Below are 113,973 nucleotides of genomic sequence, written 5' to 3'. Positions count from 1 at the left end.
CGGCGCGGCCGGCAGGAGGCGGTACGTGGCGAGGCCGAAGAGGTGCGTGGCGAACGCGAGCCAGGCGAACCTCCGCGCCGCGAGGGCCTCGCTCCGGTAGAGGTGGAGCCAGTGCCCCACCATCACGAGCACGTAGCCGCCGTACGGGAGGGCGCAGAGCAGGTCGAGCGCGGGCCGCTCCAGCCGGGCGAGCAGCTCGCCCGGCGTGAGCCGGCGGCCGCCGATCTCCACGCCGAAGAGCGCGAGCTCGGCCGCGCGCAGCTCGCAGCCGAGGACGTGGTCCGGCGCGGCGAGCCCGCCGTCGAGCTGCTTCATGCCGTCGTACGCGAGGAACAGCAGGAAGAAGGGCAGGGCGTTCAGGAAGAACCGGCGCGAGCGCTCGCCCGCGCAGACGCTCGCCGCGGCGAGGGCGGCCACGGCGAGGTGGTCCCAGCGCGCGGCGCCGCGCGGCGCGAGGAGGGCGACGTAGGCGAGCCACGGCAGCGACGGCAGCCAGAAGCGGGGGCCCCAGCGGGCGCGCGCGCGCCTGAGCATGATCAGAGCGGCGCGCTCGTGGCCTTGCCGTCGCCGAGCAGGCGCCGGCGCTCTCCCTCGGGGCGCGCGGTCGCCCGCGGCCCTGGCGGCGGCGCCGCGTCGGCGGCCGCGAGGGCGGCGCGCGTCCGCTGCACGAGCCGCAGGCCGGCGGCGAGCCCGACGACCGCGACGAGGGCGACGCAGGCGAGCGTGATCGGGAAGGGGAGCGCGCCGGTGAGCGGCGAGGCCGGCACGGCCGGGCCGAAGACGAGCGCGGCGACGAGGTAGGCGAGCCGCTCGTGCCGGCGCATCAACCCGCTCGGCAGCGCGATCCGGTAGACGTCGGCCTTGGCGCGCGCGTAGCTCACGAGCGACGAGGCGACCATGGCGACGAGCGGGATCGCGAGCGCGAGGGCGTGATGGCGGTAGAAGACGGCGAGGCCGATGAGGGGCGCGGCGTCGGACACGCGGTCGAGGCAGGAGTCGAGCACGGCGCCGGCGCGCGACGCCTTGCCGCCCTCGCGCGCCACCATGCCGTCGAGCGCGTCGAGGACGGCGCCGGCGATGAGCAGCACGGCGCCGGCGCGGAAGCGGCCGACCGCGAGCAGCGGCGCGCAGGCGAGCGACAGGGCGAGCGAGAGGTAGGTGAGGGTGTCCGGCGAGACGCGGAGGCGCACGAGCGCGCGCGCGGGGGCGTGGAACGACCAGTAGAAGGCCTCGACGACCGGGCCGGGGAGCAGCGCGCTCCCCGGAGAGGCGCCGAGCCGCGGCATCGCGGGCCGGCCGTGACGCGCGACGCGCACGGCGTAGGCGCCGAGCACGGCTGTGCAGATTAGGATCGCAAGGGCGCAGGGGAGAACGGCCACCCCGGGGGCGGTTGCAGGGTTCGATCCGGGCCGGCGCGGGCGGCCGTCCTGCGCCACCGCGGGCGGCCCGATCGCGCCGCCGCCGGGGGCGGCCGGTATTCGGTCGGCGGCGGCGCGGCGGCGCGGCGGCGCGGCGAGGAGGGGCGAGCGGGCGCGGCGCGGCTACTTGCAGCTGGCGCGCGAGAGGCGGATGCCCTGGTCCGGCTCCGCGTAGGCGATGCCGAGCTCCCGGCCGGTCCAGGCCAGCGCCGGGTACCGGGCGGGCGCGTCGCCGCTCGCCTTGAGCTCGGCGCCCGCGGGCGAGAGATCGCGGTTCAGCAGCGCCACGAAGACGCCCGCGGGGCCGTCGCGGAACTGGTAGTACGCGACGGCCAGGTGGCGCCCGGTCCACGCGAGCGCCGGCCAGTTCGCGCTGCCGTCGCCCGGGGAGACGACGGCCTCGCGGGACACCTCGTCCTGCGCGGAGATCCGGATCGCGCGGATCTGCTCGGCGCCGGCGCGGGTGTCCTCCCAGACGACGAAGGCGTCGTCCCCGCCGAGCGCGACGCGCGTCAGCTTCGCGTCGACGCCCGGGTGCGCGATCCGGTCGAGCGGCGCGCTCCCCTGGCGCGGCCGGGCGAAGAAGAGCGTGTCGCCCTGGCTCCAGGCGAGCGCCGTCCGCTCGCCGTCGGTCGCGACCGCGGGGAACTTCGCCTGGTCCAGCGGCGTCGCGCTGCCCAGCGCGCCGCGGTCGAGGGAGCTGATCAGCGAGCAGCCCGCGTCCATCCAGGCGACGACGATCCCGCTCCGGCCCGTGGCGGCGATGGGCCACGACTCGGCCGCGCCGCTCTCGACCAGGTCGAAGGCGGCGCCCTCGGGGACGCCCTCCAGCGTCGCGCGGCGGCCGCGCACGACGCTGCCCGTGCCGTCCTGGTCCTGCCAGACGACGAGCAGGCCCTCTCCGTCGCGCGTGACGCTCGGGTGGCTCGAGACGCCGGGGCCCGCCGCGATCGCCTCTTCCCGCAGCTTGTTGCCGTCCGCGTCGATCACCGCGAGGTGGATGTCGCCCTCGTCGGCCCCGCGGTCCTGCCAGGCGACGGCGTACCCCGACCCGGTCGCCGCGATCGCGGGCGTGGTCCCGCGGCCGCTGCTCACCTCCAGGCCTCGCGACGTGATCGTGCAGGCCGCGGCGTGGCTCCCGGTCCCCCGCCGCCCGTCGCTGCGCCGCTGCCCCCCGTGCCTTCGCCGCCCGTGCCTCCGCCGCCTCCCGTGTCGGCTCTGCCGCCTCGTCCGCCGGAGCCGCAGCCCCACGCCGCGGCGATGATCGCCGCGCTGATCGCGCCATGAACCCAGTGCTTCATTGTTCCCCCGTCGTGGTGATGAGAGGCCCTCGGCGCGGCGCGCGCCGGGCGGAGGCCGCACCGAAAAGGCCCCGGCTCGCGGGTCCGCGCGGCGGCTCCCGCCGCCTCGGGGCGGCGGGAGGCGGGTTGCCGTGCGGGACGACCGCTGCTCCTCCGTTCGATGTCCGCGGGGTCGGCCGGTCGCGGCGGAGCCGCGCGTTCGCGCAGATCGCGCCGCGCTCCCGGGCGCGAACCGCCGTTCGCTCCCGCGCGCCGCGGCGCCTGCGCCGCGCGGCCGCCGCGCCGGCCAGGCGCGCGCCGATCGGCGCTGCCCCGGTTGGAACGCGCGCCGCGCGCGCCGATCCGGCCGGCGACGCTACTCGTCGGCCGGCTGCGGTTGCAGCGCCCCGGCGACGGCCGCGAGCACATCCTGCGCGGCCTCGAGCTTGCGTCGCGGCATCGCCTTGAGGGCCTGCCGCACGGCCGCCTCCACCGTCCCGGTGCGGAGGCTGTCGAGCTCGCGCCCGCGCGGGGTGAGGCCGAGGAGCGCGCGGCGGCCGTCCTTCGGGTCGGCCCGGCGCTCGATGATGCCGCGCTCCTGCAGCCGCTTGAGGACGCCCGTGAGGGTGCTCGGGTGCAGCTGCATGATCTCGGCGAGCTGCCCCGCGGAGATCCCGGGGTAGCGCCCGACGATGCGGATGACGAGCCGCTGTGGGCCCGTCACGCCCATCTTCGCCTCCATGCGCTTCGACGTCGACTGCAGGCCGTGATCGACCGCCCACAGGAGTTTCATGAAATCGAGCACCTCGCCGAGCCGAGAGGCCTTCTCTGCAGGGGGAGCGGCGTGGGACGAACGCATCGCCGACGCTTGCTAGCTCGCCCGGGCGCAGGTTGCTAGCGCCACTGCGGGAAGTCGGGCTGGGAGGCGCGCCGCCGCGGTCTCCGCGCTTTGCCGTAGCGCCGGCGGGCGGTTTCGGAGCAAGATCGGCGTTGATGAGCTGGGCACGGCGAGCCGCTCTGTGGACCGGGCTCGGCGCGCTGATCTGCATGGCGGGCGCGGCCGTCGGCCAGGCGCCCTCGCTGCGCGCGTCCTGTTCGGCGGCGTACCGCGCCTTCCGCGATCCCGGCCTGCTCGATCCCGCGCGCGCGCGGGCGCCGACCGACGTCGCGCCGGCGCTCGCGTGCCCTCCGCCGGCGCCGGTCGACGACGCGCCGCCCGCCGTCACGGCGCTCCTCGTGCGCGAGTTCCAGCCCGCGGCGGACGAGGATCTCGAGGACCCCGACGGGGCGACGCTGTCCACGCTGGCGATGCCGGATCTCGACGTCCCGCTCACGCGCCGCACGATGCGGTTCGTCCGCTTCTTCGCCCAGTCGGAGGAGGGGCGCGCCGTGTTCCAGCGCCGCTTCCGGCGCGCCGGCGCCTACCGCGAGATCATCGAGCGCGCGCTCCGCGAGGCGGGCCTCCCGGAGGACCTCCTCTGGGTCGCGGCGGTCGAGAGCGGCTTCGATCCGCGGGCGGTCTCGCCGGCCGGCGCGGCGGGGCTCTGGCAGTTCATGCCGAGGACCGGCGAGGCCTACGGCCTGGAGCAGTCCGAGTGGATCGACGCGCGCATGAGCCTCACGCGCGCCACGGACGCCGCGACCGCGCACCTGCGCGACCTCTACGAGCGCTTCGGCCGCTGGGATCTCGCGCTCGCGGCGTACAACTTCGGCCACGAGGGCGTCCTCCGCGCGCTCGCGAAGGTCGCGGCGGCGCGCGATCCCGAGGCGCGCGGGCCCATCGGGCTCGCCGAGCTCGCGCAGGCCGGCGCCGTCCCCAAGGAGACCGCGGACTACGTGCCGCAGATCGTGGCGTTCGCGATCGTCGCGGGGAACCGCGCGCGCTTCGGGCTCGACCTGCCCGACGTCGCGCCGGTCGCGCCGCTCGACCTCGGCGAGGTCGCGGTGCCGCCGGGGACGCGGCTCCGCACCATCGCGCGCGCCGCGGGCATCTCCACGGCCGCGCTGCGCGAGCACAACCCCGAGCTCCTGCGCGACCGCGTCCCGCCGGGCCGCGCCGATCACCTGATCGCGCTGCCCGCCGACCGCGTCGCGCGCGCGATGGCGCTCTTCCCGGCGTACCTCGACCACGAGGAGCTCGACGAGGACGAGGGCGACGGCCTGGCCGGCGCGCTGCCGCCGCGCAGCGCGGGCGGCGAGCTCGCGCTGCGCGACGGGTCGCTGCCGCCCCGCCCCGTGTCGCTCGGCCGGAACCGGCTCCCGCTCTTCACCCCGCCCGGCCAGGCGCCGGCGCCGATGCCGCTCCTCGGCAACCCGGAGGCGCTGGAGGCCAAGCTCCCGATCGTGATGATCGGCGGCGGCGTCGGCTTCCGCCCCGCGTTCGAGGACGATCCGCTCGGCCTCCGGAGCGGCCGCCTCGCCCCGGCGTCGCCGTTCGACGCCGTCGAGGGCCCGGGCGCGCGGCGCGCCCTCAAGGGCCGAGAGGCGGCGATCGAGAAGCAGATCGGCCTGCTCGCCGGGCTCGGCCTGGAGCAGGTGCAGCGCTTCCGGCTCCCGAACGGCATCGCGGTCGACCTCCGTGAGGACCCCGCGGCGCCGCTCGTCTCGATCAGCGCGTCCGTCGCGGTGCCGGCGCGGTCCGCGGGCGACGCCGGGGCGGCGGGGCCGGCGCTCGCCAGCGAGGCGCGCGTCGCGATCACCGTCCCGCCGCGGGATCTCGAGATCGGCGTCGATCTGGTCGCGGCGCGGCTCCGGATGCTGCTCGACGAGGCGAGCGCGGGGCGCGTGGCCGAGCTCCGGAGGCAGGCCAGCGCGGCCTCGCGGCGCGCGCTCGAGCTGGCGCCGTACGGCCCGTCGTGGCTCGCGCTCGGGGAGGCGCTGTTCCCCGCGGGCCACCCGCTCGAGGGCACGCTGCTCGGGGCGCGCGCCGACGCGGGCGCGGCCAGCGAGCTCCTGCTCACCGAGTCGCTCCGGCGCGAGCGCGCCGCGGCCCAGGCGACGATCGCGCTCTCCGGCGACGTCTCGCGCGCGGCGGTCGAGCGGGCGCTCGCGCGCTCGCTCCAGCGCGTCGTCGCCGAGCCGGAGCGGCCGATCGGGCCGCACCCGCGCGAGGAGCGGATCGTCCTCGAGGACGCGGTGCCGTCGCCGCGGCTGCTCTACGGCTGGATCGCGCCGCAGGAGGGGGGCGCGGACGAGGCGCCGCTCCGCGTGGCGATGGAGATCCTCACCGGCCCGCGCGTCGCGCGGCTCGCGAAGGCGCTCGTGACCGAGGGGCAGCTCGCGTCCGAGGTGACCGGCCGGCTGTCGCTCGGCGCGCAGGCGAGCGTGGCGGCGGTGGAGCTCACGCCCGCCCCGTCGCGCAGCGCCGCCGAGCTGGAGCAGCGCCTCGACGCCGAGCTCGCGGCGCTCGCGACGTCCGGGCCGACCTGGAAGGAGCTCGCCCTCGCCAAGGCGCTGCTCAAGATCGAGCTGGAGAAGGAGCTCGCGCGCCGCGCCGCCTCCGCGCCGCCCCCCGCGTCCCCGCGGCCGATCACGGATCTGCGCCTGCGCGCCGCGCTCGATCCGGGCAGCCTGCCGCGGCTCCTGCGCGCGCTCGAGGAGGTCGAGCCGGCCGACGTGCGCGCCGTGGTCGCGCGGACCTTCGGCCGCGAGCACCGGGTGAGCATCACGACGTGGCCCCGCGGCGGCCCCGGCGTACGCGGCGCGAGCCCGCTCGCGACGGACGTCCCCGCCTCCGCTGCGCCGCCCGCAACATCGCCGTGACAGCGGTGATCGCCGCGCGCCGTCGCGTTGCTGCGCCGCGTGCTTGACGCGACGCAAAGGGGAACCGCGCGTTCAGCGCCGCAGCAGCATTCTGTCGAGATCTGGTGAGCCAGCTGCCATTGGCAAGATGGACTTATGGACAGGTATGGACATCTGGCATCAATTGGAGATAGCACGGGAGAATGACGACCCCTGTAAAGCCGCTGATGTCCGCCATACCAGCGAGCGATCACGCCACGAATTTCCACGACACCGCCTTCCGGCCTCCGCTCCCCCTGACGGCGGAGTCGCCGTTTCCGTCGGCCCGCGTGACGCGGAGCGGCGTGGTGGAGCGCTCGACGCGGATCGCCGCGAGGGTGACGCCCGCCGAGGCGTCCGAGCCGGCCTCGCTGCTCGACAGGGTACAGGCGGTCATCGAGCTCTCGGATCAGCCGGTGCTGCGCAACCTGCTCATCACCCAGTGCTACTACGAGATCTCGGCGGAGCTCGTGAAGCTGCTCGGCGGCGGCAACGCCCACTGGTGCACGTTCGCCACGTGGGCCTCCAAGACTGCAGGGAGGTTCATCCGCAACGAGGAGGTGCCGTCGGTGCTCCGGTGGCTGATCCTCTCGGACGACGAGGAGCGGGAGGCGGTCGTGCCGCGCCTCCTGAGGAGGCGCGGCAAGGGCGAGCCGGAGCGGGCGAGCGCGTGGCGGATCAGCGCCGTCGAGCTGATCGCGCCCTGGTGGGGGCAGGGGTTCGGGCTCATGGAGCTGCCGGAGCGCATCCTGTCCGAGCTCAGCGAGGACATCGCGCTCGGCAACCTCAAGGTGTTCGAGGAGCTCGGGCCGCTCTTCGCCCGCATGATCCAGCTCTACCGGAGCTGCCCGCGGCCGGGGAAGGACGAGCTCGCGGCGCTGGTCGAGGGGCTGCAGTCGGGGCCGTCCACGGACGGAGGGCAGGGGCTGCTCCGCAGCGCCATGGAGCACTACCACGAGGCGATGCTCACGGAGGACAAAGACGAGAAGGCGGAGCGCATCCTCCTCGCCAACGCGCGCGTCGGGCTGCACGAGCAGGTGCGGCTCCAGCCGTACATCGCGCGGGCGCTCAACGCGCCCGTCCGCTGCGTGGTCGACACGGTCGGCCTCCCCGAGGCGCTCCAGTCGATGGTCCTCGACAAGGTCGAGAAGGTGCAGGCGTTCTGGCGCGCGATCGCGACCAAGGAGATGATGACCATGCGCCTGCCGGACGAGCTCCTCGAGCTCGGCCACGATCTCCCCGCGCCGCCCGGCCAGCCGCTGCACTGCGCCGAGCTCGCGACCATCGAGGATCGCGAGCTCTACGAGCTCCTGCTCAAGTACGACGCCCACGACCAGACGACGGCCGGCTGCGGCGCCGAGGACTGGGCGTTGCTGAGCGAGCGCATGGGCTACATCCTCGAGCTGTTCCGCTCGCGGCAGTGCTGCCCCCGGCTCCTCGAGCGGCCCTTCAACGGCGAGCAGCACGCCGAGATCGTCCAGTGGCGGGTGCCGTCGCCGATCCACGGCGATCTCTAGCGCCGCGCGCCGGCGCGCCCCTGCCGGAGCTCCGCCCCTCGCGCCGCGCCGCCCTGCGCGCGCCGCCCCTCACCGCTGTTCCTGCGCGTCCCCCGCGTCGACCCGCGCCCCGCGGCGATCGAAGATCTGCGTCAAGAGGCCGAGCGCGCCCTGCCGCGCGGCGATCTCGCGCCCCTTCCGGAAGGCGGCCTCCGCGCGCGCCCGCGCCTCCGCGGCGGTCGGCGCGCGGCGCGCGAGCGCGATCTCGCCCTCGAGCCGGCAGAGCTCGGCCTCGAAGTAGCGCTCGTCGCTCCTCTCGACGAAGGAGAGCGTGTCGTCGAGCAGGGCGCTGGCCTCGTCGACGTTGCCGGCGCCGAGCTCCGCGTCGATGAGCGCCGCTCGCCAGTAGGTCAGCGACACGCGGCTGCCGACGCCCATCAGCATCGTCAGGCCCCCGCGGATGCGCGCGGCGCCCTCGGCGTAGCGCGCCCGCGCGTCCGCGCCGGCCGGCCCCTGCGCCGCGCGCGCGGCCGCCGCCCAGCCGAGATCGATCTGGCTGAGCGCCGCCCAGTGGGGCATGCCCACCTCCTCGGCGAGCTCGCTGAGCACGCGCGCGTGCGCCTCCGCGCCGGCGACGTCGCCGAGCAGGCAGCACAGGACCGCGGCGAAGTGCTCGACGAAGCCCCGGCTCACGGGCTGGTTCAGCTCCTCGCACAGCGCGATCGCCTCGTCGATCGAGGCCTTGCCCCGCTCCGGCTCGCCGAGGTGGAACGCGATCCAGGCGAGGTGCGACAGCGAGAACGCCGCGGCGTCGTGGCCGAAGAGGAAGGCGAGCGGCAGGTGACGCGCGGGATCGTAGATCGACAGCACCTTGTTGAAGTGCTCGCGCGCCTCGCCGAGGCGCCCCCGGAGGAAGCGCGTCGCGCCGAGCGCCTGGTGAGCGCCGAGCGAGATCCCTGGGTCGCCCGTGCTCTCGGCGAGCGCGAGCAGCTGCTCGCCGTGCTGCTCCGCGAGCGCGTAGTCGCCGCGGACGTGGAAGAAGATCCAGAGCCCCCACAGCGCGGGGAAGAGCTGCGGCGAGGAGCCCGCCTCGCGGCAGAGCGCGTGCGCGCGCGCGTACGCCGCCTCGACCTCCGGGGCGGCGTAGCCGCGCGTGATCATCAGCGGGACGCCGAGCGTCGTCTGCAGGGTGATCTCGTCGCGCGCCCGCTCCTTCGTCTCCGGCAGCTGCTTGAGGAGCTCGAGCCCGCGGCGGAGGTGGCTCTTCGCCTCGGCGTGCGCGGACGAGATGAGCGAGGCCTCCCCGGCGCGCTGCCAGGCCGCGACGGCGGGGCCGATCAGCGCGGCCTCGGTGTAGTGGTGCGCGAGCAGCTCGGGCGGCGTCCCGGGGAAGCGCTCGGCCAGCACGGCGGCGATGCGCGCGTGGTACACCTGCCGGGTGCTGCGCAGCAGCGACTGGTAGGCCGCGTCCTGCACCAGCGCGTGCTTGAACGTGTACGTCGCGCGCGGGGGGCGCCCCCGCTGGAAGAGCAGCTCGGCGTCGACGAGCTGCGCGAGCGCCTCGCGCAGCACCGCGGGGCTCGACGCCATGAGGAGCGGCTCGCCGCCCGCGCCGCCGCCCGCGCAGAGCTCGAGCGCCTCGTAGCCGAAGGTGCGGCCGAACACCGCGCCGAGCTGCGCGACCTCCTTCGCCGGGCCGAGGCGGTCGAGGCGCGACATCAGCGAGTGCTGGAGGGTGACCGGGGTCTCGAGCGCGCCCATCCACCCGCTCGCGGCGCTCGGCGAGCCGCCCGGCTCCCCTGCGGCCGCCTTGGCGGCGGCCGACTCGAGGACCATGCGCGTGAGCTCCTCGGCGAACAGCGGGACGCCGTCGCTGCGCTCGGCCAGCGTCCGGATCACCTCGTCGGGCAGCGGGGCCTGGATGGCCGACGCGCCGCTCGTCGCGTACGCGCCGGCCAGCTGCTGGATGAGCGCCCGCATCCGCTCGGCGCTGAGCGGCGCGAGGTGGATCTGGGTGAAGTGCGATCGCAGCGGCCACGGCGGCGTGAACGTGGGGCGCGCGGTCAGGAGCAGCAGCAGCGGCGACGGCCGCCCCTCGTCGATGAGCCGGCCGAGCAGCTCCAGGGTCGACGGATCGGCCCAGTGCAGGTCCTCGGCCGTGAGCACGAGCGGCTGCCGATCGGCGAGCCCGAGGAAGAGCTGGAGGAGCGAGGCGATGGTCTCCTGCCGCTGTCGCTGCGGGGTGAGCGCCGGCGCCGGGTGGCGGCCCTCGGTCGGGATCGACAGCAGCGCGGCGAGCAGCGGCACGGCGAGCGGCCCCGCCTCCGCCTCGGCGAGCAGCTGCTCCAGCCGCTCGAGCCGGTCGCCGCCCTTGTCCAGGGGCGCCCCGCGCTCGCTCGGCGCCGCGGTCGAGCCGCTCAGCGTGCTCGCGCGATCGCGATCGCCCGCGAGCAGCGCGTTGAGCAGCTCGATCACCGGATAGAACGCGCTGTTCTGGAGCTGCGGCGAGCAGCGCGCCTCGAGCCAGAGGTGCGGCGTCCCGGCCAGCCGGTCGCGGAAGGCGCGCACGCTCCGCGACTTGCCGATGCCGGCCTCGCCCGTCAGCAGCACGACCTGCCCGGCGCCGCCCGAGGCCCGCGACCACCGGGTCGCGAGCTCGTCGAGCTCGCTGTCCCGCCCGACGAGCGGGGTGAGCCCATGGTGCATCCTCGCGTCGAGCCGGTCCCGCGCGGTCGTGCGCCCCTGCACCGCGAAGATCTCGATCGGCTGGCGCGCGCCCTTCGGGCTGATCTCGCCGAGCGCGTCCATGTAGTAATAGCCCTCGATGAGCTTCTGCGTGGCGCGGCTGACGAGCACCGTCCCCGGCTCGGCGTGGGCCTTCAGCTGCGTCGCGGCGTTCAGGGTCGGACCGGCGAGCGAGGGCACGGCGTCGCTGTCGGCCACGACGACGATCCCGGTGTGCACGCCGACCTGCACCGACAGGGGCACGGACACGATCTCCCGCGCGTTCAGGCGGGACATGTGCTCGACCAGATCGAGCGCCGCCTGCACCGCGCGGAGGGCGTCGTCCTCCTTGGCCACGGGGTGACCGAAGTAGGCGACCGTCTCCTCGCCGGGCGAGCGGAGGAACACCCCCTCCTGCGCCCCGATCACCTGGGCGCACGCGGCCTGGAACGTCTGCACGAGCTCGTGGAACGCCTCGCTGTCGACCGTGTCGGCGATGCGCTCGGCGCCGGCGAGCCCGCAGACCAGCACGGTGAGCTGGCGGCGCTCGCCGCGGCCGGTGACCGTCACCGGCCGCGTCCCGGGCGCGGCGCTCGGGAAGGAGGGGAGCTTCGGGGCCAGCGGCGTCTCCGGGCCCTCCGCGGCGCCGAGCTGGATCGACGCGTTGCGGATCGGCCTCGCCGGCGGCTCGGCGGGCGCGAGGCCGCGGCCCGGGATGGCGAGCGTCGGCGCCGCGCCGAGCCGCTCGTCCTGCCGCTGCTGCTCGGGCGATCTGCGCTGCGTGCCCGGCGGCGGCTCGGGCGCGGAGGGCACGAGCTGCGTCTCCTGGTCCGCCGCGGCGTGGTGCACCGCGCGCGTCGCGATGGCCCGCTGCTCCGGCGAGCCGCCGCGCTCGTCGTCGCGAGGCAGCGGCCACGGGATCGCCGACACGTCGCAGTCCTCCAGCAGCTCGTACGCGTCGCGGGCGGACCGGAAGCGGTGCGCCGGCGACTTGGCGGTCGCCTGCGCGAGCAGCGCGCCGAGCGGGTGGCCGCGGAGGGCGCGGGGGATGGGCACCGGCTCGGGGCTCAGCTGGCGAAAGATGACCTCGGCGACCGTCGCCTCGTGCATCACCGGCGCGCCGATCAGGCACTCGAGGAAGGTGAGCCCCCATGCGTAGATGTCCGCCGCTGTGGTCGGGGTCGACTGCACGAGCTGCTCCGGGGCCATGTAGGCCGGGGTCCCGTTGAACTCGCCGGTCGGCGTGAGCGCGCGGTAGTCGGCGGCGCGGGCCTCGCCGATCAGCGCGGCGATGCCGAAGTCGAGCACCTTGACGTGCGTCCGCTTGCCGGAGCCGGTGACCATGATGTTGTGCGGCTTGAGGTCGCGGTGGATGACGCCGCGCTCGTGGGCGAAGCCGATGGCGTCGAGCACCTGGAGCATCAGCCGCTTCGCCTCGTTCGGCTCGATCCCCCGCGTGCGCTGGCAGCGCGCGGTCAGCGTCTCGCCGTCGACGTGCTCCAGGGCCAGGTAGAGCTCGCCTTCGGGCAGGCGCCCGGCGTCGAGGAGGCGGACGATGTTCGGGTGGCTCAGCTGGGCGATGACCTGCATCTCCCGCTCGAAGCGCGCCTCCTGCGAGCCGGACTCGCGCGAGCGCCGCAGCGCCTCGGGCCGCAGCAGCTTGAGGGCCACGCGCTGGGTGGTCACGATCTGGCGCGCCTCGTAAACGACGCTGTGACCACCGCTGCCGAGGTGACCGAGCACCTGATACCGGCCGTCCACGAGCGCGCCGACCTCGAGCAATCCATCGCGAGCGGACATCTCTTGATCTCTTACAGCCGAACGCCGCCGGAGGGGATCGTGAACGCCGCTGACAGCCCAGGTTGATCGCTCGCGCGGCCCGAGGCCGGCCGCGGCCGCGCGTCGGGGGCCTCGCCCAGGGCTCCGCGGCGCCCATCCCTGCGGTCCCGCGGCGCAGCGCGCTTCGCGGTCCGGCGCTGGGCGTGAGTCAGACAACCGAGATTACTTCGGCGTGAGCGCGTGGTGCGAGAGGACGAGGTCTGATACCCTCGCGCTTGATGGGCAATGCCCCGCATTCTGGCAGCATGCCGCCACCCTCGAGTGGCCGGGGCCAAGGAACGCTCCTCTACGCCGTCGACGACGAGGAGAGCAACCTGGACCTCATGGACCGGGCGCTCCGCTCCGGCTACCAGGTCCGCACCTTCGGCGATCCGCGCCGCGCGCTCGCGGCGGCGGTGAAGGAGCCGCCCTCCGTGGTCGTCGCGGACTACCGGATGCCTCATTTCAGCGGGCTCGCGCTGCTGCGCGAGCTGCGCCGGCAGGGGCTGAGCTACGTCCCGGTGCTCGTCTGCGCGCCGACCGACGTGGAGCAGATCCAGAAGATCTCCCGGGAGAGCGCGAGCTTCCGGATCATCACGAAGCCCTGGATCGCCTCGGATCTGCGCCGCCAGGTCGACCTCGCGGTGAGCCTGCACCAGCTCCAGGCGACGAAGAACCTCCGCTGAGCCGAGCGCGCCCCGTGACCCTCCGGCGCGCGGTGCTGGTCGACATGCCGGGAGCGCCGCCGGCCTCCGCGGCAGGTCGGCCGCGGCGCGCGCGCGCCGGGCCATCGCCGTGAGCGCCCGCTCCCTCGACGCGGTCGCGCTCGAGCTGCCGCAGCGCTTCGGCGACCTCCGGGGCTCGCTCGCGGCGATCGATCGTCTCCTCGGCGCGCCCGCGCTCGCCGGGGCCGATCTCGCGCTCTTGCCCGAGCTGATCGTCACGGGCTACGTCTCGCCGCGGGGCGAGAGCGATCTGCGCCGCTTCGCGGAGCCGCTCGACGGCGAGTCCGCGCGGCGGCTCTCCGAGCTCGCGCGCAAGCACGGCATCGCGCTGGCGGGCCCGCTCGTCGAGGAGAGCCGGGGCCGCTTCTACAACGCCCTGCTCGTCTTCGACCGCGACGGGCGGCGCGTCGGCCACTACCGCAAGCGCCACCCCTGGTTCCCGGAGCGCTGGGCAGCGCCTGGCGATCTCGGCACCCCGGTCCTCGATCTGCTCGGCGTGAAGGTGACGCTCGCGATCTGCTTCGACGTCCACTTCCTCTCCGAGGACGCGGGCGAGGCGCTCGACGCGGCCGATCTGCTGCTCTTCCCGACGGCCTGGGTCGATCCGCCCGGGGAGGGCGACGCGCGCGCCGAGCTCCTGCCCGCGCTCGCGCGGCGCCACCGCGTGGCGATCGTCAACGCGAACTGGGGGCCGTCGCGGCCCGCGCTGGACGGCCAGGGCGGCTCGCGCATCCTCGACGCCGACGGGCGAACGGTCGCGGCGGCGCCGCCCGGTCCGGGGCCGAGCGTCGTGCGCGCCGCCTTGCGCCTCGGGCAGGGCCGGCGCGAGCGCTGAGGGGAGCCGAGGGAGCTCGCCCAACGCCGGCGCGCCCGCGGTCGCGCTCAGGCGAACGGGAGCTTGCTCAGGTCGACGTTTCCCCCGCTCAGGATGACGCCGATCCGCGCCCCCTGGACCTTGCGCAGCAGGACGGCGGCCACCGGGACCGCCGAGCTCGGCTCGATGAGGATCTTCATCCGCTCCCAGACGACGCGCATCGCCTTGACGATGTCCTCTTCGCCCACGGTGACGATCTCGACCCCGCGCTCGCGCAGGACCGCGAAGGTGAGCTCGCCGAGCGAGGTGCGGAGGCCGTCCGCGATCGTGGTCGGGTCGTTCGAGGGTAGGATCTTCCCCTCGCGCAGCGAGCGGGCCGCGTCGTCGGCCGCCTGGGGCTCGGCGCCGACCGTGCGCGCGCGCGACAGCGCGCTTGTCGCGACGGCGGTGCCCGAGAGCAGCCCGCCGCCGCCGACGGGCGCGACGACGGCGTCGAGGTTCTCCACCTGGCTCGCGAGCTCCAGCGCGGCCGTGCCCTGGCCGGCGATGACGTGCGCGTCGTTGTACGGGTGGACCAGGATCGCGCCCGTCTCGGACAGCACGCGGGCGAGCGTCTCCTCGCGCGACCGGAGCGTGGGGGCGCAGGTCACGATCCGGGCGCCGTAGCCCTCGACGGCGGCGCGCTTCACGGCGGGCGCGCTCTCGGGCATGACGATGTGCGCGGGGACGCCGCGGATGCGGGCGGCGAGCGCGAGCGCGGCGGCGTGGTTGCCCGAGGAGTGGGTGGCGACGCCGCGGCGCGCGTCCTCGTCCGAGAGGGCCAGGACCGCGTTGCACGCGCCGCGGAACTTGAACGCGCCGACCCGCTGCAGGTTCTCGCACTTGAAGAAGACGCGGGCGCCCGCCATGCCGTCGATCGTCCGGCTGGTCATGACGGGGGTCACGTGGGCGTGCGGCGCGAGGCGCGCGGCGGCGCGGCGGATGTCCTCGATCGTCGGCAAGGGGCTCATGGACCGGCATCGGAGCGCGGCCTGCGCCCGACGTCCACCGCGAGCACGCCGCGCCGGCGCCCGCGGCGTGGCGTCAGAACAGGTCGGCCGCGATGCCGTCGGCGAAGATCCAGGCGGCCCGCGGGACGCTGAGCCGCCCGCCGTCGACCTTCAGGCAGCCGGCGCGCTCGAGCCGGTCCGCGGCCCGCCGTCGCGCGGGCGTCCACGCCGGCACCCCGAGCGCCGCCGCCGCCGCCTCGAGATCGAGCCCCTCGCGCAGCCGGAGCCCGAGCATGATCCGCTCGAACAGGCGCGTCTCCGGGGCGAGCCGCTCGTCGCTCTCCACCGGGACCGGCCCGCCGTCCTCGGCCATGGCGGCCATGTACCGGTCCGGGCTCACGAGGTTCCGGTAGCGGATCGCGAACGCCTCGCCGCCGTCCGCCGCGCCGGCCGATCTCAGGCCCCAGCGCGGATCCGGGCGCGATACGGTGCCGTAGGCGGCGCACCCGAGCCCGACGTAATCGACGCCTTTCCAGTAGCCGAGGTTGTGGCGCGCCTCGTGGCCGGGCTTCGCGTAATTCGAGACCTCGTAGTGGGCGAGCCCCTCGGCCTCGAGCGCCTCGTCGATCGCGAAGAACGTGTCCGCCACCCCGTCGTCTCCGGCGAGCGGCAGGCGCCCGCGCCGCGCCAGCTCTCCGAACGAGGTGCCCGGCTCGACCGTGAGGCTGTACGCCGAGATGTGGGTCACGCCGGTCGAGGCCACGGCGCGCGCCTCGGCGGCGGCGTGCTCCGGGCGCTGCTCCCGGGCTTCCTCGGCCGTCCCCACCGCGACACCGTAGATGAGATCGCCGCTCACGCGCGGCATCCCGGACCGGAGCGCCGCCGCGAGCGCGCCGAGCCCCCCGTCTGGGTCGTGCAGGCGGCCGAGGAACCGGAGCCGCTCCACGTCGAGCCCCTGAACGCCGACGCTCAAACGGTTGACCCCGACCGCTCGGAACGCCCGGGCCCGCTGCTCGTCGAGCGAGGTCGGGTTGCACTCGACGGTCACCTCGAGGTCGGGCGAGAGCCGGCCGGCCGCCGCGGTGATGGCGGACAGCACCCTGCCCATCTCCTCCGGCTCCCACAGGGACGGCGTCCCGCCGCCGAAGAACACGCTCCGGAGCTCGCGCTCGCCCAGCGCATCCGCCCGCCTCCGGAGCTCGGCCAGCACGGCGTCGGCATAGCCGCGGTGATCGATCGCCTCCCGCGCCTTCGCGAAAGAGACGAAGTCGCAGTAGGGACACTTCTTGAGGCACCAGGGGAAGTGGACGTAGGCGGTGATCGGCTCCATGGAATCCATGAACATAGGGCGCAGCGGATGCAACGGATGCGACGGATGCGACGGATGCGACGGATGCGACGGATGCGACTGGCGCAACGGACGAGACCGACGCGACCCGCTCGGCCGAGACGACCGACGCGACTGGGGCAATCGACCTAGCTGACGTGGCTGACGTGACCGACGTGACCGACGTGACCGACGTAACCGAGGCGACGGACGCGGCTGGGGCGGCCGCTGCGGGAGATGAGAAATGGATCGGCGGCGCGCGACCCGCGCCGGAGACGCGCATGGTGACACAATTGCGGGGCCTAGATCGCGGTGTTAGCGTGCCAAAGGGAGAGGGCGCATTGCGCCCGCCGAACTCTTCATGCTGACGTTGACGGAGCTTGTCGATCGCGTTCGGACCTACCAGCCGGCTGCAGACGTCGATCTCATCGCCCGGGCTTACGCCTACAGCTCTGACGCCCACAGGGGGCAGACCCGCAAGAGCGGCGACCCGTATTTCTCCCACCCGGCGAGCGTCGCCGCGATCATCACCGAGCTCAAGCTGGACACGGCGAGCGTCTGCGCCGGGCTCCTGCACGACGTCGTCGAGGACACCCTCGCGACGACCACCGACATCGAGAACACCTTCGGCCAGGAGGTGGCGTTCCTCGTCGACGGCGTGACGAAGCTCTCGAAGATCAACTTCGCCTCCAAGGAGGATCGGCAAGCCGAGAACTTCCGCAAGATGCTGGTGGCGATGGCGCGCGACATCCGCGTGCTCCTCGTGAAGCTGTGCGACCGCCTCGACAACATGCGGACGCTCGAGTTCATGAAGCCCGAGGCGCAGGACCGGATCGCCCGGGAGACGATGGAGATCTACGCCCCGCTCGCGAACCGCCTCGGCATCGCGCGCTTCAAGAGCGAGCTCGAGGACCTGTCGTTCAGGTACATCGAGCCGGAGGCGTGGGCGGACCTCTCGCAGAAGGTCAAGACGACCGCGAAGGAGCGCGACAAGTACATCCACGAGGTCTCGAAGGTGCTCGCGGGCAAGCTCGCGGAGCAGGGCTTCGCGGTCGACGTCACCGGCCGCGCGAAGCACCTCTACTCGATCTGGCGCAAGATGCAGGCGCAGCAGTGCGACTTCGACCAGGTCTACGACGTCATCGCCTTCCGCGTGCTCGTCGAGTCGGTCGCCGACTGCTACGCGACGCTCGGCGTCATCCACTCGCAGTGGACCCCGGTCCCCGGCCGCTTCAAGGATTACGTCGCGCTGCCCAAGCCGAACATGTACCAGTCGCTGCACACGACGGTCATCGGGCCCGGGCGCGAGCGGATCGAGATCCAGATCCGCACCCACGAGATGCACCGCGTGGCGGAGCAGGGCATCGCGGCGCACTGGAAATACAAGGAAAACAACTCCGGCGGCATCGACCCGAAGGACGCCGCGCGGTTCGGCTGGCTCCGCCAGCTGATGGAGTTCCAGAAGGAGCTCAAGGACCCGGCCGAGTTCCTGGAGAGCGTCAAGGTCGACCTGTTCCAGGACGAGGTGTACGTCTTCACGCCGAAGGGGGACGTGCGCGTCTTCCCCCGCGGATCGACGCCGATCGACTTCGCCTACGCGATCCACACGAAGGTCGGCGAGCACTGTTCGGGGGCGCGGGTCAACGGCGCCATCGTCCCGCTCCGCTCGAAGCTCCGGAACGGCGACGTCGTCGAGGTGATGACCAACCCGAGCCAGCACCCGTCGAAGGACTGGCTCGACTACGTGTCGACCAGCCGCGCCCGCTCCAAGATCCGCAACTACCTGCGCGCGGAGCAGCGCGAGAAGTCGCTCAAGCTCGGCCGCGAGCTCCTCGAGAAGGAGATGCACCAGCGGAGCATGAGCCTGAGCCGCCTCACCAAGAACGAGGCCGAGCTGCGCAAGGTCATGGACAAGTTCGGCGTCGCCTCGGCCGACGAGCTGTTCATCGCGGTCGGCTACGGCAAGGTGAGCGTCCGCGCGGTGTGCGAGTTCCTCGCGCCCACCCCCAAGGAGAACGACAAGGGCACCCCGACGACGCCGCCCGAGTCGATCAAGGAAGGGCGCATCGAGTCGCTCGTCCGCAAGGTCACGGGGCGCGACAGCCACGGCATCCTCCTGAACGGCATCGACGATGTCCTCGTCCGCTACACGAAGTGCTGCAACCCGCTCCCCGGCGACGAGATCGTCGGGTTCATCACGCGCGGCCGCGGCATCACGGTCCACCGCCGCAACTGCGCCAAGGCGTTCGACACGGATCCCGAGCGCCGCGTGGAGATCTCTTGGGACTCGCGCGCGAAGATCAACCGCCCGGTGCAGATCAAGGTGATGACGGCGAACCGGCCGGGCATCCTCGCGACGGTCGGCCACACGTTCCACGAGCAGGGCATCAACATCAGCGAGGCGACGTGCCGGGCGGGCGACGACGGCCGGGCGATGAACACGTTCACCTTCCTCTGCTCCGATCTCGCGCAGCTGAAGAGCGTCATCCGGCGCCTGCAGCGGATCCCCGGCGTGATGGCGGTCGAGCGGACCTGAGCCGGCGCGTCAGCGGCCTGAGCCGGCGCGTCAGCGGCCGCGGCGAGCGCGCGCCCCGCCGCTCGCCCTGGGCGGACCACCTGCGGCGCCCGGGCCGGCGTCCGGGAGCGCGCGGGTGAGGGGGCGGCCGAGGTCGCCGCCCGGCTCGTGCCGCGCCGCGATCTCCTGCACCTTGCGCACGAGCCGGGTCACGTCGTGGTGGCGCACCGGCGATCCGGCGGCGGCGCGATCGCAGAAGAACGTGCGGCACCCGAGCGGCCTCGCGGCGTAGATCGCGCAGCGACCGGCGTCGGTGAGCAGCGGGCACCGCCGCTCCGCCGCCTGCGGCAGCGCGCGCCGCCGGCCCGGCTCGCCGGCGGACGCCGTCGGCTCGGGCGCCAGAGCCCCGCCTGCTCGCACGACGCCCTGGAGCGCCCGGGGGCCGCCCAGCGCCGCGATCGCGCGCCGGACGGCGGCGAGCTCGATCGACGTCACGTACGGCTCGCGGCCCGTGATGCCGAACCGGCAGCACTCGGTCGAGGCCTGGCAGGTCCAGCCATGGAAGACCTCCTCCGTCTCGCGGTACACGGCCGAGAGCTCGGCGAGCAGATCAGCTTCACGGGCGTGCGGCTCAGGAGTCGCGGTGCGGCGCATTCGTCAGGGCGAGCTCTCGTGCGTCCGCGCGCACGACGGCGGCCGGCGCGAGGCGGGATCGGAGCGGGCGGATCCCGAGGCGCGAGCCTAGTGCCGCGCGGCGCCGCCGCGAAGCGGCAATCCGCGGGCGCGCCGGGAGCGCTGACGCGCGGCACAAGCGCGGCCTTCCCGGAGGCGAGCCGCCCAGCGACCGGCGGACGCCGCCTCGGCCGCGGCGGGCGCGCGTGCTTCGCGCGCTGGGCGGCGAGCGCGCACGCGCTATCCTCGCGAACGATGTCATCTCTGCGCCCGAAGCTTCGAGCTCTGGAGGTCGTCGTCATCCAGGATGAGCGCCACGGCCGCGCGCTGATGCTGCGCGACACCGAGGGCATCGCGCCGTCCGCCGTCGTCGTGCCCGCCGGGAGCTCCGCGGTGCTCGCGCGCTTCGACGGGCGGCGATCGATCGACGAGATCGCGCGCGACGCCTCCCGGTCGACCGGCCAGCGCGTGGACGCCGCCTACGTGGCGCAGCTGGCCGACGAGCTGGAGGACGCGTGGATGCTGGACAGCCCGCGGTTCCACGCGCGCCGGCGGACCGTCGTGCGGTCGTTCGACGCGGCGCCGATCCGGACGGCCGCCCACGCGGGCGGCGCGTACCACGGCGATCGGCTGAAGCTCGCCGAGTTCATCGAGCGCCAGTGCCTCGGGGTCGCGCGGCCGCAGGGCGGAGCGGCGCGCGCCGCGGCCCAGGGCGCGCCGGAGCGCATGGTCGGGCTCTGCGCGCCGCACATGGACCTCTGGCGCGCCGCGGCCGGCTACGGGCACGCCTACGCCGCGCTCGAGCAGGCGCTGGCCGCGCCGGGGCTGGAGAAGGTCGACACCTTCGTTCTGCTCGGGACGTCGCACGCGCCGATGCGTCGACCGTACGCGGTCTGCGAGAAGACGTTCGCGACGCCGCTCGGCCCGCTCGATCCGGATCGCGAGATGATCGCCGAGCTCGCGGCGGCGAGCCGCTTCGACGTGCACGAGGATCAGTACCTGCACAAGAACGAGCACTCGATCGAGTTCCAGGCCGTGTTCGTGCGGCACCTCCTCGGCGGCCGCGCGGCGTCGATCGTGCCCATCCTCTGCGGCCTCTCGGAGTGCCAGGCGCGGCGCCGCGACCCCGCGCAGGACGACGGCGCCGAGTCGTTCCTGACGGCGCTCCGCGGCGCGCTGGCGAGGCGCCCCGGCCGCGTGCTCGTGATCGCTGGGGCGGACCTCGCCCACGTCGGGCCGCGCTTCGGCGACCCCGCGCCGCTCGACGAGCGCCAGCGGATGGCGCTGCGCGATCGCGATCTCGCGTCGATCGAGCGCGCGACGTCGGTCGATCCGCCGGGCTTCTTCGCCGATGTCGCCCAGGACCTCGGCACCCGCCGCGTCTGCGGCCTAGGCCCCATCTACACGCTGCTCCGCGCCCTCCCGCCGTCGTCGCGCGGAGAGCTGCTGAACTACGAGCAGTGCGTCGACCCCGAGGAGGGATCGATCGTCAGCCACACGTCGCTCGGATTCTACGGGTGAAGGTGCGCGTCTGCTCGGCGCGTCGCGCGTCGTCATGGCGCGAAGCGCGCTCGTCCGCCGCGCTGCGCGTCATCACGGGCGAAGCGCGCTCGTCCGCCGCGCTGCGCGTCGTCACGGGTGAAGCGCGCTCGTCCGACGCGCGTCGTCGTGGGGCGCGCCGGGAGCCCCTTCCGGCGCTGTCGCGCCGCGAGGCTCCCTGGCGTACGGCGGTGGTCGGCTCAGCCGCGCGGGACCCTGCGGCGCGCGATGTCGAGGCCGAGCCGGTCGGCCTCGCGGTAGATCGCCTGCCGCGACATGCCGAGGGCCCGCGCCGCCGACGCGACGGAGCCGTTGGCGCGGGCGAGCGCGTCCTCGAGGCGGGCGCGCGCGAGCGACGGATCCGTCGCCGGCGGGAGGTTCGGCTTCACCCGCGGGCCGCGCGCGAGCGAGCCCGCGATCGGCGTGACGGAGAGCGGGCCGTCCGGCGAGGCCTGCGCCGCCGTCACGATGGCGTTCTCGAGCTGCGGCACGCCGCCCGGCCAGCCGGCGCGCACGAGCGCCTCCAGGAGCTGCGGGGTGAAGCGATCGAGGCCGATCGCGTTGCGCTCCGCGATGTCGCGCACGATGAGCGGCACGTCCTCGCGCCGCATCTCGAGCGTCGGGATCGTGATCCGCTTGCCGGAGAAGAGCGACGCGAACCACGGCGCCACGCGCCCGTCGCCGGCCGCCCGATCGAGGGGCTGCCCGGTCGTCGCGATGATGCTGACGCCGTTCGAGCGGCCGACCGAGTGCGCGATCTCCAGCTGCTGCGGCCGCGGCAGGCGATCGGCGTCGAGGACCAGCCAGGTCATCGGCCGCGCGCCCGGCGGGATGACCGGCTTCGTCTCGGCGCCGCCGTCGACGACCAGGGTCTCGCCCAGGCCCTCGCGCACCGCGGCGGCGAGGCGGGCGAGCGTGCGCTTGCCGACCCCGGGCGCGCCCTCGATGCAGACGCTGGAGCCCGACTGCACGAGCTTCATCACCGGATCGATCCAGTCCTTGCGCTGCTTCGAGCCGAACACGAGCGGCCCGAGGCGCGACGGCGCGCCGTCGTACAGCGCGAGGTGCCGCTCGACGAAGACGGCGAGCTGCTGGCCGAGCCGCACCACGTCGCCGTGCATCACGCCGATGCGGCGGGCGCGGACGCCGTTCACCCACGTCCCGTCGTGGGTGTCCATGTCCTCGATGTAACAACCGTCCGAGCGGACGCTGATCTTGGCGTGCTCGGGCGCGACCCCGCTCCCCTCGATGCGCCCGTCGCGCGCGGCGCTGCCGATCACGGCGCCGTCCATGAGGCTCACGATCCGCGGCGGACCATCGAGCCCGATCAGGACGAGCCCCCACCCGCCGTCGTCATCCTGTCGCTTGGCGTGGACTCCGGACCGGTACTCCTTCTGAAGGACCGGCGCCGCTGTCTCCGCAACGTCCACTCGCAAAGCAGTCTGTTCGTTCATGCTCCCCCCAAGTCCAAAGGACCTGCCTGGTCGACCCAGGCCAACCAAGAGCGCGCCGAGCGGCGGGCACCCTTATGATGTAAGAGCGCGCCACACGGTGCCGCTGTCGCGAACGCGAAGGCTTTTGTGAGCGGCACCTTGCGCGGTGCTGCTTGGCGAGCCCCCTCGCTCGCAATGGCCACACAATACTCGACCAGAGCGGCCGTGCAACCTGCCGGCGACGGAAGTTTTAAGGTTTTGTTCTTCAGAGCTTGACTCTGGTCACGCCGATTGGTACTCATCCGCCACGCATCGACGGAGGCGCCCTCCGGTGATGACCCGGCGCGAATCAGGAAATCTCTGACGAGCGCTTTCAGAGGTTCAGTCGGCTGTCCCGAGAATGAATTTCTGAATTGGATGATTGACATCTGCGGGAGTAACTCAGTGGTAGAGTGCAACCTTGCCAAGGTTGACGTCGCGGGTTCAAATCCCGTCTCCCGCTCCACGACATAGGCTCTGCAACAGCGAGCAGACCAGCGAGGCCGGTGTGACCCACCGGCCTCTGTGTTTTGTTCCATGGCCCGGCGCGCGGGCGCCGGCGGGGGAAGCACGGGGCGCGACGGGGCTCGAAGCGCTGACCGATGTGCGCGATCGATGCGCCGATCGATGCGCCGGGCGGCGGGCCTGTGATACGAGGAGTCGCCTCATGTCCGCTCCGCTCCACGAGCGCCTGCGCCTCCTTGCCCACAGCCTCGAGCGGCAGTTCCTGGGCAAGGACGAGATCATCCGCCTGCTCATGATCGCGGTCGTCGGGGGGGAGCATTGCGTGCTCCTCGGCCCGCCCGGGACCGCGAAGAGCGCGCTCATCCGCACGCTCGCCGAGCTGATGCAGGCCCAGTACTTCGAGTACCTGCTCACGCGCTTCACCGAGCCGAACGAGATCTTCGGCCCCGTCGACATCGGCGCTTTCCGCGAGGGCGTCTACCGCCGGAACACGTCGGGGATGCTCCCCGAGGCCGAGATCGTCTTCCTCGACGAGGTGTTCAAGTCGAACAGCGCGATCCTGAACGCGCTGCTCACGCTGCTGAACGAGCGCAAGTTCTCGAGCGGCGGCCAGGTGATCCGCTGCCCGCTCATCAGCGTGTTCGCGGCCTCGAACGAGGTGCCGGGCGACGAGACGCTGACGGCGATCTTCGACCGCTTCCTCCTGCGCGTGCAGTCCGACAACCTCGACGCCTACCACTTCAGCGAGCTGCTCCAGCGCGGCATCCAGCAGGAGATCCGGCACATGGCCGGCGAGCCGCTCCGCCCCCTCGTCGCCGCGCGCGAGCTCGCCGAGCTCGGCCGGGGGTTCGGCGCGCGGATGAACTTCGGCGACGCGTTCCTGTCGGCCTACAAGGGGCTGGTGTTCCAGATCCGCGCCGAGGGGATATCGCTCTCGGACCGCCGCGTCGTGAAGATGCTCAAGCTCTTCGCCGCGAGCGCCTACCTCGACGGCCGTCAGACCACGGACGCGAGCGATTTCTTCGTGCTCAAGCACATCTGGAACAACCAGGATCAGGCGGCGATCCTCGAGGGCATCGTGCAGCCGGTGCTGGAGGCGTTCTTCCGCGAGCACCCGGAACGCCGCCGCGTCGGCGCGCTCGGGGTCGGGGTGGAGGCGCTCGCCGCGGAGATCGACCGCATCCGGCAGATCCTCACGGGGGGCGCCGCGCTCGGCGATGTGCAGCTGTTCAGTCAGCTGAAGGCGCTCGGCGAGATCAAGCAGGCGCTCGCCGGCATCAACGACGCCCGCGCCCGCGAGCTCGAGGCGCGCGTGTCTCAGCTGCTCGAGGCGTCGTTTCGGAGCGGGCGTTTCGCGCAGATCTAGCGCGGTCAGCGCCGGGCGCCGGCGGCGAGCCGACGGTGCCCCTGGAGCGGGCCCTCGGCGCGGCCGGGCCCGCGCCGGGCGCCGGCGGCGAGCCGACGGTGCCCCTGGAGCGGGCCCTCGGCGCGGCCGGGCCGAAGCCGGGCGCGCTCGGGGCGTCGGCGGTGGCCCTGGAGCGGGCCCTGGGCGCAGCCGGGCCGAAGCCGGGCGCGCTCGGGGCGTCGGCGCCGGACCGCGCGCGAGCCCGCGGCGCCGCAGGCCCACGGCCGCGCGCTGACGGGCCGGCGGCCTCGGGCGCGCCTCGAGGCGACGCCTTCGCGCTCGACCGGGCCAGGCCGGCGGCGCGGCGATGGTCGACCGGTCCAGACGACGCGCCCATCACCGCGCCGCGGATGCGCTTGGGCACGCCGAACGCCTCTCGGATGTGAAGGAGCTCGTCGACCGTCAAGGCGCGCCACTCTCCCGGCCGGAGCCCTTCCGAGGTCACGCCCGCGAACGTCGTCCGGGCCAGGCGCATCACGGGCCAGCCGGTCGCCTCGCCCATGCGCCGGATCTGCTGGTTGCGGCCCTCGCGGAGCGTCACCTCGATCCACGTCTTGTCGCCCTCGTGGCGGAGCAGCCGCGCCTCGGCCGGCAGCGTGACGCCGTCCTCCAGGCGGATCCCCTCGCGCCACGGCTTGAGGTCGTCGTCGCTCATGACGCCCTGGACCTTCAGCACGTACGTCTTCGGCACACCGCCGCGCGGATGGAGCAGCGCGTTGGCGAAGTCGCCGTCGTTCGTCATCAGCAGGATCCCGCTGGTCGCGAAGTCGAGCCGACCCACGGGGTAGAGGCGCGCGCCCGTGCCGCGCACGTAGTCGGCGACTGTCGGGCGCCCCTCGGGATCGCGCAAGGTCGAGACGACGTTCCGCGGCTTGTGCAGGGCCACGTAGACCGGCGCCTCGGAGACCAGGCGCTTGCCGTCCACCTCGATCCGGTCCTTCTGCCGGTCCGCCTTGAGGCCGAGCTCGGTGACGACGCGGCCGTTCACGCGCACCCGCCCGGCGAGGATGAGCTCCTCGGCCGACCTGCGCGACGCCACGCCGGCGCGCGCGATGATCTTCTGCAGACGTTCTTCCATGGTGTGCTCGAGACCTGCGCCGACGCTGCGATGCCGGCGGGCGGCTCTGATAAGCACGCCCCTCGCGCCGCGTCGACCAACGTTGGTTCCGCGCGCTCCTCACGCCCGAGCCCGGCGTCGACGCCGGCGCGCCCAGACGGCGCCGGCGGCGAGCGCCCGCCGCCCAGCAGCGCCGGGCGCGCGAGCCGCAGGCGAGGCCAGGCGGGCGGGATCGGCCTCCTGGCCGGCCGGAGGAGGCGCGCGCTATTTCTTGTCCTTGGCGGGCTCCGCGCTCCCGCTGCCGCCCGCGGCCTCGTCGGCCTTGTCCGCGGCGGATTGATCCTCCGCGGCCTTCTTCGCGGCCGCCGCGGCGGCCTCCTCTTCCTTCTTGCGCTCGTCTTCCTCGACGCGGCGCTTCACCTCGTTGTCGTGGTCCCACCGATCGACCCGCTCGTCGGCGTCGATGTCCACGCCCATCCGCTCGAGCCGGCCCATGCGGTAGATCTCCCACACGTCCGGCTTGCCGTCGCGGTTCGTGTCCCGCTTGATGCGCGCGAGCTTGCCGCCGCTGTAGTACTTCCACTCGTCGGGGTTGCCGTCGCGATCGGAGTCGACCCTCACCTCGGCCAGCCTCCCGTTGGCGAACGTGAGCCAGGTGTCGATCCGGCCGTCGTAGTTCGCGTCGGACTCCTCGTGCAGGCTCTCGCCCTTGTCGTTGTACTTGCGGACGACGTCCTTCACCCCGTCGAAGTTTGTGTCGATCTCGCGGCAGACGAGCGCCCGGTGGCGATCCTCGCCGGTGCCCACGATCTGATAAACGCGCCGCACGTTGGGCTGGATCGCGCCCGGCCCCGCGGTCTCGCTCACCTCGCGATCCGGTCTGCCCTTCCAGTCGCACAGCGAGCGATCGTCGATGCTGCCGTCGGCCCTGCGAGCCGCCTCGACCTTCGGCGCCTTCGCGCCCTCGAACCCCGGATCCGACCCGCACGCCGCGCCGAGCAGGCCGAGCGCGGCGAACGCGATGAGCGCTTGTCTCCTCATGTCACGGTCCCTTCTTGTCGGCCGGCTGGCTCGCTGCGTTGGCAGGAGGAGGCGCGGAGCCCGCGGGCGCGGCGCCAGCCGCCGGGGCCGCGCCCGCTGCGCCCGGAGCGCTCGCCGCCGGGGCCGCGCCGGCCGGGGCCGCCGCGCCCGCCGGCGCACCGGCCGCCCCCGGCTGCCCCGGCGCGGCGCCCGCGTCGCCCGCGAGGGGCGCCGCGCTGCTCGGCGGAGGCGCGGCCGCCTTCGGCGCGCCGTACGACTCGGCGCAGAGGTCCACCACGCTGTTGGGATCGGGCTTGCCGTCGGCGTTCTGATCGCTCGCCACGACCGCGCACTTCGCGTCGTTCGGGTTGTTGAACTGCCACCACTGGTCGATGATTCCATCGCCATCGGAGTCGCGCTCGCGGCGCACGAGGCGCGGCCCCTCGTAGTAGTCCCAGGTGTCGAGCTTGTCGTCGAAGTTTGTCTCGCGCTCCTTCAGCACCACGGCGCCGCGCTCGTAGTGCGCGATCTCGTCGGCGCGCCCGTCGCGGTCGAAGTCCGATTCGCGCCGGCGCTCGAGCCCCTGACCGTCGTAGTAGATGAAGGCGTCGATCGCGCCGTCCAGGTTCAGGTCGACGACCCGGCAGACCTCCCGGCCGTCCTTGCTCACGTGGATGATGTCGGGCGTCCCGTCGCCGTTCACATCGACCTTCTGCGCAGCGGCGGAGTCCTTCTCGCAGGGCTCGTGGACGATCGCCGTGTCCCGCTCGCCGTTCGCGCTCTTCGCGCTCTTTGGCTCCGGCGTCGAGGACGCGCAGGAGGCGACGGCAGCGGTCATCAGGGCCACGAGCAAGCACCTGGACGACGGCCAGGTGAGCGGGAATCGCGTCATCGAGAGATTCCTCCGGCGGGCCCGGGACCTTCGGGACAAAGCTCGACGCGCCGGGCGAGCCGTCCCGACGCGGACCAGCTTCGGCGGCAGTCTAGACCGCCGTCCGTGCGCACATCAAGAAGCCCACAGGAGGCGACCCGCCGGCCAGCGCGCGCGATCCCGGGCCCTCGCCGAGCGCCAGCGCCATTCCGATTGACATCATACGTACCGGCATCTAGGGTAACGTCTTGTCAGTCGTACCCATCGAGACTGGCGGGTTTACCCTCCCGGGCGTGACATGTCGCGGAAGAAAGTCTCGACGACCATCTACATCACGCCCGAGCAGGCCGAGCGGCTGAAGATCCTGCACGAACGCACCAAGGTCCCGATCGCCGTCTACATCCGCGAAGGGATCGACATGGTCCTCAAGCACTACGAGCACGTGCTGCCAGGGCAGATGTCCCTGGAGAGCACGCCGGTCCCCCCGCCGCCGATCCCCAAGAAATGACCCGGACCGGGGGCTGGCGCGCCCTCCCGGCCCGGAAGCCTGCCTCCTCGGCCTCGCAAGCCTGCCTCGCCGGCCTCGGAAGGGGCCGGAGGCGGCCGGGCAGGGCGTGCGCCCGGACGCAGCGTGCCGTCCGGGCGGATAGCTTCGCGGCGCGGGTCGCGCTAGGAGCAGGCGCGCCGTGGTCCACCATTTCCCTCGGCGCTCGCAGCGCGACGTGCTGCGGTTCGTTTCTCGGAGGCGCACGGACCTCGGGTCCGCTCCTCCGCATCCCGGTCGAGGCCGCGCGCCGCGGCCGCTAACGCTGGTCAGGTCGCCGCGCCCTGAAGCTCGCCATGCCCGTTGACGCCAAGCTCATCCGCAACTTCTCCATCATCGCCCACATCGACCACGGCAAGTCCACGCTCGCCGACCGCATCCTCGACGCGACCGGGGCGCTCACCGCCCGCGAGCAGAAGGAGCAGTTCCTCGACAAGATGGAACTCGAGCGCGAGCGGGGCATCACGATCAAGGCCCAGACCGTTCGGCTCGACTACACCGCGAAGGACGGGCAGACCTACCGGCTCCACCTCATCGATACGCCCGGGCACGTCGACTTCAACTACGAGGTCTCGCGTAGCCTCCAGGCGTGCGAGGGCGCGCTGCTCGTCGTCGACGCCAGCCAGGGCGTCGAGGCGCAGACCCTCGCGAACGTCTTCCTCGCGCTCGACAACAACCTCTCGATCATCCCGGTCCTCAACAAGATCGACCTCCCGTCCGCCGACACCGAGCGGACGACCCGCGAGATCGAGGACGTGATCGGCCTCGACTGCTCCGGCGCCATCCCCGCCAGCGCCAAGACGGGGATCGGCATCTCGGAGATCCTCGAGGCCGTCGTCGCGCGCGTCCCCGCGCCCAAGGGCGATCTTAGCGCGGCGCCCCGCGCCCTCATCTTCGACAGCTGGTACGACAGCTACCGCGGCGCGGTGGTCATGGTGCGCGTCGTCGACGGCGTCCTCCGCAAGGGGCAGAAGGTCCGCTTCATGGCGACCGGCCGCGACTACGAGGTCACCGAGATGGGCGTGTTCACGCCCCACGCGACCGCCATCACCGAGCTCGGGCCCGGGGAGGTCGGCTTCCTCGTCGGCAACATCAAGAGCGTGGTCGACACGAAGATCGGCGACACGGTGACCGACGCCGTCCACCCCGCGACGACGCCGCTGCCCGGCTTCAAGGAGGTCAAGCCGATGGTCTTCGCCGGGATCTTCCCGACCGACTCGGCCCAGTACGAGGACCTCCGCGACGCCCTGTCGAAGCTCCACATGAACGACGCGGCGTTCGTCTTCGAGCCCGACACGTCCGAGGCGCTCGGGTTCGGCTTCCGGTGCGGCTTCCTCGGCCTGCTCCACATGGAGATCATCCAGGAGCGGCTCGAGCGCGAGTACAACCTCGACCTCATCACGACCGCGCCGAGCGTCGTCTACCACTGCTTCCTGACCGACGGCTCGATGAAGTCGATCGAGAACCCGGCGAAGCTCCCGCCGCCGAACCTCATCGATCGCATCGAGGAGCCGATCTTCCGGATGACCGTCCACGTGCCGTCGGCGTACGTCGGCGCGGTCCTCGCCCTGTGCCAGGAGCGGCGCGGGGAGCAGAAGTCGATCCAGTACGCCTCGTCCGACCGCGTGATCATCACGTACGACATGCCCCTCAGCGAGGTGCTCTTCGACTTCCACGACAAGCTGAAGAGCGTGTCGCGCGGCTACGCGTCGATGGACTACGAGCTCGTCGGGTACCGCGCCGACGACCTCATCAAGCTGGACATGCTGGTGAACGGCGACCCGCTCGACGCCCTCAGCGTCATCGTGCACCGGGAAAAGGCCTACGCCCGCGGCCGGGACCTCGCCGTGAAGCTCAAGGACATCGTGCCGCGCCAGCAGTACGAGGTCGCCATCCAGGCGGCGATCGGGACGAAGGTCATCGCGCGGACGACCGTGAAGGCGATGCGCAAGGACGTGACCGCCAAGTGCTACGGCGGCGACATCAGCCGCAAGCGCAAGCTCCTCGAGAAGCAGAAAGAGGGCAAGAAGCGGATGAAGATGGTCGGGAGCGTCGAGATCCCGCAGGAGGCGTTCCTCGCCATCCTGAAGATCGACTGAGGCGCGGGGCGCCGCTCCGCCCACGTGCCGCGCCGGCGCGGCACGCGGGCGTGGCGGCGCGCGGCCCCCGCCCGTATAAGCCGCCCATGCAGCCCGCCCCCGCCCGCCCGCGCGCTCGCCGCGCGGCGCCCCCCGCCTTCGCCCTCGCCCTCGGCCTCGCCGTCCTCGCGTGCGACGAGCCGCGCGCCCCGGCGCCGGGGGCGTCCGCCTCCGCCCCCGCTGCTCCCGCGCCGGAGGCCGCGGCGAGCGCCGCGCCGGCGCCGAGCGCCGCGCCGGCCCCCGCGACGGCGCAGGCCGCGAAGCGGGAGATGCCGCCGCGGCCGGTCCCGATCGGATCGAGCGGACCGATCCAGCCGAGCGCGCCGGCCGAGCAGCAGATGATGGCGATCCAGTACACGCTCGCCATGGTGTCGCCGCAGCCGACCGATCCGCTCGTGGACAAGGCCTACCTCGAGGGCATCCTGCCGAAGCTCGCCGCCGCGGCGCGCACCGCGGACAAGGGCAAGACGCCGCCCGATCCGGTGAAGGCGACCAAGGGGAACCGGAAGATCGAGGTCGACATGGGCAAGGGGTGCACCGAGCGCACCCCGTCGAACCTGCTCGCGCAGCGGGCAGGCTCGTCTCTCCAGGCGGCGTACGACGCGGGGATCCTGGTCGTCTCCTGCCACGATTCGCTGTGGGAGTGCCACCAGTCGACGCGGGATCCGGACGACGTCCTGTGCCACGCAGCGCCGCGGCGCTGAGCGTGGTATGGGCTGCGTCTGCCATGCAGGAGACGCTTGCCTACTCGGTCCCCGGCGCCAACGCGCTCCCTCGACCGGATCCGCTCGCCGAGATGCTCGCCGAGCTGAACCAGAACCGGCCGCCGCTCGCCCGGCTGCGCCACGACGCCACCATCGCCTTCGGCCCCGCCATGCGCGTCGAGCGCTTCTTCCTCGGCAACGGGCTCAAGGTGCTCGTGCTCGTCGACGCCTCGGCGCCCGTGGTCTGCCTGCAGACCTGGTTCGGCGTCGGCTCGCGCCACGAGCGCGTGGGCAAGACCGGCATCGCCCACCTGTTCGAGCACCTCATGTTCGGCGAGACGGAGAGCGTCGCCCACGGCGCGTTCGACCGGATGCTCGAGGAGGCCGGCGCCGAGACGAACGCGGCGACGTTCCTCGACTGGACCTACTACCACACGAACCTGCCGAAGGACGCGCTCGAGCTCACCCTCCGCCTCGAGGCGGAGCGCATGGCGCGGCTCGTCCTCCGCGACCCCCAAGTGTCGAGCGAGAAGGAGGTCGTCGCCAACGAGCGGCGGCAGCGGGTCGACGACGACGTCGACGGCGCGGTGAGCGAGCTGCTCTACAAGGAGGCGTTCACCAAGCACGCCTACGGGTGGCCCACCATCGGCTGGATGGAGGACATCAAGGGCTTCACGACCGACGACTGCGTCGAGTTCTACCGGACGTACTACGCCCCCAACAACGCGGCGCTGGTCATCGTGGGCGACGTGGCGCTCGATCGGGCGCTCAGGGCGGTGCAGGACCACTACGGCGCGCAGGAGCCCTCGAAGCTCCCGGTGGAGGACGTGTGCCCCGAGCCGCCGCAGGTCGCCGAGCGCCGCGCCGAGGTGGCGAAGCCGACCGCGACACACAAGGTCGCGATCGGCTACCGCTCGCCGGCGCTCGGCGATTTCGACCACGCGCCCCTCGTGCTGCTGAACGAGATCCTCTTCGCCGGGCGGTCGTCGCGCGTGCACCGCGCGCTCGTGCAGGAGCAGGAGATCGCGAGCGAGATCCGCGGCTGGGTCGGCTCGTTCCGCGACCCCGCGCTGTACGACATCTACCTCTCGGCCCGCGGCGCCCACACCGGCGACGAGCTGCTCGCGGCCCTCGACCCGATCCTCGAGGAGGCGCGCCGCACCCCGGTCGCCGAGGCGGAGCTCGACCGGGCGAAGGCGCGCATCGAGCTGTCGGTCCTGCAGGGGCTCGAGACCGTCGCCGGCAAGGCCGAGCAGATCGGCTTCTACGAGACGGTGCTCGGTGATCCCGCGGCCCTGTTCGAGCGGCTCGCGGCCTACCGGCGGGCGACCGTGGGGGATCTCCTGCGCGTGGCGCGGCGCTACCTCGTGACCTCGGCGCGGACCGTGATCCACGTGATCCCGGACGGATCGGGCGACGAGGGCGACGAGGGCGACGAGGACGCGGAGAGCGAGGAGGCATCGTGACCCAGAGCGTGAAGGGCGCCGTCGCGTGGGGCGCCGAGGGGCAGGGCAGGGGAGCGCCGGGCGCGCGCGTCGCGCCGCGCGACGGCGCGGTGCTCGTGGAGACGAGCCACGCGCTCCCCATCGTCAGCATCGTGGTCGCGTTCCGCTCCGGCTCGGCGCACGATCCGGTTGGGCGCGAGGGGCTCGCCCGGATCACGGCGCGCATGCTCCGCCGCGGGGCGGAGGGCTACAGCGCGAACGAGATCGAGGAGACGATCGACGCGCTCGGCGGGGAGTTCGGCGCGGACGTGGCGACGAGCGCGACGACGGTGCACTTCGAGGTGATCAAGCGCTCGCTCGACAAGTTCATCGAGCTCGGGGCCACGCTCCTCGCGCGCCCGACGTTCTCGCCGCCCGAGCTCGCGCGGCTCCTGCGCGAGGCCGAGGCCGAGCTCATCGAGGCGCGCGACAGCGATCGCGCGCTCTGCAGCCGCGCCTTCCGGCGGACCCTGTTCGCGGGGCACCCCTACGGCCGGCGCATCGCGGGCACCATCCCGACGCTGCGGGAGATCACGCGCGACGACGTCGCGGCCTTCTACGCGCGGCACTACACGCGGCGCAACGCGCTCGTGGCCATCTCGGGCGACATCGAGCCCGGCGAGGCGCACCGGGTCGCCGAGCGCCTCCTGTCCGGCCTGCCCGAGGGCGAGGCGATCCCCGACCCGGTGGCGGACCCCCCGGCCAGGCCGGGGCGGTGCCTCGTGTTCGTCGACAAACCCGAGCGGACGCAGACGCAGATGGTCATCGGCGGGCTCGGCACCGACGCGCACGACCCGGATCACATGGCGCTCCTGGTCGCGAACACCGCCTTCGGGGGCACCTTCTCGTCGCGGCTGATGCAGGAGGTGCGGGCGAAGCGCGGCTGGTCCTACGGGGCCTCGTCGCGGGCGGGCTTCGACCGGCACCGCGACGCCTTCACCATGTGGACCGCGCCCGCGGCGCAGGACGCGGCCGCGTGCCTCTCCCTGGAGCTCGGCCTGCTCGAGGCGCTCCGGCGCGACGGGATCACCGAGGACGAGCTCACGTTCGTGAAGCGCTACCTCGTCCGCTCCCACGCGTTCGAGATCGACACCGCGAGGAAGCGCGTGCACCAGAAGCTCGAGGAGATCCTGTACGACCTGCCCGAGGGGTACCACGAGACCTACTTGAAGCGGGTCGAGGAGGTCACCCTCGAGGACGCGAACGCCGCCGTGCGGCGCCGGATCTCCGAGGACGATCTCGTGATCGGCGTCGTCGGGACCCACGGGGAGATCGGCGAGGCGATCGCCGCGGCCGTCCCGAGGCTGGCCGAGGCGAAGGTCGAGCCGTTCGACCTGGAGTAGCGGGGCGCCGGCGATCTCCGGCGGGACCGCCCGCGCATCGGATCGGGGTGCGCCCGCTCGAGGCGCACCCCCGCGCGCCGGGCGCGCGCCCGTCGCGGACGCTCGGCCCGGGCGAAGGCGGAACGCACGCGAGCGCGACCGGCCGGCGACCTCCGGCATCGAAGGCGCTGCTCCTTCGCGAGACAGGGCAGAGCTCGCTGCGCCGGAGGATTTCCGGCCCCCCAGGCCGCGCTCGTTCCGCGCGACGTGCGACGTGCGCCCCGGCGCTCCCTGGCGCCGGCTCGCGAGGGCGAACGACGGGAGCTCGCGATGAAGGCACGAACGATCAACGCGCTGATCCTCGCGGCGGCGACCGCGCTCTCCGGGCCCGCCGCCGCGGCGGTCCCGATCACGATGACCCATCAGGGGCGCCTGTTCGACGCGGCAGGACGGCCCATCGACGACACGCTCGAGGTGGTGTTCGCGTTCTACGACGCGCTCGACGCCGCCGTGCCCATCTGGAGCGAGGTCCACACCGTCACGTTCGACCACGGGTACTTCTCGGTCGACCTCGGCGAGCTCACGCCCGTGGGCAAGCCGGTGTTCGAGGGCGCGGCGCGCTACCTCGGGATCCGGGTGGGGGAGGATCCCGAGATGATCCCGCGCGCCAGGATCGCGAGCGTCCCGTACGCGCTCCTGGCCAGCAACGTCGCCGGCGACATCACGCCGAGCTCCATCTCCGTCGGCGGCCGCCTCGTCATCGACAGCGGCGGCACGTGGGTCGGCGCCCCGGTCGGCCTGCAGGGCCCGCCCGGCCCTGCCGGTCCGAGCGGGCCCGCGGGGCCGCCGGGCGGGCCGGGCGAGCCGGGGCCGCCGGGCGGGCCGGGCGAGCCGGGGCCGCCGGGGGAGCCGGGCGAGCCGGGGCCGCCGGGTATACCAGGGCCGGCAGGGCCGCCGGGGCCCGCTGGCGTGGTCTCGAGCACCTCCGTTTCCGGCATGGGCGCCGACCCGCGGGCCACGCTGCAGTTCCTCGCTGCGCCTGCCACCGTGAGCGTGACCGGCCCGGGGCAGCGCGTCTTCGTCGTGTCCAACAAGGCGCTCGGCGCCGCGGCGTCCCCTGCGGACCGGCTCTTTCTCTGGATCTGCTCCCAGCCGATCGAGCCGGTCGGCGACATCCATCCGACCGGGACCGGCGTGTACGCGCTCCGGGTCCCGGCGAACACGAGCGTCAGCATGGGGCTGAGCGCGGTGCTCTCGCTGCCGCCCGGCCAGTACAACGTGGGCCTCTGCGGGAGCTCCGAGAGCCCGTTCTGGACCAACAACGACTATTCCTACACCTCCGCCGTCGTCGCCATGGAGTAAGGTCGGGCGGGGCGGCCAGCTCCGCGCTGCGCGGCGCGCGCGGCGCCTGGACGGCGATCTCCACCATGCAGAAGGAGCTGTTGACCCCCGCCGCGATCCTGGTCGGCAGCCTCGTCATCGCGACGGGTCTCTACCTGGGGCTCCAGCGCCCGGCGCCCTCCTCCGGGCCGCCGCCCGCGGGCGCGGAGGCCGCGGCCGCCTCCGTGAAGGCGCCGCCGGCGCCGGCGGACGCGCAGCCTCCGTCGCAACCTCACCCGGCGCCGGCCGCGGCCCCGCCGGCGCGGCCGCGCGAGCTCTACGAGCGCGTCGAGGCGGACGCCGTGAAGGCGCTCGAAGCGCGGCGGGCGCTCTTCGTGAAGCAGTGCTGGGAGCCCTCGGTCAGGAAGAACCCAGCGCCGCCGCGCGCCAAGTACCTCTTCAACATGACCTTCGACGAGTCCGGGAGGGAGATCGCCCGCGGCATCAGCGAGGTGCGAGGGATGGAGCGCCCCGACGCCGCGCAGTGCCTCCGGATGATCCCGCTCGGGATCGGCGTGCCGCCGCCCGGGACGCGCGTCGCCGTCGAGATCGAGATGATCCTGCCGTGAGCGCGCCGCCTCCGCGGAGCGCTGGCCGCCGCGCCGCGCGGGCGCCGTTTGGTCCGCGGGGGGCCCTGGGCTAAGGTCACGCCGTGCCCTGGCTCGCCGAGCTCGCCCTGCACCTGAGCCGCGCGCTGCACCTCGCGGTCCTCGCGATCGCGCCCACGTGGCTCTCGCCCGAGCCGCTGCCGCCGTCCGCGCTCGCGCTCTCCGGCGCGCTCTCGGCGGCCGCGCTCGCGGCGGCGCTCGGCCTGTCGGCGTGGTTCGCCGCGCGGCTGGACACGCGGCTCGCCAGGAACGGCGCGGCGCTCCTCTGGCTCGCGATCGCGGCGGCGCTCGCGGCCCCGCTCTATTACCGCGGGCCTCGCGCGCCGCTCGCGCAGGGCGCCGTGCTCGTTGCCGTGCCGCTGTGGGTGGCGCTCGCGACGCTCGCCGCGGCCGCGGCGGAGCAGTGGCTCGGCTCGGCCTTCAAGCACCGGCGGATGGGCGCCGCCATCGTCGTGATCGGCCTCGGCGCCGTCCAGCTGGTCGGCGCGGCGCCCCTGCTCGGGTCGCGCGAGCGGATGTGGTGGGCGGCGCTGCGCCGCGACGGCGCGCACCTGCGCGCGGTCGACGAGCTCGCGAGGCCGCTCCTCGAGCGGCGCAAGCTCGACGAGCTCGACGCGGTCGCGGCGCGCTGCCTGAAGATGCACCCCGCCGCGGCCGCGCCCGCGGCGCCGGCCACGTGCGCCTGCCTCTCGCTCCGCGCCGAGGCGAGGCTGCATTCCAGGAACGCCGTCGCCGCGCTCCGCGACGCCGAGGCGGCGCGCGAGCGATGCCCGGAGCAGAAGAGCGCGCGCGCCGTCCTGGCCGAGGCGCTCGCCGTCGCCGGCCGCCCCGAGCGCGCGCGCGCCGAGGCGCAGGCCGCGCTGGAGGACGGCGGCGATCCGTCGCGGCTCCGCTACGCGCTCGCCCTCGCGCTCCAGCGCGAGGGGCGCCTCTCGGAGGCCAGGGCCGAGGTGGAGCGCGCGATCGAGGCCGGCGCCGGCCGGAAGGCGCAGCTGCTCGCGGGCGCGCTCGCGATCCTCGCCGGGGATCTCGACGGAGCCAGGGCGCGCCTCGCGCCGCTCGCCGAGCAGGATCCCTCGGACGCCGAGGCGCTCTACAACCTCGCGCTCGTCGCCGACAAGCGCGGCGACTACAACGGCGCGCGCCAGGGCTACCTCGCCGCCCTGAAGGCCGATCCGAGGAACGCCGACGCGCGCTACAACCTCGCGCTCCTGACGTTCCGCGCGGGCATCCTCGAGGAGTCGCGCCACCACGTGCGCAAGTTCATCGACGCGTTCCCGGACGATCCGCGGGGCCGACAGCTCGCGCAGACGACGGGCACGCCGCTCGACGCCGCGGGCGGGGGCAGCGCGCCGCCGGCCCGGTCCGGCGCGCGGCGGCCTCCGCAGGAGCCCGCGGCGAGCTCGGGCTCGCGCTAGGCTCGCGTTAAGCGCGCGCTATGACAGCGCGCTTCGTGACGCGCGGCACAAGCCTCGCCCGCGGCGACGTCGTCCAGATGCGGTTTTTCACGGCGCAAACGTGACCCTGGACGGCCATTTGTGATATCCGAGAAGGTCTGGGAGGCTCCGTGACACCCGCCGCGGGGAACACCGTTGCCGATCGCTTTCGCCTGGTGCGTCCGCTCAGGCAAGGCGGGATGGGCTCGGTGTGGCTCGCTCAGCACATCGGCCTCGACATCCCGTGCGCGATCAAGTTCATGCACGCGCAGGGGGTCTCGAAGGAGGTGCGGCTCCGCTTCGAGCGGGAGGCGAAGGTCGCAGCGCAGATCCGGAGCCCCCACGTGGTGCAGATCCTGGACCACGGTGTGTGGCAAGGGGCGCCGTACATCGCGATGGAGTACCTCGAGGGCGAGGACCTCGACGCCCGCATCCAGCGGGTGGGGCGGCTCGACCCGTACGACACGATGGCGATCACGGCGCAGGTGGCGCGCGCGCTCACCCGGGCGCACGCGGCCGGCCTGGTCCACCGCGATCTCAAGCCGGCCAACATCTTCCTCGTCCGGGACGACGACCGCGAGATCGCCAAGGTGCTCGACTTCGGCATCGCGAAGGACAGCACGCCCCGGGTCACCTCCACGACGAAGACCGGCTCGCTGCTCGGGACCCCCGCGTACATGAGCCCGGAGCAGGCGCAGGGGACCAAGAGCATCGATCACCGCTCGGACCTCTGGTCGCTCGCCGTCGTCGTGTTCGAGTGCCTGACCGGCAAGCTCCCGTTCAACAGCGAGGCGTTCGGCGATCTGCTCCTCAAGATCATGGTGAAGCCGCTGCCCGTGCCGTCGCAGCTCGCCCCGGTGCCGCCCGGCTTCGACGCCTGGTGGGCCCGCGCCGCGTCGCGCGAGCCCGAGGCCCGCTTCCAGAGCGCGAAGGAGTTCTGCGACGCGCTCGCGGTCGCCCTCGACGTCGCGAGCGATAGCTTCGAGTCGAGGACGAGCCTCGTCGGCCCTTTCCGGCCGTCCGGCGAGCGCATCTCGGTGGAGCTCGGGTTCTCCCCGCGCTCGAAGGAGAGCGCCACGCTGGTCGACCCGGGGCCCGACAGCGCCGCGCCGTCGTTCGGCGACGCAGCCACGCTGGTCGCGTCGTCGGAGGCCGAGGCCCAGCGGATCTCGTCGAGCGCCGGCATGACGGTGGCCTCGGCGGGGGAGGCGGAGACGGCGGGCCGCCAGATGCGGTCGCACACCGCCAGCGCGCTGGTCTCGGTGGTGTCTCCCCCGATCCGGCGGCCCATCGTCGGGCGGGTGCTCGCCGCCTCGGGGGCCTGCGCGGTCGTGCTCGTCGCCGTCGGGTTCTTCGCCCTGCGCGGCGCGGGCCCCAGCGCCCCGGCCCAGCCGCTCGCGCAGCCGGCCCCGCCGTCGTCGACGCCGTCGGCGTCCGACGCGCCGTCGGGGCCCGACGCCGTGGCGTCGGCCGCCGCGCCGGCGAAAGGGCCCGAGCCGCCCGCCTCGGCGGCTGGCTCTGCCGCGCCGGCGCCGCCGGCGTCGACGAGGGCGGCGCCGCGCGGCCCGCGCGCGCCCGCGGCGCAGCCCGCTCCGGCGAGGCCGCGCGCCCCGGCGCCGGCGGGCAGCGCGCGCCGCAAGCCGAAGCCGACCGACTTCGGCATCTGAAGTTCACCGCAGCACCTCGCACAGACCTCGCTCGTATGGCTCGTCGACTAGGGATCGCTTCCTTGCTGCTCGCGCTGACCTGCGCGCCCGCCGCGCTGGCGCAGGTCTCGGACGCCGATCGCGCGACGGCGCGCTCGCTCGCCGTGGAGGGCCAGGAGGCCCTCGACCGGAAGGACTTCTCCGCCGCGCTCGATCGGTTCCGCCGCGCCGACGCCATCATCCACGCCCCGACGCTGCTGCTCGGCGTCGCGCGCGCCCAGGTGGGACTGGGCGCGTGGATCGCGGCCCAGGAGTCGTACAGCCGCATCGTCCGCGAGGGGGCGCCGGAGAAATCGCCCGAGCAGTTCTTCGAGGCGATCGCGGCGGCCCAGCGCGAGCTCGACGCGCTCGCGCCCCGGATCCCGCAGGTGCTCATCTCGGTGCGCGGGCCGGAGACCGCCGCCGTCACGATCGATGGTGAGCCCGTGCCGCGCGCCGCGCTCGGGGTCAAGCGGCCGGTCGATCCCGGCGATCGCACCGTGCGCGCCGAGGCGGCGGGGTTCGCGCCGGTCGAGGCGAAGGTGACCCTGGCGGAGGGCGCGAGCGAGACCGTCGCGCTCGAGCTCAAGCCGCTCGCGCCGCCGCCCCCGCCCGCGCCGCCCCGGCCGGTCGCGCCGGCGCCCGACGCGGGCCCTGGCGCTGCTTCGGGGGGCAGCGCCCGCACCGTGCTGGGGATCGCCGCGCTGGGGCTCGGCGGCGTCGGCCTCGCGGCCGGCGCGGTGGGCGGCGTGCTCGCGATCGGCAAGCACCGCGACCTCTCGGACCGCTGCCCTGCCGACCGGTGCGACCGGTCGCTCCAGGGCGACGTCGACAGCTACCATGCGATGGGCACCCTCTCGACGGTCGGCTTCGCGATCGGCGCCGCGGGCGTCGGCGTCGGGACGTTTCTTCTCCTCACGGCGCCGAGATCGCCGCAGCGCGCCGGGATATCGATCACGCCCGTGATCGGGCTCGGCTCCGCGGGAGCGAAGGGGAGTTTCTGATGCGCCACGCGTTCCGGGTCGGCTTGATGCTCAGCGTTGCCGTCGCGACCGCTCCCGCGTGCACGAGCTTGCTCGGGGACTTCGCGGTGGGCGAGGGGGCCGGCGCGAGCTCGTCTGGCGGGGGCTCCGGCGGGTCGTCCGGGTGCGCGGCCGGCATGGCGGACTGCGACGGCGACGGCGAATGCGAGGTGAGCGTGGACGCCGACCCCCTGAACTGCGGCGCCTGCGGCGCGATGTGCCTGAACGGCGGGACGTGCCGCGACGGCAGCTGCAGCGGGGTCACGGAGATCGCGCGCGGGTACCCGACCCCGCAGAGCGCGAACGGGAAGCTCCTCTTCATCTACCGGGACGAGGTCTACTGGACGGCCGGCGAGAGCGCGAACGGCAGCGTGCAGAAGGTCCCGGTCAACGGCGGGCCGGTCACGCTCCTCGCCGATGGACAGAACGCGCCGTACGGGATCGCCGTCAACGAGTACGGCGTCTTCTGGGCCAACCTCAACGCCAAGAACATCATGTGGGTGGATCGCGAAGGGAGCGAGGATCCGACGGAGATCTTCGACTCGAACCACGCGACCCTCGGCGTGGCGGCGGACGATCGCGAGGTGTTCTGGGCGCAGCGCTCGGCCGGCATCGGCATGCCCGGGAAGGGGAGCCTCATCGGTCAGATCGAGATGCCCGACGGCTGGCCGGACGACCGGTTCCACGAGGACGAGCGCGCGTCCCCGCACCTCATCGCGCTCGACGAGGAGTTCGTGTACTGGGTCGATCGGAGCGCGCGCGGCACGGTGAACCGGACGCGTCGAGGCACCGGCCAGACGGACAAGCTGGCGGACAACCAGCCGTTCCCGTACGCCATCGCCGTCGACGACGCCTACGTCTACTGGACCAACAGCCCGCGCAGCGGCGACGGCGGCGACGCGGATGCCGCCGTGATGCGGGCGCGGAAGGACCGCTCGGGGGCGCCGGAGGCGCTCTGGACGCCCGCCGACGACGACGTGGCGCACCCGTCCCCCGACTGCATCGCCGCCGACGATGAGCAGGACGGCTTCGTCTACTGGACCGATCAGGGGACCCCCCGCGTCCTACGCAAGCGCAAGGACGGCACGGGGCGGCAACAGGTGCTGCACGAGGGCGGCAGCCCGCGCGGGATCGCGCTCCACGGCGGGTTCGTGTTCTGGGTGGAGGAGAAGGGCTCCGGCGGGGTGCGCAAGCGGCCCCTCTGAGGAGGGGCGCGCCCGGCGCGGCCTCGCCCGGGCGCCGGGCGCGCGGGATCAGCCCGCGGCGTCGCGCAGCCGGTCGACGTCGACGCCCAGCCGGCCCGACGTGTCGTCGGCGGCCGAGACGACCCGCGCGCCCTGGAGGATGTCGCGCGCAATGAGCTGCGTGGAGAGGATCGCGCAGAACGCCATGTCGTCGGTGTTGCTCATCGACTTGCCGCCGGTCTTGCGGCACTTCGCGACGAGCGACGCGACCGGCTGCGGCTGCCAGATGCCCGCGTCCTTGATGGCGTCCGGCGACAGACACGCCTCGACGTAGTCCGGCGACCCGCCCCCGAAGAACGGCTGCACCACCGGCGCGCGGTACGGCTGCTTCTTCCGCGCGAGGACGCCGGGCGGCAAGAGGTCGCCCATCGCGCGCTTGAGCACGTGCTTCTCGTCGAGGGTGCGGAGCTTGAGCGCGTCGGGCAGCGCGTCCGCCACGTCCATCACGTTTGGATCGAGGAACGGGAAGCGACCCTCGACCGAGTTCGCCATCATCATGCGCTCGCCCTGCGAGGAGAGCAGGTAGCCGGAGAGCAGGGTGGCGATCTCCAGGTACTGCGCGCGCGCGAGCGGCGTCCAGCGCATGAAGTCCGCGGGCAGCTGTTCCCTCAGGCGATCGGCGGCCGCGGTCTGGGCGACGCCCTCGCGCATCGCGGGGTCGAGCATCAGCTTGATGCGGCTCGTGGCGTCCCACCGCGGGCGGTGGGAATAGAACGGGTCGTCCGTCTGCGCGAGGTTCCGCCCGAAGAACGCCTTCGCCATCTCGACCTGCGCGACCGGCGACCGCTGCAGGTAGGGGTAGAGCCGGAGGAGGAGCTGGGGCCGGAGCTTGCTGTCCGGGTGGCGCGCCCAGAAGCGGCGGACGCGGTCCTCGCGGAAGATGTCGTAGCCGGCGAAGAACTCGTCGGCGCCTTCGCCGGTCAGCACCACGCGGTAGCCGCTCTGCCGGACGAGGCGCGCCAGGATGAACAGCGGCGCCGGGGCGGTGCGCAGGAGCGGGGCCTCGGCGTGGTAGACGACGTCCGGGAAGACGCGGGCGATGTCGGCGTCGCCGCACTGGATCGAGGCGTGGGACGTGCCGAGGTGCGCGACGGCGTCGCGCTGGTGCTCGGCCTCGTCGAACTCGCGCTCGGCGAACTCGACCGAGAACGTGCGCAGCGGCACCTCCCGGTTCGAGGCGATCAGCGCCGCGACGATCGTCGAGTCGAGGCCGCCGCTCAGGTAGCTGCCGACGGGGACGTCGGCGCGCAGGCGGATCGTCGAGCCGCCGCGGACCGCCTCGCGCACGCTCGAGACGAGCGCCGCCTCGTCGTCGACCGACCCGCGCGCGCGCCCGACGGGGAACGCGGGCCGGAAGCGGATCGAGACGCGCGGCGCCACGTCGCGATCGAGATCGAGCGTCGCCACCGAGCCCGGCGGGATCTGCTGGATGCCCTCGTACGGGGTGAGCGGGGCGACCGGCGCCCAGAACGTCAGGGCCTCGTCGAGCCCGTCGCGGGAGATCGCGCGGGGGATGGTGGGGTCCTGGAAGAGCGACTTCACCTCGCTGGCGAAACGGAGGACGCCGCGGTGGACCGTCCAGAAGAGCGGGTTGATGCCGACGCGGTCGCGCGAGAAGAAGGCGCGCCTCCGCTTCACGTCCCAGAGGACGAACGCCCACTGGCCGTTCAGCCGATCGACCATGGTCTCGCCGTACTCGGCGTAGGCGTGGATCAGCGCCTCGGTGTCGCTCTTGGTCCGGAAGTGGTGGCCCTTCTGCGTCAGCTCCTCGCGGAGCTCGATGTAGTTGAAGATCTCGCCGTTGAAGCAGACCCAGAGCGTCTCCTCGGCGTTGGCCATCGGCTGCCAGCCGCCGTCGAGGTCGATGATCGACAGGCGGGCGTGGGCCAGCGCGACGTGGCGATCGCGGTAGATGCCGAACCCGTCGGGGCCGCGGTGGCGGAGCGCCCGCGCCATCCTGAGGGCCAGGTCGCGGTCGGGGTTCGGCGCGTCGGAGCGTAGGTTGATCAGGCCGGCGATACCGCACATATCAGATGAGCTCGCTCTTCTTGACTTTGCCGCTCGCCGTCTTGGGGAGCGCGTCCATGAACTCGACGAACTTGGGCACGGCGACCTCGTCGAGCTCGGACCGCACCTTCTTGCGGACGTCGTCGGCCGTCACCGCGGCGTCGGGGGCCTTCACGACGGCGGCCTTCACCGCGACGCCGAGCACCTGATCCGGCACGCCGACGACCGCCACCTCGACCACGCCCGGGACCTTGCAGATCACGGACTCGACCTCGAGGGGGCTCACCTTCTCGCCGCGAGTCTTGATGATGTCGTCCTTGCGCGCGACGAAGTAGAGGTACCGCTCCTCATCCATCTTGAAGAGGTCGCCGGTGTGGAGCACGACCTCGCCCGGGAGGGGCCCCGGCCGGAGCGCGCGCGCGGTCGCGTCGGGGTTCTTCCAGTAGCCGCGCATCACGTTGGGCCCGCGCACGACGAGCTCGCCCACCTCGCCCGGCGCCGCCCGCGTGCCGTCCTCCCGCTCGATCCAGAGCTCCTCGTTCGGCATCGCGATGCCCACGGAGGACGGCCGCTCCAGCGAGAGCGACGGCGGCAGGTAGCAGACGCGCGTGCACTCGGTCTGGCCGTACATCGCGAAGAAGGAGGCGCGCGGGAGGAGCTCGCGGAGGCGCAGGAGCTGCGGCGCGGGTAGGCCGTACGCGGCGTTCGTCATGTAGCGGAGCGCCGAGAGGTCCGCCTTCGCGAAGTTCTTCAGCGACAGCATCGAGGCGAAGATCGTCGGCACGCCCGCGAAGCCGGTGGCGCGCTCGTCGGCCAGCTTCTGGACGATGGGCCACGGCATGGAGAAGCCCCTCTCGAGCACGATGGTCCCGCCGAACGCGTGCGTCACGAGCAGCTGGAAGAGGCCGTAGGTGTGCGACAGCGGCAGCACGCAGAGGATCACGTCGTCCGCCGTGTGCTCGAGGTACGCGCCGATCGCCGCGCTGCTGTTGCGCAGGTTCTGGTGCGTCAGCATGACCCCCTTCGACTCGCCCGTGCTGCCGCTCGTCCAGCAGAGCGTCGCGAGGTCGAGCTCGATCGCGCGGCGCTCGGGCGCCTCGCTCGGCGCGGCGGCCAGCGCCTCCTGGAAGTCGCGCCCCTCGGGCGAGGGGCCGGCCGCGGCGGCCGGGGGCGCGGCGCCGCTCAGGAACGTCGCCGCCGGCCGCGCGGCGGGCGGGAGCTCGGCCACGGCCGCGAGCCCCTCGCGCATGCTGCGCGCCGCCACGAGCGCGCGCGGCTCGGCGAGCGCCATGACCTGGCCGAGGCGCCGGGGTCGCATCGCGGTGCCGAGCAGCGACGGCACCCCGTCGGCCCGCAGCGCGCCGTAGTACGCGACGACCGCGTCAACGCCGTTGTCGAGCGCGATCATCACGCGATCGCCGCGCTGCACGCCGGACGCGCGGAAGAGGGCGCCGCAGCGGTCGGCGAGCGCGTCGAGCTCGCGGTACGTGAGCCGCCGCCCCTCGGAGACCAGCGCGACGTGGTCGGGGCGCGAATCGGCGAACGATCGCAGCGCGGAGTCGATGAGGAAGCGATCCGAGCGCGGATCGCGGCGAGCGGTGTGCTGCGTGCTCATGCGCCCCCCGTGGGTGTTCGGGCTAGTTGCTGCTCTTCTTCCCGCTGACGTAGGTCACGAGCCGGGCGATCGAGCCGAAATTCTCCGGCACCATCTCCTCGTCGGCGACCTGGATGCCGAGGTCCTGCTCGAGGAACTGGACGATCTCGAGGACGGCCGTCGAGTCGAGGATTCCTTGATCGAGCAAAGGGACCTCGGCCCCCAGATCGGCGGTAGCGCCCCTGTATCCGAACGAGGCGACCAGGAAGTTGCGAATCGTCGATTCGATGCTGGAAGTGCTCATGGAGTTAACTTCTACGTCTATCACCCCCCAGGCTGACCTGTCGAGGACACTCGGAGGAGCCGCGTCCGGGTTCCAGCGCGCAGATCGCCCGAGGGCGCTGTCCGTCTCTCGTCTCTGTCCGGCGCTGGTCGCCGCGGGACGGACGCTGCCGAGGTGAGAGTCGCGACTCGCGATCTCGTCGCGAGTCCGCCGTGGTCGTGGGGCGCTCTCTCGCCGAGGGGCGCCGATCGTCAGGCGTGGCCCTGGTCGCGGACGAGCACCGGCTGCGCGTGGAGGTACTGCGCCACGCGGCGCTTCGCCTCGATGTCCTTGAACACGCGCTCGACCTGCTCCGGCGTGATGCCGACGGCGGGCGCCGCCTCCGCGGCCGGTACCTTGTTGTTGTAGGCGTAGAGGCAGAGGTCCATCTTGTCGTAGGGGAGCGCGAAGTAGAACTCGTCCTGTCCCTGCGGCAGCGAGAACGTGTCCGTGGTCGGCGCGCGCCTGCGGATGTCGGCGGGGACGCCGATGTACTCGGCGAGCGCGTAGACCTGGCTCTTGTACAGGTGCGCGATCGGCTTGAAATCCGCGGCGCCGTCGCCCTGCTTCACGAAGAAGCCCTGATCGTACTCGAGCAGGTTCGGCGTGCCGGCGACGGCGTAATTGAGCCTGTCCGCGTGGTAGTACTCCATCATCTTGCGGATGCGCTGCTTGAAGTTCGTCGCGGCGACGAGCTGCAGGTACGCGTTCAGCGGCATCCGCTTCACCCGCGGCTCCTCGCCGGGCGGCTGCGCCGTCAGCTGCGAGACGTTCAGCCGGTCACTCTCGAGGATCGAGGGCAGGGTGATCTTGAACTTCCAGCTCTCGTTGTAGTCCGGGTAGACCATCCGGATCGCCTCGTCCTGCCGCTCGTAGCAGCGCAGGCCGGTGAGCGCGGGCTTGATGTTCTCGATGATCGACTCGATGCCGAGGTGCTCGGCGAGCAGCTTGCCGAGCCGGAGCGCGTCGTCCGAGGTGTCGCGCTCGGGCATGAAGATGCCGAGCACCTTGTCCTTGCCGAGCGCGCGGGCACACAGCGTCGAGACGACGGAGCTGTCGATCCCGCCCGAGATCCCGACCACGGCCCCGCGCCGCCGCAGCGTACCGAATACCTGATCCCGGATGGCCTGCTCGATCTCTTGCGCTACCGCCGGGGCATCGATCTTGAGGACGTCTCGCGAAAACATGGTTGGCATCCACCCTTTCAAAAAGATGGACCAGCCTATTAAAACGCGGCGCGGCAGGGAACCCCGTTCGCCGCGGGCCGCCGCAAGCCCGCGCGGCCACGAGGGAACGGCGCGTCCGGCCCCGGCGCGCTGTTCCCTCCCGTCCGCTCGTGATGGTTCGGGCTCGCGGCCCACTCGCCGCGCGCTGACGCTGACGCCGGCCGCGCGAGCGCGCGGCCGGCGTCAGACCGCGGGCCGCGGCTCGCCGGTCGCGGAGAACTCGTTGGCCTCCGCGGCCAGGACCCAGAGCACCGCCATCCTGACCGCGACGCCGGCCTCGACCTGGTCGAGGATGACGCTCTGCTGGCCATCGGCGACGCGCGGATCGATCTCCACGCCCCGGTTCATCGGCCCCGGGTGCATCACGATCGCGTCCGGCTTGGCGAGCGCGAGCCGGGCCGGGCTCAGCCCGAAGGTGCGGCTGTACTCGCGCGTGCTGGGCAGGAAGCTGCCGCTCAGCCGCTCGCGCTGCACCCGCAGCATCATCACCACATCGGCGCCCTCGAGGGCGGGCTCGATCCGGTCGTAGAGCGTCGCGCCGAGCGACTCGCCCGCGACCGGGAGGAGCGTGCGCGGCCCGGCGAAGCGGACCCGCGCGCCCATCGTCGTGAGCAGGTGCGCGTTCGAGCGGGCCACGCGGCTGTGGACGATGTCGCCGCAGATGGCGACCTCCAGCCCCTCCAGCCGCCCCTTGGCGCGCCGGATCGTGAACGCGTCGAGCAGCGCCTGCGTCGGGTGCTCGTGCGTGCCGTCGCCCGCGTTGACGACCGCGGCGCGCGTGCGCGCGGCGATGTAGTGCGGCGCGCCCGACGCGCTGTGCCGGATGACGAGGACGTCGGGCTGCATCGCCTGGAGGTTCTGCACCGTGTCGAGCAGCGACTCCCCCTTGACGGCGCTCGAGGTGGAGACGCTGATGTTGATCACATCGGCGCTGAGCCGCTTGCCCGCGAGCTCGAACGACGTCCGCGTGCGCGTCGAGGGCTCGTAGAACAGGTTCACGACCGTCTTGCCGCGGAGCGTGGGCACCTTGCGGACGCTCCGCCGGGAGACGTCGAAGAGCGACTCGGCGGCGTCCAGGAGGGCCACGATCTCGGGGCGCGTCAGCCCCTCGATGCCGAGCAGGTGTCGGTGCGGGTAAATCCTCCTCATGCGCTGGCTTACGTTCCTTCCGGGGGAGAGGGGGGCTCCGAGATCTTGGCGCCGGCGGCGGTGACGAGAGCCCAGAGCTCGCCAGCGCGCTCCACCACGTCGACGCGCTGCCCGGGGGCGAGCTCGACCGCGCGGACGACGTAGTCGGGGTGAATCGGCAGCTCCCGGCCGCCGCGATCGACGAGCGCGACGAGCTCGATCCGCTGCGGCCGCCCGTAGTCGAGCACCGCGTCGAGCGCCGCGCGGATGGTGCGGCCGGTGTAGATCACGTCGTCGATCAGCACGATGCGCCGGCCGTCGACGGGGAAGGTGATGTGGCTGGGGCCGATGCGCGGGTTCGGCAGGGCGGTCGCGGCGTCGTCGCGGTAGAGCGTGATGTCGACGGCGCCGACCGGCGGCGCGTGCCCCTCGATCTCGAGGAGCAGCGCGGCGAGCCGCTTGGCGAGCGGCTCGCCGCCCCGCCGGATCCCGATGAGCGCCAGATCGTCCACGCCGCGGCCGCGCTCGGCGATCTGGAGCGCGATGCGCCGCAGGCCGCGCCCGATGGCGGCCGGGTCGAGCAGAGCTTCCATGGCGCGGCGAGGGCTAGCACAGCGAGCGCCCTGCACCCAAGGGCCGCGTGCGCCGCCCGCCGGATCGCCCGCTCGCCCGAGGGGGCGCGCCGCCTTCGGGCCCTCGCGCGGCGGCGGGGCGGACGGCGCGGCGCCGGCGCGGTCAATCCGGCTGGTGGAGGACGCGCTGGGTGCGCTCGAAAAAATAGAACCGCTCGAAGCCCGCGCGCTGGAACGTGAGCGCGCCGAACGCGTTCACGGCGATCGCGGCCGCGCCGAGGGCGTAGAACGGCGCGCCGAAGCGGCGGCCCCCGACGGCGATCATGGCGAAGAGGAACGGGGCGAAGTCGTTGGAGAAGCGGTAGCCGAACTGGATCCAGCCGCTGTTCTGGTAGAAGAGGCTCGGCAGCGCGACCGCGGCCGCCGTGGCGGCGAGCGCCCAGAACACGGGCGGCGTGCGCCGGGGCCAGAGCGCCCACGCGTAGATCGGCGTCGTCACCCAGAGCGCGAGGCCGTGCGCGTTGATCTGGAAGGGCGCGCCCTCTGCGTGGGTGTACGGCAAGCTCGTGAGCACCACCGCGAGGTTGCGCGGCAGGTAGTGGTACGAGAAGAGCCCCCACTTCTCGATCCGCGCGCGCCAGGCGATGTGGAGGTACCGGTGCCCGAACTCGGCCGCGTCGCCGAACCGCGCGTGGTTGTGCCAGAGCAGCGCGGCGAGGACGAGCGCCGCCGGCGCGGCGAACAGGGCGAGCCGGCGGGCGAGGGCGCGCGGATCGGAGCGGCCGACGCGGAGCGCCTCGCAGAGGAACAGCGGCAGGGCGAAGCCGAGCGGCGTGCGGGTCGCGAAGCCGAGGCCCAGCGCGAGGCCTGCGGCGAGCGGGTGGGCGGCGTCGAGCGCGCAGTAGAGGTAGATGCACGCGAGCGCCACGCCGACGACGTGCGCCGCGAACCACACCGTCCCTTGCACGGCGCTGAACCAGTACACGCTCCCGAACGCGAAGAGCAGCGCGAGCGCGGCGTTCTCGGCCTGCGTGCGGCGGCTGCGCCGCGACGCCGAGAGCCTCTCGAGCGCTAGGAAGAGGACGGCCGGGCCGACGCCGGCGAACGCCAGGAAGAACTGCCCGTCGCGCACGCGCTCGGCGCTGCCGGCGAGCTTCACGAGCGGCGCGATGAGGACGGCGGGGAAGGGGGGGAAGCTGACGTAGGTGCGATCGCCGAACACGGCGAAGTCGTTGCCGCCCGCGTACGCCGGCGGCGGACCGCCGAGGTCGAGGCGGCCGTGCAGCCACGCCTCCGCCAGCAGGGCGTAGTGGTTGAAGGGCGTGTGGACCGCGAAGAGCTCGCGCGAGGCGCTGGCGCCGTACACGAGCGTCACGAGCGCGTAGAGGGCGAGCGCGATCGCCGCGCGCCGGCTCGCCCGCGGGGCCTCCCCCGAAGGCTCCGGTCGCTCGCCGGCGGCGCCCGCGGCGGGGATCTCGGGCGTGGCGCTATGGTCCATGCGGGGGCGACGCTACCATGCGGCCCCGCCCCGGCGGCGGCTCGCGCTCGGTCTTGCGAGCCAACGCACCCCGCGCTAAACGCTCCGCTTTCACTGGCCCGGAACCCATGTCCCAGATCGCCGTCTCCGCCAACGACATCGACCTCTCCGGCCTCTCGCTGGACATGCCGCTGCCCACCGACTGGCTGAGCGCAGAGCTCGCCGACGCCGACGTCGCCGGGCGCGCGCCCGGCCACCTCACCGCCCGCCTCTCCCGCACGGGGAACGAGATCGTCGTGCGCGGCCGCGTCAAGGCGCCGGTCGCCACGCCGTGCGCGCGGTGCCTGTCGCCGGCCGCGCTGGACATCGACGCCGAGCTCTCGCTCCTCTTGCGCCCGGCGCCGAAGGCCGAGCCCCACGGGCACGGCCACCGGCGGGACGATGCGGGCCGCAACGGGGCGGCGAAGGCGGGGGCCAAGGTCAAGGAGCCCGAGTACGAGTTCACGGCCGACGAGGCCGACTTCGACACGTACGACGGCGAGACGGTGGTGCTCGATCCGTTCATCCGGGAAGCCATTCTCCTCGAGATGCCGAACTTCCCCTTGTGCTCTGAGGCTTGCCCGGGTATCGGTCCTGCCGCGTCCCGAGAGGACCGCGACGGCGGCTCCTCGACCCTCGCCGGCGGGGCGGAGGAGGACGAGGCCGCTCCAGGCCTCGACCCGCGGCTCGCGCCGCTCAGCGCGCTCCGAGAGAAGCTTGGACAGAAGCCCGGCGGCTCTGACCGGCGCGCGCAATCTGCCTCGACCTCCCCGGCCAAGGCCGGGACACCGAAGAAGAAGACCAAGAAGGAGTAGCTCCGTGGCCGTCCCCAAGAGGAAAACCACCCCCAGCAAGCGCGACATGCGGCGCGCCAACCACGACAAGGTGACCCCCGTCCAGCTCGTCTCTTGCGAGAACTGCGGGGAAGCCCGGCTCCCGCACCGCGCCTGTGGCGCCTGCGGGCACTACAACGGGCGTAAGGCGAAGGCGACCAAGGCGACCGCGGCCACATGACCGGGGCGGGTGCGCGGACGCCGGGGCGCGCGATCGCAGCGCCCGCGCACCCGGGCGCGGCGAAGGCCCAGGCGGACGCGGCGAAGATCCACGCGGGCGCGCGAGGGGGCCTCGCGTGAGCGCCGCGCGGCCGAACAGCCGCATCCTCGGGACGGGCAGCTACGCGCCAGCCCGGGTCCTGCACAACACCGATCTCGAGAAGATCGTCGACACCTCCGACAGCTGGATCAGCGAGCGGACCGGGATCCGCCGGCGCCACATCGCCGCCGAGGGCGAGCTCACGAGCGACATGGCCGCCGCCGCCGGGCGCTCCGCGCTGGCAGCGGCCGGGCTCTCCGCCGCCGACCTCGACATGATCATCGTCGGGACGATCAGCGGCGACAGCCCGATGCCCGCCTGCGCCGTGCACGTGCAGCAGAAGCTCGGCGCCCAGGAGATCCCCTCGTTCGACATCTCGGCGGCCTGCGCGGGCTTCGTCTACGGGCTCACCATCGCCGATCAGTTCATCTCCAACGGCGTGGCCCGGAACATCCTCGTGGTCGGCGTCGAGCTGCTCTCGCGCATCCTGAACTGGAAGGATCGCACGACGTGCGTCCTGTTCGGCGACGGCGCCGGCGCGGTCGTGCTCGGGCCTGCGTCCGGCGACGGCAGGGGCATCGTCTCGACGCGGATCTTCAGCGACGGCGGGCTCGCGAGTTCGCTGGTCATCCCGGGCGGCGGCACGGCCGAGCCGCTCACCGCCGAGGGCATCGAGCAGAACCGCAACAAGGTCCACATGGTGGGGCAGGACATCTTCAAGGTCGCCGTGAAGAACCTCTCCAGCGCCTCGCTGATCGCGCTCGAAACGGCGGGCATGTCGGCCACCGACGTCGACTGGGTCGTCGCGCACCAGGCGAACCTGCGGATCATCAGCCAGGTCGCCGCGCGACTCAGCCTCCCGCTGGAGCGGTTCGTGCTGAACATCGAGGAGTACGGCAACACCTCGAGCGCCTCGATCCCGATCGCCCTCGACGAGGCGGTCCGCGACGGGCGCATCAAGCCAGGTCACAACGTCCTGTTCTGCGCGCTCGGCGCTGGCATCTCCTGGGGCGCGTCCGTCGTCCGGATGTGATGGGGCCATGCGCGCGCGCCGGCGTCGGGGTCGATATCTGCGCGTCCGGGCGGCTGAGCTGGCCCGGCGCGCCGGCATGACCGGAGATGTGAGCGGCGCGCGCGCGCCTGCCTCGTGACGTGGTTCGGGGACGGGCCGCGGCGTCCGCCTCCCCCGCTTGGAAGTGAGGGCAAACGTGAAAATCGCTTGGCTGTTTCCAGGGCAAGGGGCCCAAGAGGTGGGGATGGGCAAGGCCCTCGCCGAGGCCTCGGCGGCGGCGCGCGGCGCGTTCGCGCGCGCGGACGCCGCGCTCGGCGAGCCGATCTCGCGGCTCTGCTTCGAGGGGCCGATGGAGGAGCTGACGAAGACGAGCAACACCCAGCCCGCCATCGTCGCCACGAGCTGCGCCGTGGCCGCCGCGCTCATCGAGCACCTGCCCGACCTCGAGCCGCCGCTCTACGCGGCCGGCCACTCGCTCGGCGAGTACAGCGCGCTGGTCGCCGCCGGCGCGCTCGAGATCGAGGAGGCGGTGCGGCTCTGCCGGGTCCGCGGCGCCGCGATGCAGGAGGCCGTGCCGGAGGGCGAGGGGGCCATGGCCGCGATCATGGGGCTCGACCAGCCCGCGGTGCTCGCGATCTGCGAGGAGGCGGCGCAAGGCGAGGTGGTCGCGCCGGCGAACTACAACGGGCCGGGGCAGATCGTGATCGCCGGCCACGGCCCCGCGGTGGCGCGGGCGCGCGAGATGGCCGCCGCCCGCGGCGGCAAGGCGGTCGCGCTCAAGGTGAGCGCCCCCTTCCACTGCGCGCTGATGCGGCCCGCGGCCGAGCGCCTGCGCCCCGAGCTCGAGCGCACCCAGCTGAGGCCGCTCGCCTTCCCGGTGATCGCGAACGTCGACGCGGCGCCGAACGCCGATCCGGAGCGGGTGCCGTCGCTCCTCCTGCGCCAGGTCGACGGCACCGTGCAGTGGATGCGGACGATCGAGCGCATGGCCGAGGACGGCGTCACGCACGCCCTGGAGATCGGCCCTGGCAAGGTGCTCGCCGGGCTGGTGAAGCGGATCACGAAGCAGATCAAGGTGCTCAGCGTGAGCGACATGGCGGGGATTGAGCGCGTGAGCGCGTTCCTTTCGGAGGCATAGGCATCGATGTTCGACCTTACGGGCAAAGTTGCGATCGTCACGGGTGGATCGCGGGGGATCGGGCGGGCTGCGTCGGAGGCGCTGGCGGCGCAGGGGGCGCACGTGATCGTCAACTACGTGCGCGGGGAGGCCGAGGCGCGCGCGCTCGTCGAGGCGATCACCGCGCGCGGCGGTAAGGCCGAGGCGCTCGGCTTCGACGTCGCGAACCTGCAGGCGACCGAGGCCGCCATCGCCGACGCGGCGAAGCGCCTCGGCCGGCTCGACATCCTCGTCGCGAACGCGGGGATCTCGATCGACGGGCTCCTCCTGCGGATCAAGGAGGAGGACCTGGATCGCCTCTTCGCCGTCAACGTCAAGGGCTCGATCGCGTGCGCCCGGGCCGCGACAAAGGTGATGATGCGCGCGCGCACGGGGCGCATCGTCTTCCTCTCCAGCGTCGTGGCCGAGATGGGCAACGTGGGCCAGGCGGCGTACGCCGCGACGAAGGCGGCCCTGCTGGGCGTGACGAAGTCGCTCGCCCGCGAGTACGCCGGGCGCGGCATCACCGTCAACGCGGTGGCGCCCGGGTTCATCGATACCGACATGACGACGACGATCAGCGCTGAGATGAAAGAGGGGCTGACGAAGATGGTCCCGCTCGGGCGTACGGGCCGGCCGGAGGAGGTCGCTGCGGCGATCTCATTCCTGTGCTCCGACGAGGCCAGCTACGTGACGGGCGAGACGCTGCGCGTCAACGGCGGCATGTACGTCTGAGCGCGCTCGTCGGGGGGACGTCGGCAGCCAGGCGTCCGCTCGGCGGCAAACCAGGCGCACACGAAAAAGACGGTCGCAGGTAATTCGATGGTGCAACGCCCATGGCGATGGGCTACTAGGGGGTCCGTTTTCCCGGGAGGAATACCATGGCTGAAGGTCGCGACATCACGGCCGAAGTAAAGCGAATCATCAAGGAACAGCTCGACGTCGACGAGAAGGACATCAAGCCTGAAGCGAGTTTCATCGACGATCTGGGCGCCGATTCGCTGGGCCTGGTGGAGCTTGTCCTCGCGTTCGAGGAGGCGTTCGAGATCGACATTCCGGACGAGGACACGGAGAAGATCCGGACTGTCCAGGATGCGGTCGACTACATCGAAAGGAATGCCAAGAAGTAGCGTCCCCACCGCCCTACCGGACGCGGCGTCACCATGGAGGTGTGATGGCGCGTGAACCGGCGAAGGGTCCGCCCTTCGTCGATGCACGCGTCCTCACCTCTGTGGTGGCGCTAGGGCAAAAAGAGCCATGGAACGCGTTGTCATCACCGGCATCGGGCTCGTTACGCCCAACGGCATCGGGACGCAGGCCACCTGGCAATCTTTGCTGGCTGGCCAGTCCGGTATCGGACCCATCACCCTCTTCGACGCGAGCGCCTTTCCGACGCGCTTCGCCGGCGAGGTGAAGGGGTTCGTCCCGGAGGAGTACATCCCCAAGAAGAAGGTGAAGGAGATGGGCCGCTTCGCCCAGCTCTCCATCGCCGCCTCGCAGATGTGCATGAAGGACGCGGGGATCGAGCTCACCGAGGAGGACCGCGACCAGTGCGGCACCTTCATCGGCGTCGGCCTGGGCGGCCTCGAGTACCTGTTCCAGCACTCGATCACGCTGCACGAGAAGGGCCCCCAGAAGGTCAGCCCCTATTTCATCCCGACGGTCATCGCCAACCTCGCCGCGGGGCAGGTGGCGCTGGCGCTCGACCTGCGGGGCGCGAGCTACTGCAACACGAGCGCGTGCTCGTCGAGCGCGCACTCGCTCGGCGAGGCGTTCGAGTGGATCCGCCGCGGGCGCTCGCACATCATGCTCACGGGCGGCGCCGAGGCGACGATCACCGGCCTCGGCATCGGCGGGTTCTGCGCGATGTTCGCGCTCTCGCGGCGCAACGAGGAGCCGCAGCGGGCGAGCCGCCCCTGGGACAAGGGGCGCGACGGCTTCGTCTGCTCCGAGGGCGCCGGGTCGCTCCTGCTCGAGTCGCTCTCCCACGCGAAGAAGCGCGGCGCGAAGATCTACGCGGAGGTCGTGGGGTACGGCGCCTCGTGCGACGCGTACCACATCACCAAGCCGGCGCCCGAGGGCGCCGGGGCGCAGCGCGCGATGAAGATGGCGCTCGAAGACGCCAGGCTCGCGCCGGACGCGATCGACTACATCAACGCCCACGGCACCTCGACGCCCCAGGGCGACATCGAGGAGACCCGGGCGATCCTGAAGCTCTTTGGCGAACACGCGGCGTCGAAGCGCCTCTGGGTGAGCTCGACGAAGTCGGCGATGGGCCACCTGCTCGGGGGCGCCGGCGGCGTCGAGGCGGCGGTCTGCGCCCTCGCGCTGCATCACGGCGCGGTGCCGCCGACGCTCAACCTGGACGACCCCGAGCCCGAGTGCACCCTGGACTACGTGCCGTTCACCTCCCGCGAGCGCCGCCTGAAGCACGTGATGTCGAACTCCTTCGGCTTCGGCGGGACGAACGTGTCCCTCGTGCTCTCCCAGTTCGACGGCTGATCGCGCGCCGCGCCGGATGGCTCGATGAAGTGCCCATTTTGCGGCCACCTCGAGGACCGGGTCATCGACTCCCGCGCCGGCGGCGCGGGCGACGTGATCCGCCGGAGGCGCGAGTGCGCCTCGTGCGAGCGCAGGTTCACGACCTACGAGCGCGTCGAGGACATCCTGCCGACGGTCGTCAAGAAGGACGGCCGGCGGGAGCCCTTCGACCGGCAGAAGCTCGTGCGGGGGCTCCGCATCGCCTGCAACAAGCGGCCCGTGTCCACCGACCAGATCGAGGCCATCGCCGACGCGATCGAGCGTGAGGCGCAGGAATCCGAGCGGCGGGAGATCCTGTCGACCGAGCTCGGCGAGCGGGTGATGAACCACCTGCGGGCGCTCGATGAGGTCGCCTACGTCCGGTTCGCCAGCGTCTATCGTTCCTTTCGGGACATCGACCAGTTCATGGTCGAGCTTGGCAAGCTTGTGAAGGCCAAGGCGCCCTAGTAGATCCGGCACTTCGATGTCTGCGAAGCTCCCCACCCCCGATCCCGAGTTCGACGCCGCGATGATGCGCCTCGCCATCGAGGAGGCGCACAAGGCGATGCCGTCGCCGAACCCCCCGGTCGGCGCGGTGGTGGTGAACACCGCGGGGGACGTCATCGCCGTCGCGCACCACGCGCGCGCCGGCGAGGAGCACGCCGAGGGGCTCGCGCTCGCGATGGCCGGGGACGCGGCGCGCGGCGGGACGCTCTACGTGACGCTGGAGCCCTGCAACCACGAGGGGCGCACGCCGCCCTGCGTGGACGCGGTGCTGAGCGCCGGCATCAAGCGCGTCGTCATCGGCGCGCCCGATCCGAACCCCGGGGTGGTCGGCGGCGGGGCGCAGCGGCTCAGCGACGCCGGGCTCGCCGTCGAGCTCGGCGTGGCCAGCGCCGATGCCCGCGCGCTGATCGCGCCCTGGACCAAGTTCATCACGACCGGCATCCCCCACATCGCGCTCAAGCTCGCCCTGTCGCTGGACGGCCGCATCGCGACCCGCACGGGGGCCTCCAAGTGGGTCACCGGCCCGGAGGCGCGCGCCAAGGTGCAGGAGCTCCGCTCGCGCCACGACGCGGTGGCGATCGGGATCGGCACCGCGCTGGCCGACGACCCTCGCCTCACCCTGCGCGAGGCGGGGCTCCCGCCGGGCGGGCGGAGCCCCATCCGGCTCGTCTTCGACACGCGGCTCCGGCTGCCGCTCCACACGCGCCTGGCGCAGACGGCGCGGGATGTGCCGACGTGGGTGCTCACGGGCGCCGACGCGCCCGAGGCGGCCGAGCAGGTCCTCGTGGACGCGGGCTGCGTCGTCCTGCGCGCGCCGACCTCGGCGGAGGGCCGGGTCGACGTGACCGCCGCGATGCGCCTCTGCGCCTCGCAGGGGATCGTCTCCATCCTCGTGGAGGGCGGCGCCGAGCTCGCCGGCAGCCTGCTCGCGTCGCGCCTGCCGGACGAGCTCCACGCCTTCGTCGCGCCCATCCTGCTCGGCCCCCGCGGCCGTCCGGGCGCGGTCGACTGGGCCGGCCCGGACACGCCGGGGGACGCGCCCCGGATCGTCGATCCGCGCTGGGAGCTCTGCGGCCGCGACGCGTACGTCAGCGGCCCTCTGGCCTTCCCGGCGCGCAGCTGACCGGGGCGCGGGCGCGGCTCAGCCCGTCGCCTCGGCGCCGCGCTTCTGCATCTTCCGCTGGACGATGCGCTTCTTGAGCGTGCCCATCCGGTCGATCATCAGCACGCCGTCGAGGTGATCGAGCTCGTGCTGGATGGCCACGGCGAGCAGGCCGTCGGCCGCGATCTCGAACGTCGCGCCGTCGCGCCCGCGGGCGCGGACGCTGACGCGCTCGGCGCGCTTGATGTCCTCGCTGATGCCGGGGAACGACAGGCAGCCTTCGGGGCCGACCTGCTGTCCGTCCTGCCGGACGATCTCCGGGTTGATGAACACGAGGAGGTTGCTCGGCTCGTTGTCGGAGGCGACGTCGACGAGGAAGATGCGGTGTGGCTCCCCGATCTGCGTGGCCGCGAGGCCGACGCCGGGCGCGGCGTACATGGTCTCGGCCATGTCGTCGATAAGCTTGGTGATCTCGGGGGTGATGTCCCCGACCGGCTGCGCCTTCTGTCGCAGGCGCGGGTCGGGATAGTGGAGGATGGTGCGGATGGCCATGGCTGTTCAACAGCATAACCTCCGTTTCTCGCCGGCGCCCGTCAAGACGTTCTCACCTCGCGCCGGAGATTCGTGCGCTTCTGGTCTCTGCTTGCTCGTGTTTGCTCGTGCTTGCCCGTGATGGCGCTGGCCGGCGGGGCTAGCGGTTGCGCCGGAACGAGGTCGACGTGTCGACGCTGAGCCCGCGCGACTGGAGATCTTCCACGATGTCCGGCACTAGCCCGGAGGGGTGGAACGTCCCCTCCAGCGCGCCGCCGGCGGCCGTCCGCTCGACCACGAACGTGAAGACGTCGCGGATGGCGATCTGCCCGTTCTCGAGCGCGAGCTCGGCCATGCGGAGCACGCGGTGGCGGCCGTCGCGGAGCAGCGCGATCTCGATCGCCAGGTCGAACGACGACGCCAGCCACTCGCGCGCCGCCTCCGGCGTGATCCCCGGGCGGGTCGCGGCGATGTCCGCGGGGAGCCGCGTCACCGCCTGGCGCAGCGTGGGCGCCCGGGCGGCCGCGAGCACGCCGTCCATGCCGCCGCCGATCGCGTCGACGATTTCGGCCGCCACGTGGCCCGAGAACGAGCTCACCACGACCCGCTCCGGCCGGAGGCGCACGGCCGCCTGCACCGCACGCGCCCGCTCGGCCGCCGTGCTGCCGAGCGCGATGGACAGGGTGTTGGGCTGATCGAGGGCGAGCTCGTCCTCGTCCTGGAGCACGACGAACCGATCGTCGGGCTGCGCCGCGGCCGCGAGCGCGCCGAGCAGCCAGCCCGTGCCGGCGTCCCGCGTCCCCGTGACGAGGAGGTTGCCGCGCCCGATCACGCACTGGGAGAGCAGGACGGCCATCGCGCGCGAGATCGTCCCGTTGCGCACCAGGTCCTCGAGCGTGACGTCGGGGCGCTGCGGCTTCCGGATCACCAGCGTGGAGGTCGCCGCCGGCGGGAGCACGGCGAAGAGCCGCCGCCCCTGCGGCAGCGTCCGCTCGACGAAGCGCGCGTCCGGCTCGAGCGGCTGCCCGGCCATCGCGCAGAGCCGGTGGATGACGCGGTCGACCGCGCGATCGCTGCTGAACCCGACCTCCGTGATGACGCGCCGGCGCCCGTGCATCGCGATCACGTGGTCGTGGCGGAACACCTGGATCTCGCCGACCTCGGCGTCGTCGAGCAGGCGATCGAGCGGGCCGAGCGTGAGCAGCTCCCGCTGCGCGTCGGCCATGAGCGCCTCGGCGTCGACCTCGGCGGGGAGCTCGCCCGCCGCGCGCATCGCCTCCGCGCCCGCGGCGATGGCCTGCTCGATCCGCTGGGCGAGCGCGCCGTCCGGCGGCGCCCCGCCGTCGAGCGGCGCGAGGTCGATCAGGTCGGCGAGCCGCTCCACGAGGCGCGCGAGCGCCCTGCGGTGCGCCACGGCCTGCGCCGAGTCGCCTTGCCCCCGGTCGACCCGGTCCGAGACGGGCGGGATGGCGCGCCGGCTGGGGATGGGGACCACGCTGGGGTGGACGGCGACGTTCGCGGTCCCCTGCGGCGGCGCGACGGTCGCGCCGCCCTGACCCGGCAGCGGGGTCGCGGTCGGGTAGGGGCGCGCCATCTGCGTGGTCGGGTGGACGGGGGGCGCCACGGCGCGGCCGTCGCGCGCGCCCGGGGCGTTCGGCGTCGCCGGAGGGATCGGCAGGGGCGGTGGACCGGACGCGCCGCCCTGCGCGCCTGGCGCGATGGGCGGGCGAGGCGAGGGGATGCGCGGCGGGCCGGGGACGGGCATCGCGGCGTCGGCCGACTCGTCCGGATCGTGCTCGAGCGGGAAGTGGCTGATCACGCCCTGGCTGGTGCGCGATGGCTCGCCCTTCTCGTTGATCAGCGGCAGGGGCGCCGACCGGTGCAGCCCCTTCTCGGCGGACGGCGGCGCGCGGTCGGCGAGGTGGGAGGGATCGCCGGTGCCCGTCTCCTCCGGCACGCGCGCCGGGGGCGCGGTGCTGTCGGGGGGCGCCGTTCCGGCCGCCGCCGTCTCGATCCGCAGCACGAAGTCGCCGATGTAGATCTTGTCGCCCTCGCGGACGATCGTCGCCTGGGCGATCTTCCGGCCGTTGACGTACGTGCCGTTCGTGCTCTTGAGATCGGTGACGATGAAGCGCCCGTCGCGGAAGAGCAGGCGGGCGTGCCGCTTCGACACGTTGCCCTTCGGCAGCATCAGGTCGTTGCCCTGCACGCGGCCGACGTTGATCTCTGTCCGGTCGAAGGTTTCGCGGCGCTCCGCGCCCCCTTTCTCGCTGATGATCACCGAGAACATCTCGTCGCCTCGCGGGGCCAGGGCGGAGGTGAGACCCGATGCCCTCGCCACGCCATACGAGCAAGCTCGAACAGACATGTCAACGAGATGCCTTCGGATCGTGCTCACGGGCGGCGAGCGGGCGCGCGGGCGTCGGCTCGCGCGCCCGCGCCGGCCGCGCTCAGCGGGGCGCAGCGCAGGTGGCGCGCGCAGGCGCCGCTCGAGGGAGCCGCACCGCGCCACGCGCGCAGGGGGGCACGCCGGCGGCGCGTCGCCGGACAGGCTGAGCCATCGCCGGCCAGCGGCGCGACGTCGGCGGGCCGTCGCCGGCCATGCGACATCTCGATGGCCGCGTCGAGGGGCGCGAGGCCATCGCGAGCCGCGTCGAGGGGGCGAGGCCATCTCGCGAGCCGCGTCGAGGGGGCGAGGCCATCTCGCGAGCCGCGTCGAGGGGCGCTATGCCATCTCGCGAGCCGCGTCGAGGGCCGCTAGGCCATCTCGCGAGCCGCGTCGAGGGGCGCGACGCCATGCGCGGGTCGACGCACAAGGCTCTTCGATAAGAGCGCAAATCTTGACAGCCGCGCGAATCCTGCTTCGCACCGCGAGGCAACCCCGTGATTGGTCGTGCTTCCGTACTCGCCGTCAGGATCTGCTGTACGGCGGGGCATTCCCGTCGGAAGCTGCTGCAAGGAGCGACTGCCGGTGAGGCGGTGCGGCCTCGCGCGAGCGCGGGTCGAACCATCATCGCTGCTTGACCTTGGCGCATCGGGCCGTTTACGTTGGCGCCCGCTCGGACCGGGGAGAATCGTCGAAGTCGCCGCGCATGCACATCAACCAGCGGCTGGGCAGCCGCCCTGCGCAAGCTGGATTTGTCTACGAGGGGGGTTTTGCTGCAAGCAGCCAAGCCCGCATCGGAATCATAGGAGGCCACAGCCGCGGCCGCGGCCTCCTCCCGACTCCCAGCCTGCGCGCCTCGGGTATCGACGAGCTCTGAAGTGGAGGAAATATGGCAGTTGGCAAGGTAAAGTGGTTCAACGACGAGAAGGGCTGGGGATTCATCAAGCAGGAGACTGGCCCCGACGTCTTCGTTCACTATTCGCAGATCAACGGGGAGGGGCGCCGCCGTCTGTTCGAGGACGAGACCGTCGAATTTGAGATCAAGGAAGGTCCCAAAGGTCTCCAGGCGGTCAACGTGATCCGCGCCACCGCCTGAATTTCCTCCTGACCAGCGCCCCACCGGACTGCCAGCGCAGCGCCCCCGCTGCGATCGAACCACCCCACCTCCGAGCCCGATCATCGCGCGCCCGCACGGCGGGTGCTTCGCGCGGCGGATGAGCTGCGCGCGGCGTCCGGTGGGGCGCCCGGCAGAGCGCCGCGTCGCGCCGGGCGCTCCGCCGAGCGCGGGACGCGCTCAGCGCTCGGGGACCGGGACCTCGCGAAACGCCTCTTGACCCGGGACGAAGCGGTGGGAGGTGATGCCCCTGATCGCCCCCGCGTCGTCGACCTCGTAGACGTTGAACCCGGCCATCCGCTCGTCGCTCTCGTGGAGCAGCGAGGCGCTGGCGGCGCCCACGGCGTCGATGTGACCCCGCTCGGTGTGCAGCTTCCGGTGAATGCGGCGGTGCAGATGCCCGTGCAGCAGCAGGCCGCGGCTGACGTGCCGGAGCAATCGCCCCTCGGCCGCGGCGTCTCCCAGGCCCTCCAGCAAGGTCTTCGCCCGGCTCGCCGGGTTGTGGAAGGGGTGGTGCTGGAGCACGATCGGCGTCCGCCGCCGCACCTCCGGGTGCGACAGCACGCGCTCCAGCGCGCGCAGCTGGACCGGGCCGAGCCGCCCCGAGGCGACCAGCGGCGGACGGGGCCAGGCGGTCGACAGGCCGATGAACGCCACCGGCCCGCGCAGGTGGACGAAGGGGAACGCCGAGCCACCGCCGTCGCCGCGGGGCGCGCCGTCATCGCGCTCGTCCGCGTCGCCGAGCGGGAGGTCGGACCGCAGGTACGGCGCGAAGTACTGGGAGAACCGCTGCGAGCGGTGCGCGCCCTTCGTGTACGCGTCGTGGTTCCCCGGGACGAGGCTCACCCGCTCCGGAGGGAGCCCGAGATCGCGCTGCAGAAAGCTGCGGACGAGGACGAACTCCCGCTCGAGCGCGAGGTTCGACACGTCGCCCGTGATGACGACGTGGTCGACGCCGAGCCGCCGGATCTCCTTCGCCGCCGCGTGCACCGCGTGCGGCTTGTGGATGGCGCGGCGCCGGAAACGGAGGTTGATGTAGCCCGTGAGCCGCTTGTTCAGCAGCCGGAACGGGATGGCCCCCTCGAGGGACAGGAGGTGGAGATCAGAGAGGTGCGCGATCCTCACGGGCGCAGTATGGGCCCTTCCGGCGCGGCGGCCAACCGCGGCGCGGGCTCATCGCCGTCCGCGCGCGAGCGGCGCCGCGCGCGTCGGCTCGTTCAGGCGTCGCACGCGTCGGCTCGGTCAGGCGTCGCGCGCGCAGCGGAAGCCGCGCCACGCGCGGCGGCTGGTCGGCAGATCGTGCCCCCGCGCGGCGCCGCGCAGCCACGGCCGACCCAGGATGTAGCTGCCGCCCCGCAGCACGCGCTCCTCCCCCATGTCGGGCCCCCGCGGATCCTTCGCGCTGCCGCTTGGATACTCGGGATGGTAGTAATCGGCGACCCACTCCTCGACGTTGCCGGCGAGATCGTCGATGCCGTCGGGGGTCCGCCCGGCGACGAACGAGCCGACGGGAGCGAGCTCGAGGAAGCCGTCGCCGTCGTCGAGCTCGTCGAACGAGAGCCGCCCGTGGTTCGCGTGGAACGGGTTGTAGACATGGCCCCACGGGTAACGACGCCCGACCGCGCCGCGCGCGGCGCGCTCCCACTCGGCCTCGGTCGGCAGGCGGCCGCCGGCCCAGGCGCAGTAGCGCTGCGCGTCGCTCCACGAGACGAGCACCACCGGATACCCCGGCCGATCGAACCGCTGCCCGCCGGACGCATAGGGAGGCTCGGTGCAGAGTCCGGCCGAGACGCACCGGCGGTAGCTGGCGACGGTGACCTCGGTGCGATCGATCCAGAAGTCCGACAGGTACACCTCGTGCGGCACGAGCTCGTTCGCGAAGCTCGCCTCGGTCTCGTCGACGCACAGATCGCCGCCCGGCTCGAGCTTGCAGAGCGTCACCGCGTGCGCGATCTCGACCTCGCTCGAGCCCATCGTGAAGCTGCCCGCGCGCACGAGGACCGCGGGCGGCCCGGGCGCGCGCAGCGCGACGACGCTCGCGGGCGAGCGCGCGCCCTGGCCGCCGGCGCTCGCCGGGAGCGCGGCCTGCGCGCTCGCCGGCAGACGCGGGGCGCGCCGCGCGCGGGGGGGAGGAGGAGCAGGAGCGGCCACGCCGACCATGGAGACTGCGAAAATCGAGGCCAGCGCGGCCAGCACGAGCAGAGCCGCCGGACGCATGTCGCAGGCGTAGCATGCTCCAGGCTCGCGGACTGTTTCGGCCTGTTCCGACCGAGCCTGACCGAGCCCCGGGCGGCGCGGCCCTGTCGTCTGGGACATCGTGGGCGCGGGCCCGCCGCGCCGCGCGGGGCCCGGCGTCGCGCCTCCGCGCGTCACGCGCGGAGGCGCGCGCGACGCGCCGCAAAAGTGCGCCGGACGCCGAGGAGCGATAGACTCGAGGGGCTCGATGTCAACCCTTATGGACAACGGGAACACGGTGAGCGCGGAGCTCGACGCCGCGGTGATCGAAGAGCTGCGCGAGGCGTTCGAGAGCGGAGAGCTCGTGCTCTTCGTGGGGGGAGGCATCTCGGCCGCGGCCGGGCTGCCGACGTGGCGCCAGCTCGTCGATCTGCTCGTCGAGAGGGTGCGCGAGCAGGTCGGGGACGAGGTGATGACCGCCGAGGTCGCGGCGCTCGCGAGAGCGCAGCGCTACAGCGAGGCGCTCGCCGCGGCGGAGCACGCGCTCGGCGCGGCGGAGTTCAACGCGTTCGTCGAGGACGCGCTCGACGACGAGGGGCTCGAGCCGCCGCGCATCGCGCTCGCGATCGCCGCGCTGCGGGACAGGCTGCGCGCGGTGCTCACCACGAACCTCAACCACCTGCTCGAGCGCGCCTTCGGCCACGAGTGGGACACCATGTGGCGCGTCACCGACGAGGTCGCGTGGCGGCGGCGCTTCATCCTCAAGCTGCACGGCACGCTGAAGGATCCGGGCAGCTGGGTGTTCGAGCGCGACCGCTTCCTCGCGTCGATCGCGGACCCGGACGTGCGCAGGTCGCTCACGGCCGTGCTCTCGAAGTGCCCCGTGCTCTTCATCGGCTTCGGGCGCGCCGACGGCAACTTCGACGAGATGCTGTCGGACATCCACGCGCTCTCGGGCAGCTCGCCGCCGCCGCGCTTCGTCGTCGTCCCGAGCGCGAGCCTGACGCCGCTCCGCCGCGCGACGCTCGTCGACATGGGGTTCTCGCTCCTGCCCTACGACACCGCCGACGGCAGCCACGACAAGGCGCTCGCGATCCTCGAGCGCATGAGCGCGCCCCGTGCGCGCGGGGCATCGCACCGCTCCCGCTCGATCGTCCCGCCGCCGATCCCCGACCTGGAGCTGCCGCCGTCGTCGTCGCCGCTCGGCTTCCCGTCGTACGATCTCCCGCCCGGCTCGGCGGTGTACGACGACACGGTCACGATGCCGGGGGCGCTCGACTCGCCGCGGCGCGAGCGGGTGTCCGAGCCTCCGGCGAGCCCCATCGAGGTGTTCTTCTCGTACTCGGAGAGCAACCGCGAGCTGCGCGACAAGCTCGAGACGCACCTCGCCATCCTCAAGCGCAAGGGCGTCATCCGCGGCTGGCACGACGGCGAGATCGGCGCCGGCGAGGAGCGCGACCGCGCGCTCGCCGAGCACCTCGAGACCGCGAAGGTCATCCTCCTGCTCATCAGCGCCGATTTCCTCGCGTCGGACTTCTGTTACGACGTCGAGATGCAGCAGGCGATCGAGCGCCACGAGCGGGGGGAGGCGCGCGTCATCCCGGTCATCCTCGACGCCTGCGACTGGGAGGGCGCGCCCTTCGGCAAGCTGGCCAGCCTGCCGCGGGGCGGGCGCCCGGTGACGAGCTGGGTCAACCAGAGCGAGGCGTTCACCGACATCGCCAAGGGCATCCGAAAGCAGGTCGAGCAGCTCACCCAAAACCCCCCGTAGGCTCACCGACCCCCGGCGCCCAGCCGGTGAGCCAATCAGAGGTGCCACCGCCCCCCGGGCTCTGGAGCGTCCCCGCGTGGACCGGCCGGAACCTGGCCGCGCGCGAGGATCTGCTCGCCGAGATCGGCGCCACGCTCGCGCGGCGCGGCATGGCGCCGCTCTGCGGGCTCGGCGGCACCGGCAAGACGAAGCTCGCGATCGAGTACGCGTACCGCAACGCCAGCGCCTACGACACGGTCTTCCTCATCGACGGCCAGGGCGCGGCGACGATGGACGCCGGCTTCATGGCGCTCGCCGCCGAGATGCGGCTGCCCGATCACGAGCAGCTGGATCCCGCGCGCGCGGTCGCGGCGGTGCGCAACCGGCTCGGGCGCCGCGGGCGCTGGCTCCTCCTCTTCGACGGCGTGCGCGACCCGAGCGAGGTCGAGCCCTACGTTCCGAGCGTCTCGCACGGCGGCCACATCATCACGACGTCGCAGAACCCGATCTGGCGCGGGCTGACGACGGTGACCGTCCGCGGCATCGAGCGCAGCGAGTCGGTGGCCTTCCTGCTCCGGCGCACCGGCGAGACCGACGCGGAGTCGGCCGACGCGCTCGCCGAGGAGCTCGGCGACCTGCCGCTCGCCCTGGCGCAGGCCGGCGCGTACATCGAGGAGACCGGGCGCCCGCTCGCCGAGTACCTCGCGCTGTTCCGCCAGCGCCCGGCCGCGCTCCTGGAGCGCCCGGTCAGCTTCCCGGTCACGGTCGCGACCGCGTGGGAGAGCGCGCTCGCCGCCGTGTTCACCCACCAGGCCGCGGCGGAGCTCCTCAGCCTCTGCTCGTTCCTGCCGATGGATCAGATCCCGCGGCGGGCGCTGAGCGAGTACGACCCGCTCGCGCTCGACGACGCGATCGCGATGCTGCGGCTGCACTCGCTCATCGAGGTGCGGCCGCACGCGCTCAGCGTCCACCGCCTCGTGAAGATCGTCGTCCGCAACCAGCTGCGGCGGGACGATCGGCGGCAATGGATGGAAGCGGCGCGCCGCATCGTGCAGGCTTCCGGCAGGTTCCTCCCCGGCACGGAAGAGGAACGCGAAGGTAGGACGGAGCCGGATTCTGGGTAAGGCAAGCCCCCCGAGAAGCCATGGAGGTTCGACCCGCATGTATCCGCCGAGAGCGTCACAACCCGTCCCTTCCTGGGCCTTTCCCGAGCGCGTATTCTCGTTGCGCTCCAGGTCCGTCGTGAGACCTTAAGGCCCGCGAGAGGAACTATGGTTGCCTTGGCGACGAGCCCCGCCGATCTGTTCTTCTCCTACTCCCCGAGGGACGAGGACCTGCGGCCCAAGCTCGAGACCCACCTCGACGCGCTGAAGCGGCAAGGGGTCATCCGGACGTACCAGGGCTTCGCCCTCGGCGGCGGGAGAGAGCGGAGGGAGGCGTTCGCGGCGAGGCTGCGCGAAGCGCGGGTCGTGCTGCTGCTCGTGAGCGCGGACTTCCTCAACACCGACGCGTGGCTCTCCCCGGAGCTCCGGGAGGCGATCGCCCGGCACGAGGCGGGGGAGTGCCGGGTCATCCCGGTCATCCTGCGGCCCTGCGCCTGGGAGAAGACGGCGCTCGGCAAGCTGCAGCCGCTGCCGAGCCGCGCGCGGCCGGTGACGAGCTACCCCAACCAGAGCGAGGCGTTCACCGAGATCGCGAAGGGGATCCGGAGCGCCGTCCGCGAGACGGAGCCGCCGACCCAGCGGCCGGCCCCCCGGCGGCAGTCGAGCTCGCCCGACGCAGAGCCGCACATCAAGAAGCTGCCGCCGCGCAACCCGAGCTTCACCGGGCGCGACCAGCTCCTCAACGAGCTGCGGAGCGCGCTCACGACGGGCGGGCCCGCGGCGCTCACGCAGGCGATCAGCGGCCTCGGCGGGATCGGCAAGACGCAGCTCGCCGCGGAGTACGCGCACCGGTACGCGAGCCAGTACAACGTCGTCTGGTGGGTCCGCGCCGAGGAGCCGGCGACGACCGCCGAGGACTTCGCGCGCCTCGCCGCGGCGCTCGACCTGCCGGAGCAGAACGAGGCCGACCAGCGGATCGCGATCGAGGCGGTCCGGTCGTGGCTGTCGCGCAACGACAAGTGGCTCCTCGTCTTCGACAACGTGAACGATCCGCGGGACGTCGCCCCGTACCTCCCGCACCCGCGCACCGGGCACATCCTCATCACCTCGCGCAACCCGAGCTTCCGCGGCATCGCCACGCCGCTCACCGTGCCGGCGCTCGATCGCGCCGACTCGGTGAAGTTCCTGCTCGAGAAGACCGGGCAGAGCGACGAGCGCGCCGCGGAGCGGCTCGCCGAGACGCTCGGCGACCTGCCGCTCGCGCTGGTGCAGGCGGCGGCGACCATCAAGGAGACGGGGTCGTCGATCGCGACCTACCACGCGGTCTTCGGCGACCACCAGCGCGAGCTCTTGCTCCGCGGCGTGCCGATGGATTACCCGACGCCGGTCGCCACCACCTGGGGCCTCGCCTTCCAGGAGGCGCAGCGCTTCTCGCCCGTCGCGGTCGATCTCCTGAGCCTGTGCGCGTTCCTCGCGCCCGACGACATCCCGCGCGAGGGCCTCGCCGACGCCGCGCCGCACCTGCCGCCGGCGCTCGCGGAGGCGCTGAGCGATCCGCTGATGCTCGACGAGGCGGTCGCCGCGCTGCGCCGTTACTCGTTCATCGACGTGCACGAGGGCGCGCTCTCGGTGCACCGGCTCGTCCAGGCGGTGGTGCGCGATCGCCTCTCGCCCCAGGACCGGCGGATGTGGGCCGAGGCGGCGGTGCGCCTCGTCGACCACGCGTTCCCCGAGAGCAGCGACGACGTGGAGACGTGGCCCTTCTGCGCCCGGTGGCTGCCGCACGCGCTCGCCGCGGCGAGCCAGGCCGAGGCCTACGACGTCGCGAAGGAGGTGCGCGGGCGCCTCCTCGCGCGGTTCGCCGTCTACCTGCAGGGGCGCGCGGCGTTCGCGGAGGCGAAGGGGTACCTGGAGCGCGCGCTCGCGCTGCACGAGGCGGTGTACGGCCACGACGATCCGAAGGTCGCCACGGTGCTGCGCAGCCTCGGCAGCGTCCTGCACGATCTCGGCGACCTCGGCGGCGCGCGGGCCCACCTGGAGCGCGCGCTCGCGATCGACATCGCGCGGTTCGGCCCCGACCACCCGGAGGTCGCGCGCGACGTGAACGACCTCGGCAGCGTGCTCATGGATCAGGGCGACCTGCCCGGCGCGCGCAAGCACCTGGAGCGCGCGCTCGCCATCGACGAGGCGACGTACGGCCCCGACGACCCGAGCGTCGCGATACGGCTCAACAACCTGGGCGCGCTCTTCCGCGACCTCGGCGACTTCGCGGGCGCGCGCGTGCACCTCGAGCGGGCGCTCGCCATCGACATCCGCGCCTACGGGCCGGATCACCCGACCGTCGCGATCGGCCGCACCAACCTCGGCCGGCTGCTCCACGATCTCGGCGACCTGAAGGGCGCGCGCGAGCAGTTCGAGGAGGCGCTCAAGATCGACGAGCACAGCTACGGCCAGTACCACCCGCGCTTCGCGCTCGCGCTGAACAACCGCGGGCGCGTGCTGCGCGACCTCGGCGACCTCGCCGGGGCGCGCGCCGACTTCGAGCGGGCGCTCGCGATCGTCGAGGACACCTACGGGCCGGATCACCCCGACGTGGCGCGGGACATCAACAACCTCGGCAGCGTGCTGCGCGATCTCGGCGACCTCGAGGGCGCGCGGGCGAACTTCGCGCGCGTGCTGAGGATCGCCGAGGCGACCTACGGGCCGGATCACCCGGCCGTGGCGATCGGCTGCAACAACCTCGGCAGCGTGCTGCAGGCGCTGGGCGAGCTGCCCGGGGCGCGCGAGCAGCTGGAGCGGGCGCTCGGCATCGCGCAGGCGACCTACGGGCCGGACCACCCGGTCGTGGCGAGCATCGTGAACAACCTCGGCCGCGTGCTGCAGGCGCTCGGCGACTTATCGGGCGCTTGGCAGCAGATCGAGCGCGCCGTGGCGATCGCCACGAAGGCGCTCGGGCCGTCGCACCCGTCCGTGCAGATCTTCTCGCGGAACCTGGCGCGCCTCGGCGACGCGCTCGGCGGCGGCGCCGAGGCGACCTGAGCGCAAGCGCGGCGCCGGCGCGTCGTGGCGGCGGGTGAGCTCGGCGGCTGGTGAGGTCGGAAGGCGCCGCGCAAGAGGACGCCGGGGGAGAGCCCCGGCGTCCTCTGCGTCCTGGCTGAGCGCTGGTCGTGGCGGGGAGGATCAGCCGAGCAGGATCTGCGTCGGGTGCTCCAGCAGCTGGCGCAGGACCTTGAGGAAGGTCGCGCCGACCGCGCCGTCGACGACGCGGTGATCGCAGGAGAGCGTCATGGCCATGCGGCGGCCCGGCACGACCTGCTCGCCGCGCACGACGGGCTCGCGGCGGACCTGGCCCACGGCGAGGATCGCGCCCTCGGGGGGGTTGATGACGGCCCCGAAGTTGTCGATCCCGTACATGCCGAGGTTCGAGATCGAGAACGTCCCGTTCGCCATCTCCTCGGGCCGCAGCTTCTTCGACTTGGCCTTCCCGGCGAGCTCGCGCACCTCGGTGGCGATCTCGAGCACCTGCTTGCGATCGGCGTCGCGCACCACGGGCGTGACGAGGCCCTCGGGGACGGCGACCGCCACCGAGATGTCGACGCGCCGGTGGACGAGGATCGCGTCCGAGGTGAACTGCGCGTTGCACTCCGGCACGCGCACGAGCGCGATGGCACATGCCTTCACCAGGAGATCGTTGAAGCTGATCTTGGCCGGCTTCTCGCCCTCGGCGGCGGCCGCCGCGAGATCCGCGTTGATCTGCTCGCGCAGCGCGTTCAGCGGATCGGCGTCGACGTCGATAGAGAGGTAGAAGTGCGGGACCGTCTGCTTCGACTCGGTGAGGCGCCGCGCGATCGCCTTGCGCATCATGCTGAGCGGACGCACGTCCGGCGCGGCGAGCTCGCCGGGGGCGGTCGGCGCGGCCGCCGCGGCGGCCGGCGCCGGCTTCAGCCCCTCGAGGTCGCGCGCGACGATGCGCCCGCGCGGGCCCGATCCGGCGACGCTGGTGAGGTCGAGCCCGCGCTCGCGGCCGAGCTTGCGCACGTACGGCGAGGCCCGCACGCGCCCGTCGGACGCCGGCTGCGGCGCCGCGGGCTGCGTGGGCGGCGAGACCGCCTCGCCGCGCGCCGCGGGCGGCGCGGCCGTGCCGGGCGCCTCACCGCTCGGCGCGGCGCCGCCGGCCGGCTGCGCGGCGGGAGCCCCCTTGGGCTCCGCCGCCGCCGCCGGCTTCTGCGCCGGAGCGCCGCCGCCGCTCCCCCCGACGAGGGCGCTTACGTCCTCGCCCGGGTTGCCGATGATCGCGACAGGCTGGCCGAGCTGAACCACGCTGCCCGCAGGCACGAGGATCTTGAGCAGCGTCCCTCGATCGAAGGACTTGTACTCCATGGTCGCCTTGTCGGTCTCGACCTCTGCGAGCAGATCGTCGATGTCGATCGCGTCGCCTTCCTTCTTGTGCCAGGCACTGATCTGCCCCTCCTCCATGGTCGGGGACAGCTTCGGCAGTTCCAGAACCTTCGCCATGGGTCTATCAACCTTGATCGGGGATGTGCGTCCGCTCAGTCAGCTTTTGTAGAGAACGCGGTGAACGTTTTCGATGATCCGCGCCGCCTGCGGGATCACGTACTGCTCCAGCCGTGCGTTGTAGGGCATCGGGACGTCGAGCGTCGTCGCGCGCAGGACGGGCGCGTCCAGCTCGTCGAACGCGAGCCGCTGGATGCGATCGGCGACCTCGGCGCCGACGCCGCCGTACGGCCAGCCCTCGTGCGCCACGACCGCGCGGTGGGTCTTCGTGACGCTCTTCACGATCGCCTCCTCGTCGAGCGGGCGCAGCGATCGCAGGTCCACGATCTCCGCGCTGATGCCCTCCTTCTCGAGCTCCGCGGCCGCCTCGAGCGCCACGTGCACCATCCGGCTCCACGAGATGATCGTGACGTCGGTCCCCTCGCGCGCGATCGAGGCGACCCCGAGCGGCACGGTGAAGTCCGGGTCGTCGGGCACCTCGCCCTTCACGCCGTAGAGCGTCTCGCTCTCCATGAAGAGCACCGGGTTGTCGTCCCGGATCGCCGACTTGAGGAGCCCCTTCGCGTCGGCCGGCGTCGCGGGCGCGAGCACCTTGAGGCCGGGGACGTGCGCGTAGAAGTGCTCCATCGCGTGCGAGTGCTGCGAGCCGACCTGCCGCGCCGAGCCGTTCGGCGCCCGCAGCACGAGCGGGATGCTGAGCTGCCCGCCGGACATCTGCCGGAGCTTCGCCGCGTTGTTGAGGATCTGATCGAACGCGACGGCGGAGAAGTTCCACGTCATGTACTCGACGATCGGCCGCAGCCCGACCATCGCGGCGCCGATCGAGATGCCGGTGAACCCGCTCTCGGTGATCGGCGCGTCGATCACGCGCCTCGCGCCGAACTTGTCGAGCATCCCCTCGGTCACCTTATAGGCGCCCTGGTAGTGCCCGACCTCCTCGCCGACGAGGTACACCCGCTCGTCGCGCTCCATTTCCTCGATCATGGCGGCGCGAACCGCCTCCCGGAATCTTAGGACGGTCATCGCGCAAAAGGTCCTGCATAGGTTGTGGGCTCGAGCACCTCGGGCCCGGGTTCGGGGCTCTCCTCGGCGAAGCGGACCGCGTCGGCGATCTCCTCTTCGACCTCCTTCTCGATCGCCTCGATGGCGTCCTTGTGCCCCTTCTCCTCGAGCTCGACGCGCGAGCGCAGGAGCACGTCCTTCTTCTTGCGCTCCTCGAGCTCCTCCTTCGTCCGGTATTTGCCCGGATCGCTCATCGAGTGGCCCCGGAAGCGGTACGTCCTGATCTCGACCAGCGTCGGCTCCGAGTGCTTGCGCGCCCGCTCGACGGCCTCGGCGAGGCGATCGCGCACCTGGAGGACGTGCTCGGAGTTGAAGCGATCGCGCTCCATCCCGTAGGCGAGCGCCTTCAGCGAGACGTCCTCGACCGAGAGCGTGCGGGAGAGCGGCGTCCCCATCGCGTACTCGTTGTTCTCGCAGACGAACACGATCGGCAGCTTCCAGAGCGCCGCGAGGGACATGCCCTCGTGGAAGTCGCCGATGCTCACCGCCCCCTCGCCGAAGAACACCATCGAGACCCGGTCCTCGCCGCGGTACTTCGACGCGAACGCGGTCCCGACGGCGATGGGGATGTGGCCGCCGACGATGCCGTAGCCGCCGAGCATGTTGTGCTCTTTGTCGAAGAAGTGCATCGAGCCGCCGAGCCCCTTCGAGCACCCGGTGACCTTGCCGTAGAGCTCCGCCATCGCGGCGCGCGCGGTCATCCCGCGGGCGAGGGCGAGGCCGTGATCGCGGTAGGTCGTCATCACGTAGTCGTCAGGGCGGAGCGCCGCGGAGGCGCCGACGGCGATGGGCTCCTGACCGATGTACAGGTGGAGGAACCCGCCGATCTTGCTCTGCGCGTACGCGCGAGCCGCTTCTTCCTCGAAGCGGCGTATCTGAAACATCTTTCGGTAGAGCGACAGATGGAGATCGTCGCCGTTTGTCAGGGTAGTCATCGCGGGGATCTCAAGGGGCAGAACAGCGTTCCAGACGGTCGCCAGCGCGGCGGTCGGCGTGAGCGTGAGCGACCTGCCGGGGCCGCGAGGGACCCGACGAGGCGCTCGACGTCGAGCCGTTCCGGACAGCGACGCCGCTTACCCGGGCTCCTTTAGGTGAGTTTTTTCCTCGTGACAACGCCACCGCGATCTCTGCCGTTCAACGCGCAGCAGCATCGGCCGCTCCAGCGTCGGGCGCGTCGGGTGGGTCCGGCGCGGTGTTGGTGGTCTCCGGCGCGTCGAGGTCGTCGACGTCGGGCTCCGGCGCCCCGGCGTCCGCGCCGTCCTCGTCCTCGGGGAGGGTGATCGACGCGGGCCGGCTCGGGGCGCTTCCAGGCGGGCTCGCGCTGGGCTCCGCGCTGCCCGTCGCGCGCGGCGTGGACGATGATGATGATGACGCGGCGGGCGGCGAGGTCTCCGCGGTCCCGTGCTTCGGGCGCGCAGGCCGCGCCGTGGGGACGGCGCTCGGCCGAGGCGCCGCGGGCGCGGACGACGCGATCGGCGCTGCGGCTGCGGGGGGCTCCTCGACCGGCGCGTCCGTCGATCGCATCGCCGTGCGGGCGAGCAGGACGGCCGTGGCCACGACCACGGCCGCGCCGAGGACGACCTGGCCCGTCTTCCGCTCGCGGGGCGGGAAGTCGTCGCCGATCAGGTCCGCGCGCACCGCGCCCGGCTCCGTGGACAGCGCCGCCGTCGCGGCGACGGGGGCCTCCAGCATGCGCCTCGGCAGCTGGCTCGAGGCCGCCCACTCCAGGCTGTCGGCGAACGCGGCGCCGAACGCGTCGCAGCTCGGGTACCTGTCCTCGGGCCGCTTCGACAGGCCGCGCGCGAGCACCTGATCGAGCGACGGCGGCACGCCGATCCCCTGCGCGATCGGCGGCGGATCGTCGCTCGCGATCTTCGACGCGACCGAGACCGCGTCGTCGCCCGGGAACGCGCGCTTGCCGGAGATCGCCTCGTACATCACGGCCGCGAGCGAGAACTGATCGCTCTCGGGCGAGAACTTCCCGGCGCGGAACGTCTCCGGCGCGCTGTACGCGGGCGTGCCCATGAGCCCCCCCTGGTGCGTCAGCGTCGAGTCCGGGATCCTGGCGATCCCGAAGTCGGCGATCTTGCCGCCGTTCGCGGAGAGGATGATGTTCTCCGGCTTGATGTCGCGGTGGACGATGCCCGCGCGGTGCGCGATCGTGAGCGCCTCGCCGAGCTCGCGCGCCAGCCGCGCCGCCTGCGCGGCCGAGAGCGGGCGCTCGAGGAGGTGCTGCTTCAGCGTCGGCCCCTCGACGTACTCGAAGACGAGGTAGAGCCCGAAATCCGGGTCCTCGCCGACGTCGTGGAGGGTGACCAGGTTCGGGTGCGTCACGCGGGCGGCGGCGCGCGCCTCGTGGCGCATCCTCACGACGAGCTGCTCGCGGACGTCGCGCGGGATGCGGAGATCGTCCCGCAGGTGCTTCAGCGCGACGTCGCGATCGAGCACCGGATCGTGCGCGAGCAGGACGCGCCCCATCGCCCCCTCGCCGAGGAGGCGCTGCACGTTGTAGCGGCCGAGGGCGGCGGGCAGCGCGGCGCCGTCGCTCGGCTGTGCGAGCGCGCCGTGGCCGCCATCGGGGGACGAGGATCGAGGCACGTCGCGTCGTTTCTATCCGTCCAGCGGCCCCGGCGGAAGGCCTGGCCGGCGTCCCGCTTCCGGTTATGCTCTGCCGCGGCGCGCTCCAGGTCGACGGGCGGCGCTCGAGGCGCTTGCGGCGGCGGTTCCCGCAGGGCCCGGCGGCACGCGGTATCCAGCGAGGGCGCAGCGAGTACAGATGAGCACCGAGAGCGCGTCGAAGCCGGCCCGAGCCGCCGGAGCACCCAAGAAGCGAGGCAAGGCCAAGTACATCGTGCTCCTCGCCCTCGTGTTCGCCGTCGTCCTCGCCCAGCAGACCGGTCTCCTCGGCTTCGGGCTGGCGCACCTCCGCGCGGCCACGTTCCCGAAGGACGAGTCGCTGCTCGAGTATGTCCACGGCAGCGCTCCCGGCGTGGTGATCGTCGACCCTCACCAGCTCGATCTGAAGGCGCTCGGCGCGGAGGGCGGCGCGGTGCGGCAGCACATCGAGCGCACCCGCGACGACATCAAGAAGGCGACGGGCATCGATCTCGGGTTCGACGTCGACAAGCTGGTCCTCTCCCCGTCGCTCGTCGTCGCGCGCGGGCGCTTCGACGAGCGGAAGCTCGCGGCGCGCCTCGCGGAGCACAGCTACGTCCAGGCGGAGTACAAGGGCGTGAAGTACCTGCTCCGCGCCGGCGAGGACGCGATCGCCGTGCGCGACGGCTCGATCCTGCTGTACGGCGCCGAGCCCGACCTCCGCGCGAGCATCGACGCCGAGGAGGCCGACGCGTCGCTGGCGAGCCGGGACGAGGTCACCTCCCGCCTCGCGCACATCGGGTGGGATCGCCCCCTCCTGGGCGTCGCCCTGCTCGCCGAGAGCAAGCCGAGCCTCCGGGCGATCCTCACCGGCGCGACCGGCCCGCGCGCCGTCACCGTCGGCCTCTCGACGAAGGGGGGCCTCTCGGCGACCGTCGCGATCGACGCCGCGTCGGCCGAAGCGGCCGAGGAGCTCCGGAAGCTCCTGGAGGAGAAGCGCGCGAACGTGGACGCGCTGACGGCGCTCGTCGGCCCGGAGCCCGGCGCGGCGCTCGCCGAGGTCGCGAAGCGCGCGACGTTCGCGGTGGATCCGGCCGCGGCTCGGCTCACGGTGCAGGTGGACGTGCGGCCCGAGGAGCTCGATCGGCTGGCGAAGGCCGGCCAGGCGGCGGCGGGCTCGCTCGGGGAGATGTACAAGAACGTGCGGCTGCTCCAGCTCCTCGCGCCGGGGCCCTGACGCCGCTTCCGCGGACGGTCCGTACCGCGGCCGCGGGCGCGGACGCCGCGGAGCCCCGCCGCGCTAGGGCTCGGCGCAGCGCGGGCACCGCGCCTCGACGCGGTCGGTCGCGCTCTTGACGCGGGTGCGAGCGGCGTCGCACCGCGCGTCCGCGTCGCCGGCCAGCCCGCAGAGGTGCTGCGCGGCGCGGCTCATCGACGCGAGCGCGCGGCACGCGGTCTCGCACGGCGCCGCGGACACCGGCGCGGCCTCGGCCTTCTTGGCCGGGTGCCCGCCGGCCGTGGTCGTCGCCCGCGTGGACGGCGCGGGGGCGCTGCCGGAGGCCTCCGCCGTCGCCGCCGCGCGCGGCGGCGACGGCGCCGTTGCCGGTGGCGGCGGCGCTCCCGACGGCGCTGCCTGCGCCGCGGCGCGGTCCTCCTCGTGAGCGGCCGGTCCGCCGAGGGCCTGGTCGAGCTCGCCTTCCGCGCGCTCGAGCGCCGCGAGCGCGTCGTCGGCCGTCTCGATGGAGCCCTCCTCGCGCGGCGTCGCGGAGGCGACGGTGCCGGCCGGCTCCGGCGCCGCGGGCGCATGCGCGACGGAGGCGCCGCCGCACCCCGAGAGCGCGACGGCGCTGATCCACAGGGGGGCGGCGGCTGCAGACCAGGCTCGGATTCTGTTCATCGGTCCTCCTGCGCCTGACGCCCGGGCCGCGGCTTTCGGCTCATCGCGGCGCGCGAGCCGCGCCGCGCTGGGATCCTGCTCGCGCCGGAGCGCAGGTTGACGCCCGCTCCGTGCGCTATGCTCGCGGGCGATGAACCTGCTTCGATCGATCGGCGCCCTCGCTCTGGCTCTCGGCCTCGTCGCAGGCTGTCAGCGGAGCAGCTCGCGCCGGCCTCCGTCACAGCCTACGTACGGCCAGGGCTACCCTCCGTACGGCGCGCCCCCGCAGGGCTACCCGCAGCAGCAGCCCGGCTACCCGCAGCAGCAGCCCGGCTACCCGCAGCAGCAGCCCGGCTACCCGCAGCAGCCCGGCTACCCGCAGCAGCCCGGGTACCCGCCGGCGCAGACCGGGCCCGCGCCGGCGCCGACCTTCACCGTGCCCACGGTGCCCGGGCTGCCGGTGCTCGGCGATCCCATCAACGACATCAACGTCGGCTGGCTCCAGTCCGAGGCCGGCGTCGTCATGGGCGCGCTGATCGGCGCGCTGCCGTCGGCCGCGCAGCAGAAGGTGAAGGGCATCCCCTTCATCGCCGATCCGACGGTCGGCGAGGTGAACGCGTTCGCCGGCTGCGACGACCAGCGGATGCCGTTCATGGCGATCACCGACGGGCTGCTCGAGGTGCAGGCGCAGATCGCGCAGTTCAAGGCGACCGACGAGATCTTCGGGACGAGGAAGCTCGACGAGTTCCTGCGGATGCTCGCGCAGCGGCAGCGGCCCGGGCAGCCGATCATCCGGCCGCCGGCGGGCTTCATCGATCCCGCGCAGCACACGGACGCGCGCAAGGTCGAGCGGCAGCGCCAGCTCTACCAGGAGCAGCTCGCGTTCGTGCTCGGCCACGAGCTCGGCCACCATCACCTCGGGCACACGGGCTGCGCGAACGGGCAGGGCGGCAGCCGCGGCGTCACGCCCGCGGATCTCGGGCGGATGCTGTCGCGCGCGCTCCCCGTCTTCAACCAGCCGAACGAGATCGCCGCGGACGTCGCGGGCGTGAACAACCTGCTCTCCGCCGGCGCGCGGCGGCAGGGGTACCGGTGGACCGAGGGGGGCGCGATGCTCACGCTCGGCTTCTTCGCGTCGCTCGATCAGCTCACGCCGGCCGCGATCCTGTTCGCCTTCGAGCAGACGCACCCGCACCCGGCGCTGCGCCAGCCCATCGTGCAGCAGACCGCCAACACCTGGCGGCTGACCGGCGGCGCGCCCGTGTTCACGTTCCCCGGCCTCGGCGGCTGACCCGCGGTTCTCCGGGCCCCTCGGCGCTCGCGAGCGCTCGCTCGGAGCGCCCGCGCGCAGCTTCGGCTTGACGCGACCGCGCGGCGCTCCTCCCATCGGCGTCGAAAGGAGTCAGTCATGCAAGCAGGGCTTGGGATCGAGGACCTCAAGGAAGGGACGGGCGACGAGGCGAAGCACGGCCAGCTCGTGACCGTTCACTACGTCGGCACGCTGACGAACGGCAGCAAGTTCGACAGCTCGCGCGACCGCAACCAGGGCTTCTCGTTCAAGCTGGGCGCCGGTCAGGTGATCAAGGGGTGGGATCAGGGGGTCGCCGGCATGAAGATCGGCGGCGTCCGCAAGCTGACGATCCCGCCGGAGCTCGGCTACGGCGCTCGCGGCTTCCCGCCCGTGATCCCGCCCAACTCGACCCTCATCTTCGAGGTCGAGCTGCTCGCGCTCAAGTGATGCGCCGCGTTGCCCCCGCAGCGCCGGCCGCGGCTCGCGATCGGCGCGCGGGCGCATCGCGGGGCGCCGCGCCGGGCGCGCCCGCGGCGCTGCTCACGGCTTGATGGGCGCGCCGCACTCGACGCAGAAGCGGTTGCCGATGAAGAGCTCGTGCTTGCAGTGCGCGCACCGCGCGACGCGCACCTCGGTCTGGCGCTTCGCGGGCTTCGCCGGCGGGGCTTCCTTCACCGGGGGCGCCGCCGGCCTCGGGTCCGCCGCGACCGCCACGTAGCGGCCGGAGCCAGCGGCGGCCCGGGAGCGCCGGTCGGTGAACGGCGCGGCGGCCGCGCGCGACATCGCGCCCGAGGCGCCCTGGGCGTGGCTTCGCAGGCCGTTGCCCGCGACGGAGTGGATCGGCTGCGCCGCGATGCGCTCGTCGCCCGAGGAGGCGGCCGCGTCGAGATCGGCCTCCTCGGCCCGGGCCCGCGCCGCGCGGACCGGCGGCGGCGGGAGCAGCGCGCCGAACTCGTCGACGTGGTGGGGCCGGGTGTCCTCGAGCTCCGCGTCGTCGGGCTGCCGCTCGTCCTCCGCCTCCGGCAGGATGCGGATGATCAGCGCCGAGATGTTGTCGGTCCCGCCCGCCTCGTTGGCCATCTCGATGAGGAGCGCGCAGGCCTCCTGGGGGTCCTGGGTGATGTCGAACACATCGAGCATCTGCTGCTCCGAGACCATCCCGCTCAGCCCGTCCGAGCAGAGCAGGAAAGCGTCGCCGGGCTCGATGCGCTCCGAGCGGATGTCGACCTTCACCGCGTCCTTCATGCCGAGCGCGCGCGTGATGATGTTCTTCGGGAGCCTCGCCAGCTCGTCCTGGCTCAGGTCGGGCTTGAGCGCGAGGGCGTCGTTGATGAGCGAGTGGTCCTTCGTGAGCTGCTCGATCTCGCCGTGCCGGATCCGGTAGCAGCGGCTGTCGCCGACGTGCCCGACGTGGATCCGGTCGGTCTCGCGCGACACGTAGGCGGCGACCACCGTCGAGCCCATGCCCTGGTGCTGGGTGTACGTGTTCGAGATGACGAACACATCGTGGTTCGCCTTGCGGATCGCCGCGACGACGCGCCGTGCCTCGGGATCGAGCTCCTGCTCGTCGGCGGCGACGGGGCCGGGCAGGCTGCCGGCGTGGGTCGCTTCGAAGAAGTTGTCGAGCGATTTTGTCGCGAGCGCGCTGGCGACGTTGCCCGCGTTGTGCCCGCCCATGCCGTCGGCCACGACGAAGAGACCGAGCTCGGACTTCACGAGGACGTTGTCCTCGTTGTGCTTCCGCTGGCGTCCAACGTCGGTCACGGCAGCCGCGACGGGTCGGGTGCGGCTGCTCGTCCTGAACTCGCCCATTCGCGGCTGATTATACCCGTCCGGCCCCCCGGACCGCCCACATTCCGGCTGCTTTACCGGCGGGCCGCCCCCGGGGAGCCGGTCGCCTGGACGGCGATCCTCCGAGACGTACCGGCCGAGACGGCGGAGGTACGCGCGCCGCGGGGGACGGGATCCAGCGCGAGGCGCAGGCCGAACTGGAAGAATCCGTAGGCGGTGGCACCGGCGTCCTCGCCCGGTCGCGAGAGGTAGGTGCCGGCGTCGAGCTCGGCGAACACCCCGACGCCAAAGCTCGACACGGGGTAGAAATCGCCGCCCAGCGCGATGCGGGCGACGTCGAGCCCATGGAATACATGGTCGGAGGCTGTCGGCCCGGCGGCCGAGCCCTCCTGCCATGTAAGGACGGCCCGCCGGTAGCCCACGCCGTAGCTGATCCACGGGTCCAAGGCGATGCCCTGGGCGAGGTGGTAGACGAACCCGAGGCCGATATCGAGGCTCCGGCCGGAGCAGCCGTCGCAGCCGGCGGCCGCGGAGAGCAGGGCGTAGGAGCCGCTCGCTTCCACGACGGTCACGCGGCTGAGCCCGAGGCCGACGTTGGCGCCGAACGCGAGGCCGCCCGAGACCTTCTCGCTGACCGGCTGTCCGGCGGCCATGCCCCCGAAGGGCAGGTTGTAGCCGGCGCGTCCCTGGATCAGGACGTGCCCGCTTCGTTCGTCCGGCCCGGCGGGGCGCTTCGCGCCGGCTTCCGGCCCGGGCTCCTCGTCGTCCTCGACAGCGGCCGACGTGCCTTGATCTGCTGGCTGGGCGAGGGCCTGGTTGGCCGAGAGCACCCAGGCCGCTGCCACCGCGCCGAGCGCCGGCGCGATCCACCCTGTTGAGCGCGATGCCACGAACGGCCTCTAGAACAGCGCGGTCCCGAGCGCAAAGGGGGTGACGGGCCGGCGCGAGGAATGTCGACGGGGCGGGGCGAGCGACGCAACTGCGCCGCGCGCGCCGACGACAGACCTCCTGGACCATGGACAACGCACCGACCCGCAGCGAAGAGGATCGCGATTTCAGGCCCGTCACGTCCGTTCACCCCGCCGCCGCGCCCGCCGCGCCCGCCGCGGCGCTGCGGAGGGGGCCCGCGGGGGCGCCCAGCGGTCGGCCGGGCCCGAGAGCTCAGGGCGGCGAGGCCCGGTCGAGCCGGGACGCCACGATCGAGCTCGTGGAGGATCGCGAGGCGCTCGCCACGGTGTGGCTCCGCTGCGATCAGAGCGGCTGGAGCACGCCGGTGCGCATCGCGGTCGGGCCGGGCGCCGAGCTCGTCCTGGGCAGCGCCCCGGCAGCGGACGTGAGGATCGACGACGTCGCGGTGAGCGCTCGCCACTGCCGCGTCGTGCACCGCGGCGCCTCGATCGAGGTGACCGATCTCGACTCGCGCAACGGCGTCCGCGTCGGCGGCGTGCGGGTGCGGCAGGCGATGCTCGTCCCTGGCGGCTGCTTCGAGATCGGCCGCACGGCGGTGTGCGTCGAGGCGGCGCGGCGGGTGCCGCCGATCGAGGAGGGGCCGCCGCTGCCGTCGCTCGTCGGCCGCTCGCGGCCGATGCGGCAGCTCGCCGCGGCGGTGCGGCGGGTGGCGCCGCTCCAGCTCCCCGTGCTCCTGCGCGGCGAGTCGGGCACGGGCAAGGATCTTGTCGCCCGGGCGATCCATGCGATGAGCATGAGGGCGGACGGGCCGTTCGTGGTGCTGAACGCCGCCACGATCCTGCGCGACATCGCCGAGTCCGAGCTGTTCGGCCACCGGCGGGGCGCGTTCACCGGCGCGCATCGGGACCGGCGGGGCGCGTTCGTCGAGGCCAACCAGGGCACGCTCTTCCTCGACGAGATCGCGGCGCTCTCGCTGGAGGTCCAGGCGAAGCTCTTGCGCGTCGTGGAGGAGGGGGTGGTGCGCCCGCTGGGCGGGGAGGGGTCGACGCAGGTCAACGTGCGGCTCATCGTCGCGACCTGCGAGCCGCTGGAGACGCTCGTCGCCGAGCGGCGCTTCCGCGCGGACCTCTACGAGCGGCTCGCGGTGTGCCGGATCCACCTCCCCGCGCTGCGCGAGCGGCCGGACGACATCCCGCTCCTCGCCGAGCACCTGCTGGCGACGTCCGAGATCGGCCCGCGGCAGCTGTCGCCCGGGGCGCTCGTCGCGCTGCGGGCGCACCGCTGGCAAGGCAACGTCCGGGAGCTGCGGAACGTGCTCATCCAAGCTGCGTTGCGCGCGCACGGCCGCGTGCTGCCGGAGCACATCACGGCCGTCCTCGCCGATCGCGAGCCGCCGGTCCGCCGGAAGATCTCGCCCGCGGACGCGCTCCGCGCCTTCGAGGAGGTGGGCGGCAACATCAGCGCCGCGGCGCGGCTCGCGGACATCCCGCGCTCGACGATGCGGGATCTGCTGCGGGCCGCGAGGGAGCGGTGAGGTCGGCGCGTGGCGCCTTTCCCGCGCGCACGCGCCGGCGGGGGGCTGTGCGCGGCGGCGCGCGCCTCTCGCACGGTTTCCGCCCGCTGAGACGCGCTCGATGCGATCCGCGCGATTCGTGCTAGGGTTCCCCCCGAAGCCACCCGACGCTGCAATGGCGGCCCGGCCTGAGCCGGTCCGTAGCGCGTCCCTGGTGGCTTGCGCGACCCGAGACCACCGGGACGATCTTCGTGGTCGCCGAGGCTCGGCGAAACATGGCTGGAACGACGTCGGCATCCACGACGCTGCCCCTCCTCTCGTTCGTTCTCCGCAATTACAAGAATTTCAACGCCCGCGCGACGCGCGACGCGCTCCTCGCCTACTGGGAGCACATCGAGCGCGGGGGGAAGATGTTCTGGGCCGTGGCCGGGGCGATGTCTTCGGCCCAGCTCGGCATCACGCTGGCGCCGGCCATCCGCGCCGGCCTGATCCACGGCATGTCCGTGACCGGCGCCAACCTGGAGGAGTCGCTGTTCCGCCTCGTGGCGCATGACGGTTACCGCGACTTCCCCGACTACCGTTACTTCACCAAGCAGGACGACACGCGGATCCTCGAGGACCGGATGCGGCGCGTGACCGACACGAGCATCCCGGAGGACGAGGCTTTCCGCGCGGTGGAGAAGCACATCGTCCCCATGTGGGAGCGGGCGACGGCGAGCGGCGAGCGCCGCTTCTGGCACGAGTACTTCTACGAGCTGGTCCGGGCGGTCGAGCCCGCGCTCCATCGCGGGCCGCCCGAGGAGTGCTGGTTGCTCGCCGCCGCGGAGGCCGGGCTGCCGCTGGTGGTCCCGGGCCACGAGGACTCGACCTTCGGCAACATCTTCGCGTCCTACGTGAAGCGTGGCGAGTTCAGCGCGAGCATCGTGAAGTCGGGCATCGAGTACATGGCCGAGCTGTACGATCAGTACCGCGCGCTCAGCGCGGGCGCGGGCGTGGGGTTCTTCCAGATCGGCGGGGGCATCGCGGGGGACTTCCCGATCTGCGTGGTGCCGTCGCTCAAGTACGATCTCGACGAGCCGGCCCGGCCCTGGGCCTACTTCTGCCAGATCTCCGACTCGACGACGTCCTACGGCTCGTACTCCGGCGCCACGCCCAACGAGAAGATCACCTGGGACAAGCTGACCGCGGACACGCCCATGTTCGTGATCGAGTCGGACGCCACCATCGTGGCGCCGCTCCTGCTCGGAGCGCTGCTCGAGTGCAAGCGCCACCCGGCCGAGGCTCGGGCCATCATCGAGGCGGGCGGCGTGTGAGCGTCGGCGGGTTTCCTTGGCCCAGCAGCTCCCGGCGCTCTGCCAGCAGCTGCCGGCGCCTCCCCGGCAGCCCCGGGATGCCTGCCAGCACCCGCTGGTAGGGCTCCTCGGGCCTGCTGGTAGGGCTCCTCGGGCCTGCTGGTAGGGCTCCTCGGAGCTGCTGGTAGGGCTCCTCGGAGCTGCTGGTAGGGCTCCTCGGAGCTGCTGGTAGGGCTCCTCGGAGCTGCTGGTATCGCTCCTCGGAGCTGCTGGTAGGGCTCCTCGGAGCTGCTGGCATGGCTCCTCGGAGCTGCTGGTATCGCTCCTCGGACCTGCTGGAACGGCTCCCCGGCGCTGCTGACACGGTTTCCCGGCCGTCTAGGCGGCGCTGGCCGCGTTCCCGGCTCGCTGGGGAGCATCCCGGGCGCGCTGGCGCAGCTCCCCGGCGTCGACACCGTGCTTCCGGACGACCGCATCTTGCCTGGTGCGGCCGCGAGCTCTGCCGCAGTGCTACGCCTGCCCGCTCGCCACCCCCACTGGAGGTAGGTTCATGGGAATCGAACTGTCACAAGAGCAGCACGCCGTCCTGAAGGAGACCCGCGCGGTCGCGACCCCCGCGGAGTTTCAGGCCCTCCTCGATGCCGCGCGGTCCGAGATGGACCGCATCGTCCGCGAGGTCATGGAGCCGAGCCAGCCCATCTCGACCACCCTCACGGAGCTCCGGGACCTCTACCTGGCCGTCGTCCAGTACGAGGCGGCGCTCGCGAGCAAGGCCTACGGTCCCGAGCGCCGCGCGCTGCTCCGCGGCGCCATGCAGCTGCTCGACACGGCGAACCTCTGGTTCGGCGAGGGCAGGCGCACCGGGGCCTATCAGGTGCGGCCCATCGACCAGGTGATCAAGGCGAGCCGGCCGTGGCGCGCGCGGCTCAAGGCGTTCGCCGACCAGGCGTTCGCGTTCGAGCCGGACGTCGCCGAGCAGTTCGCCGACGTCAACACGACCGGCACGCTCACCGAGGAGACCAGCGATCTCGCCATGCTGCTTCGGCTCGCCAAGCAGCACCAGGCCCGCCTCGCGCCCGTCGGCCTCACCGAGGATTTCCTGCGCGAGGGCAGCGCCCTGCTCGACGAGGTGAGCGGCCGCGACCTGCTCGGCATCCTCGGCCTGCGCAACCGGGAAGAGGCGATGGTGCTCCGCAACTCCATCGTGACGTACGCCACGCTGCTCGGGAACGAGGCGCGCGCCGCCGACGTCAACGCGTGCTGGGACCTCCCCGAGGCGAAGCGCCGCTTCAGCGCCACGTCGTTCCGCAACGCCCTGCGGAGGCTCCGCCCGAAGCGCCGCGGCAGCGCCGCCGCGCCGGACGAGCCGGCGCCCGTCGAGACCAAGCCCACCGACGCCAAGCCCGCCGACGCCAAGCCCGCCGAGCCGAAGCCCATCGAGCCCGCGCCGGTCTGAAGCCACTCCCGATCGAGAACGCGGCGTGCCAGCGCTGCGGACGCGCCGTAACCCCGCTGTCACGCTGGCAGGAGCGCCTGACTCAACCGGTCGCGCTCCGCCAGGGCTAGGCTCTCCGCCGGGAAGACCCGATGGATGGCTCGATGCGCTGGCTCATGCTCATCAGGTATCGCTGCCCCTCCGTTGTCCCACGAGACCATGCGACCATCCCCGGGCCGCTGATCGCGCACCGAGATCAAGCGGGCGAGGTCGCCCTCGAGGGCGCATCCAGTGGGCCTTGCTCTCGCGAGCCGCGCGTCACTGAGCGGTGCCCCGGAGGCGCTTCTTGATCGTCTCCTGAACGTCGGGGGGGAGCGACTGGAGATGCTCCTCGGCGAGCATGCGCAGCACCTCCACCGGGAGCACGAGGATCACCTGCTCGGCGGTGAGGCCGGCGAGCCGCTGCTCGAGGGTGAGGCCGGCGAGCCGCTGCTCGAGGGTGAGGCCGGCGAGCCGCTTCTCCACAGGCATCGCCTCGACCAGCTTCTGGAACATCTCCTCGGCCTCCGGGAGCTCCTCGATGTCCGGCTGCTTCATCCTCGTATCCCTCATCCTACGGGCCGCTGATCGCACACCGAGATCAAGCAGGCGACGTCGTCCTCGAGGGCGCATTCACTGGGCCTTGCTCTCGCGAGCCGCGCGTCAATGAGCGGTGCCCCGGAGGCGCTTCTTGATCGTTTCCTGAACGTCGGGGGGGAGCGACTGGAGATGCTCCTCGGGGAGCATGCGCAGCACCTCCACCGGGAGCGCGAGGATCACCTGCTCGGGGGCGAGCCCGGCGAGGCGCTGCTCGGGGGCGAGCCCGGCGAGGCGCTGCTCGGGAGCGAGCCCGGCGAGGCGCTGCTCGGGGGCGAGCCCGGCGAGGCGCTGCTCGGGGGCGAGCCCGGCGAGGCGCTGCTCGGGGGCGAGCCCGGCGAGGCGCTGCTCGGGGGCGAGCCCGGCGAGCCGCTTTTCCACGGGCATCGCCTCGACCAGCTTCTGGAACATCTCCTCGTACCCCGGGAGCTCCTCGATGTCCGGCTGCTTCATCCTCGTGTCCCTCATCCACTGCTTCAGCCACCGCGCTGCCTCGCCCGGCTGGGCGGTCCGATGGCTGAAGAGCCGCAGGTAGTCGTCGCGTTCCGCGTCGGTCACCTCGTCCGTGATGGCGACGTACGTAGTGTACATCGGCCCGTCGATGCGCGCATACCCGCCCCCGAGCGGGCTCAGGGTCCAGCCCTTGCGCGCCAGATCCTGGCGCAGCGTCGGCGTTACCGACGCGACCACCAGCACCAGCGTCAGGTCCCCTGGCGCCGGCAGCTCGTCGAGGTGGGCCGTCTCGTACAGTCCGCCATAGGTCACGAGCCGCACCAGATCGCCGGGCCGGAACGACGACTCGACGGGGCTCTTGTACTCCACGATCGCCACCCGCCCGAGCCGCGCCCAGAGCGCGCGCAGCACGAGCGCCTGGTCATCCTTCCGCTCGGCGCCGACCCGGCGAAGGAGCAAGAGGTCCGCGCGCTGAGGCTCGATCGTGAGCCGCACCTCGGACAGGACCTCGAAGTTTGGCGGAGCCCGGCCCGCGACGAGGCTCACGAAAGCCAGATGCCAGAGGTCGAACCGCAGCTCCACGACGGCGAGGCTACCTAGCGGCGAACCCGGGTCAACCGACGTGGACGGCTCGCGCGGCGGTCCACAGCGCGAGCCGCCGCGCGCCGCTCCGGCCTGCTCCTCACCGACTTGTTTTGCCTCGCGTCCCCGGGCAGGCTTGGCCCATGGGCGAGCCCGCCGAGAAGCAGCGCCGCGCCACGTACGCCGACCTCGAAGCGGTCCCGCCGAACAAGGTGGCGGAGCTCGTTCGCGGCACCCTGCACGTGTTCCCCCGGCCCGCACCGCGACATGCACGGGCGTCGTCCAGGCTCGGGGGTAAGCTGTCCGGCCCCTTCGATCTGGGCGAGGGCGGACCCGGCGGCTGGCACCTCCTGGACGAGCCCGAGCTCCACTTCCCCGATCCGAACGCGCCCGGCGAGATCGACGCGCTTGTGCCCGATCTCGCGGGCTGGCGCGTCGAGCGCATGCCGGAGCTGCCCGATACGGCCTACTTCGAGCTCGCCCCGGACTGGATCTGCGAGGTGCTGAGCCCTTCGACGGAGGACGTCGACCGCGACGAGAAGATGCCGATCTATGCGCGCGAGGGCGTGCGGTACGCGTGGCTGGTCGACCCGATCGCGCGCACGCTCGAGGTCTTCGCGCTCGCGTCCGGGCGCGCATGGACCCCCGTCGCGACCCACCGCGACGCCGCGCGCGTCCGCGTCGAGCCCTTCGATGCCATCGAGCTCGACCTCTCCGTGCTCTGGGCGAAGTAGCGGATCTCTCTCCGGATCCCTATCCCTGGACGGACGTCGGGCGGGCGGAACTAGAAGGTGCCCGCGACGCCGAGGGCCGCCTGACCGGGCGCCACGAACGGCGCGATCGCGGTGATGCGCGGGCCGCCCGACGCGGTCTGCTGCTTCTGGGGGTACCAGTCGATCATGGCGTACGTCGCGGTGCCGACGACCCCGACGCCGAGGAGGACCCACCCGGTGATCGCCCAGGGGAGCGCGCCGTCGTAGCGGTCGAGCTCATCCCGCAGGGTCCCGCACGCGGTCTGGAAGCCGGGGAGGTCGCCCGAGGGATCCTCGCGCGCGCCGCAGGGCTGCGACCTGCGGTTTGCGGGGATCGTGCTCTCGTGGCTCGCGACGTACGCCTCGATCGTCTGCCCGACCTCGTCGGCGTTGCCGCGCGCGTTGACGGCGATCGCCGAGCCGATGATCCCCATGACCAGACCGACGCCCGCGACGCCCGTCCCCGCCCAGGCGAGCGGCTTGCGCGCGTACCAGTGGAAGAACGGCTCGCGACCGCCGGAGGTCTGGTCCGGGCTCATCGTGCCCAGCGTGCTGCTCGTCGAGACGCTGAGCCCGCCGGAGCTCGTCGCCGCCGGCGGAGCGCTCGGCGCTGTCGCGCCGGGTGCCGCTGCGCCGGGCGCCGCCGCGCCGGGGGTTGCTGCGCCGGGCGCGGTCGCGCCCGGGGTCGTCGCGCCCGGCGTCGGCGAGCCGGGGGCCGGCTGCGCGGTGCCCGGCGGCGTGGCCCCCGCCGGCACGCCCGAGGTCGGCGCGGCCTGCGACGCCCCCGGCGCGGGCGTCGGCGCGCTGGCGACGGGCGCGCCGGTCGTTCCCAGGGTGAGCGTCGCCGGCGTGGCCGTGCCGATCTTCGCATCCACCTGGACCGTCGCCGAGCGGTCCTGGTAGGTCGCGAACAAGGTGTGCTTGCCGGGGGTCACGAACACCGGATCGAGCAGGGGCGCCTTGCCGACGAGGACGCCGTCGACGCTGACGTCCGCGCCGTTCGCGTCGGTCGACACGACGATGAAGCCGGTCCGCCGCTTCACGTCGGCGAGCGCCTTCTCGGCGGCGGCGCGCTGGTCCGGCGTCGCGGTGGTGTGCTCGCGCAGGAACTGCTGGAGGTGCTTGCCGGCGTCCTCCAGGTGATTGGAGCGAAGCTCGCTCTGCCCGAGGTTGAGCAGCACGGCCGGGTGCCGCTTGAGCGCGTAGACCTGAAGAAACGCCGTGCGCGCATCCTCGAACCGGCCGGCATCATAGGCCTTGACCCCGTCCTCGTAACGCTGGCGCGCGACCTCGGTGACGGGATCGGACGACTGCGCGAAGCAGAGCGGCTCGCCGAGAAGAGAGGAGGGGAGCCCGGCCTCGGTGAGCACGGCAGGAGCGATGAGCGAGAGCAGGAGAACGGGGGCGCAGGCGCGTGTTTTCATGGCTCCTCAGGTCGGCTTCGCCTCGTCGGCGTCCGCGGAAGGTAACGAACGACTGCAGCAAGCCTCGCTGCCGAGGCGGAGAGCGGGGGCGCTTCAGAACGGCGCATCGCGGATGATGCCGCCGCCCTTGTTGCCTCCGGTCGAGCTCCCGCGCTGCGCCGGCGCAGGCTTCTTCGGTGCCGGAGCTGCCTTGGGCTCGGCCGCCGGCGCCGGGGGCGTCGCTGGCGGCGCGGCGGCAGACGGCGGCGCGGCGGCGGACGGCGCCGCGGCGGAGGCAGATGTCGTCGCCGCGGGGGCCGGAGGGCTCGCCGGCGCGGAGGCGCTCGGCGCCGGCGCGACGTCGCCTTCCGTGGCAGCGGCGGCGGGCGAAGGGCCGGCGGTTGCCTGCGCGGTGACGGCGGGAGGTGCCGCCGTCGCCGTGGGCTGCGCCTCCGCCGCGGACGGCCTGGGATCGTCGCCGGCGTCGTCGTTACGCAGGGCGCGGACGACGAAGAAGAGGAAGACCGCGCCGACGAGGGCGATGACGATCCGCAGCGCCGCCTTGTTCGGCGTGGAGACCGGGATCTCGATCGGATCGTGGTCTTCCGTGCGCACGGCGGACGCGGTCACCGAACCGGCGCCCTCCGTCGCCGGGGGCGCCGCGCGAGAGCGGGTGCGCGCAGGCCGCGCGGACGGCGGCTCATGCTCGCGCGCAGGGGAGGGGGTCGGCTCCGGGCGCCCCGGCTCAGCGGCCCGTGCGCCGGCCTTGCCGCCGGGCTCGGCCGTCGGCGCGCCGTCCGCCGCATCCGGCTCGCCCACACCGACGCGCGTCTTTCCGGCGGGCGCGAGGGGCTGGCCCGGCTTCGCCGCGCCGCCCTCCGGAGCGCCGACCGCGCCGGCGCCGGCAGCGCCGCCGCTCGTCTGGGCGTCCGCGGGCGGCCGAGGCGCGGGGCTGTCCTGCGCGCCGGCCTCGGGAGCGCCCGCTGCGGCCTTGGGCGTGGCCGCAGCGGCCGGCGCCCCCTGCGCGTCGTCGCCGACGGCGATGGTCGGGACCCCCTCGATCACGGTGTCGGACACGCCGGACGCGCCGGCCGGCGGCGCTTCCAGCACGCGCGCCGCGGGCGCGATCGGCGCGGCAGAGAAGGCGGCCATCGCCGGCTCGCGCCCCGCGGCCGGCGCATCGACGGGGGGCGCCGCCGCGGCCTCCGGCGGCTTCGCGGCCGGCGCATCGACAGGGGGCGCCGCGCCGGCCTCCGGCGGCTTCGCGGCCGGCGCATCGACAGGGGGCGCCGCGCCGGCTTCCGGCGGCTTCGCGGTCGCGGCGCCGGGGGCGCTGCCGCGCTCGTCGCCCCGGGCGCCGGGGGCGCTGCCCCGCTCGTCGAACCCCTCCCACGAGGGCCGGATCGACGCCGCGAGCCGATCCGCTTCCTCCGCAGAGAGGGAGCGCTCACCAGGTTCCGCGGTCGTCGGTCGCTCCCCCGCAGTCATCGCGGTGAGGAACTTATCACCCGCGTCTGCCGCACCGCAATCTCGCGACGGAGCCGCGCGTCGCCCGCCTGCCGCGCGGCGGCGGGGGCGCGCGCCGCCCGCGCCCCGGGAGGCGCATCGACCCGCTCATCCGCCGCGCACCTCGCGCAGCAGCGCGTCGTCCCACTTGTCGGCGACCTGGCTCACCGTCGTGACGATATCCTCGAACTCCTCGTACTCGAGCGCGCTGAGCCGCCGCAGGCAGCGCACCACCACCTCGTTGCGCGACCTGTCGATCGCGAACGCCGCGTCGGAGGTGGCGACGAAGCTGAGCTCCAGGAGGCGCCGGTAGAAGGCCTCCCGCCCGCTCTGGGGGACCGCCATGATCGGAGAGAAGACCATCAGGACCCCCTGGGCCTCGAGCACGTTGACGCCGATCGTCGCGCTCCCGTGCTGGAGCTGCGCGTACCCGGTCTCGTCGAGCGTGCTGGCGCCCGCGCCGCCCGGCGATCCGGCCCCGCCCCGAGAGCTCGCGGCGTACCGGGCGAGATACGCGTTGACCATGCTCGTCGCGTCGGCAAACCTCTCCCCCGACGCACGATCCGCGTAGAGGGGTTCTGTGGATGAAGTGGGCGTGAGGTCGGGCACGTGAAACCTCCGGGACGTATCGCCGTTCGTTCGGCGCGCGGGGCAGCTCTGGCGAACCGACGGCGCACCACCCCAGCGCAGCTGCATCGTAACGCCCTGGCCTGCGCGGCGATCCCGCTTTTTGCGGTGGCCGCGCACACCCTCGGGTGCGGCGCCGACGGCGGCGCGCCCGCCGCTCCCGCCGCCCTCTCCGACGAGCAGCGCGCCGCCGCGCTGCTCGATCCGGGCGCGCTGCTCCCGCCCCGCGCCGAGACGGTCGCCCTCGCCGACGCCGTCGCCATCGCGTCGTCGCGGGCCGAGGCCGGGGCGCCGGCCGCCGCGCTCGCGGAGCTCGCCGCCGACCTCCGCGTGCGGCTCTTCCGCCTCGATCAGGCGGCCACCGACGCGCGCGAGGCGATGGAGCTCTACAGCGCCGCGGCGACCGCCTTCCGCGCCTCGGCCGATCCGGCCCACCTCGAGCGCGCGTGCCAGGCCGAGCGCCGCCGCGCGCTGCTCGCCGGCGAGCTCGCCCGCGACGCCGCCGTCTCGTACCGCGAGCTCTACCTGGTCTCCCGGCGCTACGCGGCCCTCTCGCCGCCCGCGTCCGGCGGCGCGCCGCCCGCGCCCTCGCCGTGCCTCGGCGCCATCGCGGTCGCCCTGGCGCAGGCCGCCGCCTATCGGCCCAGCGGGGACGCGCTGCGCGCCCTGGAGCAGGAGGGGCACCGCGTCGAGGGCGTCGCGCTCGCGCTCGCGCTCGCGCCGGGCGCCGCGCCTCTCGCCTCCGCGGCGAGCGCGGCGCCGGTGCAGACGACCGCCGACGCCTCGGGCGATCTCGTCGTCGCCCCTCCGGCCTCCGCGGCGCCCGCGGGCCCGGTGAAGGTCACGTCGATCGAGCGGCACGGCTCGGACAAGGGGGCGCGCGTGGTCATCGAGCTCTCCGCGCCGACGACGTTCAATGTCGGCACGCTCCCGGCGGACGAGACCGCCGGCAAGGACGCGCGCATCTTCGTCGACATCGCGAGGGCGACGTCGCGCGGCGTCGCGCGGGAGATCGAGGTCGGCGGCGTCCTCCGGCGCGTGCGCGTCGGCGTGCAGCCGAAGGGCACGCGCGTCGTCCTCGATCTCGCCGCCAACCTGTACCGCCGGATCTTCTACCTGCCCGAGCCGTTCCGGATCGTCGTCGACGTGAGCACCCGCCCGCCGGTGCGCGACGACGAGGGCAAGCCCGGCGGCGCGCGGGAGGTCCGGCGCGTCGCGATCGACCCGGGGCACGGCGGCAACGACACCGGCGCCGTCGGGCCGACCGGGCTGAAGGAGAAGGACGTGACGCTCGACGTCGCCCACCGCGTCGCCCCGCTCCTCGCGCGCGAGCTCAAGATCGAGACGCTCCTCACCCGGGACAGCGACGCCTACGTCCCGCTCGAGCTCCGCACCGCGCGCGCGAACGCGTTCCACGCCGACCTGTTCGTCTCGATCCACTGCAACGCCAGCGACAACGGCCGCGCGCGCGGGGTCCAGACCTTCTCGCTCGCGGCGCCTCACGACGCCGAGTCGACGTCGGCCGCGCTGGCGGCGCGCGAGAACGCCGCCCGCGCCGCCAGGGGCGGGCAGGGCGCGGATCCGGGCGATCCCGAGGCCCGCCGCGAGGTGGCGGCGATCCTGTCGAACCTCAACGTCGGCGACATGGCGGCCCGCTCGCGCCACTTCGCCGAGCTCCTCCAGCGGTCGTCGCTCGCCTCGCTGTCGCCCCGCTACCCCGACACGAAGGACCAGGGCGTCAAGGGCGCGGGCTTCTTCGTCCTGGCGGGCGCCGACATGCCGGCCGCGCTGTTCGAGACCTCGTTCATCTCGAACCCCGACGACGAGGCGCGCCTCGCCACCGCCGACTTCCGGCAGAAGATGGCGGACGCCATCGTGAACGCGATCCGCGCCTACCGCGAGGGCAAGTGAAGGGCGAGGACGGCCCGCAAGAGCGCCGCCCGCGCCGGGATCACCCCCGCTCGAGGCCCATGAGCCGCTCGAGCGAGTCGCGCAGCTCGCCGGCCTCGCCCTTCTTGATGAAGTCGTAGGCGCCGGCCTCGGTCGCGTTCTTCTTCATCTCCTCGTGGTTCGAGTAGACGATACAGCGGATGTGCGAGGTCGAGTCGATGGACCGGAGGCGCTCCAGGCAGCGCACGCCGTCGAGCCCCGGCATCATCACGTCCAGGATGAGCGCGTCGGGCTGGAGGTTGCCCACCGCGACGAGGGCGTCGAACGGATCCTGGAACGTGGTCAGGTCGAACCTCCGCGAAAGGGTCTTGCGGAGCGCGGCGAGGACGGCGGGGTCGTCATCGACCACGACGACCTTCGGCTTGCCCATCCGCAGGATCTCCGGGATGGGGTAGCCGTACTTTCGGAGGAAATCGAGCACGTCCAGTCGCCGGAAGCGGAGGTGCCGTCCGGGCGTGCGGAAGTGGCGGATTTCCCCCTTGTCCGCCCAGTTGTGAATGGTCTTGAGGTCCACCTGACAGAAGCGCGCGACGTCGCTCGCGGTGAACAGCTCGGGCTGCGTCGTGTTCTCTTTCGGGTTCGTTTCCATGGCTCACTCCTCGAGATCAGGCGTCGCCGGCACGGAGGGGGCATTCGTCTGGGGGGTGTCGAAGCTCGTCGTGGATCTGGGCTCTCGTTCCTGTTTGATGTGGATCGGGGATCCATGTGCGCAGCATTCTTCAGCGACGAAGCGCCCGTCGCGCAGGACATAACGGGTCGGGCCGTCGACGCGCCGCTCGCGGATCTCGTGCGAGGGGTCGCCCGGCAGCGCCAGGTAGGGCGGCTCGGCCCCGTCGCCCGGGACGAAGCGCGGGCAGATCGGCAGGAGCGGCTGGCGTTCCGCGAGCGCCACGGCGCTGCGCACGTCCCGGGCCGCGGAGAGCAGCTCGAGCGTGCGCGACGTCGGCGGGGCGAGGACGATCTCGCCGCGCGCGGCGCGCGCCAGCACCTCCGAAGGCGCGGCCCAGAAGCTCATCGTCGTCTCGTGCCCGTCGTGGCGCCCGACCTGGCCGCGCGGCAGCGGCAGCAGGAAGAAGCGCGCGTCGAAGCGGCGCGCCTCGGCGACGGGCGTGATCCACCGGGCCCACGGCACGAGCGCCGCCAGGGCGAGCCTCAGGCCGCGCCGCTCGAGGCTCGCGTCGAGCGGCGCCCCGGCGGCGAGCTCCAGCGCGACCGCGTCGAGCTCGTCGCCGGACAGCGGCGGATCCGTCGGCAGGATCGCCCCCTCCTCGAGCGTCTCGCGGCACGCCGCCACGCACAGCGCGCGCGCCGCGGTCGCGTCTGTCGCGAACGCAGCAGCGCGCGCCGGCGGATCGGTCGCCCGATCCCTCCAGACTTCCGCGCCGTCCTGCGCGTCCACCTTCCCACCCGGGAACACCACGGCGCCGCCCATGAAGCTCGAGCTCGCGTGGCGGCGGACGCAGAACACCTCGACCCCCACGCAACCGTCACGCAGGACGATCACCGTGGCGGCATCGCGAGGTCGAATCGGGGTTCGGTTCTGATCGAAATCCAGCAATATGGGATAAATTTGTTCCACGTGAGCTGTCTTTCGTCAAACCGTCCGCTGCGTCTCTTTTCCGGCGTGCTCAGCGGTGAGCATGCGGGTTTGGGGCCAAAACCGCCGCCCTTTCCTGCACCTCGGGGCGTTCCCGCAGGCGCTTTCCACGCTCTCCCGACATCGATGCCGCTGCGAGCGATCGGTCGCGGCCGTCGCACCAAGCGCGACGCCGCGGCGACGGATGCGGCGGTGATCGCCGCGCGCATCGGGCGAACTCTGCCACCGACGGAGGCGTCGTTGACGGGCACGGCGCTCACGCCTAGAATCCCGCGCCTCGCAATTTCGGGGGGCTATCCGGCCTCTCCGGACATGTCGCGGAGCCGTAAGCCCCGTTCCGGCAGCCCGGGGGTCGACGCCCCGCGGCTTGCATGCGCCAGGGAGCTCAGACGGCGGCGCCGAACGGCGCATTCGACGCGAGAGGACCTATGAACAAGGCCCAGCTGAAAAAGTTCAAGACCCTGCTTGAGACGAAGCGCGACGAGATCGTCAAGAAGGCCAAGCAAACGCTGACCGAAGACATGATGCTCGACGCGAACGATCTCCCGGACGAGATGGATCTCGCGTCGAGCGAGTACCTGCAGTCGTTCACCTTCCGGCTCCGCGGCCGCGAGAAGTCGTTCCTCGACAAGATCCACAAGGCGCTCCTGAAGATCGAGGACGGCTCGTTCGGCAAGTGCGAGGAGTGCGAGGAGGAGATCTCGGCGAAGCGCCTCGAGGCGCGCCCCGAGACGACCCTCTGCATCCGCTGCAAAGAGGACCAGGAGCGGGTCGAGAAGGACTACGGCTGAACGCCGCGCGCGGAGGTCCGCGCCTTCGGCCTCCGCGCGGTGGTGCCGCCGCGCCGTCGGGCGTGCGCTCCGCCTCCGGTCCGCCTCGCGGGGACCGGACGGGGCCACGCCCGCTCTTTTATTTGCGGGCCGACGCCCGGCCGCGCGGCGCCTGCGGGCCGCGGCGCTTGGACGCCGCGAGCACGTCGCGCAGGTACGCGCCGGTGAACGACGCCTCCTCCTGCGCGACGTCCTCCGGGGTGCCCGACGCGACGATCGTCCCGCCGCGCTCGCCGCCCTCGGGGCCGAGATCGATCACCCAGTCGCTGCACGCGATGACGTCGAGGTTGTGCTCGATCACGAGGACGGTGTTCCCGGCGTCGCGCAGGCTCATGAGGCTCGCGGTGAGCACCTCGATGTCCGAGAAGTGCAGGCCCGTGGTCGGCTCGTCGAGCACGTAGAGCGTGCGGCCGGTGGCCTTGCGCGCGAGCTCGCGCGCGAGCTTCACGCGCTGCGCCTCGCCGCCCGAGAGCGTCGTCGCGGGCTGACCCAGCGTGATGTAGCCGAGGCCGACCCGCGCGAGCGCGGCGAGCCGCTCGCGGACGCGGGGGAGCGCCTCGAACTGCTCGATCGCCTGCTCGACCGTGAGGTCGAGCGCGTCCGCGATCGACATCCCGCGGTAGAGCACCTCGAGCGTCTCGCGGTTGTACCGGCGGCCCCCGCACGTCTCGCACGTGACGAAGATGTCGGGCAGGAAGTGCATCTCGATCCGGAGCACGCCGTCGCCCTGGCACGCCTCGCAGCGGCCGCCCTTCACGTTGAACGAGAAGCGGCCCGCCTTGTACCCGCGCGTCCTCGCCTCCGGGAGGCCCGCGTACAGCTCGCGGAGCAGCCCGAAGACCCCCGTGTACGTCGCCGGGTTGGAGCGCGGCGTGCGGCCGATGGGGGCCTGATCGATCGAGATCACCTTGTCGATGTGCGAGAGGCCCTCGATGCCGTCGCACGCGCCGATCGGGGCGGAGCTCCGGTACAGCTCGTTCTTCGCGGCCGGCAGGAGCGTGTCGACGATGAGGCTCGACTTGCCGGAGCCGGACACGCCCGTGACCGTGCAGAAGAGGCCGACCGGGATCTCGGCCGTCACGTTGCGGAGGTTGTGCGCCCGCGCGCCGGCCACGCGGATGACGCGCCCGTCGGGGCGCCGGCGCTTCGTCGGGATCGCCAGCTGCTTCTTGCCGCTGAGGTAGGGGCCCGTGATCGACGCGGGATCGGCGCTCAGCTCCTCCGGCGTGCCCTGCGCCACGACGTTGCCGCCGTGCACGCCCGCGCCCGGGCCCATGTCCACGACGTGGTCGGCCGCGAGGATGGCGTCGCGGTCGTGCTCGACGACGACGACGGTGTTGCCGAGATCCACGAGCCGCCGGAGCGCCTCGAGCAGGCGCGTGTTGTCGCGCGCGTGCAGGCCCACCGAGGGCTCGTCGAGCACGTAGAGCACGCCGACGAGCGCGGCCCCGATCTGCGTCGCCAGGCGGATGCGCTGCCCCTCGCCGCCGGAGAGGGTCTGCGCGGAGCGATCCAGCGTGAGGTAGTCGAGCCCGACGTCGATGAGGAAGCCGAGGCGGGCGATCACCGCCCGGAGCAGCGGCTCGGCGATGGCGCGCTCGCGCGGCGCGAGCCCGCCGTCGGCCGGCGCCTCGCCCGCAGCGTCGCCGCCGGAGGGCCGCGGCGCCCCGTCCCTGGGCGGCATGAGCCCCTCGAGGAAGGTGCGCAGCGTGCGCAGCGGCAGGGTGCCGACCTCCGCGATGTTGCGATCGCCGAGGCGTACGGCGAGCGCCTCGGGGCGCAGGCGCCTGCCGTCGCAGGCGTCGCACACCCGCGTGATGACGAAGCGGCCGATCTCGTCGGAGAGCGCGGCGCTGTCCTCGTCGGGATCGGCGTCCTCCTCGTCGGCGAGGGCGGGCTCGCCGCTGCTCAGGAGCCGCTCGAGCCGCGGGATGATCCCCTCGTAGGCCGCCTTCTTCTTCCCCCGGCCGCCGGCGCCGGAGGCGTCGCTCCCCTCGAGGATCGCCTGCCGCACGGCCGCCGGCAGCTTCGCCCACGGCACGTCCGGATCGCAGCCGAGCGCGCTCACGGCCCGCTCCGTCTCGGTGGCGAGCGAGAGCGAGCCGCGGCGCCCCCACGCCACCACGGCGCCCTCGCGCAGCGTCCGCCGCGGATCCGGGACCACGCGGTCGGGGTCGATGCGGGTCCTCGCGCCGATGCCGTCGCAGGCGGGGCAGGCGCCGTGCGGGCCGTTGAACGAGAACATCCGCGGCTCGATCGGCGGCAGGGAGATGCCGCAGTCGATGCACGCGAAGCGCTCGCTCATCCAGAGCGGCTCGATCTTCATGCCGTCGCTGGAGATGTCGACGAGCAGCCGGCCTTCGCCCAGCTTGAGGGCGAGCTCGACCGAGTCGGTGAGCCGGCCCTTGATGCCCTCCTTGACCACGATCCGGTCCACGACCACGTCGAGGTCGTGGGCGCGCGTTCGGTCGAGGACGATCTCGTCGCCGAGGTCGACGATCTCGCCGTCGATGCGCGCGCGCACGAACCCCTCGCGCCGCAGCCGCTCGATGTCGAGCTTCAGCTCGCCGCGGCGGCCCCGCGCGATCGGCGCCATGATCGTGACCCGCGTCTTGTCCCCGAAATCGAGGATGCGGTCGACGATCTGCTGCACCGTCTGGGCCTCGATCCGCTTGCCGCACGCGGGACAGTGGGGGGTGCCGACCCGCGCGAAGAGCAGGCGGAGGTAGTCCGAGATCTCGGTCACCGTGCCGACGGTCGAGCGCGGGCTCTTGGCCAGCGCGCGCTGCTCGATCGCGATCGCGGGCGAGAGGCCCTCGATCGACTCGACGTCGGGCTTGGAGAGCTGCTCGAGGAACTGCCGCGCGTAGGCGGAGAGCGACTCGACGTATCGGCGCTGCCCCTCCGCGTAGATGGTGTCGAACGCCAGGGACGATTTGCCCGAGCCGCTCGGGCCGGTGATCACCACCAGGCGGTCGCGCGGAAGCGACACGCTGACGTTCTTGAGGTTGTGCTGCCGAGCGCCTCGAACGACCAGTCGATCCATAGGGGGAACCGGAGAGCTATCACACACGGCAGCGGGCGGGGCGCGCTCCTGCGCGCGCGCCGCTCTCCCGGCGCTCTCGCGCCGCGCTCCCGGCGCTCTCGCCGCTCTCCCGCCGCTCCTTTCCGCATTCCCGGCGGCGCAGCGCGTTTCCCGTTTGCTCGATGCGCGGCGCGTCTTCCCGTTCTTCCGGCGCGCAGCGCGTCGAGACGCGCCGCGCCGGACATGGTCTTCCGGAGGTCCTGCAATTCTTCTCACGTCGCTGCGCCGCGAGCTGGACTATGAGGGGGCGCGCGGGGTGACGTGGAAGCGCAACCTAGGAGCATTCTGATGGCGGTCGGCGCCGGCGCTGCGCTCGGCGCGGTCGCGCTCCTCGCGCGGTACGCCCCCGAGCTCGACGCGCTGCTGCTCATGCCGCCCGCTCCGCCCGGGCGCTCCGCGGCCCTGCCTGCCGCGCCGCGCGCCACGGAGGCCGCCGTGCCGGCCTCCCCGCCGTCGGCGTCCGGCGCGCCCGGCGCGCCCGCTCGCCCGGGGGAGCCGGCGGCGTCCGCGGAAGGCTCGCCCCCCGAGCCGGCGCCGGTCCCCCGGGGCGCGCCGGCCGCCGCGACGCCGCCGGTCGACCGCTTCGCGGACGATCCGGCGGCGCGCGCCGCGTGTCCGGCCGACATGACCCTCGTGGAGGGCGATTTCTGCCCGTCCCTCCCGTATGTCTGCGCGCGCGCCGGCGACGGGATCGGCCACGGCTGCGCCGAGTACGCGCGCGGCGCGCGCTGCCGGGCGGCCGTGGACCCCCGGCGCTTCTGCATCGACCGCCACGAGTGGCCGAACCGGGTCGGCGAGCTCCCGCGCGTCTACGTCGACTGGCACGAGGCGAGGTCGCTCTGCGCCTCGATCGGCAAGCGGCTCTGCCGGCGCTCCGAGTGGATCCTCGCTTGCGAAGGACCGAAGCGCTTGCCCTATCCTTGGGGATTCGTGCGCACGCCGAGCCCCTGCAACATCGATCGCGCGGCGATCGCGTTCGACATCGGCGCGATGGTCGACGAGGAGACCCGCGAGGGCGAGATCGCGCGGCTGTGGCAGGCCGATCCGATCGGATCGCACCCCAACTGCATCAGCGCCTACGGGGCGTACGACCTCGCCGGCAACGTCGACGAGTGGACCGACAACCTCGCCGACGATCCGGGCACGTCGCGCCCGGCCACGCTCAACGGCGGCTACTGGGGCCCCGTGCGGAACACCTGCCGCCTCACGACGGGGGGGCACGGGCCGACCTTCAGGTTCTACCAGGCCGGCTTCCGTTGCTGCGCGGACACGATCGACGGCGTCGTCACGCCGCCGCCGCGGCCGTTCATCGAGCGCGACCGCGAGAAGGACGGCGTGTACGACTGACATGCGCGAGCGCCTCGCCTTCCTCGCCGCCCTCGCCGTCGCCGCCCTGGTGAGCGCGCTCCTCTTCGCCCCGCGCTTCCAGAGGCGGCCGGAGCCGCTCGACCTGTCGAGCGCGGCGCCGCCGGCCAGCGTCCCGCCGCCGGAGCCTGCGCCGCCCGCGCCCGCGCTCGCGCCCCCTCCGCCGCCGCCGCTGCCCGCGTACGTGCGCGTCAACCCGGCGAGCGCCACGGCGTGCCTCGGCGGGATGGTGCTCGTGGACGGCATCTACTGCCCCTACGTCGGCCACCACTGCGCCTCCTACATCGACGAGGAGAAGGACATCTGCGCGCGGTTCGAGCCCGAGGTCCTCTGCGAGGGGCGCCTCCAGCACCGGCGCTTCTGCATCGACGTCTTCGAGTACCCGAACATCGAGGGCGTCCGCCCGGCGGTGATGGTCAACTGGCTGGAGGCGAAGCGCGCCTGCGAGGTCGAGGGCAAGCGGCTCTGCTCCGGCGAGGAGTGGGAGTTCGCGTGCGAGGGCCCGCAGATGTGGCCCTATCCCTATGGAATCGCTCGGGATCCCGAGGCCTGCAACATCGACAGGAAGATCGCGATGCCCGTGCTCGAGGTGTTCGGCGACCCCTGGAAGATCTCGGCGGAGGTCGAGCGGCTCGACCGCCGGGTCGCGTCCGGGGAGATGCACCGGTGCGTGAGCCCCTTCGGCGTGCGCGACATGACCGGCAACGTCGACGAGTGGGTCAACAACGAGCTCGGCCACCTGGACGAGCAGCCGTTTCGATCGACGCTGAAGGGCGGGTACTGGGGGCCGATCCGCTCGCGATGCCGCCCGGTCACCTCGACGCACAACCGGTGGTTCCGCTTCTATCAGGTCGGGTTCCGCTGCTGCGCCGACGCGCTCGACGGGGGCAAGGCCGTGTCCCCCGCCGCGAAGACGGCCCGCATCCCGCGCCGCAGCACGATGGCCGATCCGGCCGGGCGGCAGGGGCCGTGAGCGATCGCGGGGCGCGCGCCGTCCGCCGCGGGGCGAGCGCCGTCGACCGCGCGCTCCGTCCGCCGCGGGGCGAGCGCCGTCCGCAGCCGGCGATCTCGCGCGGCCGAGCCACCCCGGACCGCGGCGGCGCCGCCGTGAACCTGGGCGGTCGAAGCGCTCCCCTTCCAACTGCGCGCCGCTTGGACTACGTTGTCGGCCGGTGCGAAAGTGGGCGGACCCGAGAGGGCTTCGCTCGTGCACCAGGGCCTATAGCTCAATCGGTCAGAGCCCCCGGCTCATAACCGGGCTGTTCCTGGTTCGAGTCCAGGTGGGCCCACGAAAGCCACGAAACAGAAGGAGACAAGGAAGCACGTGAGCATCCGCGAGCAGATCGCATTCCTCGAAGAGCTGTCGGCCATCGACAGCGATATCCGCCGCATCGATGAGCAGCTCGACAAGCAGCGCGGCAGCCTGGAAGGGATGCGGTCCGAGCTGAAGCGGCTAGAGGAGCGGCTGAAGGCCGATCGGGAGACCCTGGCGGTCATGGAGAAGACGCGCTCCGAGCTCGTCGTCGAGCTCCGCCAGATGTCGAGCCAGATCGAGCGATCGCGGGAGAAGCTGCAGCGCTCCCGCAACGAGCGCGAGTCGAACGCGGCGCAGCGTGAGATCGAGGAGCTGCGCAAGCTGCACCGCGACCGCGAGGAAGAGATCGAGCGCCTGAACGCCGCCTCCGAGGGCGCGCGCGGGGCGATCGAGCAGGCCGAGGCGAAGCGCGTCGAGCTCGCGGGGGCGATCGACGGCAGCGCGCCGGGGACGCAGGCGTCGCTCGCGGCGCTCGAGGCCGAGCGCGCCCAGCGGGCCGAGGCGCGCCAGCAGGTGGTCAGCAAGCTGCCGGTCGTCCTGTACCGTCGCTACGAGTCGATCCGCACGCGCAGGCCCGTCGCGATCGCCCGCACCTACGACGGCACGTGCCTCGGCTGCCACCTGTCCGTGCCGCCGATGATGTTCCAGAAGATGCGCCGCCAGGAGGAGTTCGAGCGCTGCCCGAACTGCAACCGGATCCTCTACTACATGCCGCCAGAGCCCGCGCCGGGCAGCTCGCCGGCCGCGGACCCCTCCCGCGCCTGACCCCGGGTGCGGCTTGAAGACCTGCTCCGCCTGCTTCAGGCTCTTCTCACAGGACAGCGGCTTCTGCCCGATCGACGGGCAGCGCCTCATCCCGGTCGCGCAGGCCTCGCCGCCGCGGCACCCGGACGACCGGCGCGTCGGCGCGACGCTCTGCGGCGGGCGCTATCAGGTCTGGCGCATCGTCGCGGACGGGGGCATGGGGCGCGTCTACCAGGCGCTCGATCTCCACGCTGGCCGCAGCGTCGCCCTGAAGATCCTCCACCCCGAGGTCGCGCTCGACGAGGTGAGCGTCGAGCGCTTCCACCGCGAGTTCGAGGTCAGCGCGTCGCTGCCCCACGAGCACATCGTCGAGGTGCTCGCCTTCGAGAGGACCGAGGACGACAGCTTCGCGCTGGTGATGGAGTACCTCGAGGGCGAGGAGCTGCGGACGGTCCTGAAGCGCGACAAGGTGCTGCCCCCCGAGCGCCTCGTGCGGATGCTGTCGCAGGTGGCGCTGGGCCTCGTGGAGGCCCATGAGCGCAAGGTCGTGCACCGCGATCTCAAGCCGGACAACATCTTCCTCGTCGGCACACACGACGGCGACCGGGTGAAGATCCTCGACTTCGGCAGCATGCGCGACAACAGCGAGGGCGCGAAGAAGCTGACCGTCGTCGGCACGACGATCGGCTCGCCCTTCTACATGTCGCCCGAGCAGGCGCAGGGGCTGCTCGCGCTCGACCACCGCGCCGACGTCTGGTCGGTCGCGGCGATCGTGTTCGAGTGCGTCACGGGGCGGGTCCCGTTCCACGCGCCGACCGGCCCGATGATCCTCGTCGCCATCATGGGCAGCAACCCGCCGCCCCCGAGCGTGGCGGGCAAGGCGTACGGGGTGCCCGCGTCGCTCGATCCGGTGATGGAGGAGGCGTTCATGAAGAGCCCGGAGGCGCGCCTCCCGTCCGTCGGCCTGCTGGCCGATCGCGTCGGTCAGGCGTACGGCCTCGCGGGGTCTCACCGCGACTGGGCGCACATGCCGCAGAAGGAGCTCGCGGCCCGGATCCGCGCCGCGATGCCGGCCGTGCTGGCCCGCCACCCGCAAGGGGCCGCGAGCGCCGGCGGCGACGCGCGATCACTCGCCGGCGCTGCCGCTGCCGGCGCCGAGCGATCGCCCGTCGCCGCCGCGGTCGCCGCGCCGTCGACGGGCGCCGCCGACGCGTTCGCCGAGGATATCGTCATGGGGGTGCCCCAGCGCTTGCCGCGGTGGGTCGTCCCCGCGGTGGCCAGCGTGGCCGTGCTGCTCTGTGCGCTCGTCGCCCTGCTGATCTCGCGCTGAAATCGCGGCTGGAGACGTCTCCGATCGCGCGCCCGTCGCAGCGCCGCGGCGCGTGAGGCTGTCGCGGTGCGTGAGGCCGTCGCAGCGCCGCGGTGCGTGAGGCCGTCGCAGCGCCGCGGCGCGTGAGGCCGTCGCAGCGCCGCGGCGCGTGAGGCCGTCGCAGCGCCGCGGCGCGTGAGGCCGTCGCAGCGCCGCGGCGCGTGAGGCCGTCGCAGCGCCTGCGCCCGTCCTCACGGGCTCGGGGGGCCCCCTGTTCGCGCGGAAGCCGCCGCTGTGTTATTTGTGTTGACCATGAGCACTCATCCTTCAACTCGGACCCGCAAGCCTCTCCCCGCCGCGATGTGCCTGATCGCTCTCTCCGGGCTCACCGTCGTCGGCTCGGGGTGTAGCCAGAGCGAAGCGGCGACCTCCCGCGGCGTCGCGGATGTGCCTGCGGCATCACCCCAGGGCGGAAAATCGAAGGTCGAGGATGCGGTCTACACCCTCGAGATGAAGCCGGCGGGGACGTACAAGGCCGGCCAGGAGGGGGTCGTCGAGGTCTCGCTCCTGTCGAAGGGCGACTACCACATCAACGACAAATACCCCATCAAGTTCAAGGTCACTGAGCCGGCCGCCGAGGGCGTCACCTACCCGAAGGCCTTGCTCAAGCGAGAAGACGGCGTGTTCGAGGAGAACAAGGGCGTCCTCAAGGTCCCGTTCGTCGCGGCCAAGAAGGGCAAGGCCAAGGTGGCGGGCGTGCTCTCCTTCAGCATCTGTAGCGCCGCGAACTGCCTGATGCAGAAGCAGGAGCTCGAGGCGGTCATCGACGTGCAGTAGGCACAACGGTAAACTCGGCCTCACGTGAATAACGACACCTCCGGTAGCCGGGGGGGCCAGCCCATCGCGGTCGGCCCCAGCCAGACAGTTCAAGGCAGTGCGGCGGAGCGGGCTCGAAAGGCCCTCTCCGAGCTCGACACCATCGCCACATCGATGGCCCGGCGCTTCAACGAAGAGCAGCGGGTCCTCTCCTTCCAGCAGTACCTGGAGCTGTTCGCTTCGAACCCGGTCCGCTTCGGGCGCGACGCGGCTCGCTACGTCCGCGACATGTTCGATCATTTCGGCACGCGGACGATCAAGAAGCCCTGGGGTGAGCTGACCCGCTTCCAGCTGTTCGATCTTCCGTGGGAGCTCCCTGCGGCCGGGGCGGCGCAGCAGGGCGCGACGTCGTCAGCCGCATATCACGGGCGGGATTTCGCGCTGATCGGCCACGAGGAGCTCCAGGCCGAGGTCTACCGGGTGCTCTGCAACTTCGTGCGCGAGGGCAGGGCCAACCGGCTCATCCTGATGCACGGGCCGAACGGCTCGGCGAAGAGCACGCTCGCCGCCTGCATCCTGCGGGCGCTGGAGCACTACTCGACCCTCGACGAGGGCGCCCTGTACCGCTTCCACTGGGTCTTCCCGAGCCGCAAGACGACGCGCGGATCGATCGGCTTCGGCGGCGACGTGAAGGCGAGCGCCGCGGACGGCACGAGCTACGCCCACCTCGAGGACGATCAGATCGACGCGCGGCTCGTGATCGAGCTCCGGGACCACCCGCTGTTCCTGCTCCCGGTGCGCGAGCGGCGCGCGCTCATCCTGAAGCTCTACGAGGACGCCGGCGCGACGGAGCCGCCGCCCGAGTGGCTGATGAGCGGCAAGCTGTCCCACAAGAACCAGCAGGTCTTCGAGGCGCTCCTCGTGGCGAGCAACGGCTCGCTCGCCGAGACGCTGCGGCACGTCCAGGTCGAGCGATACTTCATCTCGCGCCGCTACCGCGTCGGCGCCGTCACGATCGGCCCGGAGCTCTCGGTCGACGCCGGCGAGCGGCAGATCACGGCGGATCGCTCGCTCGCCTCGCTGCCGACCTCCCTCCAGGCGACGACGCTCTTCGAGGCGCACGGCGAGCTCATCGAGGCCGCCGGCGGCGTGCTCGAGTTCAGCGATCTCCTGAAGCGCCCGCTCGACGCCTTCCGCTACCTCCAGCTCACGCTGGAGACCGGCGAGGTCAGCCTGCCGCAGCAGACGGTGCAGACGAACGTCGTCATGGTCGGCAGCGCCAACGACGTGCACCTCAACGCGTTCCGGGAGCACCCGGAGTTCCCGAGCTTCCGCGGGCGCTTCGAGCTCCTGCGCGCGCCCTACCTCCGGAGCTACCTCGACGAGCAGACGATCTACGACGCGCAGATCGTCCCGTTCGTGACCCGCCACGTCGCCCCGCACGCGACGCGCGTCGCCGCGCAGTTCGCCGTGCTCACCCGCATGCGCCAGCCGGAGGCGAAGCGGTACCCCGACGCGCTCGCGCCGCTCGTGTCGAGCCTCACCGCGGTCGAGAAGATGGAGCTGTTCGCGACGGGCACGGCGCCGGAGCGGTTCGACGCCGAGGCGCAGAAGGTCCTGCGCGCGGGCATCGAGGCCATCTACCACGAGAGCGACGCTTCCGTGGACTTCGAGGGGCGGCTCGGCGTCTCGCCGCGCGAGGTGCGGACGCTCCTGCTCGACGCGGCGCAGAGCCCGGACCACGCGTGCCTCTCGCCGTTCGCCGTGCTCTCGGAGCTCGACGCGCTCTGCAAGCGGCAGGCGGAGTACGACTGGCTCAAGGAGAAGCAGCTCGCGGGCGGCTACCACGACCACCGGCTCTTCCGCGAGGTCGTGCGCACGCGCCTGCTCGACACGATCGAGGAGGAGATGCGGTCGGCGAGCGGCCTCGTCGACGAGACCCGCTACGCCGAGCTGTTCGATCGGTACATCTCCCACGTCGGCGTCTGGGTGAAGGGCGAGAAGATCCGGAACCCGCACACCGGCGACTTCGAGAACCCGGACGAGCGCATGATGCGCGAGGTGGAGGCGCTGCTCGGCGTCCGCACGAAGCACGACGACCACCGGCGCGGCCTGATCTCGGCGATCGCCGCGTGGGCCATCGACCACCCGGGCCAGAAGATCGTGAACGCGGTCGTGTTCCCGCAGCAGATCCGCAAGCTGCGGGAGGCGGTGTTCACGGAGCGGCGCAAGGGCGTGGCGCTGCTCGTGCGCGACCTCGTCGCGCTCCTCCGAGACGCGCAGGGCGACGGCAAGTCCGAGAAGGGCTGGGGCGAGCTGCGCGAGGAGGAGCGCAGGAACGCGACGCGCGCGCTGGAGCGGCTGCGCGGGATGGGCTACTGCGATCGCTGCGCGCTCGACGCCGCGAGCGCGCTGCTCCGCGCGCGCTTCGCGGAGCTCGTCACCTGAGCCGAAGCATGCTCATCGACTCGCACTGCCACGTCGATCCTCACCATTTCCGCGAGGGCGCGGACGCCGTCCTCGACCGCGCGCGCGCCGCCGGCGTCGACGCGTTCGTTGTCGTCGGTGTCGACGCGGATCTGTCCGCGGCGCGCTTCGCCGCGGATCTGGCGGCGCGGCGCGCCGACGTGCACGCCGCGGTCGGCGTCCACCCGCACGACGCCTCCGCCCTGGATGACAGGATGCTCGCGGAGCTCGAGGCGCTGGCGCGCCGCACCGAGGTCGTGGCCGTCGGCGAGATCGGCCTCGACTACCACTACATGCACTCGCCGAAGGACACACAGCAGCGCGTCTTCGCCGACCTCGTCGGCCTCGCGCGGCGGGTGCAGAAGCCGATCGTCGTCCACACACGCGAGGCGCCGGAGGACACGCTCGCGATCCTGGAGCGCGCGGGCGCGAGCGACGTGGGCGGCATCATCCACTGCTTCTCCGAGGATCGCGCGTTCGCCGAGCGGGCGCTCGCGCTCGACTTCGATCTCTCGTTCTCGGGCATCGTCACCTTCAAGAGCGCGCGCGCGATCCAGGAGGTCGCCGCGTGGGCTCCCGGGGACCGGATCCTGGTCGAGACCGACAGCCCCTACCTCGCGCCCGTGCCGTTCCGCGGCAAGCGGTGCGAGCCGGGGCACGTGCTGCACACGGCCCGCTTCGTCGCGGAGCTCCGGGGCGAACCGTTCGAGGCGCTCGCCGCGCGCACCGCGGAGAACACCCGCCGGCGGCTGCGGCTCCCGAAGGGCGACGCGCCCGCCGCGCCCGCCGCCTGAGCCGCGCCCGACGTCGGACACGAGCGCCGCGCTCCTTCCGCCGGTTCCGCCTCCGGGCTCGCCTCGTCTTCGTTTCGAGGCATAGTGACAGGACGATGCAGCGATCACGCGACGGCCGCCGGATCGCCTCCGCGTGGGCGCTCTCCGTCGCTGCACACGCCGGGCTCGTCGGGGCAGGCGCGGCGATCGTCGCGGGCTCGCTCTCGACGCAGGAGGTGACGGTCGCGCGCACCGCCGGCGCGCCGGCCGCGCTGAGCGCGCCGATCGAGATCGAGCTGCCGGTGGTCTCGGACGGCGCGCTCGACGGCGCGCCGGCGGTCGCGCCCGAGCTGCCCGCGAGCCTCGCGCGCGGCGGAGGCGAAGCCGCGGCGCGGCCGGACACGGGCCGGCGCGGCCGCGGCGGCACGGACGCGGCCGAGCTGCCCGCGCTCAACCTCGCGGACAGGGACGACGCGACCTTCCTGTCGCCCGAGGTCCGCTCGCGGCTCGACAGGAGCCAGATCCAGCGCATCCGCTCGTCGTCGCGCCGCGCGTCGCGCGAGGACTGGCGCGCCAGCCGGGAGCCCATGGAGCTCACGTTCCTCGCGGGCGGCCGCGTCGGCAGCCGGCCCGAGCGACGGGCCGCGGCCGAGCGCGATCCGTCGATCGGGGCGCGCGAGAGCGGCGCGCCCGAGCATCGGGGCAGCGTGCTCGGCGCCGCGGCGCGGCCGGCGGGCGCCGAGGGCGCGGCCGACGCGTCCGGCGCGACGCTGTCCCTCGGAGCGAGGCCGCGCGCGGCCGGCGGGGCCGTGAAGGGGGGCGAGCGCGCGTCCGCGGGGCTCGGCGTGCGCGACGGGCGGCCCGGCGCGGATCATCGCGACAGCGCGGCGGTCCCGCTGGCGCGGCCGATGGTCGCCACCGGCACGCCCGCGATCCCCGCCGACGTCGCGGGGCGCCCGAACGACACGGTCGACAGCGAGCAGGAGGTGGCGACGGCGATCCAGTCGCTCGTCCATGCGAGCTCGGCCGGCGGCGCGCGCGGGCTCGGTCGGGGCGGAGAAGCGGGGCCGGGCGCGACCGGCTCGGGCGGCGTGGCGGGCAGCGGCGCGCGCTCCAGCGCGCTCGGCTCCGGGCGCGGCCGGCTGCTCGACGACGATCCGCTCGATCGCCGCCGCAGCCTCTACATGCGGCAGGTCATGGCCAAGCTGCACCCGCTCTGGGCCGACGCGTTCCCCAAGTGGGCCGCGGGCGAGGGGCTCCAGGGGACCGTGATCGTGACGTTCGTGATCCGGGCGGACGGGACCGTGAGCAGCGCATCGGTGACGCGGCCGAGCGGCATCCCGGAGTTCGACGAGAATTGCCGGCGCGCGGTGCTGCGCGGCGCGCCGTACCCGCCGGTGCCCCCCGAGCTCGGCGAGAGCTTCCGGTGGTCGATGCCCTTCGAGGCCAGGAACCCCGCCGTCCTGCCGAAACACCCCGCGCGGCCGATGAACGATGAGCGATGAACGATGCGCGCCGCGACCCGAGCGCGTCGCCCGAACGCGTCGCCCGAACGCGTCGACAGCGTCGCCCCGCGCAAGACATCGCTTGACAGGGTGGGGACGGGGCGGTACTAGTCCGCCCTCACTTTTGCCGAAGTAGCTCAGCTGGCTAGAGCAGGCGTTTCATACGCGCCGGGTCGGGGGTTCGATTCCCTCCTTCGGCACCAGAAATGGTGACAGTCGTCCGCTGGTATCCCTGAATCGGGTGCCAGCGCTTGCGACATGCTCCTCAAGGGCGGACGTGGACGAGGGTTCCTTCCTCGCCGCCGCTGTGTACGGCGTGCCAGCCGTCGGGGAGCTCCGGCTCGGCCCACAGGAAGATGCGCCGCGCGTCGATGGGCGTCAGCGCGATGTCGTGGAAGCCTTGCGCTTCGCCGACCCCGGCGCCCCAGTACATGCCGGTGATCGCGTGGCCCGGCGCGAAGTCCATCACCCACGGGGCGTCGGCGACGTCGAAGCTGTCGGCGACCTCGCGCGGATCGATGTTGCGCGTCACGTGCTTGCTCCTCACGCGGAAGGTGCCGCGCGCCGTCGACGCGCTCGACTCCGGGTCGCGGAGCCGATCGCGGCCCGAGGAGATCAGCGTGGCGTAGATAGGCTTCTGCCCCTCGTAGGCCGTCAGCGTCTGGTTGGCCAGGCTGACGTCGAGCCAGCGCTGCGAGCCCTTGGCGAACTCGGGGAACTTGGAGCGCCGCACGATGACGACGAGGTCCTGCGCGCGCAGCCAGAAGCCGTCGCGCGCCTCCTCGAAGCGCGTGCCGTCCACCGTCCTGAACTTGCCCGTGAGCGGCACGCCCGTGCGCCGCTCGAGCTCCTCGTCGTTGGGCGTCGCCTTGCCGCGGCCGATCGACCACGTGGTGACGTCGTGGCGATGCACGAACGCCACGGGCAGCCCGACCTCCTCGACGTCGAGGCCGTGCCACGGCGAGCCGAGCGCGGCCTGCAGCCGATCGGTCGGGACGAGGCGGCCGTCCGGCGTCACGCCGAGCCTGCGGCCCTCGGCCTCTCCCGCCGTGAAGGTGCGCGTGATCGCGACCCCGCTGCCCTTGCGCAGCGCCGCCGTCTTCGTCGCGGCGCGCAGGTCGACGGGCGCGCCGTCCTTCGCGCCGAGCTCGATCCCGAGCGCGGCGAGGGGCGGGAGCGGCGCGATCGCGTCGGCGAGCGGGAACACGAAGTAGCCCGACTCGGTCCTCCGCCCGTCCTCGCCGACGCCGTGCCGCTGCGGCAGCAGCACCGGCGGCCCGGTGGCGACGCCGCGCTCGTCGAGCGGGACGTCGTTGGCCGACGCGCCGAGCTGCGCGTCGCTGCGCTGCGCGCGCTCGAGGTGGCGCTCGAGATCCGGCTCGGCGCGCCGCAGCTCCTCGCGGCTCGGCACCCCGGAGTACGCCGGGGTGCCCTGCGTCCTCGCGCGTCCGTAGCGGTAGGGCAGGGGCCGCGACAGGTCGGGGGGCGCCGGCAGCACCGCGACCACCTCGGTGTGCAGCGTCGCGCCGTCGCCCGCGCACACGAAGCCGCGGGGGCGGATCGCGTACCACCCGCCGCTGCACCCCGCGCGCCCGTACGGCTCCGACGACCGCACCACGGCGGCGCCAGGATGGAGCTCGCCGAGCTTGCGCGCGCCGGCCTGCGGGCGCGCGAGCACGGGTGTCCCCGCGCGCAGGGCGACCAGCTTGGGCCCGTCCGCGGGCAGCGCGACGACCTCGGGCTCGTCGCCGTCGCCCGCTTCGTCCTTCGATAGCTCCACCGACGCGCCTCTCGCCTCGCAGCCGGACAGGGCAGCCAGCACCAGGGCCAGGCTCGCGAGCCCGTCGAGGCGACGCGGCCTCTGGCCGCGCGCGGAGCGTCGCGGCGCGCAGGGCGGCGGCGCCCCGGGGTCCGGGGGCGACACCGGCCGGGAGGGCTCCGTCGGCATGGAAGCGAGCGGCATCGGCCGACGCATGCCCGACCTGCGCGCCCTGGGCCAAGTTCCAGGGCGCTGCGCGACGCGCGCGCGCCGCCCGGCCGCTGGCGCCGCGCGCGCGCCGACGCCATGAGATGCCCGTGCGCCTCCGCCCCGCGCTGGTGTTTCTCCTGCTCGCGCCCTATGCCGCGGTTTTCTATGCGTTCCTGGCGCTGCGCCGCGCCGCCGCGTCGTTCCGACCGCGGCACCCGTGGCGCACGTGGGTGAGCCCGAACCTCCTCATCGGCGGCTTCCTCCTCCCCGGCGACGTCGCCGAGCTCCGGCGCCTCGATGTCCGCGCGGTGATCAACGTGTCGCGCGAGCTCTACGACCCGGTGCTCGCGCTGCGCGCGGCGGGCGTCGAGTACCTCCGCGTCCCGTGCTGGGACATGTGCGCCCCCACGCTCGAGCAGGCCGCGCGCGGCGTGGCGTTCCTCGAGCGCCACCTCGACGCTGGCCACCGCGTCCACGTCCACTGCGCGAGCGGCGTCGGCCGGAGCGTCACGATCGCGCTCTGTTATCTTGCCACCCGCGGCGGCCTCGAGGTCGGCGAGGCGATCGCCCTGCTCGAGCGGCAGCGGCCGCGCGTCGCGCTGAGCCGCGCGCAGCGCGCGTTCGTCGAGCGCTACGTCGCCTGGCACCGCGAGGGCGCGGCGCCGCGGGCGCTCACCTCCTGCGCAGGAGGGATCGCAGGCTGAAGAGCCCGAGCGCGGGCGCCGCGACCGCGAAGGCCCCGCCGCAGCCCGCGAGGATGAGCGCGGCGCCCCACGGCGTGGCGGCGATCGCCTCCGGCAGCGCCGCCCGGAGCGCCGCGCCGCAGCCGACCGAGACCGCCGTGAGCGCGGCGACGCGGCCGATCCGGATCTGATCCAGCCCGAGCCCGCCGATCGCGCGCCGCACGCGGAGCGCGAGGGCGATCGCCTCGACCCACCCGGCGATCACGGCGCCGAGCACCACGCCGAGCACGTCGAGCCGCCGCATCAGGAGGAGCGCGACGGCGGTGCTGACGAGCACGCGGTAGAGCGCGTAGCGCGCCGGCGTCCTCGTGTCCCCCAGCGCGAACGAGGCGGTGATCAGCACGCGCCCCGCGGCGTTCCCGAGCAGCGCGAGCCCGTAGGCGCCCACGAGCGGCTCGACACGCGCCGTCGACGCCCGATCGAAGGTCCCGGTCTGCAGCAGCAGCGTGATGAGCTCCCGCCCGAACACCAGGAACACGGCCGTCGCCGGCGCGGTCAGCACCGTGATCCGCGCGAGCGAGGCGCCGAGGCGGCGCGACAGCGCCTCGTTGCGCCGCGCGACGTCCGCCTCGGCCGTGTCGCGCGCCATCTCGGGCAGGGCCACCGCGGCCTCGCCCGTGCCGAGGATGCTCATCGGCAGGAGGTAGATCGTCTGCGCGTAGTTGAAGGCCGCGTTCGCGCCGGCGCCGAGGAAGCTCACGAGGAGCGTGTCGACCAGCCCGGAGACCTGGATGATCCCGCGGCCGAGCAGCGCGGCGGGCAGCTTCCCGGCCGCCTCCCGGACGCTCGGGTCCTTGGCGTCGAGGCGCGGCGCGAGCCCGCCGAGCAGCGCGCGGGCCGAGGGGAGCAGCAGCGCAAGCTGCAGCGCCGCGCCGGCGAACGCGCTCCACGCGAGCGCCTCGGCGAGCGGCTCCCCGCGCATGCCGAGCCACGCCCCGCAGGCGAGCAGCCCCGCGATCTGGGCGGCGCTCCACGCGACGGGCGCGGCGTAGGGGAGGAAGAACCGGCGGTGCGCGTTCAGCACGCCGAGCCCCCACGCCGAGAGCACGAGGAGGCCGGTCATCGGGAAGATGATCCGGACGACGCGCGTCGTGCTCGCGAGCTTGTCCTCGTCGAAGCCCGCGGCGACCAGGAAGGACAGCCACGGCGCCGCGAGCACGCCGAGGAGCGACGCCGCCGCGGCGGCGACGAGCAGGAGCCCGAGCGCGGACAGCGCGAAGTGCGCCGCGCGCCGCGCGTCGCCCGCCGCGCGGAGGCGCGCGTAGACCGGGATGAAGGTGGCGGAGAGCGTCCCCTCGCCGAGGAGGTTCTGGGTGATGTTCCCCGCGCGGAACGCCGCCGCGATCACGTCGGCGAGCTCGGAGGTGCCGAAGAAGTGCGCCGTCACCCGCTGGCGGATCAGCCCGACCAGGCGCGAGAGGATGATCCCCGCGGTGACCATCGCCGACGATCGAGCCGCGCTGGGCGCCGCCTCGGGTCCGGCGGCCGGCCGGCTCGCGCCGGCCGCCGCGGCGGCGCCAAGGGCGGCGCTCGCCGGCGCGGTCCCTGCCGGCGTGGCGGCGGGCGGATCGGGGTCGGGCGGCACGGCGCCGCTTCTATCAGACCTCCCGCCCCCGGGCGACCTCGGCGCCGGCCGGCCGGCGGCTCAGTCCCGGAGCCTCGCGGCGCCGAGCCGCTCCGCGTGCGCCAGCACCCGCCGCGCGACGTCGGGCCCCTCGCGCCGGCGGTCCAGGTGCCGCGGGATGACCCCGCGCTCCGCGGCCTCCCACAGCTCCGGCTGGGAGATCCCGGTCTCGGTCCGCGAGCGCAGCCGCGACAGGGAGACCTCGACCGTGGGGAGGGCGATCGGCGCCTGGGGATCGCGGAGGAGCGCCGGGTCGATGCAGTACGACAGGTCGTTCGCCCCGCCGGAGCGCGCGTTCAGCCTGGGGAGCTCGAAGCGCACCTCGAGCGTGCGGATGACCGACGCGTGATCGAGCACGGTGCTCACCGCGCAGCCCCTCCGGACGAACGGGCCCGCGACGATCGACGGGACCCGGAAGCCGAGCTGCGAGAACAGCGGATCGTCGTCGGTGGTCGTGGGCGGCGGCACGTGGTCGAAGAAGCCGCCGTGCTCGTCGTAGGTGATCACGAGCAGGCACCGGCCCCACTGCGGGCTCCTCGCGAGCGCGTTGTAGACGCTGGCCATGAGCACCTGTCCGAGCTGCACGTCGTGGTCGGGGTGATCGTCGTTCGCGGTGGCGCCGAAGAACTGGGGATCGATGACGGAGAACGCGGGGAGGAGCCCCGCGGCCGCGTCCTCGAAGAAGCGCTCGATCCCGGAGACGCCCTTGAACTTGAAGTACGCCCCCGAGCACCACGGCACGTCGTGGTAGTAGTTCCTGCTCGAGATCCCCGCGTCGCTCAGCAGCTCGAACACGCTCGTGAAGCGGGTGACCGGCACGTTCCTGGAGACGCCCCTCGACGTGGCGCCGTGCAGGAAGAACCGGTTGGGCCAGGTCGGGCCGAGCACCGAGCTGAACCAGCGCTCGCAGATCGCCGACACGTCGGCGAGCGCGTAGAGGATCGGCAGGTGCTCGCGCACGTGATAGCCCATCACGTCGCGCTGATCCGGCCCCGCGTGGGCGAGGACGAACCCGTCGTTCATCCCTTGATTCCACTGCGCGTGGGCCGCGTCCCAGCTGTGCGGCGGGTCGGCGGGCGTGAAGTTGTCGAGCTGGAAGGGGGAGACCAGCGCGCCGTCCGGCGCCCGGTTCGACTCGTTGCCTGTCAGGCCGTCGATCTGCCTGCCCTCCTTCAGCCGCAGCGAGCCGAGGTAGTGGTCGAACGACCGGTTCTCCATACACAGGACGACGATGGTGCTGATCGGCGCGAGCAGCTCGGCGGGGCTCAGGCCCCCCGTGTCGACGCAGCCATCCGCAGGAGCGCCGCCGGCGCCGCCAGCTCCCGCCGGTCCCGCGCCGCCCGCTCCCCCGGCGCCGTCGCTGGCTCCTCCAGCGCCGCCCGCTCCCCCAGCGCCGCCCGCTCCTCCGGCTCCGTCGTTCCCGCTCGAGCTGCCCGAGCTCGAGCCGGCGTCCTCGAGCATCGTCGCGCCCTCCGTGGCGCTGCATCCGAAGGTCGCGGCGCCGAGCGCCGCGCCGAGCCCCGTCAGCACATGCCGCCGGGTCAGGGGATCACGCGGCGGTACATTCTGTTTTTTCATCACACACAGGATCCTCAGGAACCCGAGGCCGAGAAAGGACTTTTGATGTCCCTCGACTCGACGTAACCGTCGAGTAACCCACGTGACCCTCCGCGAACACCGGCGCGACTACCGGCGTAACGAAGAAAACCTTTCTTTTCGCGAGGTCTGCCGGGTGATATGGGTAGAAATCGCGGGGGCCTACGTTTGCACTCTGCCACCTTCCGATGAGCTCGAATCCGCTCCCACCTACGCCAGCAGGGACAGATACCGTCGAGAACGGCCGGTCGATCGGGCCGCTGAGGCCGCTGCGGCTGTGC

Annotated in this window: 90 protein-coding genes, 3 tRNA genes and 1 pseudogene (1 of these 94 only partly in view); 53 read left to right on the top strand and 41 right to left on the bottom strand. The window is 73.2% G+C overall.

Annotation, left to right across the window (positions count from 1 at the left end; translation table 11 throughout):
• The 4 genes and pseudogenes from NQZ70_RS23880 to NQZ70_RS23865 form a co-directional block, all read right to left on the bottom strand.
• A pseudogene (locus NQZ70_RS23880) lies at positions 1-315 on the bottom strand (phosphatase PAP2 family protein); its annotated part reaches 318 nt to the left of the window's first position; the annotation flags it as partial.
• A gap of 221 nt (positions 316-536) precedes the next feature.
• The gene (locus NQZ70_RS23875; protein WP_129576256.1) at positions 537-1,334 is read right to left on the bottom strand and encodes a CDP-alcohol phosphatidyltransferase family protein; all 798 of its coding nucleotides are present in this window, start codon (positions 1,332-1,334) and stop codon (positions 537-539) included.
• Between the two features lie 207 nt (positions 1,335-1,541).
• On the bottom strand, positions 1,542-2,513 hold the full coding sequence (locus tag NQZ70_RS23870; RefSeq protein WP_272829060.1) for a hypothetical protein: 972 nt from the start codon (positions 2,511-2,513) through the stop codon (positions 1,542-1,544).
• Positions 2,514-3,074: 561 nt separating this feature from the next.
• Entirely contained in the window at positions 3,075-3,557 is a 483-nt protein-coding gene (locus tag NQZ70_RS23865; RefSeq protein WP_129576254.1) for a MarR family winged helix-turn-helix transcriptional regulator, read from the bottom strand.
• A 134-nt stretch (positions 3,558-3,691) separates the two neighbouring features.
• Here NQZ70_RS23865 and NQZ70_RS23860 point away from each other — a divergent pair, with 134 nt between their 5' ends.
• Together NQZ70_RS23860 and NQZ70_RS23855 are read left to right on the top strand one after the other, a co-directional pair.
• Entirely contained in the window at positions 3,692-6,460 is a 2,769-nt protein-coding gene (locus NQZ70_RS23860; RefSeq protein ID WP_129576253.1) for a transglycosylase SLT domain-containing protein, read from the top strand.
• 182 nt (positions 6,461-6,642) lie between these two features.
• Entirely contained in the window at positions 6,643-7,995 is a 1,353-nt protein-coding gene (locus tag NQZ70_RS23855; protein ID WP_237245556.1) for a hypothetical protein, read from the top strand.
• 69 nt (positions 7,996-8,064) lie between these two features.
• Here NQZ70_RS23855 and NQZ70_RS23850 read toward each other — a convergent pair whose 3' ends face one another.
• Positions 8,065-12,498: a protein kinase domain-containing protein gene (locus NQZ70_RS23850; protein ID WP_129576252.1), complete on the bottom strand. Its 4,434-nt coding sequence runs from the start codon at positions 12,496-12,498 to the stop codon at positions 8,065-8,067.
• Between the two features lie 284 nt (positions 12,499-12,782).
• On the opposite strand from NQZ70_RS23850, the gene NQZ70_RS23845 reads away from it, so the two are divergent.
• Both NQZ70_RS23845 and NQZ70_RS23840 read left to right on the top strand, forming a co-directional pair.
• Complete coding sequence (locus tag NQZ70_RS23845) at positions 12,783-13,202, top strand: two-component system response regulator (protein ID WP_237245555.1); 420 nt, start codon at positions 12,783-12,785, stop codon at positions 13,200-13,202.
• Between the two features lie 109 nt (positions 13,203-13,311).
• Positions 13,312-14,076 (top strand): carbon-nitrogen hydrolase family protein, encoded by a 765-nt coding sequence (locus NQZ70_RS23840; protein ID WP_237245554.1) that lies wholly within the window; start codon positions 13,312-13,314, stop codon positions 14,074-14,076.
• A gap of 47 nt (positions 14,077-14,123) precedes the next feature.
• Here the strand turns inward: NQZ70_RS23840 and NQZ70_RS23835 are convergent, their stop codons facing one another.
• Both NQZ70_RS23835 and hemW read right to left on the bottom strand, forming a co-directional pair.
• Positions 14,124-15,065 carry a pyridoxal-phosphate dependent enzyme gene (locus NQZ70_RS23835; protein WP_129576250.1) on the bottom strand — a complete coding sequence of 314 codons (942 nt, stop codon included), beginning with the start codon at positions 15,063-15,065 and terminating at the stop codon, positions 14,124-14,126.
• A 73-nt stretch (positions 15,066-15,138) separates the two neighbouring features.
• Complete coding sequence (hemW, locus tag NQZ70_RS23830; RefSeq protein WP_237245553.1) at positions 15,139-16,374, bottom strand: radical SAM family heme chaperone HemW; 1,236 nt, start codon at positions 16,372-16,374, stop codon at positions 15,139-15,141.
• 358 nt (positions 16,375-16,732) lie between these two features.
• Between hemW and NQZ70_RS23825 the strand changes: the two genes are divergently transcribed.
• Positions 16,733-18,907: a bifunctional (p)ppGpp synthetase/guanosine-3',5'-bis(diphosphate) 3'-pyrophosphohydrolase gene (locus NQZ70_RS23825; RefSeq protein ID WP_129576249.1), complete on the top strand. Its 2,175-nt coding sequence runs from the start codon at positions 16,733-16,735 to the stop codon at positions 18,905-18,907.
• A 30-nt stretch (positions 18,908-18,937) separates the two neighbouring features.
• On the opposite strand, the gene NQZ70_RS23820 is transcribed toward NQZ70_RS23825, so the two are convergent.
• Positions 18,938-19,474, bottom strand: coding sequence for a YkgJ family cysteine cluster protein (locus NQZ70_RS23820; RefSeq protein WP_237245552.1), 537 nt, complete (start codon positions 19,472-19,474; stop codon positions 18,938-18,940).
• 339 nt (positions 19,475-19,813) lie between these two features.
• On the opposite strand from NQZ70_RS23820, the gene amrB reads away from it, so the two are divergent.
• Positions 19,814-21,079, top strand: coding sequence for an AmmeMemoRadiSam system protein B (gene amrB / locus NQZ70_RS23815; RefSeq protein WP_237245551.1), 1,266 nt, complete (start codon positions 19,814-19,816; stop codon positions 21,077-21,079).
• A gap of 218 nt (positions 21,080-21,297) precedes the next feature.
• Here amrB and NQZ70_RS23810 read toward each other — a convergent pair whose 3' ends face one another.
• Entirely contained in the window at positions 21,298-22,551 is a 1,254-nt protein-coding gene (locus NQZ70_RS23810) for an FHA domain-containing protein (protein WP_129576246.1), read from the bottom strand.
• Between the two features lie 409 nt (positions 22,552-22,960).
• On the opposite strand from NQZ70_RS23810, the gene NQZ70_RS23805 reads away from it, so the two are divergent.
• A tRNA-Gly gene (locus NQZ70_RS23805) sits at positions 22,961-23,035 on the top strand.
• A gap of 201 nt (positions 23,036-23,236) precedes the next feature.
• Complete coding sequence (locus NQZ70_RS23800; RefSeq protein WP_129576245.1) at positions 23,237-24,400, top strand: AAA family ATPase; 1,164 nt, start codon at positions 23,237-23,239, stop codon at positions 24,398-24,400.
• Here NQZ70_RS23800 and NQZ70_RS23795 read toward each other — a convergent pair.
• From NQZ70_RS23795 to NQZ70_RS23785, 3 genes are all read right to left on the bottom strand, one after another.
• Positions 24,312-25,517, bottom strand: a complete 1,206-nt coding sequence (locus NQZ70_RS23795) for a pseudouridine synthase (protein WP_129576244.1) — start codon at positions 25,515-25,517, stop codon at positions 24,312-24,314. The two genes, NQZ70_RS23800 and NQZ70_RS23795, sit on opposite strands and share 89 nt — an antisense overlap.
• A 243-nt stretch (positions 25,518-25,760) precedes the next feature.
• The gene (locus NQZ70_RS23790; protein ID WP_129576243.1) at positions 25,761-26,537 is read right to left on the bottom strand and encodes a hypothetical protein; all 777 of its coding nucleotides are present in this window, start codon (positions 26,535-26,537) and stop codon (positions 25,761-25,763) included.
• Between the two features lies 1 nt (position 26,538).
• Complete coding sequence (locus NQZ70_RS23785) at positions 26,539-27,408, bottom strand: hypothetical protein (protein ID WP_129576242.1); 870 nt, start codon at positions 27,406-27,408, stop codon at positions 26,539-26,541.
• A 277-nt stretch (positions 27,409-27,685) separates the two neighbouring features.
• Between NQZ70_RS23785 and NQZ70_RS23780 the strand changes: the two genes are divergently transcribed.
• From NQZ70_RS23780 to NQZ70_RS23730, 11 genes are all read left to right on the top strand, one after another.
• The gene (locus tag NQZ70_RS23780) at positions 27,686-27,895 is read left to right on the top strand and encodes a ribbon-helix-helix domain-containing protein (RefSeq protein WP_020736532.1); all 210 of its coding nucleotides are present in this window, start codon (positions 27,686-27,688) and stop codon (positions 27,893-27,895) included.
• A gap of 332 nt (positions 27,896-28,227) precedes the next feature.
• Positions 28,228-30,030 carry a translation elongation factor 4 gene (gene lepA / locus NQZ70_RS23775; RefSeq protein ID WP_129576241.1) on the top strand — a complete coding sequence of 601 codons (1,803 nt, stop codon included), beginning with the start codon at positions 28,228-28,230 and terminating at the stop codon, positions 30,028-30,030.
• 86 nt (positions 30,031-30,116) lie between these two features.
• Entirely contained in the window at positions 30,117-30,773 is a 657-nt protein-coding gene (locus tag NQZ70_RS23770; RefSeq protein ID WP_165374122.1) for a hypothetical protein, read from the top strand.
• A gap of 23 nt (positions 30,774-30,796) precedes the next feature.
• A complete protein-coding gene (locus NQZ70_RS23765; protein WP_129576239.1) occupies positions 30,797-32,239 on the top strand; it encodes a pitrilysin family protein in 1,443 nt (480 codons plus the stop codon).
• Entirely contained in the window at positions 32,236-33,600 is a 1,365-nt protein-coding gene (locus NQZ70_RS23760) for a pitrilysin family protein (RefSeq protein ID WP_129576238.1), read from the top strand. Before NQZ70_RS23765 ends, NQZ70_RS23760 begins: the two co-directional genes overlap by 4 nt.
• A gap of 309 nt (positions 33,601-33,909) precedes the next feature.
• Positions 33,910-34,941, top strand: a complete 1,032-nt coding sequence (locus NQZ70_RS23755; RefSeq protein WP_207217931.1) for a collagen-like protein — start codon at positions 33,910-33,912, stop codon at positions 34,939-34,941.
• Positions 34,942-35,006: 65 nt separating this feature from the next.
• The gene (locus NQZ70_RS23750) at positions 35,007-35,528 is read left to right on the top strand and encodes a hypothetical protein (RefSeq protein ID WP_129576236.1); all 522 of its coding nucleotides are present in this window, start codon (positions 35,007-35,009) and stop codon (positions 35,526-35,528) included.
• An 83-nt stretch (positions 35,529-35,611) separates the two neighbouring features.
• Positions 35,612-36,985, top strand: a complete 1,374-nt coding sequence (locus NQZ70_RS23745) for a tetratricopeptide repeat protein (protein ID WP_129576235.1) — start codon at positions 35,612-35,614, stop codon at positions 36,983-36,985.
• Between the two features lie 149 nt (positions 36,986-37,134).
• Positions 37,135-38,670 (top strand): serine/threonine-protein kinase, encoded by a 1,536-nt coding sequence (locus NQZ70_RS23740; RefSeq protein WP_129576234.1) that lies wholly within the window; start codon positions 37,135-37,137, stop codon positions 38,668-38,670.
• Positions 38,671-38,732: 62 nt separating this feature from the next.
• Positions 38,733-39,692, top strand: coding sequence for a PEGA domain-containing protein (locus NQZ70_RS23735; RefSeq protein ID WP_129576233.1), 960 nt, complete (start codon positions 38,733-38,735; stop codon positions 39,690-39,692).
• Entirely contained in the window at positions 39,692-40,915 is a 1,224-nt protein-coding gene (locus NQZ70_RS23730; protein ID WP_129576232.1) for a lipoprotein receptor, read from the top strand. The genes NQZ70_RS23735 and NQZ70_RS23730 overlap by 1 nt, the downstream gene beginning before the upstream one ends.
• Positions 40,916-40,963: 48 nt before the next feature.
• On the opposite strand, the gene asnB is transcribed toward NQZ70_RS23730, so the two are convergent.
• The 7 genes from asnB to NQZ70_RS23695 all read right to left on the bottom strand — a co-directional run bounded on the left by asnB (position 40,964) and on the right by NQZ70_RS23695 (position 49,301).
• Positions 40,964-42,982 (bottom strand): asparagine synthase (glutamine-hydrolyzing), encoded by a 2,019-nt coding sequence (gene asnB, locus NQZ70_RS23725; RefSeq protein WP_129576231.1) that lies wholly within the window; start codon positions 42,980-42,982, stop codon positions 40,964-40,966.
• A 1-nt stretch (position 42,983) separates the two neighbouring features.
• Complete coding sequence (locus NQZ70_RS23720; RefSeq protein ID WP_129576230.1) at positions 42,984-44,576, bottom strand: class I adenylate-forming enzyme family protein; 1,593 nt, start codon at positions 44,574-44,576, stop codon at positions 42,984-42,986.
• A gap of 22 nt (positions 44,577-44,598) precedes the next feature.
• Positions 44,599-44,859: an acyl carrier protein gene (locus NQZ70_RS23715; protein WP_129576229.1), complete on the bottom strand. Its 261-nt coding sequence runs from the start codon at positions 44,857-44,859 to the stop codon at positions 44,599-44,601.
• Positions 44,860-45,089: 230 nt separating this feature from the next.
• The gene (gene nadE / locus NQZ70_RS23710) at positions 45,090-46,064 is read right to left on the bottom strand and encodes an NAD(+) synthase (RefSeq protein WP_129576228.1); all 975 of its coding nucleotides are present in this window, start codon (positions 46,062-46,064) and stop codon (positions 45,090-45,092) included.
• Between the two features lie 222 nt (positions 46,065-46,286).
• Positions 46,287-47,252, bottom strand: coding sequence for an aspartate carbamoyltransferase catalytic subunit (locus tag NQZ70_RS23705; protein WP_129576227.1), 966 nt, complete (start codon positions 47,250-47,252; stop codon positions 46,287-46,289).
• Between the two features lie 8 nt (positions 47,253-47,260).
• Positions 47,261-47,824: a bifunctional pyr operon transcriptional regulator/uracil phosphoribosyltransferase PyrR gene (pyrR, locus tag NQZ70_RS23700; RefSeq protein WP_129576226.1), complete on the bottom strand. Its 564-nt coding sequence runs from the start codon at positions 47,822-47,824 to the stop codon at positions 47,261-47,263.
• Positions 47,825-47,966: 142 nt separating this feature from the next.
• Positions 47,967-49,301 carry a hypothetical protein gene (locus tag NQZ70_RS23695; protein ID WP_129576225.1) on the bottom strand — a complete coding sequence of 445 codons (1,335 nt, stop codon included), beginning with the start codon at positions 49,299-49,301 and terminating at the stop codon, positions 47,967-47,969.
• A 107-nt stretch (positions 49,302-49,408) separates the two neighbouring features.
• Between NQZ70_RS23695 and NQZ70_RS23690 the strand changes: the two genes are divergently transcribed.
• The 10 genes from NQZ70_RS23690 (at position 49,409) to ribD (ending at position 56,729) form a co-directional block, all read left to right on the top strand.
• A complete protein-coding gene (locus NQZ70_RS23690; RefSeq protein WP_129576224.1) occupies positions 49,409-50,134 on the top strand; it encodes a DUF177 domain-containing protein in 726 nt (241 codons plus the stop codon).
• 4 nt (positions 50,135-50,138) lie between these two features.
• A complete protein-coding gene (rpmF, locus tag NQZ70_RS23685) occupies positions 50,139-50,333 on the top strand; it encodes a 50S ribosomal protein L32 (RefSeq protein ID WP_020736516.1) in 195 nt (64 codons plus the stop codon).
• On the top strand, positions 50,330-50,452 hold the full coding sequence (locus NQZ70_RS23680; protein WP_272829053.1) for a hypothetical protein: 123 nt from the start codon (positions 50,330-50,332) through the stop codon (positions 50,450-50,452). The genes rpmF and NQZ70_RS23680 overlap by 4 nt, the downstream gene beginning before the upstream one ends.
• Complete coding sequence (locus tag NQZ70_RS23675) at positions 50,449-51,444, top strand: beta-ketoacyl-ACP synthase III (RefSeq protein WP_129576223.1); 996 nt, start codon at positions 50,449-50,451, stop codon at positions 51,442-51,444. The genes NQZ70_RS23680 and NQZ70_RS23675 overlap by 4 nt, the downstream gene beginning before the upstream one ends.
• Before the next feature lie 175 nt (positions 51,445-51,619).
• Positions 51,620-52,561, top strand: coding sequence for an ACP S-malonyltransferase (gene fabD / locus NQZ70_RS23670; RefSeq protein ID WP_129576222.1), 942 nt, complete (start codon positions 51,620-51,622; stop codon positions 52,559-52,561).
• A gap of 6 nt (positions 52,562-52,567) precedes the next feature.
• Positions 52,568-53,314 (top strand): 3-oxoacyl-ACP reductase FabG, encoded by a 747-nt coding sequence (fabG, locus tag NQZ70_RS23665; protein WP_129576221.1) that lies wholly within the window; start codon positions 52,568-52,570, stop codon positions 53,312-53,314.
• A gap of 146 nt (positions 53,315-53,460) precedes the next feature.
• Positions 53,461-53,709 carry an acyl carrier protein gene (gene acpP, locus NQZ70_RS23660; protein WP_020736512.1) on the top strand — a complete coding sequence of 83 codons (249 nt, stop codon included), beginning with the start codon at positions 53,461-53,463 and terminating at the stop codon, positions 53,707-53,709.
• A gap of 127 nt (positions 53,710-53,836) precedes the next feature.
• Positions 53,837-55,081: a beta-ketoacyl-ACP synthase II gene (gene fabF, locus NQZ70_RS23655; RefSeq protein WP_129576220.1), complete on the top strand. Its 1,245-nt coding sequence runs from the start codon at positions 53,837-53,839 to the stop codon at positions 55,079-55,081.
• 24 nt (positions 55,082-55,105) lie between these two features.
• On the top strand, positions 55,106-55,567 hold the full coding sequence (nrdR, locus tag NQZ70_RS23650) for a transcriptional regulator NrdR (protein ID WP_020736510.1): 462 nt from the start codon (positions 55,106-55,108) through the stop codon (positions 55,565-55,567).
• 16 nt (positions 55,568-55,583) lie between these two features.
• Positions 55,584-56,729 carry a bifunctional diaminohydroxyphosphoribosylaminopyrimidine deaminase/5-amino-6-(5-phosphoribosylamino)uracil reductase RibD gene (gene ribD / locus NQZ70_RS23645; protein ID WP_129576219.1) on the top strand — a complete coding sequence of 382 codons (1,146 nt, stop codon included), beginning with the start codon at positions 55,584-55,586 and terminating at the stop codon, positions 56,727-56,729.
• Positions 56,730-56,747: 18 nt separating this feature from the next.
• On the opposite strand, the gene def is transcribed toward ribD, so the two are convergent.
• Together def and NQZ70_RS23635 are read right to left on the bottom strand one after the other, a co-directional pair.
• Positions 56,748-57,260 carry a peptide deformylase gene (def, locus tag NQZ70_RS23640; protein WP_129576218.1) on the bottom strand — a complete coding sequence of 171 codons (513 nt, stop codon included), beginning with the start codon at positions 57,258-57,260 and terminating at the stop codon, positions 56,748-56,750.
• Between the two features lie 139 nt (positions 57,261-57,399).
• Entirely contained in the window at positions 57,400-59,529 is a 2,130-nt protein-coding gene (locus NQZ70_RS23635; RefSeq protein ID WP_165374121.1) for an ATPase, T2SS/T4P/T4SS family, read from the bottom strand.
• Positions 59,530-60,514: 985 nt separating this feature from the next.
• On the opposite strand from NQZ70_RS23635, the gene NQZ70_RS23630 reads away from it, so the two are divergent.
• Entirely contained in the window at positions 60,515-60,721 is a 207-nt protein-coding gene (locus NQZ70_RS23630) for a cold-shock protein (RefSeq protein WP_012236438.1), read from the top strand.
• Between the two features lie 198 nt (positions 60,722-60,919).
• Here NQZ70_RS23630 and NQZ70_RS23625 read toward each other — a convergent pair whose 3' ends face one another.
• Together NQZ70_RS23625 and NQZ70_RS23620 are read right to left on the bottom strand one after the other, a co-directional pair.
• Positions 60,920-61,864, bottom strand: a complete 945-nt coding sequence (locus NQZ70_RS23625) for a metallophosphoesterase (protein ID WP_129576216.1) — start codon at positions 61,862-61,864, stop codon at positions 60,920-60,922.
• Between the two features lie 117 nt (positions 61,865-61,981).
• Positions 61,982-62,956 (bottom strand): SUMF1/EgtB/PvdO family nonheme iron enzyme, encoded by a 975-nt coding sequence (locus NQZ70_RS23620; protein ID WP_129576215.1) that lies wholly within the window; start codon positions 62,954-62,956, stop codon positions 61,982-61,984.
• A 226-nt stretch (positions 62,957-63,182) separates the two neighbouring features.
• On the opposite strand from NQZ70_RS23620, the gene NQZ70_RS23615 reads away from it, so the two are divergent.
• The 3 genes from NQZ70_RS23615 (at position 63,183) to fxsT (ending at position 68,806) form a co-directional block, all read left to right on the top strand.
• Positions 63,183-64,685: an SIR2 family protein gene (locus NQZ70_RS23615; protein WP_237245548.1), complete on the top strand. Its 1,503-nt coding sequence runs from the start codon at positions 63,183-63,185 to the stop codon at positions 64,683-64,685.
• 41 nt (positions 64,686-64,726) lie between these two features.
• The gene (locus tag NQZ70_RS23610; RefSeq protein WP_129581527.1) at positions 64,727-65,788 is read left to right on the top strand and encodes an ATP/GTP-binding protein; all 1,062 of its coding nucleotides are present in this window, start codon (positions 64,727-64,729) and stop codon (positions 65,786-65,788) included.
• A gap of 147 nt (positions 65,789-65,935) precedes the next feature.
• Positions 65,936-68,806 carry an FxSxx-COOH system tetratricopeptide repeat protein gene (gene fxsT, locus NQZ70_RS23605; protein ID WP_129576214.1) on the top strand — a complete coding sequence of 957 codons (2,871 nt, stop codon included), beginning with the start codon at positions 65,936-65,938 and terminating at the stop codon, positions 68,804-68,806.
• A gap of 141 nt (positions 68,807-68,947) precedes the next feature.
• Here fxsT and NQZ70_RS23600 read toward each other — a convergent pair whose 3' ends face one another.
• From NQZ70_RS23600 to NQZ70_RS23585, 4 genes are all read right to left on the bottom strand, one after another.
• On the bottom strand, positions 68,948-70,282 hold the full coding sequence (locus NQZ70_RS23600) for a pyruvate dehydrogenase complex dihydrolipoamide acetyltransferase (protein WP_129576213.1): 1,335 nt from the start codon (positions 70,280-70,282) through the stop codon (positions 68,948-68,950).
• Positions 70,283-70,321: 39 nt separating this feature from the next.
• Complete coding sequence (locus NQZ70_RS23595; protein WP_129576212.1) at positions 70,322-71,305, bottom strand: pyruvate dehydrogenase complex E1 component subunit beta; 984 nt, start codon at positions 71,303-71,305, stop codon at positions 70,322-70,324.
• The gene (gene pdhA / locus NQZ70_RS23590; protein ID WP_129576211.1) at positions 71,302-72,279 is read right to left on the bottom strand and encodes a pyruvate dehydrogenase (acetyl-transferring) E1 component subunit alpha; all 978 of its coding nucleotides are present in this window, start codon (positions 72,277-72,279) and stop codon (positions 71,302-71,304) included. Before pdhA ends, NQZ70_RS23595 begins: the two co-directional genes overlap by 4 nt.
• A gap of 199 nt (positions 72,280-72,478) precedes the next feature.
• A complete protein-coding gene (locus tag NQZ70_RS23585; RefSeq protein ID WP_129576210.1) occupies positions 72,479-73,942 on the bottom strand; it encodes a serine/threonine-protein kinase in 1,464 nt (487 codons plus the stop codon).
• A gap of 178 nt (positions 73,943-74,120) precedes the next feature.
• Here NQZ70_RS23585 and NQZ70_RS23580 point away from each other — a divergent pair, with 178 nt between their 5' ends.
• A complete protein-coding gene (locus tag NQZ70_RS23580) occupies positions 74,121-75,176 on the top strand; it encodes a hypothetical protein (protein WP_129576209.1) in 1,056 nt (351 codons plus the stop codon).
• A gap of 63 nt (positions 75,177-75,239) precedes the next feature.
• Here the strand turns inward: NQZ70_RS23580 and NQZ70_RS23575 are convergent, their stop codons facing one another.
• On the bottom strand, positions 75,240-75,836 hold the full coding sequence (locus NQZ70_RS23575; protein WP_129576208.1) for a hypothetical protein: 597 nt from the start codon (positions 75,834-75,836) through the stop codon (positions 75,240-75,242).
• A gap of 130 nt (positions 75,837-75,966) precedes the next feature.
• On the opposite strand from NQZ70_RS23575, the gene NQZ70_RS23570 reads away from it, so the two are divergent.
• Together NQZ70_RS23570 and NQZ70_RS23565 are read left to right on the top strand one after the other, a co-directional pair.
• The gene (locus NQZ70_RS23570) at positions 75,967-77,106 is read left to right on the top strand and encodes a M48 family metalloprotease (protein WP_272829047.1); all 1,140 of its coding nucleotides are present in this window, start codon (positions 75,967-75,969) and stop codon (positions 77,104-77,106) included.
• Positions 77,107-77,223: 117 nt separating this feature from the next.
• Positions 77,224-77,553, top strand: a complete 330-nt coding sequence (locus NQZ70_RS23565; RefSeq protein WP_061626525.1) for an FKBP-type peptidyl-prolyl cis-trans isomerase — start codon at positions 77,224-77,226, stop codon at positions 77,551-77,553.
• Positions 77,554-77,646: 93 nt separating this feature from the next.
• On the opposite strand, the gene NQZ70_RS23560 is transcribed toward NQZ70_RS23565, so the two are convergent.
• Positions 77,647-78,918, bottom strand: coding sequence for a Stp1/IreP family PP2C-type Ser/Thr phosphatase (locus tag NQZ70_RS23560; protein WP_129576206.1), 1,272 nt, complete (start codon positions 78,916-78,918; stop codon positions 77,647-77,649).
• A gap of 53 nt (positions 78,919-78,971) precedes the next feature.
• Positions 78,972-79,787, bottom strand: a complete 816-nt coding sequence (locus NQZ70_RS23555) for a hypothetical protein (protein ID WP_237245547.1) — start codon at positions 79,785-79,787, stop codon at positions 78,972-78,974.
• Positions 79,788-79,912: 125 nt separating this feature from the next.
• On the opposite strand from NQZ70_RS23555, the gene NQZ70_RS23550 reads away from it, so the two are divergent.
• The 3 genes from NQZ70_RS23550 (at position 79,913) to NQZ70_RS23540 (ending at position 84,067) form a co-directional block, all read left to right on the top strand.
• Entirely contained in the window at positions 79,913-81,340 is a 1,428-nt protein-coding gene (locus NQZ70_RS23550) for a sigma 54-dependent Fis family transcriptional regulator (protein ID WP_129576205.1), read from the top strand.
• A 254-nt stretch (positions 81,341-81,594) separates the two neighbouring features.
• A complete protein-coding gene (locus NQZ70_RS23545) occupies positions 81,595-82,632 on the top strand; it encodes a deoxyhypusine synthase family protein (protein ID WP_129576204.1) in 1,038 nt (345 codons plus the stop codon).
• A 529-nt stretch (positions 82,633-83,161) separates the two neighbouring features.
• Entirely contained in the window at positions 83,162-84,067 is a 906-nt protein-coding gene (locus NQZ70_RS23540; RefSeq protein WP_129576203.1) for a hypothetical protein, read from the top strand.
• A gap of 297 nt (positions 84,068-84,364) precedes the next feature.
• Here NQZ70_RS23540 and NQZ70_RS23535 read toward each other — a convergent pair whose 3' ends face one another.
• The gene (locus NQZ70_RS23535) at positions 84,365-84,643 is read right to left on the bottom strand and encodes a hypothetical protein (protein WP_207217930.1); all 279 of its coding nucleotides are present in this window, start codon (positions 84,641-84,643) and stop codon (positions 84,365-84,367) included.
• Between the two features lie 105 nt (positions 84,644-84,748).
• Positions 84,749-85,717 (bottom strand): hypothetical protein, encoded by a 969-nt coding sequence (locus NQZ70_RS23530; protein ID WP_129576202.1) that lies wholly within the window; start codon positions 85,715-85,717, stop codon positions 84,749-84,751.
• Positions 85,718-85,860: 143 nt separating this feature from the next.
• On the opposite strand from NQZ70_RS23530, the gene NQZ70_RS23525 reads away from it, so the two are divergent.
• Positions 85,861-86,451, top strand: coding sequence for a Uma2 family endonuclease (locus NQZ70_RS23525; protein ID WP_129576201.1), 591 nt, complete (start codon positions 85,861-85,863; stop codon positions 86,449-86,451).
• Between the two features lie 50 nt (positions 86,452-86,501).
• Here the strand turns inward: NQZ70_RS23525 and NQZ70_RS23520 are convergent, their stop codons facing one another.
• The 3 genes from NQZ70_RS23520 to NQZ70_RS23510 form a co-directional block, all read right to left on the bottom strand.
• A complete protein-coding gene (locus tag NQZ70_RS23520; protein WP_129576200.1) occupies positions 86,502-87,893 on the bottom strand; it encodes a PEGA domain-containing protein in 1,392 nt (463 codons plus the stop codon).
• A 93-nt stretch (positions 87,894-87,986) separates the two neighbouring features.
• The gene (locus NQZ70_RS23515; protein WP_129576199.1) at positions 87,987-89,360 is read right to left on the bottom strand and encodes a hypothetical protein; all 1,374 of its coding nucleotides are present in this window, start codon (positions 89,358-89,360) and stop codon (positions 87,987-87,989) included.
• Positions 89,361-89,486: 126 nt separating this feature from the next.
• Positions 89,487-89,903, bottom strand: coding sequence for a YbjN domain-containing protein (locus tag NQZ70_RS23510; protein ID WP_129576198.1), 417 nt, complete (start codon positions 89,901-89,903; stop codon positions 89,487-89,489).
• Between the two features lie 210 nt (positions 89,904-90,113).
• Between NQZ70_RS23510 and NQZ70_RS23505 the strand changes: the two genes are divergently transcribed.
• Positions 90,114-91,916, top strand: coding sequence for an N-acetylmuramoyl-L-alanine amidase (locus NQZ70_RS23505; RefSeq protein WP_129576197.1), 1,803 nt, complete (start codon positions 90,114-90,116; stop codon positions 91,914-91,916).
• 40 nt (positions 91,917-91,956) lie between these two features.
• On the opposite strand, the gene NQZ70_RS23500 is transcribed toward NQZ70_RS23505, so the two are convergent.
• Positions 91,957-92,544, bottom strand: coding sequence for a response regulator (locus NQZ70_RS23500; RefSeq protein ID WP_020736479.1), 588 nt, complete (start codon positions 92,542-92,544; stop codon positions 91,957-91,959).
• 3 nt (positions 92,545-92,547) lie between these two features.
• Positions 92,548-93,459 (bottom strand): hypothetical protein, encoded by a 912-nt coding sequence (locus NQZ70_RS23495; protein WP_237245546.1) that lies wholly within the window; start codon positions 93,457-93,459, stop codon positions 92,548-92,550.
• 521 nt (positions 93,460-93,980) lie between these two features.
• Here NQZ70_RS23495 and NQZ70_RS23490 point away from each other — a divergent pair.
• Entirely contained in the window at positions 93,981-94,343 is a 363-nt protein-coding gene (locus NQZ70_RS23490; RefSeq protein ID WP_129576196.1) for a TraR/DksA C4-type zinc finger protein, read from the top strand.
• 118 nt (positions 94,344-94,461) lie between these two features.
• Here NQZ70_RS23490 and uvrA read toward each other — a convergent pair whose 3' ends face one another.
• Positions 94,462-97,428: an excinuclease ABC subunit UvrA gene (gene uvrA / locus NQZ70_RS23485; RefSeq protein ID WP_129576195.1), complete on the bottom strand. Its 2,967-nt coding sequence runs from the start codon at positions 97,426-97,428 to the stop codon at positions 94,462-94,464.
• A 327-nt stretch (positions 97,429-97,755) separates the two neighbouring features.
• Between uvrA and NQZ70_RS23480 the strand changes: the two genes are divergently transcribed.
• The 10 genes from NQZ70_RS23480 (at position 97,756) to NQZ70_RS23435 (ending at position 107,963) form a co-directional block, all read left to right on the top strand.
• Complete coding sequence (locus NQZ70_RS23480) at positions 97,756-98,814, top strand: SUMF1/EgtB/PvdO family nonheme iron enzyme (RefSeq protein ID WP_129576194.1); 1,059 nt, start codon at positions 97,756-97,758, stop codon at positions 98,812-98,814.
• Position 98,815: 1 nt separating this feature from the next.
• A complete protein-coding gene (locus NQZ70_RS23475) occupies positions 98,816-99,805 on the top strand; it encodes an SUMF1/EgtB/PvdO family nonheme iron enzyme (RefSeq protein ID WP_129576193.1) in 990 nt (329 codons plus the stop codon).
• 242 nt (positions 99,806-100,047) lie between these two features.
• A tRNA-Ile gene (locus tag NQZ70_RS23470) sits at positions 100,048-100,121 on the top strand.
• Between the two features lie 35 nt (positions 100,122-100,156).
• Positions 100,157-100,912: a zinc ribbon domain-containing protein gene (locus NQZ70_RS23465; RefSeq protein ID WP_129576192.1), complete on the top strand. Its 756-nt coding sequence runs from the start codon at positions 100,157-100,159 to the stop codon at positions 100,910-100,912.
• Between the two features lie 13 nt (positions 100,913-100,925).
• A complete protein-coding gene (locus NQZ70_RS23460) occupies positions 100,926-102,221 on the top strand; it encodes a serine/threonine-protein kinase (protein WP_129576191.1) in 1,296 nt (431 codons plus the stop codon).
• A gap of 339 nt (positions 102,222-102,560) precedes the next feature.
• Positions 102,561-103,037: a hypothetical protein gene (locus tag NQZ70_RS23455; protein WP_129576190.1), complete on the top strand. Its 477-nt coding sequence runs from the start codon at positions 102,561-102,563 to the stop codon at positions 103,035-103,037.
• A gap of 153 nt (positions 103,038-103,190) precedes the next feature.
• Complete coding sequence (locus NQZ70_RS23450; protein ID WP_129576189.1) at positions 103,191-105,464, top strand: PrkA family serine protein kinase; 2,274 nt, start codon at positions 103,191-103,193, stop codon at positions 105,462-105,464.
• Between the two features lie 8 nt (positions 105,465-105,472).
• On the top strand, positions 105,473-106,276 hold the full coding sequence (locus tag NQZ70_RS23445; RefSeq protein WP_129576188.1) for a TatD family hydrolase: 804 nt from the start codon (positions 105,473-105,475) through the stop codon (positions 106,274-106,276).
• Between the two features lie 95 nt (positions 106,277-106,371).
• Positions 106,372-107,760, top strand: coding sequence for a TonB family protein (locus NQZ70_RS23440; RefSeq protein WP_129576187.1), 1,389 nt, complete (start codon positions 106,372-106,374; stop codon positions 107,758-107,760).
• Between the two features lie 126 nt (positions 107,761-107,886).
• Positions 107,887-107,963 (top strand) — tRNA-Met (locus NQZ70_RS23435).
• Between the two features lie 62 nt (positions 107,964-108,025).
• Here the strand turns inward: NQZ70_RS23435 and NQZ70_RS23430 are convergent.
• On the bottom strand, positions 108,026-109,540 hold the full coding sequence (locus NQZ70_RS23430) for a L,D-transpeptidase (RefSeq protein WP_237245545.1): 1,515 nt from the start codon (positions 109,538-109,540) through the stop codon (positions 108,026-108,028).
• 290 nt (positions 109,541-109,830) lie between these two features.
• Between NQZ70_RS23430 and NQZ70_RS23425 the strand changes: the two genes are divergently transcribed.
• Complete coding sequence (locus tag NQZ70_RS23425) at positions 109,831-110,433, top strand: dual specificity protein phosphatase family protein (protein ID WP_129576185.1); 603 nt, start codon at positions 109,831-109,833, stop codon at positions 110,431-110,433.
• Here NQZ70_RS23425 and murJ read toward each other — a convergent pair.
• Both murJ and NQZ70_RS23415 read right to left on the bottom strand, forming a co-directional pair.
• Positions 110,402-112,057, bottom strand: a complete 1,656-nt coding sequence (gene murJ / locus NQZ70_RS23420; protein WP_129576184.1) for a murein biosynthesis integral membrane protein MurJ — start codon at positions 112,055-112,057, stop codon at positions 110,402-110,404. The genes NQZ70_RS23425 and murJ overlap by 32 nt on opposite strands.
• Positions 112,058-112,117: 60 nt before the next feature.
• Positions 112,118-113,674 (bottom strand): alkaline phosphatase family protein, encoded by a 1,557-nt coding sequence (locus NQZ70_RS23415; RefSeq protein WP_129576183.1) that lies wholly within the window; start codon positions 113,672-113,674, stop codon positions 112,118-112,120.
• Positions 113,675-113,973: the final 299 nt, after the last annotated feature.

The sequence above is a fragment of the Sorangium sp. So ce836 genome (assembly GCF_028553905.1).
Classification (GTDB): domain Bacteria; phylum Myxococcota_A; class Polyangia; order Polyangiales; family Polyangiaceae; genus Sorangium; species Sorangium cellulosum_D.
The sequence above is the reverse complement of the archived record's forward strand: the minus strand, read 5'-3'. Positions and strand labels throughout refer to the sequence as shown.

What these genes read in the sequence shown, in the direction of transcription:
- NQZ70_RS23865 (WP_129576254.1), bottom strand. Translation starts at nt 3,557, where the DNA reads ATGCGTTCGTCCCACGCCGCTCCCCCTGCAGAGAAGGCCTCTCGGCTC.
- NQZ70_RS23860 (WP_129576253.1), top strand. Translation starts at nt 3,692, where the DNA reads ATGAGCTGGGCACGGCGAGCCGCTCTGTGGACCGGGCTCGGCGCGCTG.
- NQZ70_RS23855 (WP_237245556.1), top strand. Translation starts at nt 6,643, where the DNA reads ATGACGACCCCTGTAAAGCCGCTGATGTCCGCCATACCAGCGAGCGAT.
- NQZ70_RS23850 (WP_129576252.1), bottom strand. Translation starts at nt 12,498, where the DNA reads ATGTCCGCTCGCGATGGATTGCTCGAGGTCGGCGCGCTCGTGGACGGC.
- NQZ70_RS23845 (WP_237245555.1), top strand. Translation starts at nt 12,783, where the DNA reads ATGCCGCCACCCTCGAGTGGCCGGGGCCAAGGAACGCTCCTCTACGCC.
- NQZ70_RS23835 (WP_129576250.1), bottom strand. Translation starts at nt 15,065, where the DNA reads ATGAGCCCCTTGCCGACGATCGAGGACATCCGCCGCGCCGCCGCGCGC.
- hemW (WP_237245553.1), bottom strand. Translation starts at nt 16,374, where the DNA reads ATGGAGCCGATCACCGCCTACGTCCACTTCCCCTGGTGCCTCAAGAAG.
- NQZ70_RS23825 (WP_129576249.1), top strand. Translation starts at nt 16,733, where the DNA reads ATGCTGACGTTGACGGAGCTTGTCGATCGCGTTCGGACCTACCAGCCG.
- amrB (WP_237245551.1), top strand. Translation starts at nt 19,814, where the DNA reads ATGTCATCTCTGCGCCCGAAGCTTCGAGCTCTGGAGGTCGTCGTCATC.
- NQZ70_RS23810 (WP_129576246.1), bottom strand. Translation starts at nt 22,551, where the DNA reads ATGAACGAACAGACTGCTTTGCGAGTGGACGTTGCGGAGACAGCGGCG.
- NQZ70_RS23800 (WP_129576245.1), top strand. Translation starts at nt 23,237, where the DNA reads ATGTCCGCTCCGCTCCACGAGCGCCTGCGCCTCCTTGCCCACAGCCTC.
- NQZ70_RS23795 (WP_129576244.1), bottom strand. Translation starts at nt 25,517, where the DNA reads ATGGAAGAACGTCTGCAGAAGATCATCGCGCGCGCCGGCGTGGCGTCG.
- NQZ70_RS23790 (WP_129576243.1), bottom strand. Translation starts at nt 26,537, where the DNA reads ATGAGGAGACAAGCGCTCATCGCGTTCGCCGCGCTCGGCCTGCTCGGC.
- NQZ70_RS23785 (WP_129576242.1), bottom strand. Translation starts at nt 27,408, where the DNA reads ATGACGCGATTCCCGCTCACCTGGCCGTCGTCCAGGTGCTTGCTCGTG.
- NQZ70_RS23780 (WP_020736532.1), top strand. Translation starts at nt 27,686, where the DNA reads ATGTCGCGGAAGAAAGTCTCGACGACCATCTACATCACGCCCGAGCAG.
- lepA (WP_129576241.1), top strand. Translation starts at nt 28,228, where the DNA reads ATGCCCGTTGACGCCAAGCTCATCCGCAACTTCTCCATCATCGCCCAC.
- NQZ70_RS23770 (WP_165374122.1), top strand. Translation starts at nt 30,117, where the DNA reads ATGCAGCCCGCCCCCGCCCGCCCGCGCGCTCGCCGCGCGGCGCCCCCC.
- NQZ70_RS23765 (WP_129576239.1), top strand. Translation starts at nt 30,797, where the DNA reads ATGCAGGAGACGCTTGCCTACTCGGTCCCCGGCGCCAACGCGCTCCCT.
- NQZ70_RS23755 (WP_207217931.1), top strand. Translation starts at nt 33,910, where the DNA reads ATGAAGGCACGAACGATCAACGCGCTGATCCTCGCGGCGGCGACCGCG.
- NQZ70_RS23750 (WP_129576236.1), top strand. Translation starts at nt 35,007, where the DNA reads ATGCAGAAGGAGCTGTTGACCCCCGCCGCGATCCTGGTCGGCAGCCTC.
- NQZ70_RS23730 (WP_129576232.1), top strand. Translation starts at nt 39,692, where the DNA reads ATGCGCCACGCGTTCCGGGTCGGCTTGATGCTCAGCGTTGCCGTCGCG.
- asnB (WP_129576231.1), bottom strand. Translation starts at nt 42,982, where the DNA reads ATGTGCGGTATCGCCGGCCTGATCAACCTACGCTCCGACGCGCCGAAC.
- NQZ70_RS23720 (WP_129576230.1), bottom strand. Translation starts at nt 44,576, where the DNA reads ATGAGCACGCAGCACACCGCTCGCCGCGATCCGCGCTCGGATCGCTTC.
- NQZ70_RS23715 (WP_129576229.1), bottom strand. Translation starts at nt 44,859, where the DNA reads ATGAGCACTTCCAGCATCGAATCGACGATTCGCAACTTCCTGGTCGCC.
- nadE (WP_129576228.1), bottom strand. Translation starts at nt 46,064, where the DNA reads ATGTTTTCGCGAGACGTCCTCAAGATCGATGCCCCGGCGGTAGCGCAA.
- NQZ70_RS23705 (WP_129576227.1), bottom strand. Translation starts at nt 47,252, where the DNA reads ATGAGGAGGATTTACCCGCACCGACACCTGCTCGGCATCGAGGGGCTG.
- pyrR (WP_129576226.1), bottom strand. Translation starts at nt 47,824, where the DNA reads ATGGAAGCTCTGCTCGACCCGGCCGCCATCGGGCGCGGCCTGCGGCGC.
- NQZ70_RS23695 (WP_129576225.1), bottom strand. Translation starts at nt 49,301, where the DNA reads ATGGACCATAGCGCCACGCCCGAGATCCCCGCCGCGGGCGCCGCCGGC.
- NQZ70_RS23690 (WP_129576224.1), top strand. Translation starts at nt 49,409, where the DNA reads ATGTCCCAGATCGCCGTCTCCGCCAACGACATCGACCTCTCCGGCCTC.
- NQZ70_RS23680 (WP_272829053.1), top strand. Translation starts at nt 50,330, where the DNA reads ATGACCGGGGCGGGTGCGCGGACGCCGGGGCGCGCGATCGCAGCGCCC.
- fabG (WP_129576221.1), top strand. Translation starts at nt 52,568, where the DNA reads ATGTTCGACCTTACGGGCAAAGTTGCGATCGTCACGGGTGGATCGCGG.
- acpP (WP_020736512.1), top strand. Translation starts at nt 53,461, where the DNA reads ATGGCTGAAGGTCGCGACATCACGGCCGAAGTAAAGCGAATCATCAAG.
- fabF (WP_129576220.1), top strand. Translation starts at nt 53,837, where the DNA reads ATGGAACGCGTTGTCATCACCGGCATCGGGCTCGTTACGCCCAACGGC.
- nrdR (WP_020736510.1), top strand. Translation starts at nt 55,106, where the DNA reads ATGAAGTGCCCATTTTGCGGCCACCTCGAGGACCGGGTCATCGACTCC.
- ribD (WP_129576219.1), top strand. Translation starts at nt 55,584, where the DNA reads ATGTCTGCGAAGCTCCCCACCCCCGATCCCGAGTTCGACGCCGCGATG.
- def (WP_129576218.1), bottom strand. Translation starts at nt 57,260, where the DNA reads ATGGCCATCCGCACCATCCTCCACTATCCCGACCCGCGCCTGCGACAG.
- NQZ70_RS23635 (WP_165374121.1), bottom strand. Translation starts at nt 59,529, where the DNA reads ATGTTCTCGGTGATCATCAGCGAGAAAGGGGGCGCGGAGCGCCGCGAA.
- NQZ70_RS23630 (WP_012236438.1), top strand. Translation starts at nt 60,515, where the DNA reads ATGGCAGTTGGCAAGGTAAAGTGGTTCAACGACGAGAAGGGCTGGGGA.
- NQZ70_RS23620 (WP_129576215.1), bottom strand. Translation starts at nt 62,956, where the DNA reads ATGCGTCCGGCGGCTCTGCTCGTGCTGGCCGCGCTGGCCTCGATTTTC.
- NQZ70_RS23615 (WP_237245548.1), top strand. Translation starts at nt 63,183, where the DNA reads ATGTCAACCCTTATGGACAACGGGAACACGGTGAGCGCGGAGCTCGAC.
- fxsT (WP_129576214.1), top strand. Translation starts at nt 65,936, where the DNA reads ATGGTTGCCTTGGCGACGAGCCCCGCCGATCTGTTCTTCTCCTACTCC.
- NQZ70_RS23600 (WP_129576213.1), bottom strand. Translation starts at nt 70,282, where the DNA reads ATGGCGAAGGTTCTGGAACTGCCGAAGCTGTCCCCGACCATGGAGGAG.
- NQZ70_RS23595 (WP_129576212.1), bottom strand. Translation starts at nt 71,305, where the DNA reads ATGACCGTCCTAAGATTCCGGGAGGCGGTTCGCGCCGCCATGATCGAG.
- pdhA (WP_129576211.1), bottom strand. Translation starts at nt 72,279, where the DNA reads ATGACTACCCTGACAAACGGCGACGATCTCCATCTGTCGCTCTACCGA.
- NQZ70_RS23580 (WP_129576209.1), top strand. Translation starts at nt 74,121, where the DNA reads ATGAGCACCGAGAGCGCGTCGAAGCCGGCCCGAGCCGCCGGAGCACCC.
- NQZ70_RS23575 (WP_129576208.1), bottom strand. Translation starts at nt 75,836, where the DNA reads ATGAACAGAATCCGAGCCTGGTCTGCAGCCGCCGCCCCCCTGTGGATC.
- NQZ70_RS23570 (WP_272829047.1), top strand. Translation starts at nt 75,967, where the DNA reads ATGAACCTGCTTCGATCGATCGGCGCCCTCGCTCTGGCTCTCGGCCTC.
- NQZ70_RS23565 (WP_061626525.1), top strand. Translation starts at nt 77,224, where the DNA reads ATGCAAGCAGGGCTTGGGATCGAGGACCTCAAGGAAGGGACGGGCGAC.
- NQZ70_RS23560 (WP_129576206.1), bottom strand. Translation starts at nt 78,918, where the DNA reads ATGGGCGAGTTCAGGACGAGCAGCCGCACCCGACCCGTCGCGGCTGCC.
- NQZ70_RS23550 (WP_129576205.1), top strand. Translation starts at nt 79,913, where the DNA reads ATGGACAACGCACCGACCCGCAGCGAAGAGGATCGCGATTTCAGGCCC.
- NQZ70_RS23545 (WP_129576204.1), top strand. Translation starts at nt 81,595, where the DNA reads ATGGCTGGAACGACGTCGGCATCCACGACGCTGCCCCTCCTCTCGTTC.
- NQZ70_RS23540 (WP_129576203.1), top strand. Translation starts at nt 83,162, where the DNA reads ATGGGAATCGAACTGTCACAAGAGCAGCACGCCGTCCTGAAGGAGACC.
- NQZ70_RS23535 (WP_207217930.1), bottom strand. Translation starts at nt 84,643, where the DNA reads ATGAAGCAGCCGGACATCGAGGAGCTCCCGGAGGCCGAGGAGATGTTC.
- NQZ70_RS23525 (WP_129576201.1), top strand. Translation starts at nt 85,861, where the DNA reads ATGGGCGAGCCCGCCGAGAAGCAGCGCCGCGCCACGTACGCCGACCTC.
- NQZ70_RS23520 (WP_129576200.1), bottom strand. Translation starts at nt 87,893, where the DNA reads ATGAAAACACGCGCCTGCGCCCCCGTTCTCCTGCTCTCGCTCATCGCT.
- NQZ70_RS23515 (WP_129576199.1), bottom strand. Translation starts at nt 89,360, where the DNA reads ATGACTGCGGGGGAGCGACCGACGACCGCGGAACCTGGTGAGCGCTCC.
- NQZ70_RS23510 (WP_129576198.1), bottom strand. Translation starts at nt 89,903, where the DNA reads ATGGTCAACGCGTATCTCGCCCGGTACGCCGCGAGCTCTCGGGGCGGG.
- NQZ70_RS23500 (WP_020736479.1), bottom strand. Translation starts at nt 92,544, where the DNA reads ATGGAAACGAACCCGAAAGAGAACACGACGCAGCCCGAGCTGTTCACC.
- NQZ70_RS23490 (WP_129576196.1), top strand. Translation starts at nt 93,981, where the DNA reads ATGAACAAGGCCCAGCTGAAAAAGTTCAAGACCCTGCTTGAGACGAAG.
- uvrA (WP_129576195.1), bottom strand. Translation starts at nt 97,428, where the DNA reads ATGGATCGACTGGTCGTTCGAGGCGCTCGGCAGCACAACCTCAAGAAC.
- NQZ70_RS23480 (WP_129576194.1), top strand. Translation starts at nt 97,756, where the DNA reads ATGGCGGTCGGCGCCGGCGCTGCGCTCGGCGCGGTCGCGCTCCTCGCG.
- NQZ70_RS23475 (WP_129576193.1), top strand. Translation starts at nt 98,816, where the DNA reads ATGCGCGAGCGCCTCGCCTTCCTCGCCGCCCTCGCCGTCGCCGCCCTG.
- NQZ70_RS23455 (WP_129576190.1), top strand. Translation starts at nt 102,561, where the DNA reads ATGTGCCTGATCGCTCTCTCCGGGCTCACCGTCGTCGGCTCGGGGTGT.
- NQZ70_RS23450 (WP_129576189.1), top strand. Translation starts at nt 103,191, where the DNA reads ATGGCCCGGCGCTTCAACGAAGAGCAGCGGGTCCTCTCCTTCCAGCAG.
- NQZ70_RS23445 (WP_129576188.1), top strand. Translation starts at nt 105,473, where the DNA reads ATGCTCATCGACTCGCACTGCCACGTCGATCCTCACCATTTCCGCGAG.
- NQZ70_RS23440 (WP_129576187.1), top strand. Translation starts at nt 106,372, where the DNA reads ATGCAGCGATCACGCGACGGCCGCCGGATCGCCTCCGCGTGGGCGCTC.
- NQZ70_RS23425 (WP_129576185.1), top strand. Translation starts at nt 109,831, where the DNA reads ATGCCCGTGCGCCTCCGCCCCGCGCTGGTGTTTCTCCTGCTCGCGCCC.
- NQZ70_RS23415 (WP_129576183.1), bottom strand. Translation starts at nt 113,674, where the DNA reads ATGAAAAAACAGAATGTACCGCCGCGTGATCCCCTGACCCGGCGGCAT.